General features: G+C 73.4%; 97 protein-coding genes, 1 tRNA gene and 1 pseudogene (1 of these 99 running past the window's edge). 48 read left to right on the plus strand and 51 right to left on the minus strand.

The window, feature by feature from the left end:
• From STBA_RS37900 to STBA_RS21480, 3 genes are all read right to left on the minus strand, one after another.
• Positions 1-754, minus strand: a 754-nt coding sequence (locus STBA_RS37900) for a futalosine hydrolase (protein ID WP_216355949.1), incomplete at its 3' end; no start/stop codon positions are given.
• Complete coding sequence (locus STBA_RS21475; protein ID WP_077060811.1) at positions 738-1,319, minus strand: hypothetical protein; 582 nt, start codon at positions 1,317-1,319, stop codon at positions 738-740. The genes STBA_RS37900 and STBA_RS21475, both read right to left, overlap by 17 nt.
• Before the next feature lie 28 nt (positions 1,320-1,347).
• On the minus strand, positions 1,348-2,745 hold the full coding sequence (locus STBA_RS21480) for an MFS transporter (RefSeq protein WP_077060812.1): 1,398 nt from the start codon (positions 2,743-2,745) through the stop codon (positions 1,348-1,350).
• A 289-nt stretch (positions 2,746-3,034) separates the two neighbouring features.
• Between STBA_RS21480 and STBA_RS21485 the strand changes: the two genes are divergently transcribed.
• Positions 3,035-3,784: a DUF3027 domain-containing protein gene (locus tag STBA_RS21485; RefSeq protein ID WP_077060813.1), complete on the plus strand. Its 750-nt coding sequence runs from the start codon at positions 3,035-3,037 to the stop codon at positions 3,782-3,784.
• A 25-nt stretch (positions 3,785-3,809) separates the two neighbouring features.
• Here STBA_RS21485 and STBA_RS21490 read toward each other — a convergent pair whose 3' ends face one another.
• A complete protein-coding gene (locus STBA_RS21490; protein WP_077060814.1) occupies positions 3,810-4,529 on the minus strand; it encodes a sulfite exporter TauE/SafE family protein in 720 nt (239 codons plus the stop codon).
• An 85-nt stretch (positions 4,530-4,614) separates the two neighbouring features.
• On the opposite strand from STBA_RS21490, the gene STBA_RS37905 reads away from it, so the two are divergent.
• Both STBA_RS37905 and STBA_RS21500 read left to right on the plus strand, forming a co-directional pair.
• Positions 4,615-7,737, plus strand: a complete 3,123-nt coding sequence (locus STBA_RS37905) for a molecular chaperone Hsp90 (protein WP_077060815.1) — start codon at positions 4,615-4,617, stop codon at positions 7,735-7,737.
• Complete coding sequence (locus tag STBA_RS21500; protein WP_253194893.1) at positions 7,725-8,546, plus strand: endo alpha-1,4 polygalactosaminidase; 822 nt, start codon at positions 7,725-7,727, stop codon at positions 8,544-8,546. Before STBA_RS37905 ends, STBA_RS21500 begins: the two co-directional genes overlap by 13 nt.
• Before the next feature lie 7 nt (positions 8,547-8,553).
• On the opposite strand, the gene STBA_RS21505 is transcribed toward STBA_RS21500, so the two are convergent.
• Complete coding sequence (locus STBA_RS21505; RefSeq protein ID WP_077060816.1) at positions 8,554-8,826, minus strand: DUF2530 domain-containing protein; 273 nt, start codon at positions 8,824-8,826, stop codon at positions 8,554-8,556.
• A 110-nt stretch (positions 8,827-8,936) separates the two neighbouring features.
• Between STBA_RS21505 and STBA_RS21510 the strand changes: the two genes are divergently transcribed.
• Together STBA_RS21510 and STBA_RS21515 are read left to right on the plus strand one after the other, a co-directional pair.
• Entirely contained in the window at positions 8,937-9,392 is a 456-nt protein-coding gene (locus STBA_RS21510) for a MarR family transcriptional regulator (RefSeq protein ID WP_077060817.1), read from the plus strand.
• A gap of 35 nt (positions 9,393-9,427) precedes the next feature.
• Complete coding sequence (locus tag STBA_RS21515; protein WP_077060818.1) at positions 9,428-10,759, plus strand: MFS transporter; 1,332 nt, start codon at positions 9,428-9,430, stop codon at positions 10,757-10,759.
• On the opposite strand, the gene STBA_RS21520 is transcribed toward STBA_RS21515, so the two are convergent.
• The gene (locus STBA_RS21520; RefSeq protein ID WP_077060819.1) at positions 10,749-11,318 is read right to left on the minus strand and encodes a GNAT family N-acetyltransferase; all 570 of its coding nucleotides are present in this window, start codon (positions 11,316-11,318) and stop codon (positions 10,749-10,751) included. The genes STBA_RS21515 and STBA_RS21520 overlap by 11 nt on opposite strands.
• A 46-nt stretch (positions 11,319-11,364) precedes the next feature.
• Here STBA_RS21520 and thpR point away from each other — a divergent pair, with 46 nt between their 5' ends.
• Positions 11,365-11,916 carry an RNA 2',3'-cyclic phosphodiesterase gene (thpR, locus tag STBA_RS21525; protein WP_077063485.1) on the plus strand — a complete coding sequence of 184 codons (552 nt, stop codon included), beginning with the start codon at positions 11,365-11,367 and terminating at the stop codon, positions 11,914-11,916.
• A gap of 297 nt (positions 11,917-12,213) precedes the next feature.
• On the opposite strand, the gene STBA_RS21530 is transcribed toward thpR, so the two are convergent.
• Together STBA_RS21530 and STBA_RS21535 are read right to left on the minus strand one after the other, a co-directional pair.
• Positions 12,214-13,209 carry an aldo/keto reductase gene (locus STBA_RS21530; RefSeq protein ID WP_077060820.1) on the minus strand — a complete coding sequence of 332 codons (996 nt, stop codon included), beginning with the start codon at positions 13,207-13,209 and terminating at the stop codon, positions 12,214-12,216.
• Between the two features lie 98 nt (positions 13,210-13,307).
• Complete coding sequence (locus tag STBA_RS21535) at positions 13,308-13,835, minus strand: hypothetical protein (protein WP_077060821.1); 528 nt, start codon at positions 13,833-13,835, stop codon at positions 13,308-13,310.
• 687 nt (positions 13,836-14,522) lie between these two features.
• Here STBA_RS21535 and STBA_RS21545 point away from each other — a divergent pair.
• Positions 14,523-15,584, plus strand: coding sequence for a hypothetical protein (locus STBA_RS21545; RefSeq protein ID WP_077060823.1), 1,062 nt, complete (start codon positions 14,523-14,525; stop codon positions 15,582-15,584).
• 23 nt (positions 15,585-15,607) lie between these two features.
• Here the strand turns inward: STBA_RS21545 and STBA_RS21550 are convergent, their stop codons facing one another.
• On the minus strand, positions 15,608-16,432 hold the full coding sequence (locus tag STBA_RS21550) for a TetR/AcrR family transcriptional regulator (protein ID WP_077063486.1): 825 nt from the start codon (positions 16,430-16,432) through the stop codon (positions 15,608-15,610).
• 100 nt (positions 16,433-16,532) lie between these two features.
• On the opposite strand from STBA_RS21550, the gene STBA_RS21555 reads away from it, so the two are divergent.
• Together STBA_RS21555 and STBA_RS21560 are read left to right on the plus strand one after the other, a co-directional pair.
• A complete protein-coding gene (locus tag STBA_RS21555; protein ID WP_077060824.1) occupies positions 16,533-17,510 on the plus strand; it encodes an ATP-binding cassette domain-containing protein in 978 nt (325 codons plus the stop codon).
• The gene (locus tag STBA_RS21560; protein WP_077060825.1) at positions 17,507-18,340 is read left to right on the plus strand and encodes an ABC transporter permease; all 834 of its coding nucleotides are present in this window, start codon (positions 17,507-17,509) and stop codon (positions 18,338-18,340) included. Before STBA_RS21555 ends, STBA_RS21560 begins: the two co-directional genes overlap by 4 nt.
• A gap of 73 nt (positions 18,341-18,413) precedes the next feature.
• Here the strand turns inward: STBA_RS21560 and serC are convergent, their stop codons facing one another.
• The 7 genes from serC to STBA_RS21595 all read right to left on the minus strand — a co-directional run bounded on the left by serC (position 18,414) and on the right by STBA_RS21595 (position 24,961).
• Entirely contained in the window at positions 18,414-19,532 is a 1,119-nt protein-coding gene (gene serC / locus STBA_RS21565; protein ID WP_077060826.1) for a phosphoserine transaminase, read from the minus strand.
• A gap of 68 nt (positions 19,533-19,600) precedes the next feature.
• Positions 19,601-20,821, minus strand: a complete 1,221-nt coding sequence (locus tag STBA_RS21570; RefSeq protein WP_077060827.1) for a cytochrome P450 — start codon at positions 20,819-20,821, stop codon at positions 19,601-19,603.
• Entirely contained in the window at positions 20,818-21,969 is a 1,152-nt protein-coding gene (locus tag STBA_RS21575) for a cytochrome P450 (RefSeq protein ID WP_253195256.1), read from the minus strand. The genes STBA_RS21570 and STBA_RS21575 overlap by 4 nt, the downstream gene beginning before the upstream one ends.
• A 95-nt stretch (positions 21,970-22,064) precedes the next feature.
• Positions 22,065-22,715: an ATP/GTP-binding protein gene (locus STBA_RS21580; RefSeq protein ID WP_077060829.1), complete on the minus strand. Its 651-nt coding sequence runs from the start codon at positions 22,713-22,715 to the stop codon at positions 22,065-22,067.
• A complete protein-coding gene (locus STBA_RS21585; RefSeq protein WP_077060830.1) occupies positions 22,696-23,052 on the minus strand; it encodes a DUF742 domain-containing protein in 357 nt (118 codons plus the stop codon). The genes STBA_RS21580 and STBA_RS21585 overlap by 20 nt, the downstream gene beginning before the upstream one ends.
• Entirely contained in the window at positions 23,049-23,477 is a 429-nt protein-coding gene (locus tag STBA_RS21590) for a roadblock/LC7 domain-containing protein (protein WP_077060831.1), read from the minus strand. Before STBA_RS21590 ends, STBA_RS21585 begins: the two co-directional genes overlap by 4 nt.
• Positions 23,474-24,961 carry an ATP-binding protein gene (locus STBA_RS21595; protein ID WP_077060832.1) on the minus strand — a complete coding sequence of 496 codons (1,488 nt, stop codon included), beginning with the start codon at positions 24,959-24,961 and terminating at the stop codon, positions 23,474-23,476. Before STBA_RS21595 ends, STBA_RS21590 begins: the two co-directional genes overlap by 4 nt.
• Positions 24,962-25,169: 208 nt before the next feature.
• Here STBA_RS21595 and STBA_RS21600 point away from each other — a divergent pair, with 208 nt between their 5' ends.
• The 6 genes from STBA_RS21600 to STBA_RS21620 all read left to right on the plus strand — a co-directional run bounded on the left by STBA_RS21600 (position 25,170) and on the right by STBA_RS21620 (position 33,125).
• Positions 25,170-27,992, plus strand: a complete 2,823-nt coding sequence (locus STBA_RS21600) for an FAD-binding and (Fe-S)-binding domain-containing protein (RefSeq protein WP_077060833.1) — start codon at positions 25,170-25,172, stop codon at positions 27,990-27,992.
• A 113-nt stretch (positions 27,993-28,105) separates the two neighbouring features.
• Complete coding sequence (locus tag STBA_RS37250) at positions 28,106-28,300, plus strand: hypothetical protein (RefSeq protein ID WP_143659544.1); 195 nt, start codon at positions 28,106-28,108, stop codon at positions 28,298-28,300.
• Positions 28,297-29,223 (plus strand): 3-hydroxybutyryl-CoA dehydrogenase, encoded by a 927-nt coding sequence (locus STBA_RS21605; protein WP_079252077.1) that lies wholly within the window; start codon positions 28,297-28,299, stop codon positions 29,221-29,223. The genes STBA_RS37250 and STBA_RS21605 overlap by 4 nt, the downstream gene beginning before the upstream one ends.
• Before the next feature lie 183 nt (positions 29,224-29,406).
• Positions 29,407-30,666 carry a glucarate dehydratase family protein gene (locus tag STBA_RS21610; protein WP_077060834.1) on the plus strand — a complete coding sequence of 420 codons (1,260 nt, stop codon included), beginning with the start codon at positions 29,407-29,409 and terminating at the stop codon, positions 30,664-30,666.
• 40 nt (positions 30,667-30,706) lie between these two features.
• On the plus strand, positions 30,707-32,236 hold the full coding sequence (locus tag STBA_RS21615; RefSeq protein WP_077060835.1) for a sodium:solute symporter family protein: 1,530 nt from the start codon (positions 30,707-30,709) through the stop codon (positions 32,234-32,236).
• Between the two features lie 139 nt (positions 32,237-32,375).
• Positions 32,376-33,125: a methyltransferase domain-containing protein gene (locus tag STBA_RS21620; protein WP_077060836.1), complete on the plus strand. Its 750-nt coding sequence runs from the start codon at positions 32,376-32,378 to the stop codon at positions 33,123-33,125.
• A gap of 14 nt (positions 33,126-33,139) precedes the next feature.
• On the opposite strand, the gene STBA_RS21625 is transcribed toward STBA_RS21620, so the two are convergent.
• On the minus strand, positions 33,140-34,231 hold the full coding sequence (locus STBA_RS21625; RefSeq protein ID WP_077060837.1) for a citrate synthase 2: 1,092 nt from the start codon (positions 34,229-34,231) through the stop codon (positions 33,140-33,142).
• A gap of 310 nt (positions 34,232-34,541) precedes the next feature.
• On the opposite strand from STBA_RS21625, the gene pdxH reads away from it, so the two are divergent.
• Together pdxH and STBA_RS21635 are read left to right on the plus strand one after the other, a co-directional pair.
• The gene (pdxH, locus tag STBA_RS21630; protein WP_077060838.1) at positions 34,542-35,165 is read left to right on the plus strand and encodes a pyridoxamine 5'-phosphate oxidase; all 624 of its coding nucleotides are present in this window, start codon (positions 34,542-34,544) and stop codon (positions 35,163-35,165) included.
• Between the two features lie 396 nt (positions 35,166-35,561).
• Entirely contained in the window at positions 35,562-36,950 is a 1,389-nt protein-coding gene (locus STBA_RS21635) for a PAS domain-containing protein (RefSeq protein ID WP_253194895.1), read from the plus strand.
• Positions 36,951-36,973: 23 nt separating this feature from the next.
• Here STBA_RS21635 and STBA_RS21640 read toward each other — a convergent pair whose 3' ends face one another.
• Positions 36,974-37,729 carry an SIS domain-containing protein gene (locus STBA_RS21640; protein WP_077060839.1) on the minus strand — a complete coding sequence of 252 codons (756 nt, stop codon included), beginning with the start codon at positions 37,727-37,729 and terminating at the stop codon, positions 36,974-36,976.
• A gap of 181 nt (positions 37,730-37,910) precedes the next feature.
• Between STBA_RS21640 and STBA_RS21645 the strand changes: the two genes are divergently transcribed.
• From STBA_RS21645 to STBA_RS21655, 3 genes are all read left to right on the plus strand, one after another.
• The gene (locus STBA_RS21645) at positions 37,911-38,603 is read left to right on the plus strand and encodes an iron dependent repressor, metal binding and dimerization domain protein (RefSeq protein ID WP_077060840.1); all 693 of its coding nucleotides are present in this window, start codon (positions 37,911-37,913) and stop codon (positions 38,601-38,603) included.
• Between the two features lie 183 nt (positions 38,604-38,786).
• The gene (locus STBA_RS21650) at positions 38,787-39,710 is read left to right on the plus strand and encodes an alpha/beta hydrolase (protein ID WP_077060841.1); all 924 of its coding nucleotides are present in this window, start codon (positions 38,787-38,789) and stop codon (positions 39,708-39,710) included.
• A 119-nt stretch (positions 39,711-39,829) separates the two neighbouring features.
• Entirely contained in the window at positions 39,830-40,681 is an 852-nt protein-coding gene (locus STBA_RS21655) for a hypothetical protein (RefSeq protein ID WP_171987753.1), read from the plus strand.
• 56 nt (positions 40,682-40,737) lie between these two features.
• On the opposite strand, the gene STBA_RS21660 is transcribed toward STBA_RS21655, so the two are convergent.
• The 3 genes from STBA_RS21660 to STBA_RS21670 all read right to left on the minus strand — a co-directional run bounded on the left by STBA_RS21660 (position 40,738) and on the right by STBA_RS21670 (position 43,921).
• Positions 40,738-42,357 (minus strand): transporter, encoded by a 1,620-nt coding sequence (locus tag STBA_RS21660; protein ID WP_077060843.1) that lies wholly within the window; start codon positions 42,355-42,357, stop codon positions 40,738-40,740.
• An 8-nt stretch (positions 42,358-42,365) separates the two neighbouring features.
• Positions 42,366-43,193, minus strand: coding sequence for an ABC transporter ATP-binding protein (locus STBA_RS21665; protein WP_107485257.1), 828 nt, complete (start codon positions 43,191-43,193; stop codon positions 42,366-42,368).
• Positions 43,194-43,258: 65 nt separating this feature from the next.
• A complete protein-coding gene (locus STBA_RS21670) occupies positions 43,259-43,921 on the minus strand; it encodes a bifunctional DNA primase/polymerase (protein WP_077060845.1) in 663 nt (220 codons plus the stop codon).
• Positions 43,922-44,100: 179 nt separating this feature from the next.
• On the opposite strand from STBA_RS21670, the gene STBA_RS21675 reads away from it, so the two are divergent.
• The 4 genes from STBA_RS21675 (at position 44,101) to purU (ending at position 48,565) form a co-directional block, all read left to right on the plus strand.
• Positions 44,101-45,519 (plus strand): transcriptional regulator, encoded by a 1,419-nt coding sequence (locus STBA_RS21675; protein WP_077060846.1) that lies wholly within the window; start codon positions 44,101-44,103, stop codon positions 45,517-45,519.
• Positions 45,520-45,613: 94 nt separating this feature from the next.
• Complete coding sequence (locus STBA_RS37910; protein ID WP_077060847.1) at positions 45,614-47,161, plus strand: hypothetical protein; 1,548 nt, start codon at positions 45,614-45,616, stop codon at positions 47,159-47,161.
• A gap of 50 nt (positions 47,162-47,211) precedes the next feature.
• Complete coding sequence (locus STBA_RS21685; protein ID WP_171987754.1) at positions 47,212-47,658, plus strand: hypothetical protein; 447 nt, start codon at positions 47,212-47,214, stop codon at positions 47,656-47,658.
• 25 nt (positions 47,659-47,683) lie between these two features.
• Positions 47,684-48,565 carry a formyltetrahydrofolate deformylase gene (purU, locus tag STBA_RS21690; RefSeq protein ID WP_077063489.1) on the plus strand — a complete coding sequence of 294 codons (882 nt, stop codon included), beginning with the start codon at positions 47,684-47,686 and terminating at the stop codon, positions 48,563-48,565.
• 1 nt (position 48,566) lies between these two features.
• Here purU and STBA_RS21695 read toward each other — a convergent pair whose 3' ends face one another.
• Together STBA_RS21695 and STBA_RS21700 are read right to left on the minus strand one after the other, a co-directional pair.
• The gene (locus tag STBA_RS21695) at positions 48,567-49,874 is read right to left on the minus strand and encodes a zf-HC2 domain-containing protein (protein WP_079252080.1); all 1,308 of its coding nucleotides are present in this window, start codon (positions 49,872-49,874) and stop codon (positions 48,567-48,569) included.
• Positions 49,871-50,440, minus strand: a complete 570-nt coding sequence (locus tag STBA_RS21700; protein ID WP_077060850.1) for a sigma-70 family RNA polymerase sigma factor — start codon at positions 50,438-50,440, stop codon at positions 49,871-49,873. Before STBA_RS21700 ends, STBA_RS21695 begins: the two co-directional genes overlap by 4 nt.
• 220 nt (positions 50,441-50,660) lie before the next feature.
• Between STBA_RS21700 and STBA_RS21705 the strand changes: the two genes are divergently transcribed.
• On the plus strand, positions 50,661-51,035 hold the full coding sequence (locus STBA_RS21705) for an STAS domain-containing protein (protein WP_077060851.1): 375 nt from the start codon (positions 50,661-50,663) through the stop codon (positions 51,033-51,035).
• Positions 51,036-51,233: 198 nt separating this feature from the next.
• Positions 51,234-51,710: an ATP-binding protein gene (locus STBA_RS21710; RefSeq protein WP_077060852.1), complete on the plus strand. Its 477-nt coding sequence runs from the start codon at positions 51,234-51,236 to the stop codon at positions 51,708-51,710.
• A 173-nt stretch (positions 51,711-51,883) separates the two neighbouring features.
• Here the strand turns inward: STBA_RS21710 and STBA_RS21715 are convergent, their stop codons facing one another.
• Together STBA_RS21715 and STBA_RS21720 are read right to left on the minus strand one after the other, a co-directional pair.
• A complete protein-coding gene (locus tag STBA_RS21715) occupies positions 51,884-53,014 on the minus strand; it encodes an NAD(P)/FAD-dependent oxidoreductase (RefSeq protein ID WP_253194898.1) in 1,131 nt (376 codons plus the stop codon).
• Positions 53,015-53,119: 105 nt separating this feature from the next.
• Entirely contained in the window at positions 53,120-53,770 is a 651-nt protein-coding gene (locus STBA_RS21720) for a TetR family transcriptional regulator (RefSeq protein ID WP_077060854.1), read from the minus strand.
• Positions 53,771-53,998: 228 nt separating this feature from the next.
• On the opposite strand from STBA_RS21720, the gene STBA_RS21725 reads away from it, so the two are divergent.
• The gene (locus STBA_RS21725) at positions 53,999-56,350 is read left to right on the plus strand and encodes a serine/threonine-protein kinase (RefSeq protein ID WP_077060855.1); all 2,352 of its coding nucleotides are present in this window, start codon (positions 53,999-54,001) and stop codon (positions 56,348-56,350) included.
• A 125-nt stretch (positions 56,351-56,475) separates the two neighbouring features.
• Here STBA_RS21725 and STBA_RS21730 read toward each other — a convergent pair whose 3' ends face one another.
• Both STBA_RS21730 and STBA_RS21735 read right to left on the minus strand, forming a co-directional pair.
• The gene (locus tag STBA_RS21730; RefSeq protein WP_079252446.1) at positions 56,476-59,370 is read right to left on the minus strand and encodes a BTAD domain-containing putative transcriptional regulator; all 2,895 of its coding nucleotides are present in this window, start codon (positions 59,368-59,370) and stop codon (positions 56,476-56,478) included.
• A 239-nt stretch (positions 59,371-59,609) separates the two neighbouring features.
• Complete coding sequence (locus tag STBA_RS21735) at positions 59,610-60,185, minus strand: hypothetical protein (protein WP_143659545.1); 576 nt, start codon at positions 60,183-60,185, stop codon at positions 59,610-59,612.
• Positions 60,186-60,302: 117 nt separating this feature from the next.
• On the opposite strand from STBA_RS21735, the gene STBA_RS37255 reads away from it, so the two are divergent.
• Together STBA_RS37255 and STBA_RS21745 are read left to right on the plus strand one after the other, a co-directional pair.
• Positions 60,303-62,132 (plus strand): endonuclease/exonuclease/phosphatase family protein, encoded by a 1,830-nt coding sequence (locus tag STBA_RS37255; RefSeq protein WP_077060858.1) that lies wholly within the window; start codon positions 60,303-60,305, stop codon positions 62,130-62,132.
• A 69-nt stretch (positions 62,133-62,201) separates the two neighbouring features.
• Positions 62,202-62,765: an alpha/beta hydrolase gene (locus STBA_RS21745; protein WP_077060859.1), complete on the plus strand. Its 564-nt coding sequence runs from the start codon at positions 62,202-62,204 to the stop codon at positions 62,763-62,765.
• Between the two features lie 331 nt (positions 62,766-63,096).
• Here the strand turns inward: STBA_RS21745 and STBA_RS21750 are convergent, their stop codons facing one another.
• The 4 genes from STBA_RS21750 to STBA_RS21765 form a co-directional block, all read right to left on the minus strand.
• On the minus strand, positions 63,097-63,279 hold the full coding sequence (locus tag STBA_RS21750; protein ID WP_077060860.1) for a hypothetical protein: 183 nt from the start codon (positions 63,277-63,279) through the stop codon (positions 63,097-63,099).
• Positions 63,280-63,410: 131 nt separating this feature from the next.
• Positions 63,411-63,719, minus strand: coding sequence for a hypothetical protein (locus STBA_RS21755; RefSeq protein ID WP_143659546.1), 309 nt, complete (start codon positions 63,717-63,719; stop codon positions 63,411-63,413).
• Between the two features lie 172 nt (positions 63,720-63,891).
• Positions 63,892-66,825 carry a BTAD domain-containing putative transcriptional regulator gene (locus STBA_RS21760; RefSeq protein ID WP_107485093.1) on the minus strand — a complete coding sequence of 978 codons (2,934 nt, stop codon included), beginning with the start codon at positions 66,823-66,825 and terminating at the stop codon, positions 63,892-63,894.
• Positions 66,826-66,874: 49 nt separating this feature from the next.
• On the minus strand, positions 66,875-68,383 hold the full coding sequence (locus STBA_RS21765; protein ID WP_077060862.1) for a CehA/McbA family metallohydrolase: 1,509 nt from the start codon (positions 68,381-68,383) through the stop codon (positions 66,875-66,877).
• A 153-nt stretch (positions 68,384-68,536) separates the two neighbouring features.
• Here STBA_RS21765 and STBA_RS21770 point away from each other — a divergent pair, with 153 nt between their 5' ends.
• On the plus strand, positions 68,537-71,143 hold the full coding sequence (locus tag STBA_RS21770; protein ID WP_077060863.1) for a bifunctional FO biosynthesis protein CofGH: 2,607 nt from the start codon (positions 68,537-68,539) through the stop codon (positions 71,141-71,143).
• On the plus strand, positions 71,140-72,258 hold the full coding sequence (locus STBA_RS21775) for an ADP-ribosylglycohydrolase family protein (protein ID WP_077060864.1): 1,119 nt from the start codon (positions 71,140-71,142) through the stop codon (positions 72,256-72,258). Before STBA_RS21770 ends, STBA_RS21775 begins: the two co-directional genes overlap by 4 nt.
• A gap of 24 nt (positions 72,259-72,282) precedes the next feature.
• Here STBA_RS21775 and STBA_RS21780 read toward each other — a convergent pair whose 3' ends face one another.
• Positions 72,283-75,279 (minus strand): UvrD-helicase domain-containing protein, encoded by a 2,997-nt coding sequence (locus STBA_RS21780; protein WP_077060865.1) that lies wholly within the window; start codon positions 75,277-75,279, stop codon positions 72,283-72,285.
• A 10-nt stretch (positions 75,280-75,289) separates the two neighbouring features.
• On the opposite strand from STBA_RS21780, the gene STBA_RS21785 reads away from it, so the two are divergent.
• The gene (locus STBA_RS21785; protein ID WP_253195260.1) at positions 75,290-76,081 is read left to right on the plus strand and encodes a phosphotransferase; all 792 of its coding nucleotides are present in this window, start codon (positions 75,290-75,292) and stop codon (positions 76,079-76,081) included.
• A 73-nt stretch (positions 76,082-76,154) separates the two neighbouring features.
• Here the strand turns inward: STBA_RS21785 and STBA_RS21790 are convergent, their stop codons facing one another.
• Complete coding sequence (locus STBA_RS21790) at positions 76,155-77,099, minus strand: phosphotriesterase (RefSeq protein WP_077060867.1); 945 nt, start codon at positions 77,097-77,099, stop codon at positions 76,155-76,157.
• Positions 77,100-77,261: 162 nt separating this feature from the next.
• On the opposite strand from STBA_RS21790, the gene STBA_RS21795 reads away from it, so the two are divergent.
• Genes STBA_RS21795 through STBA_RS21805 form a run of 3 tightly spaced genes read left to right on the plus strand, consistent with a single transcriptional unit; the run spans position 77,262 to position 78,392 of the window.
• Positions 77,262-77,663: a TM2 domain-containing protein gene (locus STBA_RS21795; RefSeq protein ID WP_077060868.1), complete on the plus strand. Its 402-nt coding sequence runs from the start codon at positions 77,262-77,264 to the stop codon at positions 77,661-77,663.
• Between the two features lie 2 nt (positions 77,664-77,665).
• Positions 77,666-78,076, plus strand: coding sequence for a DUF2752 domain-containing protein (locus STBA_RS21800; RefSeq protein ID WP_253194900.1), 411 nt, complete (start codon positions 77,666-77,668; stop codon positions 78,074-78,076).
• A 34-nt stretch (positions 78,077-78,110) separates the two neighbouring features.
• A complete protein-coding gene (locus STBA_RS21805; protein ID WP_077060870.1) occupies positions 78,111-78,392 on the plus strand; it encodes a SelT/SelW/SelH family protein in 282 nt (93 codons plus the stop codon).
• A 25-nt stretch (positions 78,393-78,417) separates the two neighbouring features.
• On the opposite strand, the gene STBA_RS21810 is transcribed toward STBA_RS21805, so the two are convergent.
• The 3 genes from STBA_RS21810 to STBA_RS21820 all read right to left on the minus strand — a co-directional run bounded on the left by STBA_RS21810 (position 78,418) and on the right by STBA_RS21820 (position 81,188).
• Entirely contained in the window at positions 78,418-79,077 is a 660-nt protein-coding gene (locus STBA_RS21810) for a response regulator transcription factor (protein WP_077060871.1), read from the minus strand.
• Complete coding sequence (locus STBA_RS21815) at positions 79,074-80,432, minus strand: histidine kinase (protein WP_366510850.1); 1,359 nt, start codon at positions 80,430-80,432, stop codon at positions 79,074-79,076. The genes STBA_RS21810 and STBA_RS21815 overlap by 4 nt, the downstream gene beginning before the upstream one ends.
• A 90-nt stretch (positions 80,433-80,522) precedes the next feature.
• Positions 80,523-81,188: a TetR/AcrR family transcriptional regulator gene (locus tag STBA_RS21820; protein WP_079252082.1), complete on the minus strand. Its 666-nt coding sequence runs from the start codon at positions 81,186-81,188 to the stop codon at positions 80,523-80,525.
• A 145-nt stretch (positions 81,189-81,333) separates the two neighbouring features.
• Here STBA_RS21820 and STBA_RS21825 point away from each other — a divergent pair, with 145 nt between their 5' ends.
• On the plus strand, positions 81,334-82,326 hold the full coding sequence (locus STBA_RS21825; RefSeq protein ID WP_077060873.1) for a zinc-binding dehydrogenase: 993 nt from the start codon (positions 81,334-81,336) through the stop codon (positions 82,324-82,326).
• Between the two features lie 112 nt (positions 82,327-82,438).
• Positions 82,439-83,377 carry an SMP-30/gluconolactonase/LRE family protein gene (locus STBA_RS21830; protein WP_253194902.1) on the plus strand — a complete coding sequence of 313 codons (939 nt, stop codon included), beginning with the start codon at positions 82,439-82,441 and terminating at the stop codon, positions 83,375-83,377.
• On the opposite strand, the gene STBA_RS21835 is transcribed toward STBA_RS21830, so the two are convergent.
• Both STBA_RS21835 and STBA_RS21840 read right to left on the minus strand, forming a co-directional pair.
• Complete coding sequence (locus tag STBA_RS21835; protein WP_077060874.1) at positions 83,349-84,350, minus strand: SDR family NAD(P)-dependent oxidoreductase; 1,002 nt, start codon at positions 84,348-84,350, stop codon at positions 83,349-83,351. The genes STBA_RS21830 and STBA_RS21835 overlap by 29 nt on opposite strands.
• 47 nt (positions 84,351-84,397) lie before the next feature.
• On the minus strand, positions 84,398-85,480 hold the full coding sequence (locus STBA_RS21840; protein WP_077060875.1) for an acyltransferase family protein: 1,083 nt from the start codon (positions 85,478-85,480) through the stop codon (positions 84,398-84,400).
• A 408-nt stretch (positions 85,481-85,888) separates the two neighbouring features.
• Between STBA_RS21840 and STBA_RS21845 the strand changes: the two genes are divergently transcribed.
• Complete coding sequence (locus STBA_RS21845) at positions 85,889-87,235, plus strand: serine hydrolase (protein WP_077060876.1); 1,347 nt, start codon at positions 85,889-85,891, stop codon at positions 87,233-87,235.
• Between the two features lie 106 nt (positions 87,236-87,341).
• Here STBA_RS21845 and STBA_RS21850 read toward each other — a convergent pair whose 3' ends face one another.
• From STBA_RS21850 to STBA_RS21865, 4 genes are all read right to left on the minus strand, one after another.
• Positions 87,342-89,333, minus strand: a complete 1,992-nt coding sequence (locus tag STBA_RS21850; protein ID WP_077060877.1) for a multicopper oxidase domain-containing protein — start codon at positions 89,331-89,333, stop codon at positions 87,342-87,344.
• A gap of 821 nt (positions 89,334-90,154) precedes the next feature.
• Complete coding sequence (locus STBA_RS21855) at positions 90,155-90,562, minus strand: Rid family hydrolase (RefSeq protein ID WP_077060878.1); 408 nt, start codon at positions 90,560-90,562, stop codon at positions 90,155-90,157.
• A gap of 131 nt (positions 90,563-90,693) precedes the next feature.
• Positions 90,694-91,173, minus strand: coding sequence for an SgcJ/EcaC family oxidoreductase (locus STBA_RS21860; protein ID WP_077060879.1), 480 nt, complete (start codon positions 91,171-91,173; stop codon positions 90,694-90,696).
• Between the two features lie 99 nt (positions 91,174-91,272).
• Positions 91,273-91,836 carry a TetR/AcrR family transcriptional regulator gene (locus tag STBA_RS21865; RefSeq protein ID WP_077060880.1) on the minus strand — a complete coding sequence of 188 codons (564 nt, stop codon included), beginning with the start codon at positions 91,834-91,836 and terminating at the stop codon, positions 91,273-91,275.
• A gap of 109 nt (positions 91,837-91,945) precedes the next feature.
• Here STBA_RS21865 and STBA_RS21870 point away from each other — a divergent pair, with 109 nt between their 5' ends.
• The 4 genes and pseudogenes from STBA_RS21870 to STBA_RS21885 all read left to right on the plus strand — a co-directional run bounded on the left by STBA_RS21870 (position 91,946) and on the right by STBA_RS21885 (position 97,505).
• Positions 91,946-92,833: an alpha/beta hydrolase gene (locus STBA_RS21870; protein WP_077060881.1), complete on the plus strand. Its 888-nt coding sequence runs from the start codon at positions 91,946-91,948 to the stop codon at positions 92,831-92,833.
• 58 nt (positions 92,834-92,891) lie between these two features.
• Positions 92,892-94,579: pseudogene (locus tag STBA_RS21875) on the plus strand (ABC transporter ATP-binding protein).
• Entirely contained in the window at positions 94,576-96,417 is a 1,842-nt protein-coding gene (locus STBA_RS21880) for an ABC transporter ATP-binding protein (RefSeq protein WP_077060882.1), read from the plus strand. Before STBA_RS21875 ends, STBA_RS21880 begins: the two are co-directional and overlap by 4 nt.
• Before the next feature lie 125 nt (positions 96,418-96,542).
• Positions 96,543-97,505 carry a serine hydrolase domain-containing protein gene (locus STBA_RS21885; RefSeq protein WP_077060883.1) on the plus strand — a complete coding sequence of 321 codons (963 nt, stop codon included), beginning with the start codon at positions 96,543-96,545 and terminating at the stop codon, positions 97,503-97,505.
• Positions 97,506-97,705: 200 nt separating this feature from the next.
• Here STBA_RS21885 and STBA_RS21890 read toward each other — a convergent pair whose 3' ends face one another.
• Positions 97,706-98,284, minus strand: a complete 579-nt coding sequence (locus tag STBA_RS21890) for a TetR/AcrR family transcriptional regulator (RefSeq protein WP_077060884.1) — start codon at positions 98,282-98,284, stop codon at positions 97,706-97,708.
• Between the two features lie 111 nt (positions 98,285-98,395).
• Here STBA_RS21890 and STBA_RS21895 point away from each other — a divergent pair, with 111 nt between their 5' ends.
• The 4 genes from STBA_RS21895 to STBA_RS38910 all read left to right on the plus strand — a co-directional run bounded on the left by STBA_RS21895 (position 98,396) and on the right by STBA_RS38910 (position 104,315).
• Entirely contained in the window at positions 98,396-99,637 is a 1,242-nt protein-coding gene (locus STBA_RS21895; RefSeq protein WP_079252083.1) for an MFS transporter, read from the plus strand.
• An 852-nt stretch (positions 99,638-100,489) separates the two neighbouring features.
• Positions 100,490-102,097 (plus strand): trypsin-like serine protease, encoded by a 1,608-nt coding sequence (locus tag STBA_RS21900; protein ID WP_216355951.1) that lies wholly within the window; start codon positions 100,490-100,492, stop codon positions 102,095-102,097.
• Between the two features lie 36 nt (positions 102,098-102,133).
• The gene (cseB, locus tag STBA_RS21905) at positions 102,134-102,862 is read left to right on the plus strand and encodes a two-component system response regulator CseB (RefSeq protein WP_077060885.1); all 729 of its coding nucleotides are present in this window, start codon (positions 102,134-102,136) and stop codon (positions 102,860-102,862) included.
• A 1-nt stretch (position 102,863) separates the two neighbouring features.
• Positions 102,864-104,315 carry a HAMP domain-containing sensor histidine kinase gene (locus tag STBA_RS38910; protein WP_253194904.1) on the plus strand — a complete coding sequence of 484 codons (1,452 nt, stop codon included), beginning with the start codon at positions 102,864-102,866 and terminating at the stop codon, positions 104,313-104,315.
• A gap of 412 nt (positions 104,316-104,727) precedes the next feature.
• On the opposite strand, the gene STBA_RS21920 is transcribed toward STBA_RS38910, so the two are convergent.
• From STBA_RS21920 to galU, 7 genes are all read right to left on the minus strand, one after another.
• A tRNA-Ala gene (locus tag STBA_RS21920) sits at positions 104,728-104,801 on the minus strand.
• A gap of 58 nt (positions 104,802-104,859) precedes the next feature.
• A complete protein-coding gene (locus tag STBA_RS21925) occupies positions 104,860-105,717 on the minus strand; it encodes a hypothetical protein (RefSeq protein ID WP_253194906.1) in 858 nt (285 codons plus the stop codon).
• 117 nt (positions 105,718-105,834) lie between these two features.
• A complete protein-coding gene (locus STBA_RS21930; protein ID WP_077063493.1) occupies positions 105,835-106,434 on the minus strand; it encodes a GNAT family protein in 600 nt (199 codons plus the stop codon).
• A 17-nt stretch (positions 106,435-106,451) separates the two neighbouring features.
• Positions 106,452-106,946, minus strand: a complete 495-nt coding sequence (locus STBA_RS21935; RefSeq protein WP_077060887.1) for a MogA/MoaB family molybdenum cofactor biosynthesis protein — start codon at positions 106,944-106,946, stop codon at positions 106,452-106,454.
• Entirely contained in the window at positions 106,943-107,422 is a 480-nt protein-coding gene (moaC, locus tag STBA_RS21940) for a cyclic pyranopterin monophosphate synthase MoaC (protein ID WP_077060888.1), read from the minus strand. Before moaC ends, STBA_RS21935 begins: the two co-directional genes overlap by 4 nt.
• Positions 107,423-107,444: 22 nt before the next feature.
• On the minus strand, positions 107,445-108,707 hold the full coding sequence (gene glp, locus STBA_RS21945) for a gephyrin-like molybdotransferase Glp (RefSeq protein WP_077060889.1): 1,263 nt from the start codon (positions 108,705-108,707) through the stop codon (positions 107,445-107,447).
• On the minus strand, positions 108,700-109,611 hold the full coding sequence (gene galU, locus STBA_RS21950) for a UTP--glucose-1-phosphate uridylyltransferase GalU (RefSeq protein ID WP_077063494.1): 912 nt from the start codon (positions 109,609-109,611) through the stop codon (positions 108,700-108,702). The genes glp and galU overlap by 8 nt, the downstream gene beginning before the upstream one ends.
• Before the next feature lie 105 nt (positions 109,612-109,716).
• On the opposite strand from galU, the gene STBA_RS21955 reads away from it, so the two are divergent.
• Complete coding sequence (locus tag STBA_RS21955) at positions 109,717-110,334, plus strand: 5-formyltetrahydrofolate cyclo-ligase (protein WP_077060890.1); 618 nt, start codon at positions 109,717-109,719, stop codon at positions 110,332-110,334.
• On the opposite strand, the gene STBA_RS21960 is transcribed toward STBA_RS21955, so the two are convergent.
• Entirely contained in the window at positions 110,312-113,059 is a 2,748-nt protein-coding gene (locus tag STBA_RS21960; RefSeq protein ID WP_077060891.1) for a penicillin acylase family protein, read from the minus strand. The genes STBA_RS21955 and STBA_RS21960 overlap by 23 nt on opposite strands.
• Positions 113,060-113,266: 207 nt before the next feature.
• Here STBA_RS21960 and STBA_RS21965 point away from each other — a divergent pair, with 207 nt between their 5' ends.
• Positions 113,267-113,514, plus strand: partial view of a potassium/proton antiporter gene (locus STBA_RS21965; RefSeq protein WP_079252084.1) — the start only. Its footprint extends 1,243 nt past the window's final position; only the first 248 of its 1,491 coding nucleotides appear in the window; its start codon is at positions 113,267-113,269; the stop codon falls past the right edge of the window.

The following is a 113,514-nucleotide window of genomic DNA, read 5'->3' on the forward strand; positions in this document are numbered from 1 at the left end:
TCCAGGTGTCGAGTACGGGCCAGGTGGCGGCGAACGCGGCGGTCAGCGCCCGCAGGGCCGCCGGAATCCGCCACGCGTCGCGGTCGCGCGGGCCGACGGCGTTGGAGACGGTGCGGATCTCCAGCACGGGAACGCCGTGCAGCGCGGCGGCCGTCGCCACGCCGAACCCCTCCATCGCCTCCGCGGCGGCGCCGCGGTGACGGCCGGCCAGCTCCGCGGCCCGCTGGGCACTGCCCGTCGCGGCCTGGACGGTGAGCACCGGGCCGAACGCGGCGCCGGTGGCCGCGGCGACCGCGCGGGCCAGCCGTTCGGGCGGCCGGTGGGCGGCCACGCCGAACCCGAGCTCCTCGATGCCGAGGAACCCGTCGGGGGTGTGGCTGCCCAGGTCGGCGGCCACGATCGAAGAGGCGACCACCGTCGCCTCCACGGCGACGGCGGGACCGAAGCCGCCGCCCACGCCCGCCGACACCACGAGCCCGTACGGCTCCGGCGCGCCCGCCAGCACGGCCGAGGCGGTCGCCGCCGCGGCGGCGGGGCCGACGCCCGCGGCCACCGCGTCCACCGTCAGCCGCGTCCCCGCCGGGCGGCCCCGGAAGCGCGCCGGGCCCCCGCCCGGCAGCTCCGCCACCGGCTCGCCGCCCTCCCGCGGCTCGCGCGCGAGGGCGGCGAGCACCGCGTCCCGCTCCGCGGGCACCGCGGTGACCACGAGGACCTTCAGCGGCGGAGCGCCGCCCGCCTCAGACGTCGGACTCAAGATCGACGTTCCACACGCCCTCGAAGGAGCCGAACAGCCGTTCCTCGTACTGCTCCTGCGACTCGGAGTTCCAGATGGCCTCCGCGTCGTAGTCCTCGCTCACCTGGGCCACGACGACCCGCAGGTCGCCGCGCTCCGGCAGCGCGCCCGTCGTCTGGTTCTGCTGCTGCTGGCTCTGCCGCAGCCGGTCCACCTCGAACGTCTGGTAGGTGGAGGTGAACGGCGTCGCGTCGTGCAGCAGCCCGTTGTAGAAAACCAGCCAGCCGGTGTCGGCGACCTCGGGGTCCACCCCGATGCGGAACGTGGACCCGACCCCGGCGGTGAACGCGGGAACGCCGTCCTCGCCGTCCAGGCACTCGCGCACCCGGTCCACGCCCAGCGGCTCGTCGTGCCCGTGGCACTCCTCCGCGGTCTCCCGCGAGGCGGTGTGCGAACCGAGCGTGAAGTGTGCGCTCGGGCTCGGCTTCTGGCAGCCGGACAGTGCGAGGAGCCCCAGCGAGGCGGTGCCGAGCGCGACGGTGGTGCGGGCGGCCCGGCGGCCCTTGCTGGTGGCGAGCGCAGTCATGCGGGCAGGTTAACCCGCTGGGGACGGCTCACCGGACGCGGGGGTGCGGCGTGCCGCGGCGGGCGGCGGACAGCAGACTGCGGATCGTCACGACCGTTCCGCAGGACACCACGACCGCGGCGACCGTCATCCCCAGCGTGCCGTTCAGCGGCAGCATGATCCCGACCGCGCCGCCCGCCACCCACGCCATCTGGAGCGTCGTCTCCGAACGTGCGAACGCGGAAGTGCGCACGACCTCCGGCACGTCCCGCTGGATCATCGCGTCGAGCGACAGCTTGCCCAGCGCCTGGCAGATTCCGGCCGCCGCGCACACCGCCACGACCGTGGCGGACAGATAGGTGGCGGCGGCGGTGACCGTGCAGGTCAGCGCGAGCAGCAGCACCGTCAGCAGGATGCGTTCCGGCGACCTGTCCCGCAGCCAGTTCCCCAGCAGGTTGCCCAGTGCGTTCCCCGTGCCCGCGGCCACCCCGACCAGGCCGAGCGAGAACGCGGCGGTCAGTCCTGGCAGCGACTCGTTGCGCAGCAGGAACGCCATGAAGAACAGCAGGAAGCCGGACAGGGCGCGCAGCGACGCGTTCGCCAGCAGCGCCTTGAACACCGGCGAGTCCACCGCGCGCAGCACCCCGCGCGGCCCGTCGTCGCGGTTCTGCGACTTCGCGGCCCGCGCCTCCGCCAGCTCCGCGAGGTGCACCTTCCGCTCACCGCGGGCCAGGTCCACCTGCCCGGGCAGCCGGAAGGAGAGGAACGCGCCGATGACGGTGATCGCGCACGCCCCGTACAGCGGCCAGCGCTCGCCCAGCGCGTTCAGCGCGAGACCGACCGGGGCGGCGGCGCCGGCCGCGATGAGGCCGGTCAGCGTGATCCGCGCGTTGGCCTTCACCAGCGAGATGCGCGACGGCAGCAGTCGCGGGACGACCGCGGCCCGCACGATGTTGTACGCCTTGGAACACACCATCACCCCCAGCGCCGCCGGGTACAGTTCCATCCCGCCGGTGACCACCGCGCCCGAAATGACCAGCGCGAGACCGCCCCTGGCCAGCAGCGCCCCCGCCATCGCGGCCCGCCGCCCGTGCGGCAGCCGGTCCAGCAGCGGCCCGATGACCGGGGCGAGCAGGACGAACGGGGCCATGGTGACGGCCAGATACAGCGCGACCCGGCCGCGTGCCTCGTCCGTGGGCACCGAGAAGAAGATGGTGGAGGCCAGCGCCATCGTGATCATCATGTCGCCGGCCGAGTGCACCGCGTGCAGCTCGATCAGCTTCGACAGGCCGGACTCGCCCGCGCCGTGCGCGTTCGTCGCCCGGCGGATGCGGCGGCCGACGGTCCGCGGCACCACGGACAGCACGCGGCCCGCCGCCCGGACCGTCCGGGGGAAACCCCCGGCGCCGGACGTGCTCTTGGTGCGGGACGAGCTGCCTGCGGCCACGGCGCAAGCCTAAAGGCTGAACGCTCCCCGGCCCCTGCTTCTCACCTCCCCTTTACCGCGGTTTACGCCGGGCGCCCCCGGCGGCGGGTGCGCCCGGCCCGCGCGTCGGCCGCCCGAGCCGTGCGGTAGCGTGGGCGGACGGTGCGCCTTGCCTCGTACAGCTCGACGTCGCAGCGGTCCAGCGTCCGCTCCGTCGGCTCCGTTCGCCTCCAGGCGCCCGGCACCGGACAACGGCGTAGGAGTGAGTTCAGTTGAACAACGGGCACGGGGAGATGCTGTGAGTGCAGGGATGCGGAGCCGGACCCCCGACCAGTTGTGTGCCGAGGCGGTGGAGCTGGCCAGGGAGGCCGCGGCCGAGGCCGCGTACCCCCACTCCCTCGGCGAGTACCTCGGCGCGGTCGCCGAGGGCGACCGGCTCGTCACCCATCTGTTCGGCAGCGAGGAGCCCGGCTACCCGGGCTGGCGCTGGGGCGTCACCGTCACCAGGGCCTCGCGCGCCCGCCTCGTCACGGTCGACGAGGTGGCGCTCACGCCGGGCCCCGAGGCGCTGCTCGCCCCCGACTGGGTGCCGTGGCACGAGCGGCTGCGGCCGGGCGACCTGGGTCCCGGCGACCTGCTGCCGACCGACGCGGACGATCCGCGCCTTGAGCCGGGCTTCGCCGGCGAGGCGCCCGAGTCCGAGCCGGCGGAGCGTGCCACCGTCGCCGACGTCGCCGCCGAACTCGGCCTGGGCAGGCCCCGGGTGCTGTCCGTGCTGGGCCGCACCGAGGCGGCCGAGCGCTGGGAGGACGGCTTCGGCCCGCGGACCCCGACCGCTCAGTCGGCCCCGGCCAGCTGCGTGAGCTGCGGCTTCCTGCTGCCGATGGCCGGTTCGCTGCGGCAGGCGTTCGGGGTGTGCGGCAACGAGTACTCCCCGGCCGACGGGCACGTCGTCTCGCTGTCCTTCGGCTGCGGCGGGCATTCGGAGGCCGCGGTGATGCCGGAGCCGCCGCAGCCGGCGCCGCCGGTGATCGACCACCTGGGGGCCGACCCGCTGTGACGCCGCGGGCGCGCGTTCAGACGTTTCAAAGCAGGGCGCGCGCGAGCAGGCTCACGCCGGAGGCGGCGACCACCCACAGCAGCGCGGTGCGCAGCCCGTGCGTGCCGAACCGCCGCCGCAGCGGGCCGCCGGCCAGGTAGCCGACCGGCACGAACGGCACCAGCGCGAGCCCGGCACGCACCTGCGCGCCGTCCAGCTCGCCCGACGCGGCGAGCGCGCCGAGCGACATGAGCGCCCCGATGAGGAAGAAGCCGCTCAGCGTCGCCCGCACCCTGGCCGCCTCCTCGTGCTGGTAGAGCAGCGCGACCGGCGGGCCGCCGATGGAGGTGGCGGTGCTGGTGAGGCCGGACAGCGCGCCCGCGGTCAGCAGCAGGGGCGGGTTCAGCGGCAGGCGCACGGACGACAGGGTGGCGGCCACCGCGAGGAGCACCATCGCGCCCACCGCCGCGGCCAGCGCCCGCGGCTGAAGCTGCCCCACCAGCCAGGCCCCGGCCAGCGACCCCGGCAGCCGGGCCGGCAGGCCCCAGGCGAGGCCGCGCCAGTGGATGTGCCGCCATTCGGCGGCCGTGGTCAGCATGGGCAGGAACGGCGTCGTGACGAGGAGGGCGCCCGGCATCAGGGACGGGTCGGCGAAGGCCACCACGGGGGCCGCGACCAGGCCGAGGCCGAGGCCGATGCCGCTCTGCACGGCGGAGCCGAGGAACACGGCGGCACCCGCCAGGAGCAGAAACGATATGTCGGGCATCGGGCAACGAAGCTACCACCGCGCCCGCCCGCGGGCCCGCCGGGCCGGGGGTGGGGGGTCGGTGGCACCCGGTACTGTCGCACCCGTGACCACCGACGACCACGACGATCCCTTCGACACCGAGCGGCTGCGGCACGGTGTCCTCACCGCATGGACGGCCTCCCCGGCCAGGTTCCGCGAGGACGCCAACGCCGAGGAGGACCTCGCCAGGGGCGGTTACCGCGACCGGCTCGTCGTCGAACTGGCGCAGAACGCCGCCGACGCCGCCGCCCGCGGCGGCGGCCCGGGGCGGCTGCGGCTCGCCCTGCGCGACGGCGTGCTCACCGTCGCCAACACCGGCGCGCCGCTCGACGCCGCGGGCGTCGAGTCGCTGTCCACGCTGCGCGCGTCCGCGAAGCGCGACGCGGAGGGCAGCGTCGGCAGGTTCGGCGTCGGCTTCGCCGCCGTGCTCGCCGTCAGCGACGAGCCCGCCGTCGCGAGCGGGGCGGGCGGCGTCCGCTGGTCGCTCGCCGAGGCCGGCGACCTGGCCGCGGCCACCGCCGAGGACAGCCCGCGGCTGCGGGAGGAGCTGGAGCGCAGGGCGGGGCACCGGCACGCCGTTCCGCTGCTGCGGCTGCCGTTCCCGCTGGCCGCGCCCGAGATCCCGGACGGCTTCGACACCGTCGTCACCCTGCCGCTGCGCGACGCGGCGGCCGAGGACCTGGCGGCCCGGCTGCTCGACGCCGTCGACGACACCCTGCTGCTGACCCTCCCCGGCATCGACGAGGTCACCGTCGAGACCGGGGGCGTCACCCGCACCCTGACCCGCCGCCAGTTCGGCCCGTACACGCAGATCACCGAGGAGCCGGGCCCCGCGGGCAGCGCCGTGCGATCCACCCGCTGGCGCGTGTCGACCCGGTCCGGCGAGACCGCGCCCGAGCTGCTGGCCGACCGCCCCATCGAGGAGCGTGAGCGCCGCCACTGGTCGGTGACCTGGGCCGTGCCCGTCGACGCCGAGGGCGCCCCGGTCGCGCCGGCCAGCCCGCCGGTCGTCCACGCCCCGACGCCCACCGACGACGCGCTCGGCCTGCCCGCGCTGCTCATCGCCTCCTTCCCGCTGGAGCCGACCCGCCGCCACGTCGCGCCGGGGCCGCTCACCGACTTCCTCCTCGGCCGGGCCGCCGACGCCTACACCGCGCTGCTCGCCGACTGGCGGCCGGTCACGGGCGAGATCCTGGGCCTGGTGCCGGGCCCGCTCGGCCGCGGCGAGCTGGACGGCGCGCTGCGCGCCCTGCTGCTCCAGCGGCTGCCCACCACCGCGTTCCTGCCCCCCGCCGCCGCGCCGCCGGTCCAGGAGGAGCCGGAGAACGAGGTGCCGGTCGCGCTGCGGCCCACCGACGCCGAGCTGGTCGAGCGGGCGGGCGCCGACACCGTTTCCGTGCTGGCCGAGCTGTTCCCCGTGCTGCTGCCCGCCGGGCTCGAACGCCGTGCCGAGCTGCGCGTCCTCGAGGTCGCGCGGGTCTCCCTCGGCGAGGTCATCGACCGGCTGGCCGGGGTGGAGCGCCCGCCCGGCTGGTGGTGGCGGCTGTACGACTCGCTGGCCGGTGTCGACCCCGATCTGCTGACCGGCCTGCCCGTTCCGCTGGCCGACGGCCGCACGACCGTCGGCCCGCGCCGCGTGCTGCTGCCGGTGCCGGGCGGCGAGGCCGCGGACCTCGGCCGCCTCGGCCTGAAGGTCGCGCACCCGGAGGCGGCGCACCCGCTGCTGGAGAAGCTGGGCGCGGGGCCCGCCACGCCGCGCGCCGTGCTGGCCACCGCGCAGGTGCGGGCGGCCGTCGCCGCCTCGGCCGACGTGGAGGTGTGGGACGAGGACGCGATCCCGGCCGCCGAGCTGGCCGAGACGGTGCTCGCCCTGGTCCGCGACGCCGGTCTGGTGCCGGGCGACGAGCCGTGGCTCGCCGCGCTCGCGCTGCCGGACGAGGACGGCGAGCTGACGCCCGCGGGCGAGCTGGTCTACCCGGGCAGCCCGTTCCAGCGCGTCATCCAGGAGGGCGAGCTCGCCGCCTGCGACCCGGACCTGGCCGCCCGCTGGGGCGAGCAGCCGCTGACGGCCGTCGGCGTGCAGGCCGACTTCGCGGTCATACGGGCCGCAGACGTGGTGCTCGACCCGGACGAGCTGGAGCCGCGCGAGGGCGACTACGCCGAGCCGGACGACGCCGGTCTGCTCGACGCCGTGGACGTGTGGTGCGAGGACACCCTGGACGCGCTGCCGGACGCCGCCCTGCCGCCCGTCGCGACCGAGGTGGTCGCCGTCCGCGACCTGGAGCTGGTCGACGAGGACCACTGGCCCGAGGTGCTGTCCCTGCTGTCCCGCCCGCCGTTCCGCGAGGCGCTGACCACGCCCGTCCGCGTCCGCATGCCGGACGGCTCCTTCGAACGGGCCCGTTCCTACACGGCGTGGTGGCTGCGCGGGGCCCCCATCCTCGCGGGCCGCCGTCCGGCCGGGCTGCGCGCGGCGGACGGCGATCCGCTGCTCGCCCGGCTCTACGAGGACGCCGACACCTCGGACGTCGACGAGGAGGTGCTGCACGCCCTGGGCGTGCGCACCACCGCCCGCGCGCTGCTCGCCGAGCCGGGCGGCGCGGCCGACCTCCTGGCGCGCCTCGCCGACCCGGCGCGCGAGGTCACCCCGACGCAGCTGCACGGCCTGTACGCGCTGCTCGCCGGGCTCGATCCGGAAGAGGTCACGCTGCCCGACGAGCTGCGCGCCGTCGTCGACGGCACGGCCGCGGTCGTCGCGGCCGCGGACGCGCTGGTCGCCGACGCCCCGGACCTGCTGCCGCTGGCCGGTGGGCGCGCGCTGCTGCCCGTTCCGCCGCAGCGGGCCGCCGCGCTGGCCGCGGTGCTGGACGTGCGCACGCTGAGCGCCGCCGTGCCGGCCGAGCCGCCGGGCGGCGGCACGGAGCGCGACGTTCCCGAGGAGGCCCGCGCGCTGCTGGGCGAGGCGACGCCGCCCCGGTACGTGGAGCACGACGAGCTGGTCGTGTCCGCGGTCGAGCTGGACTGGCGCCTCGCCGCGGACGGCGTCCTGCACGCCGCGACCGTGGAGGGCCTGGCCGCCGGGCTCGCCTGGGCCGCCGGGCAGTGGCCGCGCCGTTTCGAGCTGGCCGCGCTGCTTGAGGACCCGTCGCGCACGGAGGAGCTGGAGACCGCGCGGTGGTTCGACTGAGGAATGCGGGCCCCGCGGGCCCCGCGCTGCTGCTGCTCCTCGTCACCGCCTGCTCGGCCGGGGAGACCGCCGACGACGCGGCCGGCGGCACGGCCGCGGAACGGGCGGCGGAGCCGTGGCGGCCCGCGCCCGGGCTCGACTGGCAGTGGCAGCTCACGGGCCCGCTCGACCTGGCGGTCGACGTTCCGGTCTACGACATCGACGGCTTCGAGTCGGACGCGGCGGATGTCGCCGCCCTGCACGAGCGCGACGTGCGGGTCATCTGCTACGTCAACGCCGGAGCCTGGGAGGACTTCCGCCAGGACCGGGACGCCTTCCCCGCCGGGCTGCTCGGCGAGGGCAACGGCTGGGAGGGCGAACGCTGGCTCGACATCCGGCAACTGGACGCGCTGCGCCCGCTGATGGCCGCGCGCTTCGACCTGTGCCGCGACAAGGGCTTCGACGCGGTGGAGCCCGACCTCCTGGACGGCTACCTGAACGAGACGGGTTTCCCGCTGACCGCGGACGACCAGCTCGCGTACAACCGCATGATCGCCGAGCTGGCGCACGAACGCGGCCTGTCCGTGGGCCTGAAGAACGACCTGCCGCAGATCCCCGAGCTGGTCGGCGACTTCGACTTCGCGGTCAACGAGGAGTGCGCCGAATTCGGCGAGTGCGCCGCCCTGACCCCGTTCATCGAGGCGGGCAAGGCCGTCTTCCACGTGGAATACGCCCTGGACACCGAGGAGTTCTGCGCCACCACCACGGCACTCGGGCTCAGCTCGATGGCGAAGCGCCTCGACCTCGACGCCTGGCGCGACCCGTGCTGAGCGGGCTTCAGCCCGCGGGCTCGCCGCTCCCCGCGGCGCGGGCGATCGCCGCCTCGCGGCGGCGGACGAACCACAGGCCGAAGAGGCCGAGCCCGGCACCGGCCAGGCACGTCCAGATCCACCACTCGTGCCCGCGGTCGGCGTACCAGACGTAGAACGGCACCTGCACGACGAACAGCACGGCCCACACGACCGTGCCGACGAGGACCGTGGCCACCACGTTGCCCTCCAGGGGCTCGGGCGCCTCCCGCTTGCCGTCCGTGAAATCACCCCAGCGCATTCCCGCAGCCTACCGGGGGCGCCGGGAGAGACGGATCACTCAGGTGGGTGCACGGGGAATGTACAGTGCTCGCCGTTCGTCATATATTTCGTTAGGCAAGCTAATGAGCGATGGCGGTGCTGATGCCCAACGTGAAGCTGGACGAGCCTGACGACGCGGACGCGGTGAACACCCTGCGGATCGGCGTACTGCGGCTGTCCCGCCGGATGCGTCACCTGAGCGTGGACAGGACACTGAGTCTGGCCGAACTGTCCGCGCTCGGCACGCTCGCGCGATGCGGGCCGATGACGCCGGGGGAGCTGGCCAGGAAGGAGCACGTCCAGCCGCCCTCGATGACGCGCATCATCGCGCTGCTCCAGGAGCGCGGCCTCGTCGCGCTCGAACCGCATCCGGAGGACCGGCGGCAGAAGCTCGTGGCCGCCACCGGCCAGGCCGAGGAGATGCTGGAGGCGAGCCGCGGCCAGCGGAACACCTGGCTGGCCGACCTCGCCGGTGAGCTGGACGAGGAGGAGTGGGCCGCACTGCGCGCCGCCGCGCCCGTGCTGCACAAGCTTGCGCATCTTTAGGAGAGACAGGACAGACGCACGAAGGAGTGTTCCCCTTGAGTCCGGGACCCGGAGCCGACTCCGCACCCGCATCCCTGACCACGACCGACAAGATATCCACCTTCAGTTCCTTCCGCGTCCGCAACTACCGGATTCACTTCCTCGGTTCCTCGGTGTCCAACATCGGCACCTGGATGCAGCGCATCGCCCAGGACTGGCTCGTGCACGAGCTGACCCATTCCGCCGCCGCCGTCGGCATCACCCTCGCCCTCCAGTTCCTGCCGATGCTGCTGTTCGGCCTCTGGGGCGGCGTGCTCGCCGACCGGTTCGACAAGCGCAAGCTGATGCTCGGCACGCAGGTCGTGCTCGGGCTCACCGGCCTCGCCCTGGCCGCCCTCACGTTCAGCGGCGCCGTGCACGCCTACCACGTCTACGCGCTGGCCTTCGTCGTCGGCCTCGCGACCGTCGTGGACAACCCCGCCAGGCAGGCGTTCGTCTCCGAGATGGTCGGGCCGCAGCTGCTGCGCAACGCCGTCTCGCTGAACTCGGCCAACTTCCAGTCCGCCCGGCTGATCGGCCCCGCCGTCGCCGGCATCGTGATCACGGGCGTGGGCAGCGGCTGGGCGTTCCTGTTCAACGGCCTGTCCTTCATCGCGCCGATCACCGGCCTGCTGATGATGCGCACCTCCGAGCTGACCCCGGCCGAACGCGCCCCCCGCGGCAGGGGCCAGCTCCGCGAGGGCCTGCGGTACGTCGGCAGCCGCCCCGAGCTGCTGTGGCCGATCGTCCTGCTCGGCTTCGTCGGCACCTTCGGCTACAACTTCGCGATCTGGCTGGTCGCCTTCACCGACCAGGTCTTCCACGCCGACGCCGGTACCTACGGCCTGCTGAACTCGCTCATGGCGATCGGCTCCGTGGCCGGGGCACTGCTCGCCGCGCGGCGCGGCAGCCGCCGGATGCGCTTCACGGTGGCCGCGGCGCTGCTGTTCGGCACGCTGCTGATGGTGGCCGCCGCGGCGCCGACGTTCCTCGTCTTCGCCCTGCTCATGCCGGTGGTCGGCGTGGTCGCCATGACGTTCCAGGTCACCGCGAACGCGGGCATACAGCTGCACAGCGATCCGGCGATGCGCGGCCGGGTCATCAGCCTGATGATGATGGTCTTCGTCGGCGGGACGCCGTTCGGCGGGCCGCTGATGGGCTGGCTCACCGACGCGTTCGGCGCCAGGGTCGGGCTGCTGACGGGCGGCGCGCTGTGCGCGGGTGCCGCGGTGGGCGTGGCGCTGGTGCTGGCGCGCATCGGCGGGCTGCGGCTGCGGATCAGCCTCAAGGCCGGGAGCCGCGGCGTCGCCCTCGTGCCGCGCGACCCCGAGGAGCTGGCTACGGCGTGAGCGGCGCCGCGGGCGGCTCGGGTGCCGCGGGTGGCTCTTGCGACGCTTGCGGCTCGGCGGACATCCGCCGGGCGAGCAGCTGGCCGGGCCAGTCCCCGACGCTGAACCGTTCGGTGGGCGTGAAGCCCTGGCCGCGGTAGTACGCGACGAGCCGCCCGTCGTCCCCGGCGTAGCAGTCGACCCGGAGCAGGTCGACACCCTGCCGCCGGGTCTCCGCGACGGCGTGCGCGAGCAGCGCGGCGCCGACGCCGCGGCCGGCAAATCTGCGGTCGGTGACGAGCAGGTGCACGTAGACCTCGGGCTCGTCCACCGGCGCGACGTAGTGCCCGGGGCCGGACGTGAGGGTGAGGGAACCGGCCGGTTCCCCGTCGATCTCGGCGATCCACGGATCGCCGGACGCCACCATCTCGCGAACGCGTTCGACCGCCCTGGGCCGCGCCGACCAGGGCTCGGAGCCCCACTGGCCGGTGCGCCCGAGACCGGCCAGCCACGCCACCGCGCCGTCGAGCAACCCGAGAATGACCGGAAGGTCGTCCAATCCACCCTGCCTGATCTTCATATGGGGGATGCTAGAGCCTTGGGCCCAGGATGCGGGAGGGATGCCGATGCGGCTGTTCACTGCGGTGCTGCCGCCGCCGGAGGCCATGACCGAGCTGTCCGAGGCCGTGGCCGCGGTGCGGAACGGCGGCGCGCTGCCGCAGCCCCCCGGGCTGCGCTGGTCCGACCCGGCGGGCTGGCACGTCACGGTGGCCTACTACGGCGAGGTCGCCGAGGACCGGCTGCCAGGGCTGCGGGAACGGCTGGCCGCGGCCGCGGCGGCCAGGCCCCCGTTCGGACTGCGGCTGGCGGGGGGCGGCACCTTCGGGGAACGGGTCCTGTGGACCGGGCTCGCGGGCGAGACGGCGGCCCTGCACGCCCTGTCCGCCGCGGCAGCGGAAGCCGGCCCCGCGGTGGACCAGTACGACGCGTACCGCCCGCACCTGACGCTGGCCCTCGGCACCCGCGGCGAGACCACCGGCCCCCCACTCGGCCCGCTCGCCGCCGCACTGGGCGGCTTCGCGAGCCGGCCCTTCCGGGTGGAGCGGCTCGTGCTGATGGCCAGCGAGCCCGAACGGGGGTTCTCGGTGCGGGCCGCGTGGCCACTGGGCGTACCGTAAACACTGTGAACGCCAAGACACGCACGCGGATCGTCAGCGCCGCACTCGTCGTGCTCCTCGCCGTGGTGGCCCTGGCAGCCGCCTTCGGCTAGGCCCTGTCCGGCCGATCTTGCCGGGCCCGCGACGCCAGCTACGGCACCTCGCTGCGTTACCGAATCGCGCGAATACGGACAGGTATGAGCTGCGATCCGGCGCCTTGCGATGCACCGCATCTGACGCCGCGGGCTTATCCGACAAGATCGACAGGACAGGACCTAGGTGCGCTGGGCCCGCTGGCCCGCCCCCGCGAAGGGCGGGCTACCAGGCGAACGCCTCGGGGGAAGGACCCGGGCCGGGGAAGACCTCGTCCAGGCCCGCGAGCAGGTCGGCCGGCAGGTCGAGGGAGACGGCCCGCACCGCCGAGTCGAGCTGTTCGCGCACGCGCGGGCCGACGATCGGGCCGGTGACGCCGGGCCTGGTCAGCAGCCAGGCGAGTGCCACCTCGCCCGGGGCCAGCCCGTGCTTCTCGACCAGGTCCTCGTAACGCTGCACCTGCGCGCGCTGCGCGCTGTCCGCGAGCGCCGAGGCGGACCGCCCGCCCCCGCTGCGGCTGCCGCCGCCCTCGCGTTCCTTGCGGAGCGCGCCGCCGAGCAGCCCGCCGTGCAGCGGCGACCACGGGATGACGCCGAGGCCGTAGTCCTCGGCGGCCGGGATGACCTCCATCTCGGCGCGGCGCTCGGCCAGGTTGTACAGGCACTGCTCACTGACCAGGCCGAGGGAGCTGCGCCGGGCGGCGGCCTCGTTCGCCTGGGCGATGTGCCAGCCCGCGAAGTTCGACGAGCCGGCGTAGAGGATCTTGCCCTGCTGCACCAGCACGTCCATGGCCTGCCAGATCTCGTCCCACGGCGTGTTCCGGTCGACGTGGTGGAACTGGTACAGGTCGATGTGGTCGGTCTGGAGCCGCTTCAGGCTGGCGTCCACGGCCCGGCGGATGTTGACCGCCGAGAGTTTGTCGTGATTGGGCCACGCGGGTCCGTCGCCGGCCATGTTGCCGTTCACCTTGGTGGCGAGGACGACCTTGTCGCGCCGCTCGCCGCCCCTGGCGAACCAGGTGCCGATGATCTCCTCGGTCCTGCCTTTGTTCTCGCCCCACCCATAGACGTTGGCCGTGTCGAAGAAGTTGACCCCCGCGTCCAGCGCCGCGTCCATGATCGCGTGGCTGTCCGCCTCGTCGGTCAGTGGACCGAAGTTCATCGTCCCGAGCACCAGTCGGCTGACCTTCAGTCCCGTGCGTCCCAGCTGTGTGTACTCCATGCCCTCAAGCCAACGCCGTGGAGTGCGCTCCAGGCAAGACAAAAACGGCCGCCGGCGTCCCCCCGGACGCCGGCGACCGCCGCGGTGAAGCGATGAGCCTACTGCTGGGGCGCGCGGGCCTTCGTGGCGAGCACGCCGGCGGCGGCGACCGCCACCAGGGAGCCGAGGACCACGATCCACACGCCGAAGGCGCTGGAGAAGTCGATGCCCTCCATGAACCCGTCCAGCTGCTCGCCGGAGAGCTCCCCGCCGGTCTCGTCCTCGACGTAGGTGCGCGCGAGCTTCTCCGGGTCGAGGAAGTTGAGCACACCGAAGACCAGCGTGACCAGGCTGGGCACGATGGAGCCCGCCGCGGCCATCAGGTTCTGCTTGACGAGCCCGAAGGCGAGCAGGCCGAGCGCCAGCAGGGAGGTGATCAGCGTGAACATGCCGTCACCGTCCAGGCCGGACACGGTGTCGGAGGTGCCCTCGACGTCGACCGAGGTCCAGGCGAGGAACGAGCCGAGCAGGGCGAGTGCCGACCCGCCTATGCCGGCGAGCAGCAGGTTCTTGATGATCGGGTTCGCCGCGGCGCCCCCCGTGGGCGCCGGCGCGAACGGCTGAGGGTTTTGACCGTATGCACTCATGGGCAGAACGTAGGGAGGGGCGATTCTCAGCCGCAACGGGCTTGCCCTCTATGTCGCTTATGCCGGTTTTATCTTCGCCGATGCGACGCGCCTTGTGCGCAACTCTTCCCCATCAGGAATCACATCTCCCACTTGCGTACCGGGCCGACGCTCCCGGACTCCGCCGTAGACCGGGAGCCCTCTGCGGGCCGACCCGCAACGCTGTCTGAAACTAGCCGAACATGTTCGACCAGAGACGGACGTCACCCGCACGAGGCCCGGACGGCACGCACGCGTCTGCCCCTGTCCGTGGTGTCAACTGTTGTCACATTCCAGGTAGGTGCGAAGGCCATCCGTGTAGCTGCGGGTGAAAGCCTCGATACTTTCGAGCCGTTCGTCACCACTCCCGGCGTGGTCGAACCGGCGCACGGTGTGTCCGAGTGCCGCTCCGCTGTCGTGCCCGCCGGAGGTCACCTCGCCCGCCACCCGGCCCACGGGAGCCGGCTTCGGCGTGAACGGACAGGTCGGGCCGGTCCTGGGGCCGCGCGTAGGCGTTGCCGCTGCCGTCGTCGATCCCGTTGAGCCGGGTGCTGATCTCGCCCTGCGTGAACGCCACTTCCTGCCCCCCGGCACGGCGTGTGCGAATGGCTGCTCACCTTAGCAAGGCGCGGGTGAGGGCTTCGCGGGCCGGATGGCAGGCTTGAGGCCATGCTCTCCTGGACTCCGCCGCGGTCCGTGCCGCGCCGTGCCGCCGTCGGCGGCCTCGCGTGTGTGCTGCTCGCCGCCGCGCCGGTCGCGTTCGCCGCCGCCCCCGCCGAGGCGCCGCCGGCGTTCACGATCAGCGATCCGCGCATCACCGAGTCCAGCGGACTGGCGGCCAGCCGCCTGCACTCCGGGGTCTACTGGACCCACAACGACCAGGACGTGGCGCCCAACCTGTACGCGATCGACGGCGATACGGGGGAAACGCTCGCGACGATCACCCTCTCCGGGGCCACGGGACGCGATCTGGAGGCGATATCCCTGGGCCCCGACGGCGCCCTGTACGTCGGCGACATCGGGGACAACTACGACGGCGAGTGGCCCGAGGTGTGGATCTACCGCCTGCCCGAGCCGGAGCAACTGGCCGACGCCACCGTGACCCCGGCCGTGTACCGGGCGACGTACTCCGACGGGCCGCGGGACGCCGAGGCGCTGATGGTGCATCCGGAGACCGGCCGGGTCTATCTGGTCAGCAAGAAGCAGGACGGCGGCGCCGCCCTGTACGCGGGCCCGGCGGAGCTGTCCGAAACCGAGCCGAACGTGTTCGAGCGCCAGACGGATATCGACCTGTGGGTCACGGACGGCGCGTTCTCGCCCGACGGCACGCGGCTGCTGCTCCGCGGCTACTTCACGGCCCGCATGTACCGCTTCGCGGACGGCGTTCCCGAGCCGATCGAACGCCGGGTGATCCCGCCCGTCCAGCGGCAGGGCGAGTCCGTGACGTTCACGCCCGACGGCCGGACCCTGATGTTCGGCACCGAGGGGGAGGGCAGCCAGGTCGAGCCGGTGGAACTGTCGGGTGACCTCCTCCCGGAGAGTGCCGCGGCCCAGGAGGCGCGGGAGGACGAGGACGGCGGCGGCGACGACGGCGGAACGGACGGTGCCGCCGGCGGGGACGAGGGGGACGAGGGCGGGCTCTCGGTGGGCGTCACCACCGCGCTGGTCGTGGGCGTACTTGCCGTCCTCGGCCTGCGCCGCCTGCTGCGCGGCGGCGGCACCCGTTCCTGACCCCGCGGCGCGGCCGGGCCGCCTCAGGTGTCCGCGGGGCCGTCGCAGACGGCGGCGGTTTCGGTTTCGGCCTCGGCCTCGGCTTCGGGGCGGTCCTCGGGGAGGGTGGCGAGGAAGGCCGCGATGCCGTCGAGCACGCGGTCGATGCCGAAGCGCACCACCTCCTCCTCCGGCACGTCGAAGGCGCTGGCGGGCAGCGAGAAGACGTGCGGGTAGCAGCCGCTGGCGTACGCCGTCTCCATGATGGGGGCCTGTGCGTTCCAGAACTCCTCGTCGGTGACCCGGGTGTCCTCCTGGGCCTGGTGCAGCAGGACGTAGTGCCTGGCGGTGCCGGTGACGTAGGCGTCGATGGTCATGATGATCTTGATGCGCTCCTGGGCGGTGAGGCCGAGCCCGTCGAGCACCGCGAGGAAACGGTCGAAGCCGAGCAGGGCGTTGGGGCCGAGCAGCGGGCGTGACTGGTTGACCTGGAGCAGCCAGGGACGGGCCAGGTAGTGGCGGTAGGTGCCCCAGGCGATCCGGGCCAGGCCCGCGCGCCAGTCCTCCTCCTCGGGGGGCGCCGGCCCGCTGTCGATGCCTTCGATGTGGTCGAGCATCAGGTCGAGCAGCTCGCCCTTGCCCGGGATGTAGCGGTAGAGCGTCATCGTGCCGACACCCAGCTCGGCCGCGACCCGGCGCATGGACAGGGCGGCCAGCCCCTCCCGGTCGGCGAGGGCGACGGCCGCTTCGACGATCGCGGTCAGCGTGAGCCCGGGCTTCGGGCCGCGGGCGGGCCGCTCCTGGACCTGCCACATCAGTTGGAGGCTGCGGCTGATGTCCCCGCTGCCGCTGCTGTGCGTCGTCGTCATGATGCGGGCCATCCTAGGGCGGGACATTTACTGGGTACGGTGTACGTTATTTCGAGTACAGTGTACCCAGTGAGGGTTCACCTACCCATGGAGGGGGCGTATGGCGTCCGAATCCGAGTTCTCGGTCGTCGCCGAAGGGCTGCGCAAGCGGTACGGCGACAAGACCGCCCTCGACGGCCTCGACCTCGCGGTGCCGCGCGGCGCGGTGTACGGCCTGCTCGGGCCGAACGGCGCGGGCAAGACCACCTGCGTCCGCATCCTGTCGACGCTGCTGCGCGCCGACAGCGGGCAAGCTTCGGTCGGCGGCCACGACGTGCGGCGCGAGCCGCGCAAGGTGCGCCGTCGGATAGGCATGACCGGGCAGAACCCGGCGGTCGACGAGATACTCACCGCCCGGGAGAACCTGCGGATGTTCGGGCGGCTCTTCCACCTCGACCACGCGATGGCGCGGCGCAGGGCGGAGGAGCTGCTGTCCGAGTTCAGCCTCGTGGAGGCGGCGGACAAGCAGGTCAAGACGTACAGCGGCGGCATGCGGCGCCGGCTCGACCTGGCGGCCAGCATGATCCTGGCGCCCGAGGTGCTGTTCCTCGACGAGCCGACCACCGGCCTCGACCCGCGCGGCCGCAGCGAGGTGTGGGACGCGGTCCGCGGGCTCACGGCCCTGGGCACGACCGTGCTGCTCACCACCCACTACCTCGACGAGGCGGACAAGCTCTCCGACCGCATCGTCCTCATCGACAACGGACGCAAGATCACCGAGGACACCCCGGCCGGTCTGAAGCGGGCCGTGGGCGGGGACCGCATCGAGGTGGTCGTGTCGGCGCCGGCCGACGTGCCGGCGGCCGTCAAGGCCGTCGCCCGCGTCACGCGCGGCGTCGGGCCCGAGACGGACGAGGAGGGCCTGCGCGTGCACGCGCCGGTCAGCGACGGCGTCGCGGCCCTGACCGAGGTGGCCAGAACGCTCCAGGAGAACGGGGTCGTGTGCGAGGACATCGGGTTGCGCCGCCCGACGCTCGACGAGGTCTTCCTCCGGCTGACGGGGAAGGACAAGGAGACGGAGAAGGGAACGGACGCATGAGCACGACGACACCGGCCGCCACCGGGCTCGACGGACCGGAACGGCGGCTGTACTGGGCGTTCGTCGACTGCTGGACCATCGTCAAACGGGACTTGACCCACCTGGTCAAGCAGCCCTCGCTCATCGCCTGGCAGCTCGGCTTCCCGATCGTCTCGGTGCTGCTGTTCGTCTACGTCTTCGGCAGCGCCATGGACGTGGGCGGGGGCGCGGACTACAAGGACTTCGCGCTGCCCGGCATGTTCGCCATGACAATGGCGTTCGGCTTCATGAACACGGCGATGGCCGTCGTCATCGAGAAGGAGCGCGGTGTCACCGACCGGTTCCGGTCGATGCCGATGTCGCCGTCCGCGGTCGTCGCCGGGCGGGGCGTCTCCGACGTGCTGCACGCGGGGCTCGACCTGGCCGTGATGGCGGCGATCGCGCTGGTCATCGGGTGGCGCTCGGACGGCTCGCTCATGGCGACGCTCTACGCGTTCCTGCTGCTGCTCCTGCTGCGGTTCGCGCTCATCTGGATCGGCGTGTGGATCGGCCTGCTGGTGCCGAACACGGAGGCGGCGGGCAACCTGTTCGCCGTGGCGTTCCCGTTCGGCATGATCTCGTCCGTGTTCACGCCGCCGTCGATGATGCCGGACTGGCTGGGCACCATCGCCATGTGGAACCCGGTGTCCGCCACCGCCAACGCGATCCGCGACCTCTACGGCAATCCGCTGCCCACCGGCAGCAGTTGGATCGAGGAGAACGCAATGCTGATGGCCGTGGTCTCGCCGCTGATCATCACCGCGGTCTTCCTGCCGCTGGCCGTGCGCCGTTACCAGGCCCTCGGCAAGTAGGTGCCGGTGCCCGCGAAGCCGCGGTGCCCGGCGGGGGTCAGACCGCCGGGCACCGCGTCGTTCCGCTGCCGGGTCAGAGGCGCTCGATCACGTAGTCCACGCACACCGTCAGGGCCTCGACGTCCGCCGGTGCCACGGCCGGGTACATCGCGACCCGCAGCTGGTTGCGGCCCAGCTTGCGGTACGGCTCGGTGTCCACGATGCCGTTCGCCCGCAGGACCTTGGCGACGGCCGCCGCGTCCACGCCGTCCGCGAAGTCGATCGTGCCGACCACGTGGGAACGCTGCTCGGGGTCGGTCACGAACGGAGTGGCCATCTCGGACTTGTCGGCCCAGCCGTACAGCCGCGCCGCCGAGTCCGCCGTCCGCCGCACGGCCCAGTCGAGCCCGCCCTGGCCGTTGATCCAGTCCAGCTGGTCGGCGAGCAGGAACAGGGTGGTCAGCGCCGGGGTGTTGTACGTCTGGTTCTTCCTGGAGTTGTCGATCGCCGTGGGCAGCGAGAAGAACTCCGGGATGTGCCGGCCCGAGGCGGCGACGCGCTCCACGCGCTCCAGCGCGGCGGGAGAGAACGCCGCGACCCACAGCCCGCCGTCGGAGGCGAAGGACTTCTGGGGGGCGAAGTAGTAGACGTCGGTCTCGGTGATCTCGACGGGCAGGCCGCCGGCGCCCGAGGTGGCGTCGACCAGCACGAGCGAGCCCTGGTCCGCGCCGGGCACGCGGTGGATGGGCGCGGCGACGCCGGTGGAGGTCTCGTTGTGGGTGAGGCAGTAGGCGTCCGCGCCGCGCTCGGCCCTGGGCACCGGGTGGCTGCCCGGGGCCGCGGAGATGATCGTCGGCTCGTCCAGCCACGGGGCCTTGCTCGCCGCCTTGGCGAACTTGGCGGAGAACTCGCCGAACGACAGGTGCTGCGACTTGGCCTCGATGAGGCCGTGCGTCGCGATGTCCCAGAACGCGGTGGAGCCGCCGTTGCCGAGGACGACCTCGTAGTCCTCGGGCAGGGACAGCAGGGCGCGCACGCCGTCGCGGACCTGGCCCACCAGGTTTTTCACGGGCGCCTGGCGGTGGGAGGTGCCGAGCAGGGAGCTGCCGGTCGCGGCCAGGGCGCTGAGCGCCTCGGTGCGCACCTTGGAGGGGCCCGATCCGAACCGGCCGTCGGCGGGTTTGATGTCAGCGGGAATCTGGATATCGGCCACGAGCCGGAGCGTAGTCCCTTGGACGCCGAAACCGCACATCCGGCTCGTGACGTGGACAGCAGCGGGTGTCAGCCGAGCCGGACGGGCAGTTCGGCCAGGTCGTTCTGCGTGACGATGGGCATATTGCGCAGTTCCTCGTCCGGCACGGCCAGCGTGAGGCCGGGGAAGCGGTCGAACAGCGCGGGCAGCGCGATGCGGGCCTCCAGCCGCGAGAGGGACGCCCCCGGGCAGATGTGCGGGCCGTGGCCGAAGCTGATGTGCCGGATCGGGCCGGGCCTGGTGATGTCGAACCGGTCGGCCGTCTCGCCGTACTGGGCGGTGTCCCAGCCGATGGCGCTGTAGGAGATCACCAGCCCCTCGCCCTTGGCGATCACGGTGCCGTCGACGTCGATGTCCTCGGTCGCGAACCGCATCAGCAGATGCGAGGCGGGGGTGTTCCAGCGCAGCGTCTCCTCGACCACCGTCTCCCACGGCACGGCGCCGGAACGCACCAGGTCGAGCTGGTCGGGGTGATTCAGCAGGGCGCGCACCGCGTGCGTGATGAGGCTGATCGTCGTCTCGTGCCCCGCGGCGACCATCGCCTTCAGGTTGCCGACGACCTCCTCGTCGGTCAGCGGCTCGCCGCCCTCGTCGGCCAGGATCAGCGCGCTGGTCAGGTCGTTGCCGGGGGCCGCCTTCTTGTCGGCGACCATCTTGGTGAAGAACTCGTCGAGTTCTTCGATGACCGCGAGGCGGGTGTCCTGCGGGGTGAGCATGCTGAAGAACGCCTTGTACAGCCGGTGCAGCCGCGGCTGTTCGGTGTGGTCCACGCCCATCAGCTCGCTGACCACGGCCATCGGCAGCGGCAGCGCGAAGACGGCCTTGAGGTCCACGGCCGCGCCGTTCGCGCCGCGGGCGGCGAGGTCGTCGAGCAGGAGGTGCGTCTGCTCCTCGATGTAGGGGGTCAGCTCCGTCACCCGCCGCGCGGTGATGGCCTGCGCGGTCTTGGCGCGCAGCCTGCGGTGCTCGGGGCCGTCGACGGTGAACATGCTGCGGCCGGCGTCGATCATGCCGATGAGCGGCCACTGCCGCGTCACCTCGCCCCGCTGCCAGAGGTCCCACTGGCCGATGTCCTTCACGAGCCTGGGGTCGGTCAGCAGCTTCCTGGCCTCGGCGTGGCGGGTGACCGTCCAGACGGTGACCTCGCCGGGGAGTTCGATGCGGGCCAGGGGGGTGATCTCGCGCAGCCGGCGGGTCTCTCCCGGCCGGTCGCGCACGAGCGGGTCGAGGGGGACGACGGGGCAGGTCATCTCATGCCTCCAACGGCGGGGGTCGGGGTGAACCGGACCGGCAGCACCGTCATGCCGCGCAGGAACGGGGACGGGCGGCGTTGCAGCGTCCGGGGGGAGACGGACAGATCCACGTCGGGGAGCCGGTCGAGCAGCACCTCGATCCCGGTACGGGCGATCACCTCGGCGATCTCCTGGGCCGGGAACGGGCAGCGGAACTCGCCGTGCGAGAAGGAGAAGTGGGCGTTGTTGCCGCCCGCGTGGGCGTGCCCGGTGCCCTGCACCTGCGGGTCGCCGTGGGCGCCCTGGAGGCCGAGCAGCAGCATGTCGCCCGCCTGGATGTGCTGCCCGCCGAGCCGGGTGTCGCGGGCGGCCCAGCGACCGGCGAGGATCTGGGTCGGGGTGTCCTCCCACAGCACCTCGTTCATGGCCTCGCCGACGCTGTGCCGGCCGCCGGAGAGCGAGGCGGCGAACCGGTCGTCGGTGAGCATCAGGCGCAGCGAGTTGCCGATCCAGTCGGAGGTCGGCAGGTGGCCGGCGGCGACGATCGCCTGGAGGTCGAGGACGTACTCCTCGTCGGTGAAGTCCTCGCCGTGCGCCAGCATGCGGGAGGTGACGTCGGCGCCGGGCGCGGCGCGCTTGCCGGACACCAGGCGCTGCATGGCGCCGGTGAGGTACTTGTGGCCCGCGATGGCGTCCTCGCCGCCGTCGGCCAGCGCGTTGATGGCGCGGGTCAGTTCGTGGCTCTCGGCGTCGGGGAAGCCGATGACGCGGCCGAGGACGAGGATCGGCAGCATCTTGGCGTAGTCGCCGATCAGTTCGGCCTCGCCGAGGCCGCAGAACGAGTCGATCAGGCCGTCCGCGATCTCCTCGGCGTGGCGGCGCAGCTCGAACGGGTCGACGGCTTCCAGGGCGGGCACGACCATGCCGACGTGCCGCTGGTGTTCTGCGCCGACCGTGTAGTAGATCGACGGCTGGCGGCGGTTGACCATCGGCAGCAGCGGCCAGTCATCGGGGATGACCGGCCACTGGTTCCACAGGCCCATGTCGCGCGTGAACACGCCGGTGTCGCCCGTGACGTGGTGCAGTTCGCGGTAGCCGATCACCAGCCAGGCCGGGATGTCGCCGGGCAGCACGACGGGCACGACGGGACCGTGCTGCTGCCGCATCTCGCGGTACAGCTCGGCCGGGTCGGTGTGGAACCTGGGCCCGCTCAGCGGCACCGCGCCGGGCGCGGCGGTGGGGGGCTGCTTCGGCTGTGTCGTCACGGTGTGGTCTTCCGGGCGGTGGCGGAGGCGGTGGAGGTGCCGGAGGCGGTGGAGGCGGCGGAGAGGGCGTGCAGGTGCTCGACGAGGGTGATCAGGACGCCCTTGCTTGACGCGCGCGACCTGGCGTCGCAGTCGATGAGCGGGATCGTCTCGGACAGGTCGAGGGCCTCGCGCACCTGCTCCGCGGTGTGCGCGGGGCCGCCGAAGTCGTTGCGGGCCACGATGAACGGGGTGCCGTGGTGCTCCAGGCGGTCGATGGCGTACCAGGAGTCGGCCAGCCGGCGGGTGTCGACGAGGACGACCGCGCCGAGCGTGCCGGCGAACAGGCGGTCCCACAGGAACCAGAAGCGCTCCTGGCCCGGCGCGCCGAACAGGTAGAGCACGGTGTGGGCGTTCAGGCTGATCCGGCCGAAGTCGAACGCCACGGTGGTGGAGGTCTTGCCGCGGACGGCGGAGGGGTCGTCGATCCCCTGGCCCGCCTGCGTCATGATCTCCTCCGTGTTCAGCGGCCTGATGTCGCTGACGGAGCGGACCATGGTCGTTTTGCCGACGCCGAAGCCGCCGACCACCACGATCTTCAGGCCGTTGTCTGCGGAGCTGCCCAGCGGGGTGCGGACGGCCGGTCGGTCAGAGGTTGCGGAGTCCAACGAGTACCTGCTCAAGGAGATCGGTGTCGGGCAGTTGGGCCGCACCCGCGGTCATGCGCGGGTGGCGTGCGGTGATCCGGCCCAGGGCGAGCAGGTCGCTGAGCAGGATCTTCACGATGGAGACCGGCAGGTTGAGGTGGGCGGCGACCTCCACGACGGCCGTCGGATGCTCGCACAGCCGCAAGATCCTGACGTGCTCCGACTGCATGCCGGTAGCGGGCTCGCATTCGCTCACCACGAGCGTGACCAGGTCAAAGGCGTCCGTCTCCGCGCGGCTGCGGCCCCCGGTGAGGGTGTACAGCCGGTCGGGGTCGTCGTCCCGGCCCGGGCGGCTCATGCCGGTCCGCCGCCTTCGGCGAACTCCTCGCGGGGCGGCGCGCTCAAGTGCTCGCCCAGCTGCTCGACGAGTTCGTTCATGTTGTGGCCGATGAGGCCGACGTCGGCTTCGTCGTCGGCCACGATCGCCAGGTGGGCGCCGTCCCCGGCCTCCACGATGAACAGGATTCCGCCGTAGAACTCGGTCATCGACTGGCGCACGCCGCCGGTGCCGTCGCCGAATTCCATGGACGCGCCGTGCGACAGGCTCTGGATGCCCGCCGAGATCGCGGCCAGCTGGTCGGCCTGGTCCTCGGACAGCTCCGGGGTCCGGCACAGCTTGAGCCCGTCGCGGGAGAGCACGAGCGCGTGCCGGGCGCCCGGCGTGCGCGACAACAGGCTTTCCAGCAGCCAGTCGAGCGATGCTCCCGTGGTGGGTGCGGTCATGGGGTTTCGTCCTCCGGGTGGGAAGTCGAGGGGGCGGGTGCCTCGGGCTGCGTGTCGCCCTGGCCCCGTACGGCGCGGCGGAACGCGCCGAAACGGGCGGCGGATTCTGCCGGTGAGTGGGCCGCGGACGACGATGGCCGCGGCTGCCTGGTGACGCTCTGCGGGTGGGCCGCGAGCGTGCGCCCCCTGCGGCGCTTGGGCAGGCCGCTGTCGCCATACTCGACGAGTTCTTCGTCGGCCGGTGCGGCGGGGGCGTGTTCGGCCGTGGCGAGCGGCGCGTCCGCCACGGCGGGCGCGGGCGCGTGCGCGGCGGCGCGTTCGTCCGTGGTGCGTTCCGCCGTGATGGGTTCCGCCGTGATGCGTTCGGGGGCGGCGGCGGGCGCGGGGGTGGCCGTGACCTTCGGGCGGCTGATCAGCTCCTGCGGAATCATCATCAGCGCGCCGGTGCCGCCGCGCGCCGAGGGCCGGAAGGACACGGTCAGTCCGTGCTTGCGCGCCAGGCAGCCGACGACGGCGAGGCCGAGGCGCGTGCCGGAGAGCGAGGTCAGGTCGAGGGGTTCGCCGGAGACGGCCCGTTCCGCGCGGCGCAGCGCGACGTCGCTCATCACCAGGCCGCTGTCCTCGACGGTGAGGATGACGCCGGCCGGCACCTCCTCCGCGTACACGTGGACCTCGGCGGTGGGCGGCGAGAAGTTCGCCGCGTTGTCGAGGAGTTCGGCCAGGGCGTGCATGACGCCCTCGGCGGCGTGGCCCGCGATGGCCACGTCCACGGCCGAGTGCAGCCGAATCCTGCGGTAGCCGCTGATACGGCCCATGGCGCCGCGCAGGATGCTCTCCATGACGATCGGCTTGGCCCAGCGCCGCCCGGAGCGGGCGCCGGTGAGCACGGCGATGCTGTCGGCGAGCCGCCCGGCCTGGGCGGTGCGGTGGTCCAGGTGCAGCAGGTCGCCGAGCACCGTCTCGTCGCTGTGCCGGTGCTCCATGTCCCGCAGGTCGGCGAGCATGCTGGTGGCCAGGGCCTGCATGCGTCCCGCGGCGTTGGCGCTCGCGGCCATCGCGGCGGCCTTGCCCGACTCGCCGCGGCCCACCTCGACGGCCAGGGTGCGCAGGACGCGGCGCAGCGCCTCGTCCTGCGGCTGCCCGGTCGCGGCGAGCGCGCTGTCGGCCGCGGCGCCGTCGCGCAGGCGTGCCACCACCTCGGGAACGGTCTCGTCCGCGAACCGGGCGGTCTCGGCGTCGCGCGCGGCCGTTTCGGCGTCGCGCGCGGCGGCCGTGGCGCGAAGCTGCCGAATCGTGCCGCGGGCGTGGGCGGTGGTGACCAGGGCGGCGGTCAGCAGGAACGCCGCCGCTCCCGCACCCCAGGCGGTCTCGCCGCGGAAGGACTCGGGTGCGGCATAGACCGCCCCCAGCCAGCCACTTCCCGAGACGATCAAGGAGACGAGGAGGGCGAGCAGCAACTGCCGCAGAGGGGGGCGCTCCGTCATGTGCCGAGGAACCTCATGGGGGTTGGTCGTACGGTACCTGTCAATTCGGCAAGACTATAGGCGCGTTAAAGATCCTGGAAGCAAAGATTGTGATAGCGACGGGTGTTGCTGTTGATTACTTTCGCGCATTCCCGGACATGAGCGATCATTGCGGGGCCGCGGTGCGCCCGCGTGGCAACCGCGTGCCGCAGGGTGCACGCTGTGGGGCATGGAGAACGTGACCGAACTGGCCGCGGCGCTGCGCGCGTCCGTGCGCGGCGAGGTGGAATTCGACGCCGCGGCCCGCGCACTGACCACCATGGACGCCTCCAACTACCGGCGGGTCCCCGTCGGCGTGGTCGCCCCGCGCGATGCCGACGATGTGGCCGCCGCGCTCGCCGTGTGCCGGGCACACGGCGCGCCTGTGGTGCCCCGCGGCGGCGGCACCAGCATCGCCGGGCAGGCCACCGGCACCGGCGTGGTCCTCGACTTCACCCGCCACATGAACCGCGTTCTGAGCCTCGACCCCGAGTCGAGGACCGCCGTCGTACAGCCCGGCGTCGTGTGCGACTCGCTGCGCGCCGCCGCCGTGCCGCACGGCCTGACCTTCGGCCCCGACCCCTCCACCCACAGCCGCTGCACGCTCGGCGGCATGATCGGCAACAACTCCTGCGGCTCGCACTCCGTCGCCTGGGGCACCACCGCGGACAACGTGCACGAGCTCGAGGTCCTCACCTACCGCGGCGATCCGGCCCGCCTGGCCCGCGGCGGCGTGGACGGGCCCGGGCCCCTGCGCGCGGGCGCGGAGGAGCTGGTGGCCGGCCACCTCGCGCTGCTGCGCACCGGCTTCCCCGACCTGCCGCGCCGCATCTCCGGGTACGCGCTCGACGAGCTGCTGCCGGAGAAGGGCCGGGACTGGGCCCGCGCGTTCACCGGCAGCGAGGGCACCCTCGGCGTGCTGACCGAGGCCACCGTCCGCCTGGTCGCGGCCCCGCCCGCGCGGGCGCTCGCCGTGCTCGGCTACGCCGACGAGTCAGCCGCGGCCGAGGCCGCCGCCGGTCTCCTCGCCCACGGCCCGCTGACCGTCGAGGGCATGGCCGCCGACCTGGTCGGCGAGGCGGCGCGCGACGCCCTGCCGCGCGGCGGGGCCTGGCTGTTCGTGGAGGCGGGCGGCCGGCACACCGCGGAGGCAGAGGCCGCCGCCCGCGCCCTGTGCCGCGCCGCGGCCGACGGCACCACCGGCCGGGCCGTGCTCACCGACCCGCTCGACCAGCGCGCGCTGTGGCGCATCCGCGAGGACGCCTCGGGCCTGGCCACCCGCATGCCCGACGGCGGCGAGGCGTGGCCCGGCTGGGAGGACTGCGCGGTGCCCCCGGCCCGGCTCGGCGCCTACCTGCGGGAGTTCCGCGGCCTGCTCGCCGACCACGGCCTGCGCGGCATGCCCTACGGCCACTTCGGCGACGGCTGCATCCACATCCGCATCGACTTCGACCTGCTGACGCCCGCCGGCATCGCCCGTTTCCGCGACTTCGGCACCGAACTGGCCGCACTGGTCGCCGCCCACGGCGGCTCGCTGTCCGGCGAGCACGGCGACGGACTGGCCCGCGCCGAGCTGCTGCCCCGCATGTACGGCGACGAACTCGTCGGCGTCTTCGGCGCGTTCAAGGATCTGTGGGACCCCGACCGAGCCCTGAACCCGGGCGTGCTCGTCCACCCCGCGCGCCTGGACGACAACCTGCGCTTCACCGGGCTGCCCGCCCGCCCGGTGCCCGTCGCGTTCGCCTACCCGCACGACGGCGGCGACTTCTCCGCCGCGGTACGCCGCTGCGTCGGCGTCGCCAAGTGCCGCGAGACCAGCGCGGGCACGCAGGTCATGTGCCCCTCCTTCCGGGCCACGGGCGAGGAACAGCACTCCACCCGCGGCCGGGCCAGGCTGCTGCACGAGATGCTGACCGGCGAGGTGGTCACCGACGGCTGGCGCTCCACCGAGGTGCGCGACGCGCTGGACCTGTGCCTGTCCTGCAAGGGCTGCCGCAGCGATTGCCCGGTCGGCGTCGACATGGCCACCTACAAGGCCGAGTTCCTGCACCACCACTACGCCGGGCGCCGCCGGCCGGCCGCCCACTACGCCATGGGCCGCCTGCCGCGCTGGCTGCGCCTGGCCGCCGCGCTGCGCCTGGCCCCGCTCGCCAACGCCGCCGGGCGCGTTCCGCCGCTGGCCGCGCTCGCCAAACGGGCCGGCGGCATCGCGCCGGAACGGCCCATCCCCGCGCTGGCGCGCCGCCCGTTCACCCACTGGTGGCGCACCGAGGGGGCGGCGGCGGCCCGCGCGGACGGCCGACCGGTGGTGCTGTTCCCCGACACCTTCACCAACCACCTGTCCCCGGCCGCGGGCCGCGCCGCCGCGGCCGTCCTGGGGGCGGCCGGGCTGCGCGCCTCGGTGCCGGCCGGGCCGGTGTGCTGCGGCCTCACCTACGTCTCCACCGGCCAGCTCGACCAGGCCAAGGCGGTGCTGCGCCGTACGCTCGGCACCCTGGAGCGGGCCGCGCCCGGCGACGCGCCCGTCACCGTTCTCGAACCGCCCTGCGCGGCAGCCCTGCGCACCGACCTGCCGGAACTGCTGCCGGACGACCCGCGCGCCCACGCGCTGGCCGGGCGCGTCCGCACCTTCGCGGAGACCCTCGCCGAGTACGCGCCCGACTGGGAGCCGCCGCGCCTCGACCGCTCCGTCGCCGGGCAGACGCACTGCCACCAGCACGCGGCGCTCGGCGACACGGCCGACCGCGCGCTGCGCGACCGCGCCGGGCTCACCGGGCCGCTGTCCACCGGCTGCTGCGGCCTCGCGGGCAACTTCGGCTTCGAGAAAGGGCATTACGAGGTGTCCGTGGCCTGTGCCGAGGACCAGCTGCTCCCCGCGGTGCGGGCGGCGGCGCCGGACGCGGTGCTGCTGGCCGACGGCTATTCCTGCCGCACCCAATTGGAACAGCTCGGCGGTCACCACGCGCGTCACCTCGCGGAGGTGCTCGCCGAGGCACTCGCCGATGAGCCGTGACCCTGCGCCGGCCGTTTCCAGCCCACGTCAACGGGGCTGACCACCCGCAGGAATTCACCGTTCCGCTGCCATCATCCGGAGAATACCGGCTGCCTCATGAAAGGCCATCGTCCATGACCCCATCCCCTATCGGAATACCGGGCACCGGTTCCTGCGCGCCGGAACGCCACATCGGCAACGGGGAAATAGCCGTGCACCTCGACATGCCCGAGAAGTGGACAGAGAAGCGCACCGAGATCGCGGGCCACCGGTGGGCCGCGCCGCACGAGGCGGGCGCGAGGCTCCTGCACCGGGTGGGTGCCGCATGACCGCCGGACGGCCCGCCGCGGGGGCGGGCACGGACGGGGCGGCCCCCCAACCGGCCGACGGCGGCGCGGACTTCGCGCGGGTGGGGATCGTCGGCTGCGGGCTGATGGGCTCCGGCATCGCCGAGGTGTGCGCGAAGGCGGGGCTCGACGTCCGGGTCGCCGTCACCGGCGACGCCTCGGCCAGGCGCGGCCGGGAGCGGATCGCCGCCTCGCTGGACCGGGCGCTGGGCAAGGGCCGCATCACCGAGGCGGAACGGGAGCGGGTCCTGGGCCGGATCACGCTCACCACCGCGCCGGAGGACCTGGCCGACCGGCAGCTGGTGATCGAGGCGGTGCGGGAGGACGAGGCGACCAAGGCGGAGCTGTTCACGCTGCTGGACAAGGTGGTGGCCGATCCGGACGCCGTCCTCGCCTCCAACACCTCCTCCCTTTCCGTCATGCGGCTGGCCCGCGCCACCAACCGCCCGGGGAAGGTGCTCGGCACCCACTTCTTCAGCCCCGTGCCGGTCCTGCCGCTGGTGGAGATCACCGGTTCGCTGCTGACCGAGCCGGCCGTCACCGACCGCGTCACCGCGTTCGTCACCGAAACGCTCGGCAAGCAGGTCGTGCACGCGCCCGACCGCGCCGGTTTCGTCGTGAACGCGCTCCTCGTGCCGTACATCGTCTCCGCCGTCCGCATGGCCGAGTCCGGGTTCGCCGAGCCCGAGGTCATCGACCGCGGCATGCGGGCGGGCTGCGCCCACCCCATGGGCCCGCTCGAACTCGCCGACATGATCGGCCTCGACGTCGTCCTGTCGGTGGCCGAGGCGCTGCACGCCGAGTTCCGCGAGCCGCACCTCGCGCCGCCGCCGCTGCTGCGGCGGATGGTCGAGGGCAATCTGCTGGGCCGCAAGACCGGCCGCGGCTTCTACCCCTACGGCTGACCGCGCGGCACGCGCCGCGCCCGACCGGTCGCCCGGAGTCCCGGGCGGCCGGTCGGTCTGCCATGCAGAAATCTGAAATGTGGCCCGCGTTCACACTCTTGACGCTGCCATGCCCCCCTCCTATGGTGGCGAAGTCCGTTCATGAGAATGTCTTCTGTTCAGATACATGAATCGGCTGGGGCCATGCGCATACGCGAAGTACACGTCACTCCCGTCGCCTTCCGAGACCCACCGCTCCTGAACGCCACCGGTGTCCACGAACCGTGGGCGCTCCGCACCGTCGTCGAGGTCGTCACCGACGAGGGCCTCACCGGCCTCGGCGAAACCTACGGCGACCTCTCCCACCTCGACCGGGTGCGCGCCGCCGCGCGCGAGCTGACCGGGGTGAGCGTCCACGCCCACCACGCGCTCTACGCCGCGGTCGCCGCCTCGGTCGGTGCCGACGTCGTCACCGACCAGCACGGCCTCACCGGAGCCGGCTCCAACCAGAAGACCGTCGACGCCGTGTTCTCGCCGTTCGAGGTCGCCTGCCTCGACATCCGCGGCAAGGCCGCCGGGCTGCGCGTGGCCGACCTGCTCGGCGGGCCCGTCCGGGACGCCGTCCCCTACAGCGCCTACCTCTTCTACAAGTGGGCCGGCCACCCGGACGCCAAGGAGGACCGGTTCGGCGCCGCGCTCGACCCGGACGGCATCGTCGCCCAGGCCCGGCTGTTCATCGAGGAGTACGGCTTCGCCTCCATCAAGCTCAAGGGCGGCGTCTTCGCCCCCGACGAGGAGGCCGAGGCCGTGCGCGCGCTGCACGACGCCTTCCCCGGACTGCCGCTGCGCATCGACCCCAACGCCGCCTGGACGCCCGCCACTTCCATCCGGATCGGCAACGCGCTCGGCGGCGTGCTCGAATACCTGGAGGACCCGGCACCCGGCATCGGCGGCATGGCCGAGGTCGCCGCCCGCGTCCCGATGCGGCTGGCCACCAACATGTGCGTCGTCACCCACGACCACCTGCCGCCGGCCATCGCGCAGCGCGCCATCGGCGTGCTGCTCCTGGACCACCACTACTGGGGCGGGCTGCTGCGCTCCGCCCAGGTGGCCGCGCTGTGCGGCACGTTCGGCCTCGAACTGTCCATGCACTCCAACAGCCACCTCGGCATCAGCCTCGCCGCCATGACCCACCTCGCCGCGGCCACGCCCAACCTGAACCACGCCTGCGACACCCACACCCCGTGGCAGGACGGGCAGGACGTCGTGGCCCCCGGCGCGCTCCGTTTCACCGGCGGCGCCGTCCCCGTGCCGGAAGGCCCGGGGCTCGGCATCGAACTCGACCGCGACGCCCTCGCCGTCATGCACGAGCAGTACCGCACCTGCACCGTCAGGCGGCGCGACGACACCGCCTACATGCGCAGCTTCGACCCGGACTTCCAAGCGAAACGCGCGCACTGGTAACCCGCCCAGGCACCCCCGTCCCCTTCCCTTAGGAGCCGCGATGTCCGCGTTGGACTGGATCGTGGTCGCTGGCTACTTCCTCGTCGTGGTCGCCATCGGCTGGTGGTCGAAGAACCGCATCCACAGTGTGGCCGACTTCTTCACCGCCCGGGGGCGCATCCCCTGGTGGCTCTCCGGCATCTCGCACCACATGTCGGGCTACAGCGCGGTGATGTTCGTCGCCTTTGCCGCCGTCGCCTACAACGACGGGATCACCATCTACTTCTGGTGGCCGCTGACCATCGGGCTCGGTGTCGGCATCGGTGCGTTCCTCTTCGCCGCCCGCTGGAACCGGCTGCGCGCCAAACACGACGTCAAGTCACCGCTCGAATACCTCGCCCACCGCTACAACCTGCCCACCCAGCAGGTCCTCGCCTACAGCGGCGCGGCCCTCAAGGTCGTCGACATCGCCGCCAAGTGGGTCGCGATATCCGTCCTGCTCCAGGGCTTCGCGGACATCCCGCTCGAGTGGGGCATCATCTTCACCGGCGTCGCCACCATGGCCTACATGACGGTCGGCGGCCTGTGGGCCGATGTCCTCACCGACATGGGCCAGTTCGTCATCCAGGCCGTGGCCGGCGTCGCCATGCTGATCGCCGTCATGGCGGAGCTGGGCGCCGACTTCCCGTTCGCCATGTGGAACGACCTGCCCGACGGCCGCGGCGACCCGATCGCCGGCTCCGTCACCACCTGGCTCGTCATCGCGTTCCTCTTCGTCAAGACCTTCGAGTACAACGGCGGCATGTGGAACCTGGCGCAGCGCTACATGGCCTCGCCCTCCGGCTCCGCCGCCCGCCGCTCCGCCCTTCTCTCCAGCGCCCTGTGGCTGGTCTGGCCGCTGATCCTCTTCCTGCCGATGATCGCCGCGCCGCTGATCGTGCCCGGCCTGTCCAACGGCGAGGAGTCGTACATCGAACTGTCCAAGGAGCTGCTGCCCGCGGGAATGATCGGCCTGATGCTCGCCGGGTTCTTCTCGCACACGATGGCGATGGTCGCCTCCGACTCCAACGTCATCACCGCGGTCATCACCCGCGACATCGCCCCGGTGCTCGTCCCGAGGGTCAGGGACTTCTCCGAACGCACGCAGCTGACGTTCGCCCGGATCACCACCGTCCTCTTCGTCACGCTCAGCATGACGATCGCGATATCCACCGGCGGCGAGGGATTCGTCCTCGATACCGTCGTGGAACTCGTGGCCGCCACCATGGGGCCCATCTCGATCCCGCTGATGCTCGGCCTGCTGCCATGGTTCCGCCGTAACGGGCCCACCGCGGCCATCACGTCCTGGGCCGGCGGCCTGATGGTGTGGTACTTCGTGCGCTACATCGTCGAGGACGCCACCCAGGCGGCCATCGTCGGCCTGCCACTCCTGACGTCCCTCGTCCTCTACATCGGCCTCGGCCTGATCAAGCCCGAGGGCACCGACGAACGGGACGCGCTGATCGACTCCCTCAGCACCGACCCGGACGACACCGATTCCGCCGCCGCCGAGCGGCAGCCCGCCGGGGAACGGGAGGTTCCCACCGCCTGAACCGATCCCCCCACGGATGGCCGGGCCCGCCGCCCCCTGCCCGGGCGGCGGGCCCGTCCGCCGTGCCGGGGGCGTGCCGGGGGTGTGCCGGGAGTAATGCGGTTGCCGAACCGCCGCGGACGGCACAGACTCCGGCCCCATGACGCTGCGATACCACGAGATTGCCGAGGCCAGGCACCGCATCCTCAACCCGCTGACCGAGGCCAAGCTGGACCTGCTGGGCGGGATCTGCGGGCTCGCGCCCGGCCGGCGCGTGCTCGATCTCGCCTGCGGCAAGGGCGAGATGCTCTCCCGCTGGGCCCGCGCGCACGGTGTGGCGGGCCTCGGAGTCGACATCAGCGAGGTCTTCCTCGCCGCGGCCCGCGCCCGCGCCGCGGATCTTGACGTGGCCGGCCAGGTCACGTTCGAGCAGGCCGACGCCGCCGCCTGGGCCGCGGAACGGGCCGGCGGCACGCCGTTCGACGTCGTCTCCTGCATCGGGGCCACGTGGATCGGCGGCGGGCTCGGCGGCACCCTCGGCCTCATGCGGCCGCTGGTCGCGGACGACGGGCTGCTGCTGGTCGGGGAGATCTACTGGGCCGAGGACACCGTCCCCGCCGAGGCCCACGAGGCCCTGGGCATCGGCCCGGAGGACTGCGCCACGCTCGCCGGAACGCTGGACCGGTTCCAGGAGGCCGGCTGCGAACTGATCGAGATGACGCTCGCCGACGGCGACAGCTGGGACCGTTACGCCGCCGCCCAGTGGCACACCACCAGCGACTGGCTCCGCGACAACCCGGATGCCGAGGACGCGGCCGAGATCCGTTCGCTGCTGACCTCCTCACGCCGCGCCCACCTCGCCTACCAGCGCCGCTACCTGGGCTGGGGCGTCTTCGTGCTGCGCCCCTGAACGGGCGGGCCCGCTCAGCCGCCGTATCCGGCGACCGACCGCGGTCCGCGGGCCGCCGGGCCGATGTAGCGGGCCGAGGGGCGGATCAGCCGGCCCGTGCGCTTCTCCTCCAGAATGTGCGCCGACCAGCCCGCCGTCCGCGCGCACGTGAACATCGCCGTGAACATGTGCGCGGGCACCTCCGCGAAGTCCAGCATGATCGCCGCCCAGAACTCCACGTTGGTGGCGAGCACCCGGTCCGGACGGCGCTCCCGCAGCTCCGCGAGCGCCGCCCGCTCCAGCGCCTCCGCCACCTCGAACCGGGGCGCGCCCAGCTCGCGCGCCGTGCGGCGCAGCACTCGCGCCCGCGGGTCCTCCGCGCGGTACACCCGGTGCCCGAAGCCCATCAGCCGCTCGCCCGCGTCCAGCGCGCGCCGCACGTAGCCGGCGGCGTCGCCGCTGCGTTCGATCTCCTCGATCATGCCGAGCACGCGCGAGGGCGCGCCGCCGTGCAGCGGACCTGACATGGCGCCGACCGCGCCGGAGAGCGCGGCGGCGACGTCCGCGCCGGTGGAGGCGATGGTGCGGGCGGTGAACGTCGACGCGTTCATGCCGTGCTCGGCCGCGGAGATCCAGTACGCGTCGAGCGCGGCCACGTGCTGCGGGTCCGGCTCGCCGCGCCAGCGGCGCAGGAAGCGTTCCGTGATGCTGTCCGCCTTGTCGATCTCGCGCTGCGGCACCATCGGCAGCCCGGCGCCGCGCGCCGACTGGGCGACGAAGCTGAGCGCCATCACCGCGGCGCGCGCCAGATCCTCCCTGGCCCTGGCGGCGTCGATGTCCAGCAGCGGACGCAGGCCCCACACCGGCGAGAGCAGCGCAAGCGCGGCCTGCACGTCCACCCGCACGTCGCCCGAGCGGACCGGGATGGGGAACGGCTCGGCCGGCGGCAGCCCCGGCGTGAACGCGCCGTCGACCAGCAGCCCCCACACCTGCTCGAACGGCACCTGACCCACCAGATCCTCGATGTCCACGCCGCGGTAGCGCAGCGTGCCGCCCGCGCGGTCCGGCTCCGCGATCTCCGTCTCGAACGCGACGACCCCTTCGAGCCCGGGCACGAACTCCGACATATATCTGCTCCTTCGGGCACTCGGCGCGCTGCGATTCTGGCGGTCACCTTAACGCCGGGTGGCCGCGGGCCGGAGAGCGCGGGACGAAAGCTCGCGACGTGCGCCACCGTCGGCCGTATGTTGCAAGATATGGCGCGTGTCCCACGCCGAGAACGCCGAGAACGCCGAGAACGCCGAGAACGCCGAGAACGCCGAGAACGCCGAGAACGCCGAGAACGCCGAGAACGCCGAGAACGCCGAGAACGCTGATACCGCCGAGAACGCCGATACCGCCGCCGGTGCCCCGCGCGCCCAGCTGGACCCCGCCGCCATGCGCGCCCGGTACCGCGCGGCCGGTCTCGACGAGAAGGACCTGGCCGCCGAGCCGTTCGAGCAGTTCGAGCGGTGGTTCACGCAGGCCGCGGGCAGCGGTCTGCACGAGCCGAACGCCATGATCCTCGCCACCGTGGATGCCACCGCCCGCCCCAGCACCCGCACGGTGCTGCTGAAGCAGTTCGACCGGCGCGGCTTCGTCTTCTTCACCAACTACGGGTCCCGCAAGGGCCGCGACCTGGACGGGAACCCGCACGTCTCCCTGCTGTTCCCCTGGCACGGCATCGCCCGGCAGGTCATCGTCCTCGGCACCGCGGAGCGCACGGGCCGGGCCGAGACCGCGGCCTACTTCCGCACCAGGCCGCACGGTTCGCAGCTCGGCGCGTGGGCCAGCGAGCAGTCCTCCAAGGTCGCCTCGCGGGCCCAGCTCGACCAGTTGTACGCGCAGCTCGCCGAGCGCTACCCGGAGGGGGCGGACGTGCCCGCGCCGCCGCAGTGGGGCGGCTACCGGATCGTGCCGCGGTCCGTCGAGTTCTGGCAGGGCCGGGAGAACCGGCTGCACGACCGGCTGGCCTACGTGCGCGCGGGCGAGGGCTGGACCGTCGAGCGGCTGTGTCCTTGAGAAGACCCGGCGGGCGCGGGGCGGGCACAAAAAAACGACCCGCGGGCCGTAGCCCCCGGTAGGCGCTCGATGCGCCCGCCGGGGAGCCGGCCGGACGATACCGGCGGCCCGCGGATCGGGTGACTGCTTGGGATTGGCCGGCGGAGCCGGCGCGCCACGTGTCGTGGTACGACGGCCGTTAGGCCGCAGTCACCTCACGCGTCCGGTTGTCATACATCTGCCGAACCACCTCCCTTCTCGTGTACCCCACACGGTAGGCGGCCCCCCGGAAGCACCACAACCGAATTTCGGTGCGGCAACGAGATTCGCTGAAACCCTATGTGACGGACGTCACGATGCAGTTGAATGGTCCGGCGCACGCGACCGGCGCTCATTCTCCTGTGCTGGGGGTATCAGGTGACCACTCCTTCCGAGACTCAGTCCGCGCACCGCGTTTCCGATGACCGCCTGCTGTCGGCCCTGCTCGACGGCATGGACGCGGCCCTGTTCGCCGTGGACAGCGGCGGGCGCATCACCCACTGGAACCGGCAGGCCGAGCGCCTGCTCGGCTGGACCGCCGAGCAGGCGGTGGGACGCAAGGGGCTCGGCGGCTGGGCGGTGCGGGACGCCGACGCGACCGACGTGAACGACCGCCTGCTCGGCGTCCTGCGGCGCACCGCGGACCCGTCGGGCCGCCAGGTGCAGGAGTTCCCCCTGCTGCGGCGCGACGGCGGGCGGCTGCTGGTCCGCGCGCAGGTCAGCGCGGTGCGGGCGCCCGACGGGCGCAGCACCGGGGCGTACTGCGCGTTCAGCGAGGTGCACGCCCAGCTCGACCTCGAACGGAACCTGTCGCTGAGCGAGGCGCTGCTCGCCGACTCCCCGTGGGCGGTGCTGATCGTCGACCCCGACCTGCGCACCGTCGCCGCGAACGGCCGTGTCGCGCAGGCGCTGGACATCACGCCCGTGGACATGCTGGGCGAGCCGCTCGCCGAGTTCTTCGGCACCGGGATGGAGGAGCTGGAGAGCGCCCTGGAGCACACCCTGGCCGGACAGGCGCCGGACGGGCCGGTGGAGCTGTGGCTCACGCAGGCCGAAGACGCCTGCCGCGAGGACCAGTTCGGTATTCCGCCGGTGCCCGCCGCGGGCGGGCACCGGCGCTGCCTGCTCGGCGGGTTCCTGCGGCTCGGCTCCCCGCTGGCGCCGCAGGCGCCGCCGCTGGGCGTCGCCTGGATCTTCCAGGACGTCACCCACTCCCGGCGCGCGGGGCAGGGCGCGGCGCGGCGCGCGTTCCGCGACGGCCAGCTGAGCCGGGCCTCGCGGGCGGCGGCGGAGTGCGAGGACCCGCGCGAGGCGGCCATGCTGCACCTGCACTACGCGCTGGCCGGGTTCGCCGAGCACGCGCTGCTGGACGTGGCCGTGCCCGGCACGGTCGCCGCCCAGGCGCCGGGTCTGGTGCGGACGGCGGAGAGCCCGGCCGCGTTCGCCCCGCCGGTGGGCACGGCGGGCGTGGCGGTCCCCTACCGTCCCGGCCACCCGGCGCTCCAGGCGTTCGAACGCGGGGTGCCGGTGCGGACGACGGGCGGAACGGGCCGTTCGGACTGGGCCGCGGAGCACCGGTGGCCGCCGGAGGCGGAGCACGCGCTGTGCGTGGTGCTGCGCAGCCGCGCCAGGAGCCTGGGCGTGCTGACGTTCCTGCGGGGCCACGGCCGACGCCCGTTCGACCGGGCGGACGCGGCGTACGGCGAGGACGTGGCGCTGCGGCTGGCCGCGGCGGTGGACCTGGGCGGTGCGGCCGGCGCATGCTGAGCCGGGCCGGCCGCCCGGTCGGCTCAGCGGCGCCAGAGGATCTGGTCGGCGCGCTCCGCGTACACCCGTTCGTTCCACTCGATGCCGCCGTCGACATTCCCGGAGCGCAGCAGCGGCGGCTCGGTACCGTCGGCCGCCAGGCGCCCGACGGCCTCGGCGACGAGGGCCTGGAGCAGCGCGCAGGTCACGACGGTGGAGGCGGGGGCGAACGGGGCGCCGATGCCGTCCGCGGTCAGGGTCGTGTCGCCGACCGGGATACCGCTGTCGAGAACCAGATCGCAGTGGTCCTTCAGGAACGCGCCCGAGGGGTGGCGGGAGGTGGTCTCCGCGGTGTAGGCGACGGAGGTCACGCCGATCACCGTGAGCCCGCGGGACCTGGCGTGCGCGGCCATCTCGACGGGCAGCACGTTCCGCCCGGACAGGGAGATGATGATGAGCAGGTCGCCGGCGGCGGCGGAGCTGTTGTCGAGGACGGCGGGGCCGAGGCCGCCGACACGTTCGAGCGCGCTGCCCAGGGTGGCGGGCATCACGTCGACCCCGGTGGTGCCGGGCACCGACAGCAGGTTGACCAGGGCGAGGCCGCCCGCCCGGTAGACGAGGTCCTGCGCCGGGAGCGCGGAGTGCCCGGCGCCGTGGGCGAACAGCTTGCCGCCCGCGGCGACGGTGCCGGCGACCAGCGCGGCTCCTTCGGCGATGTGCGGGGCCTCCCGCTCGCGGACGCGGTGCAGCAGGCCGATCGTGGCTTCGAAGAACTCGTCGGCGAGCGTGATGTCGCTCATGTGTGGTGCGTCCCCTTGCTGGCCGTGGCGGTGCGGAGGCGGTTCCGCTGGGGCCACCGTAAAGGTCTGGACCAGTGGGGTGTCAATACGCATGCGCCCGGTTACCCGCGGCGGGATCGGTTGTCATCGCCGTGCGTCAGAATTGGAGCAGGGCCACCGCACGAGACTTCGAGGGGCACTTATGTCCGGACTCATCGACACGACCGAGATGTACCTCCGCACCATTCTGGAGCTGGAGGAGGAGGGCGTGATCCCGATGCGGGCCCGTATCGCCGAGCGGCTCGAACAGAGCGGGCCCACGGTCAGCCAGACCGTGGCGCGCATGGAGCGCGACGGCCTGCTGACCATCGCGGGGGACCGGCACCTGGAGCTGACGGACGAGGGGCGGCGCCTGGCGCAGCGCGTGATGCGCAAGCACCGGCTGGCCGAGTGTCTGCTGGTCGACGTGATCGGCCTGGAGTGGGAGCAGGTGCACGCGGAGGCGTGCCGCTGGGAGCACGTGATGAGCGACGCGGTCGAGCGCCGCGTGCTGGAGCTGCTCAACCACCCGACCGAATCGCCCTATGGGAATCCGATCCCCGGCCTGGCCGAGCTGGGGGAGAAGGGGGAGGTCGGCCCGTTTCTCGGCGAGGGCATGGTGGCGCTCGCCGATCTGGACGCCGACGGCGGGAAGACCGTCGTGGTGCGGCGCATCGGCGAGCCGATCCAGATGGACGCCGCCGTCATGCAGACGCTGCGCAGGGCGGGGGTACAGCCGGGGGCGTCGGTCAGCGTCACCGCGGGCCAGGCTGGCGCGGTGCAGGTCGGCAGCGGTGGCGAGTCGGCCGAGCTGGCGCACGACGTGGCGATGCACGTCTTCGTCAACAAGGGGTGAGACCGGGCCGGCCCGCCCCGCGGGTCGGCCCGGATTCCCGAGTCCGGCGGCCGTCGACCCTGAGACTTCGTCATCCGAAAGGGGAATCTTGGGCGGCAACTGCCCGGTGTTCGAATATTTATTCGATATCGTGGCCTCTGGAGGTACGGGGCGAGCCGAGGCCGGAGAGAGGGGCGGGTGCACATGGTGCGGCGCTTCGACGTGAGCGGGCAGGGTGGGGTCCGGCTCGCGGCATGGGAGTTCACCGACCCACCCGGTCCCCCCGGTCCGTCCGATCCACCCGATCCACCCGTTCCGGCCGCGGGGTCCGCGGCCGGGCGTCCAGGGGTGCTGCTGCTGCACGGGCTGCTCGGCAGGGCCGCCCACTGGGCCGACACCGCCCGCTGGCTCTCCGGCCGCTTCCGTGCGGTGGCCCTGGACCAGCGCGGCCACGGCCGCAGCGCCAAGCCGGCCGCGGGCCCGTTCGACCGCGACGCCTTCGTGTCCGACGCGGAGGCCGCGGTGGAGCAGCTCGGCCTCGGGCCCGCGGTGCTGATCGGCCACGCCATGGGCGCGCTGACCGCCTGGCAGCTGGCCGCCCGGCGGCCCGACCTGGTGCGCGCCGTGGTGATCTGCGATATGCGGGCGGCGGCGCTCGGCGTCAGGGCGCGGCGTGAGTGGCGGGACTGGCTGGCCTCCTGGCCCCTGCCGTTCGCGACGCTCGCGGACGTGCGGCGCTGGTTCGGTGCCGAGGACCCGGCCCTCGACCGGCCGCGGCCCGCCCGCGGCGACTTCTTCGCCGAGGTGATGGCCGAGCGCGCCGACGGCTGGCGGCCCGGCTTCTCCCGGCGCCAGATGCTCGCCGCCCGCGAGAGCTGGGTCCGCGACGCGCACTGGGAGGAGCTGGCCCAGGTGCGCTGCCCGGCCCTCGTCGTGCGCGGTCTGGAGGGGGAGCTGGGCCGGGCCGAGGCGCAGGAGATGGTCCGGGTGCTGCCGCACGGCCGGTACGCCGACATACCGGACGCCGGCCACCTCGTGCATATGGAGCGGCCCGCGGAATGGCGGGAGATCGTCGGACCGTTCGTCGGGGAGGCCCTGGGGGCGGCCCCGGCCGGCGGGCGATCGTGACGGCCCGTCATGACCGTGACGTGACAGGACTGGTGCAAACCCGGAACATTCGGCGGTCGTTCAGTCGTGCGGCTGTGCGATGATTACGGTCCATCGTGGGGGCCCAAGGGGGAGTTGATATGTCAAAAGCGACGCGCCGAGCCGGGACTGCCGCGGTCATCGCCAGTCTGGTGGTGCTCACCGCAGCATGTGGTGGCGGTGACGGCGAGTCACCGTTCGAGGGCGGCGGTTCCGCAGGCGGCGAGACCGGCGGCGGCGGGGACGAGGGCGGCGACGGCGGTGACTCCGGCGAGGGCGGCGACAGCGGCGGCGGCTCGGCCACCGCGGATCTGCCGCCCGACGAGATAGCGCAGGCCGCCGCGGACGCCCTGACCTCGGTCGACTCGCTCCGCATGGCCACGGTCGGGGACACCTCGGCCATCGGCTTCGGTATGGACCTCCACCTCGACACGGACGGCACCTGCCAGGGCTCCGTCACCGCGCCCGGCGCCGGGTCCGTGGAGCTGCTGATGAGCGGCGAGGAAGTGTGGATGAAGCCGGACAGCCAGTTCTGGGAGAACGGCATGGGCGCCTCCGACCCGGCGCTCATCAGCCTGGTGGACGGCAGTTACCTGCACGGCACCACCAGTGACCCGGAGCTGTCGCAGATGGCCGGCACCTGCGCGCTCGACGAGTTCTTCGGCGAGCTGGGCCCGACCGGCAGCGCCGGGGACAATGTCACGGCCGACCCGCAGACGGAGCACAACGGTGTTCCCGTCATCCCGATCCACGAGGAAAGCGGCGGCGAGGTCACCACCATCTTCGTCGCCGCCGAGGGCGAGCCCTACCCGCTGCTGATGCGCACCCAGGCGGACGGCACCCCCATGGAGATCGAGTTCAGCGACTTCAACGAGCCGGTCGCCTTCGAGGAGCCGCCGGCCGACCAGATCCTGGAGATCGCCGACTTCCGTCAGGGCGACATCGCGGCGTGAGCCGTCGCGTGCGGCCCGGCCCGCGGGGCCGGGCCGCACGCATGTCAGGACCCGGGTCAGGACCTGCTGACCGCGGCCAGGATCTCCGGCAGCCGTGCCGCCGTCATCGGCGCCGCGATCCGCAGTCCCGCCCACGCCAGCAGCAGCCCGTACCCGGCCCCCGCCGGCAGCAGCGCCCAGGTCCAGGCCGCGTCCTGCGCGTGGGCCCACACGGTGAGCGCGATCACCGGCGCGCACAGCACGCCGCCGGCCAGCATGCCGCCGATGATGCTGAACCACGCCAACGCGCCCTGCCCCGGCGCCACGTTCTTCATCGCGTTGTCCTGCGGGATCGAGTAGGGGAACCGGGCGCTGGTCACCGCGCCCGCCGCGACCAGCGCGCCCAGCAGCGCGAGCGCCAGGCCGAGCCCGTCGGGCAGCGACCCCCACGCCCCGAACGCGGCCGCGGAGCCCACCACGACCACGCACGTGAACGGCAGCCCGATCAGCCCGATCGCCAGCGCGCGCCCCCGCAGTTCCAGATACGCGTCCCGGTCCGTGCCGATGGTCTGCGCGACCAGCCAGAAACCGCTGTAGTCCTGGCCGAACTGGTTGTACATCTGCAAGCCGAGCAGCGCGGCGACCCAACAGGCGTTGTACACGCTGCCGTTGCCCTGCACCGCGAAGACCAGCGGGAGCAGCAGGCCCATGCCGAGCGACATCGCCCAGCCCATCTTCGTCTTCGGGTCGCGCCACGCGTACGTCAGCGCGCGCCGCATCACCGTTCCCGTGCGCCCCTCGGGCAGCCACGCGGCCAGGCCGCGTTCCGCGGCACCGCGCGCGCCGGCGCTCTCCGGCGCGGCCTGGAGCGTGGAGGCGTCCGGCGCGGTCATCAGCCGGGTCAGCGTGCGGCTCCACCACAGGAGCAGCAGCCCGCAGGCGAGCAGCGTGCCGCCGAGGCCGTAGGCCACGAAGCCCCACGAGCCCTCGCCCGCCGCCCGCACCGCGTCCACCGCCGAGGCGGGTGGCACCCACCGCGCCACCTCGGCCACCGCGGCGACGGGGCCGAGCCCGTCGCCGTCCTCGTCGGCCAGGACGGAGAAGCCGAGGTTCACCCCCTGGATGCCGAACGCCACCACGAGTCCGCTGAGTACGGCCAGGTCACGTCCCTTGCGGCTGCTCAGCAGGCCCGCGTTCGCCGTGGCGAGCGTGCGCGAGAGCGTCGTGCACGTCAGCAGCACCAGCGCGACGGCGCACACGGCGACCACCGTGGCCGCCCCGCCGCGCGCCCCCGGCACCACCGCGCCGGCCACGAGCAGCAGGGTGAACAGCGGTCCGGCGCCCACCAGGGAGGCGACGAGCTGCGCGGTCAGCAGCGGCCTGGGCCGCAGCGGCAGCATCACCAGCCGCCCCGGGTCGAGCGTCTCGTCCGCGGCACCCACGAACAGCGGCATGAATGCCCAGCCGAGCGCCGTGGCCGCGACCAGCGCGACGCCCGCGGCGGGTCCGTCCTCGTGCCCGCGCAGCGCCACCATGATCAGCAGTCCCAGGACGCCGAAGAGGCCCGCGACCACCAGCGAGCCGACGAACGCCGCCGAGCGTCCCTTGGACTGCCGCACCCCGTTCCGCAGCAGCGACAGTTTCAGCCGCAGGAACGTTCCGGCGACCGAGGAGGCCGAGAGTTCCGCGGTTCCCATGCCGCCGCTCATGTGCCGCCGCCGCCCAGCCAGTCCAGCCGGTCCCCGGCCGGATTGCCATGCGCCCCCACCAGGCCGAGGAAGGCGCTCTGCAAGGACTCGGCGTCCCCGCGCACCTCGTCCAGCGGGCCGTGCGCCCTGATCCGGCCCGCGGCCATCACCGCGACCCAGTCGCACAGCGACTCCACCAGCTCCATCACGTGGCTGGAGAACACGACCGTCGCGCCCGAGGCCGTATAACGTTCCAGCACGCCGCGGATGATCTGCGCCGACACCGGGTCCACGCCCTCGAACGGCTCGTCGAGGAACAGCACTTCGGGATTGTGCAGCAGCGCCGCGGCCAGCCCGGTCTTCTTCCGCATGCCCGTCGAGTAGTCGACCACCAGCTTGTGCTGCGCGCCCGACAGGTCGAGAACGTCGAGCAGCTGGTTCGTGCGCCGGTCCACCTCGTCGGCCGGCAGCCCGCGCAGCCGGCCGAGGTAGGTCAGCAGCTCCCGGCCCGAGAGCCGTTCGAACAGGCGCAGCCCCTCGGGCAGTACCCCGATCCGCGCCTTGACCGCCACCGGGTCCCGCCACACGTCCGTGCCGGCGACCTCCACGACGCCGGAGTCCGGCCTGAGCAGCCCCGTGATCATCGAAAGCGTGGTGGTCTTGCCCGCGCCGTTCGGTCCGACGAGGCCGACGAACCGGCCCGCCGGAAGGTCCAGGTCGATGCCGGAGACGGCGACCTGCTCCCCGAATCGCTTCCACAGCCCCCGCACGGACACGGCCGTCCGGGCCGCCGTGTCCGTTGCGGCTGCCCCTGGTGTCGTGTCCTGCTCAGGTTGGCCTGTCATGCCCCACACCCTAGACGGGGCGCTTCCGCCGATTTCCCCCGGATTCATTCGGTGGGTTCGTTCGGTCAGGGCTCCTGGCCGCAGGCGTAGGCGAGGGGGGCGATCAGCTCCGCCGCGTCCGGGAGCCAGCGGTTCACCGAGGTCGGCCGGTGCACCCACTGCGCGGCACCGCGGCGGCCCATGCGGGTCGGCGGGGCGGCCACGAAGTCGCCCTCGCCGCGCACCGAGAGGTCGAGCGCCGCCGGGGACCAGCCCAGCTGCCGCACCAGCCCAGGGGCCTTCGCCGCACCGCCCGGCAGCACGAAGAACTGCATACGGCCCGCGGGCGTCGCCGCGACAGGCCCCGGCGCCACCCCGCTCCGCTCCATCCGGGCCAGCGCCAGACAGCCCGCCGTCTCCGGCACGTCGAAGACGTCGAACGTGCGCCCGGTCGGCAGCAGGATCGCCGCCCGCGGCTCCCGCGACCACAGCCGGCGCACCTCCGCGGTGCTGCCTGTCGTGTGCGTCGTCCAGTCCCGGCGCACGGGGTGCGCGCCGGGCGCACCGCATGCCGGAACGGCGCACGAACAGCGCGCCGCGCCGGAATCCGACTCAATCCATGCCCCCGGCAGCACCTCCCAGTGCCGTTCCTTGACGTACTGAAGGGCGTGTTCGAGTAGGTTTCCGCCGAATTGCCGTGCGAGGGGCGGGGCCGTGTCTCCTGCGGTGCGTGCGCTGGTCTCTTCCACGCCGATGACAACTCGACTACTCCGCACGGGTTACGGCCGCGCGGAAACGGGTCTCCCGGGGGGCACCCGCACGCGGGGCGCATCGGTGCATCCATGGGGGCATACGGGATGGACCGGGCGGCGGCCGGGCAGTGATCAGCCGGGATTCCCCAGGGGCCCGTCAGCAAAGGGAGCCGCTGATGACTGCCAGACCACTGATCGCCCGCCAGCCCAACGAACGGCTGCTCGCCCTCATCAGGGAAGCGGCCTGCTCGAACGCCGGGCTGGCGCGCCGCGTCAACATGTGCGCGGCCGAGCGCGGTTTCGACTTCCGCTACGACAAGACGTCCGTGGCGCGCTGGATTCGCGGCCAGCAGCCACGCGGCCGCGCGCCTGACGTCATTGCCGAGGCGCTGGGCCGCAAGCTCGGCCGGCCGGTGACCGTCGACGAGATCGGCATGGGCACCGCCCGCCAGCTGACCTCGTCCGTCGGCCTGCACTTCGCGGCCGGGCTCGCCGAGTGCGTCGAACAGGCCGGTGAGCTGTGGCACTCGGACGTGGCCAGACGGGAGAACGGCGAAGGTCAGAACCCGTACGCCACCGGCGGCTCGCACGTCGCGCCCGCCGCGCTGGTGGAGCCCAGCCGGGACTGGCTGATCACCCCGGCCGACGCCGAGGTCGCCCGCACCGCGGGCACGCGCGTGGGCACCGCCGACGTCGAGGCCGTGCTCGCCACCACCGCCGCGCTGGTGCGTCTCGACCGGCGCTGGGGCGCCGGGCACGTGCGCCCGGTCGTCGTCCACTACCTCAACAGCGTGGTGTCGGGGCTGCTCTCCGGCGCCTACCGGGAGACGGTCGGCCGTGAGCTGTTCGGCGCGGCGGCGCGGCTGACGGAGCTGGCCGGGTACATGGCCGTGGACACCGGCCTGCCCGGGCTCGCACAGCGCTACTACATCCAGGCCCTGCGCCTCGCCCAGGCCGCGGGGGACCGGGGCTTCGGCGGCTATGTGCTGGCGGCGGGAATGAGCCATCTTGCGGCCGCACTCGGCAACCCGCGTGAGGTGATCCAGCTGGCCCGCGCGGCCCAGGAGGGCGCCAAGGGGCGCGCGACGCCGCGCGCGGAAGCGCTGTTCCTGGCCGCGGAGGCCCGCGGATACGCGCAGCTCGGCGACCGCGCGGCCTGCCACCGGGCGGCGGCCGACGCGACGGCGGCGCTGGAGCGTTCCGGCGGGGAGTCGGGCGACGACCCGGTGTGGATCGCGCACTTCGACGCCGCCTACCTCGCCGACGAACTCGCCCACTGCCACCGCGACCTCGGCCAGGGCCGCGAGGCGCAGAAACGGGCGGCCGAGGCGCTCGCCGGCCACCCCGGGACGCGGACGCGGCGGCGGGCCATAGGGCTTGTGGTGCTGGCCACGGGCCAGTTGCAGGAGGGTGAGCTGGAACTGGCCTGTCACACCGCCGCGGAGGCGGGCACCATGCTGGACGGCCTGCGCTCCGGCCGCGGCACGGAGTACCTGGAGGAGTTCACCGCCCGCCTCGAACCGCACCGCAACGAGCCGCCGGTGCGCGAGTTCACCGCCCGCAGACCGCCGCGTGAAGGTGTGAGTCCCCGCTGACCTGCCGGACTTGACGCCGGGAGGTGGCACCGCGAGTCTCCTGTAGGGCCGGTAGCGTGGCCCGGCGAACGGCGTTGAGTGACGAGGAGCCCGCGTGACCAGCCACAACGGACGGGACAACGAACCCCGTGAGGGCGTGATACTGCCGTCGGACGGCAGTGAGGCATGGGACTCCAGCGCCCCGCAGCGCGGTCAGGACGCCACCGTCGTCGCCCCGCTCCCCGGTCAGCCCTGGGGCCAGCCGTGGGGCCCGGACGCGGCCGGGCCGCCGCGGCAGGCCGCCGTGCCCGGCCCGCCCCCGCCGTTCCCCGCCGCCGGACCCGGCGCACCGTCGCAGACGCCCGCCCCGCCGGAGATGCCCGCCCCGCCGCAGACGCCCGCGGCCGCGCAGGCCCCGGCGCTGCCGCAGTCGCCGACGCCGCCGATGCCCGCGGCACCGCCGCCCGCCCAGCCCGCCCCGGCCCCCGCCCACGGCGACGCGACCCAGCAGATCCCGGCCGTGGAGACGACCGCCCGGATCAGGGCGCTGCCCGCGCAGGGCACCCCGGCCCGCCCGTCCGCGCCGCCCGCGGACGGTTCGGAGAGTGCCACCCAGCTGATCCCGCCCGTTCCCGGGGATGGTTCGGAGAGTGCCACCCAGCTGATCCCGCCGGTCCCCGGGGATGGTTCGGAGAGCGCGACCCAGCTGATCCCGCCCGTTCCGGCGGCCGGGGACCCCGAGGCCACGACGCAGCTGCGCGCCTACCGCGGTCCCGCGCCCACCCGGCCCGCGCCCACCCGGCCCGCGCCCGCCGGACCCGGGCACGGCAGGCCGGGACCGGCCGCGCCCCCGCGGGGCGAAGCCGAGCCGACGCAGTCCATGCCGCGCGTGCCCGGCGACTTCGACAGCCTCTTCCGGTCGGCGGCCGTCGCCGAGGAGCCACCACCGCCGCACGGCGGTGGCGGCGGGCGGCGGTCCACCGGCGGTCCGCGGCGCCGTTCCCCCGCCGTGGTGGCGGCCGCGGTCGTCGTCGGCTGCGCGCTCGTCGGCCTGATCGCGGGGGCCGCGCTCAGCGGCGGCGACGACGACGGCGGGGACACGCGGGAGACCACGGAGCCGGAGGCGGCCGGGGAGAAGGAGCCGGAGAACGGCACGGCGGAGGGGGCGGAGGGGGCGGACGGCGGTGCCGGGGAGGCGGCGGACGCCGAGGCAGAGCAGGCCGAAGCGCTGTCCGCGCTGCTCGCGGACAGCAACGACAGCAGGGACGCGGTCATCGAGTCCGTCACCAGCATCAGGGCCTGCCGCGACCTCGACCGGGCCGCGGAGGACCTGCGCGCCGCGGCGGAGCAGCGCAACGGCCTCGTCACGCGTCTTGACGGGCTCGCGCTCGACCAGCTGCCCGAGGGCGAGGCACTCGCCCAGTCGCTCAGCGAGGCGTGGCACGCCTCGGCGGAGGCCGACGAGCACTACGCGGCCTGGGCCGACCAGGCGGGCAACGACCCGCAGGTCTGCCGGGGCGGACAGGCGCGGCACACCGACCGGGCGTCGAACGGCGACGCGGCCAGCGGCCGGGCGACATCGGCGAAGGAACGCGCGGCCGAGCTGTGGAACCCGCTGGCCAGGAAACACGGCCTGCCCGAACGGGCGGCGACGCAACTGTGAGCGCACAAAGCACCGAAAAGTCTTCCCGTCACGCCCGCCGTTCCTCCACCATGGCAGGCATGCCGCTCAACGACATGCCGTGGTGGCGCTGGCGCACCAATGTGCGCTCGGCGCTGCACATGCTCTCCGACTCCGCCTTCCACCAGACGTGCTGGGTGGCCGGCGTGCCCGGCTACGGTGACGTGACGGACGCGGTCTACCGGCTGGTGGAGGACACCTGGCTGGACAACTGGTCCGCAGAGAAATACGTCGGCACGGTCTTCAGGGACAGCCAGGAGGCCGCCCTCGTGGACGTCGCCGTGCTGCGCGTGCTGCGGATCATGCACCAGGTCGGCGCCGATGCCCCCGTGACCGACTACCTCCAGCACCACGGCTGGCCCGAGGCCGTGCGCGCGGCGCGCGAGGCGCACACGCGGCTCGCGGTCAACGACGGCGAGGACCCGGAGGTGCCGCCGCGCACCCTGGACGACCTGGCCGCCGCGATGCACACGGTCTGATGCCGGTGTGCCACGCTTGGGCACCATGACCACCGACCAGCCAGACCAGCCCGCGGCGCGGTCCCAGTTCGTGCTGACGCTGTCCTGTTCCGACAAGCCCGGCATCGTGCACGCCGTGTCGAGCTACCTGTTCATGACCGGCTGCAACATCGAGGACAGCCAGCAGTTCGGCGATCGGGACACCGGACTGTTCTTCATGCGGGTGCACTTCTCGGCCGAGGGCCGAGTGGAGCCGGAGAAGCTGCGCGCGAGCTTCGCCGCGGTCGGCGACACGTTCCGCATGGACTGGCAGCTGCACCCGGCCGACGAGAAGATGCGCGTGCTGCTCATGGTCAGCAAGTTCGGGCACTGCCTCAACGACCTGCTGTTCCGCGCGCGGAGCGGCGCGCTGCCCGTCGAGATCGCGGCCGTGGTCTCCAACCACCCCGACTTCTCCGAGCTGGCCGCGTCCAACGACGTCCCGTTCCACCACATTCCGGTCACCGCGGACAATAAGGCGGAGGCGGAGGCGCGGCTGCTGCGGATCGTCGAGGACGAGGGGGTGGAGCTGATCGTGCTCGCCCGCTACATGCAGGTGATCTCCGACGACCTGTGCAAGCGGCTGCCGGGCCGCATCATCAACATCCACCACTCCTTCCTCCCCAGCTTCAAGGGCGCCCGGCCGTACCACCAGGCGCACGCCAGGGGCGTGAAGCTGATCGGCGCGACCGCGCACTACGTGACGGCGGAGCTGGACGAGGGCCCGATCATCGAGCAGGAAGTGGAACGGGTCGGCCACGAGCTGACCCCGAAGCAGCTCGTCGCGGTCGGCCGCGACGTGGAGTGCCAGGCACTGGCCCGCGCGGTGAAGTGGCACAGCGAACGCCGGGTCCTCATCAACGGCCACCGCACCGTCGTCTTCGGCTGACTCACGGCCGGGACAGCGCCGCCGCGGCGCTCAGCACGTCATGTATGACGGCCGGGTCGCCCTCGACGCCCGAGGCCGCGTCCTCCGGCGAGGTGCGGCCCGCGGCCAGCTGGCAGAACACCACGTCGTCGAGCGCCACATGCGCCACCGCGTCCCGCGCCTGCGTGCGCGAGACACCGGCGACCGGCGAGTCGAGCGGGATGTACCAGTGGCCGCCGCCCGTGCCCTCGACCTCCAGGTGCAGCGTGCGGCCCGGCGTGCCCGCCGTGGTCAGCCGGGCGGGCGACACCGCGAGCCCGGCCCGCCGCCGGCCGGCGATGCTGCCCGGCAGCCGTCGCGCGTTCAGATCGACCAGCAGCCGCAGATGCGGACCGTGCGGCGGGGCGTACGGGTACTCCACCGCCTCGGCGATGTCCCCGGCGTGCACCCAGCAGGCGAACGCCCGGTCCAGGTAGGCGTCGGACAGCGGTACCCGGTCGCCGTCCCCTGGGAAGCGTCCGGGATCACCGAACGCCGCGCGCGGCAGCGTCCGTTCCCCGGTCCTGCCGCCCAGCTCGCCCGCCTTCCGCACCAGCGATCTGGTCCGGTCGCGCCACGGCTGCCACGCCGGGCAGCGCTCGCCACGCGCCCCGTCGCCCGCATCCGGCAGGTGGCCGGGCGGGCCGCCCGCCGGGTCCGTGCCCGCCGGGTCCCGCAGGCCGACGGCGCGGGCCAGCGGCCCGTCCCCGGCCAGCAGGTGGTCCACCACGCCGGCCACCGTGGTGCGGCGCCAGGACCACTGGTCGTCCGCGAACCAGCGCAGCGACACGGGCGTGCGCCACTCGTCCTCGGCCATGTCGTTGAGCAGCGCGTCGAGCCGCGCCGCCTCCGCGTCGAACGGTGCGGCCCACGACGGCAGCGGCTGCCGCGCGGGGCGGCGGGCCAGGCAGTCCGCCAGCACGGCGGTGCGCAGCCCGGGGTCGAGGTCGAGGCTGCGCTGGGGTTCGAGCAGGGTGGCGGCGTCCCGCAGGCCGAGGGCCTCCTCGGCGCAGCGCCCGCACTCGCCGAGGTGCGCCTCGACCCGTTCCGCCTCCTTCGGGGTGCAGGCGGCCAGCGCCCAGGCGCCGAGCAGCGACATCAGGTCCTGATGATCCCGGTCGTCCAGGGGAGCGGACATCGGCTCGCTGGCCTCCCGTTGCCGAGGGGTGACCGGCGGCGGGCCGCCGGGCCCGCCGTCCGCGGAGGGCGGCCTGGGGTCGCGTGGTGCGGGGACGCGGTGGGCGTCGGCCGCCGGTGGCCGGCGCGGGCCGGGCTCCGGCGGAGTCGTCACGCGTGCTCCCGGCCCGGCTCCGCGGGCCGCCCGGCGTCGGGGGAGTAGCGGGCCGCGGAGGAGAGCAACTGGAGACCGAGGCGCAGCCGGCGGCGGGCCTCGGCCTCGCTGATGCCGAGACGCTCCGCCATCTGCCGGCAGTCCTGGCGCTGGAACCTGGTGAGTTCGAGTGCGTCGCGCAGCGGGGCGGGCATCGCGGTGACGATGTAGTCGGCGCGGGCCGCGGTGGAGGCTGCGCGCACCAGCTCGGCCTGCTCGGCCGGGCTCGCGCCGCTGGGCCCCGGCCTGCGGCGCAGCCGGTCGACGGCCAGGCGGTGGGCCGCGGCGGCGATCCAGGAGCGCATCGGACCCTTGTCCGGGTCGAAGTCGTGCGGCGACTGCCAGATGAGGGAGAAGACCTCGCGGGTCACCTCGCCGGTGTCGGCCTCGTCGTCGAGCACGCGCCGGGCCGTTCCGTAGGCGAGGGACGCGAACCGGTCGTACAGCTCGGCGAGCGCCGCGGCCTCGCCGCGCCGGAGCCGCTGCCGCATGCTCCGGTCCCAGTGGGGCGGCGTCTCGTGCGCCATCCCGCCTCCCATCCCCGCCTCGCGTCCGCTGCGGACAACCTTCGGCCCCGTGCGTACGTCAAATGTAGTGTGCGGTGCTGTTCGTGCGCGCCCCCGCACATGAATCGGCGCCCGGGGCGGCGGGGACGAGTGACGGCCGCAAAAGTGGGCAGGGCGCAGAGAAGGAACGTATGAGCGGGACAGCCGAGCAGGAGCCGAGCAGGAGAGGGGCCGCGGGGACGTGGCGTTGAAAGTGCGGGCGGAGCAGCGGGGGGAGTGGACCGTGCTGCGGGTCGTCGGCGAGCTGGACATGGCGGCCTCGCCGACCGTGCGCCAGCATGTGCACGACGCGGTGGCCGACGGCCGCAGGCAGGTGGTGCTCGATCTGTCCGAGGTGCTGTTCTGCGACTCCAGCGGGGTGGGCGTGATGGTGGCCGCGCGCCGGCTCATGCGCTCGTGCGCCGGTGAGCTGCGCCTGATCCTGCCGGCGCGCGGCGCGGCGGACGGCTCGCACGTCAACCGCGTGCTCGCCGCGCTCGGGGTACGGCGTCTTTTCGACTGCTACGCCGATCTGGAGGCCGCCACCAGCGACGCAGGGGCGCCCCTGACGGCATGAGCCGCAGGTCGGACCGCTTCTCGACGGTGTTCGATCGGCACGCCGAGCGGTCGCACAGTTTGCAGATTGCTTACTCCTTTGCGCCGGAATATTCCTGAAGCACTTGTTGTCCGACTCGCCCGTCAATCATGCTGTGATGAGCCGGGGTTGTGCCTCGGTGTGAGGGGATTTGTCCGCCCGGTTCGGATGGTGTGAACGGTGCAGGAGCTGGAGAAGCAGTTGGAGGTCGCCCCCGAGCCCGCGGAGGTGGGCCGGGCCCGCCGGTGGGTACGGGCGCAGCTGGAGCGCGGCCAGGCCGCTCCGGCCTGCCCCGACGAGGCGCAGCAGGACACGCTCGTGCTGCTGGTGTCCGAGCTGGTGACGAACGCGGTGGTGCACACCGGCCGGCCGGCCGTGCTCCGGCTGACCGCGTGCGGACGGCGCCCCGGGCGGAACGTTCCGGTGCGCCTGGAGGTGGTGGACGACAGCAGCAGGGCGCCGCGCCCCAGACGGGCGGAGGGCGAGGACACCGGCGGCCGCGGTCTTGAGCTGATCGACGTGCTGGCCGACCGCTGGGGCTGGCAGGCCGAGGGGCGGGGGAAACGGGTCTGGTGCGAGCTGGACTGTGCGTCCGCGGGGCCGCCGGTGGCCGAGTCGCGGGCCGAGGCGGGCGTCCAGGTACCGGCCGGGTATTGACGGTGCGTGCCGCCCTGCTCACCCTGGGGGAAGTGCGCCGTTCCGGTCCTCGGAGGCGGGGCCGGGCGGGGCCGGGGTGATGCGTGGCGAGGGGACGTCGAGGCGTCGGCTCGGCGAGTGCGGATCACCCGCCCCTCCCCCGCCCGGGGAGGGGCGCCACCGCGGGGGCGCGGTCAGGCCCCGCGGGTGATGGCCGCCGCGATGCGCGGGGCGTCCCTGGCCAGCTCGCGCAGCATGCCGCTGATGGGGTTGGTGTAGCCGGTGAAGTAGAGCCGCGGCGCCGCCGGGTGGGTGTCGCGGCCGTGCACCAGCGGGCGGCCCCGGCCGTCGAGGACCCCGAGGTGGCCGACCAGCGGTTCGAGGCCGCGCCGGTAGCCCGTTGCCGCGATGACGACCTCCGGGGTGATCGTCTCGCCGTTGGCCAGGAGCACCTTCTCGCCCTCGAAGGACTCGACCGCGCCGACCGGCTCCACCTGCCCCCGCCGCACCGCACGCACCAGGCCGGGGTCGAGCACGGGGATGGCGCCCTCCCGCACCCGCGAGTACAGGCCGGTGTCCGGGCGCGGCAGGCCGTGAGGCGTCAGGTCGGGCACCGTCCGCTCCAGCGGGCGGGCCAGCCGGTCCACCAGACGGACCGGCAGCCGCCGGCACAGGATGGCGCTCGCCTGGGAGGGCCAGCCGAGCGTGGCGCGGCGCAGGATGTGCGGAGCGGTCCTGACGGCCAGGCGCACCCGGCCCGCGCCGCCCGTGGCCAGGTCGGTGGCTATCTCGGCGCCGGTGTTGCCGATCCCGACGACCAGCACGTCCCTGTCCTGCCAGGGGCCGGGCGTGCGGTAGGCATGCGCGTGCAGCAGTTCGCCGGTGAACGTGTCGCGGCCGGGCCAGTCCGGCAGCCGCGGCGTGTGGTTGAAGCCCGTCGCGACCACCACGGCCGACGCGTGCAGGCGGCGTCCCCCGTTCGCGTGCAGCACCCAGTCGCCGTCGGGCGCGGGCCGGTCCACGCGCGCCACCTCCACGCCCGCGGCCAGGTCGATCCGGTGGTACCGCGCGTACGCCTCCAGGTAGCGGACGAAGTCGTCGCGCCGCACCCAGCGGCCCGCGGACCTGGGGATCGGCAGGCCCGGCAGGGACGACCAGCGCCGGGTGGTGTGCAGCCGCAGCCGGTCGTAGTGCGCGCGCCACGAGGCGGCCACGTCGTCCGACTTGTCGAGCACGACGGCCTTGACCCCGCGGTCGGCGAGCGCGGCCGCGGTGGCGAGCCCGCCGGGTCCGGCTCCGATGATGTGCACAGGCGGCGTGGGCATGTCCATGAGCATACGCAGACGGCCCGCCGCCCCGGCAGGGGTGGCGGGCCGTGGAGGGCGCGGGGGCCGTCCCGGGACAGGGACCGGGCGGCGGCGCCCGTTCCCTCACTTCGTGGGCTTGCGTCCGGTGACGCCCAGGTGCACCAGCAGGGTCAGCGTCGGCTTCAGGTCGGCCTGCTTGGCACCCAGCGCCTGGAGGCTCTTGGGCTGCGAGGAGACCGCGGCCAGCATGGTGACCAGCGAACCCGCCAGCGCCGCGGCCGAGGGGCCCTGGTCAGCGGCCCGGCCCTTGGCCCGCGCGCTCTCGATGGATTCGGTCAGTGGTTTGACGACTGCACCCTGCACGCGGGTTCTGATCCGCACGAAACGCCGGTCACCCTCGGCCGCGCCCAGGTCGATGACCCGAAGGATGGCGTCGTGTTTGCGCCAGAAGGCGAGAAAGCCCTCGACCAGCTCTTCCGCGGTCTGCCGACCCGCCCTGCCGGACCAGGAACGGCCCGCGACGAGCTCGGAAAGGCCGGCGCTCTCGCGCACTGCCCCCTCCGCGATCTCCAGGACCGCGGCTTCCACGTCGGGGAAATACTGATAGAAAGTCGCAGGTGAGGTGCCTGCTTTACGGGCCACGTCAATGACCCTGACATCCCGGTAGGGAGAAGTCCCCAGCATTTTGCCGAGGCAGTCGAGGAGTTTCTGCCGCGTCGCCTGCCCGCGTCGGCCGGCGACCCGGCCGTCGACGGTTGTCACCTGTCCTGTCATGCCAGTCAGCTTATCGACGCGTGATCTAGGCGCGATTTGATCGCATCCGATCGGGGGGTAGCCGCTTGACCGGCGCGGACCGTTCCCGACATTTCCCTCAATCCAGGCCCCGGGTTCGCCACTGTCGTAGGCGGGGGGAAGAATCGACGCGTAGGTCCGCCGAGCGCGCGGCAATGAGATGCTGCACGGGGCGGTCGAGGAGCGCCCGTACGGGGAGGTGTCAAGCACATGGTGGAGCAGCTGACGCAGCACGATCCGCGCCGGATCGGGCCGTTCGAGGTGCTCGGCCGGCTCGGCGCCGGGGGCATGGGTCTGGTGTATTTGGCCCGTTCGGCGTCCGGCCGCAGGGTCGCGATCAAAACGGTGCGCAGTGAGCTGGCCGAGGATCAGCTGTTCCGCGTCCGCTTCACGCGCGAGGTCGAGGCCGCCCGCGCGGTCAGCGGCTTCTACACCGCGGCCGTCGTCGACGCCGACCCCAGGGCCGCCGTGCCCTGGCTCGCCACCGCCTATGTGCCGGCGCCCTCCATGGAAGAGATCGTCACCGAGAGCGGTCCGCTCCCGCCGCAGGGCGTGCGCTGGCTGGCCGCCGGTATCGCCGAGGCGCTCCAGTCCATCCACGGCGCGGGCCTGGTGCACCGGGACCTCAAGCCGTCCAACGTGCTCGTGGTCGAGGACGGGCCGCGCGTCATCGACTTCGGCATCGCCTCCGGGGTGTCCAACACCCGCCTGACCATGACCAACGTCGCGGTCGGCACGCCCGCCTACATGTCGCCCGAGCAGGCCAGGGACTCCCGCAGCGTCAACGGGGCGAGCGACGTCTTCTCCCTGGCCTCCACCCTCGTCTTCGCCGCCACCGGCCACCCCCCTTACCACGGGGCCAACCCGGTGGAGACCGTCTTCATGCTGCTGCGCGAGCGGCCCGACCTCAGCGGGCTGCCGGACGAGCTGCGGCCGATGATCGAGTCGCTCATGGTGCACAAGCCGGAGGACCGGCCCACGCCCGCCGACCTCCAGGCGCAGCTGGCCCCCCACCTGTTCGCGGCGAGCGACGACAGCGGCAGCGCCTCGGCCTGGCTGCCGCCCGGCGCGGTCGCGCTCATCGAGTCGCGCCGCGGGCGCGCCCCGCAGACGCCCGCCCCGGCGCCCGACGTGCAGCCGGCCGCCGTCTCGGCGCCCTCCGCCGCCCCGAGCGCACCACCGCCCATGCCGCCCGCTCCGCCCTCGATGCCGCCGTCGATGCCCGCGCCCCCGCCGCCCGCGGCCGAGGACCCGGTGCGGCTGCCGGGCTCCGGCATGCCCGTCGGCCCGGGGCCGCACCGCGGGGAGCCGCCCGCGCCGGGCGACCACCTCGTGCCGCACTCGCCGGACTGGGCGCGCCCGCCCACCGGCGCCGCCGCCTCCGCCATCGCCAGCCCCTCCACCGCGCACCCGGGCCAGCGGGGGCACACCGCCGATCCGGCGCGCTGGCGGCCGTGGCGCTTCCGTATGAACAACGACCTGTGGGGCTCGCCCGTCGTCCGCGACGGGCTGCTGTACGTCACCTCCTTCGAGGTGCACGCCCTGGACGTGGCCAGCGGGCGGCGGCAGTTCAAGACCCGGGAGGTCGCCTGGTCCATGGCGGTCACCGGCGGCCGGGTGCTGGCCTCCGACGGCCCGAGCCTGTACGCGCTCGACGCCACCGACGGCTCCGACCGCTGGCGGATTCCCACCGACACCTGGATCTACGCGCTGCGCGCCGAGCGCGGCACCGTCGTCACCGCGACGCGCGGCGGCGGCGTGCAGGCGTGGGAGTCCGGCACCGGCGAGCAGCTGTGGGAGCTCTCGGGTGCCCAGGCCGACTTCGAGACGCACGACGCGGCGCCCGTGGTGCACGGCGGCGTCGTCTACGCCTGGGGCGAGGGCCAGCTGTTCGTGCTGGAGGCCCGCACCGGCGCCGAGCTGTGGCGCCACCCCGTCGGCGACACCTCGGTGACCGGCGGCGTTCCCGTGCGGGTCACGCCCACCGACGACGGCCTCGTGCTCGTGTGCGCGGGCTCGCGCGTGCTGGCGCTCGACGCCGCGAGCGGCGCGGAGCGCTGGCGGTTCGACGCGCCCGCGGCGATCCTGTGTCCGGCCACGTACCAGTCGCCGAACACCCGTTCCGCGGGCGTGTACTTCACCGACTACCTCGGCACGGTGTACGCGCTGGACGTGGCCACCGGCGACGACCGGTGGCGGATCGCCACCGAGGCCAGGCAGTCCGTGGAGCCGGTGGTGGTCGCGGACGGCATGGTGCACCTCGGCGGCGGCAGCGCGATGTACACGCTGGACGCGGTCAGCGGCACGCCGCGCTGGCGGTTCGCCGCGGGCGACACGATCGTCGGCTCCCCGGTCGTCACCCGGGGGCGGCTGCACTTCGGCTCCGAGGATCACTGCCTCTACACGCTGGACGCGGTCAGCGGGCGGCTGAGCTGGAAGCTGGAGACGGGCGGCGCCATCACCGGCACCCCGGCCGCCGAGGGCGGCATGGTCTTCGCGTGCAGCAAGGACCACTGCGTGTACGCCCTCGACGCGGCCCGCGGCACCCGCCAGTCCGCATAGGCCCGGGCCCGCCGGAGGAGCGACCGGCTCCACCGGCCGTGCCGCGGTCCGGGCGTCGGCCGGCACCGGGGAAACGCCGCGCCGCCGTTGGCGCGGGCGGCGGACTTCACCGTCGAACCGACCGTTCATCTTCGGCGCCCGGGTCCGGCCTGCGGGGCAGCGCCGTTCCGCGGAGCCGCGGTGTCCAGCTCGGCCAGGCGGGTGCGTACGGACTCGGCGTCGGGGTGGGCAAACTCGTCGAGCATGTCCAGGGCCCGCCGCAGTGAACGGCGTGCCTCCGCGGGGCGCCCGGCGTCGGCCTGGGCCTCGGCGAGGCGGGTCAGGGTCTCCGCCCCGCTGACCCGCTCGCGGTCGGTGCGCCACACCAGCGCCCGTTCGTAGTAGGAGATGGCCCGCTCGTGGTCGCCGAGGCGGTGGTGGATGAGCCCGAGGCTGTCCAACGTGGAAGACTCGCCGCCCGCGTTGCCGAGCGCCCGGTGCATCGCCAGCGCCTTCTCGCAGTAGCGCAGCGCCTCCTCGTACGCGCCGAGCACCGCGTGGAACCACCCGATGTTGTTCAGCTCCTGCGCCTCACCGACCCGGTGCCGCGAGGCCCGGTGCAGGTCCAGCGCCCTGGTCGCGTGCACCAGGCCCTCCTGGTGCTTGCCCTGCTGGTGCCTCAGGTAGCCGAGATGTGTGTGCGCCCGTGCCTGCCCGGTGACGTCGTCCTGCTCCTCGTAGATCCGCAGCGCCAGGAACACGTGCTCCTCGGTGCCGGCGTAGTCGCCGATCCGGTAGTACGCCTGGCCGAGCCCGATATGCGACAGGGCCTGCGCCGGCAGGTCGTCGATGTGCCGCGCCGCGTCGAGCGCGATCCTGTGCATCGTCACCTGGTGCTGGGCGTGCCCCTCCTGGAAGAGGAACGCCCGGCTGGCGTGGGCGAGTTGCGCGGCGTGGGCGTGGAAGCCGTGGTGCGCGGCCTGCCGGGCCGCGGCCAGCAGCGCGGGCAGCTGACCGGCGAACCAGGCCCTGGCCCGCGTCACTTCGGCCGGCCGCGTCACGGTGACGCCGGGCAGCGCGGGCGCCGGGTCGATCGACGCCGTCACCGCCGGGTTCAGCAGGGCGTCGCCGGGGACGGCGCTGTGCACGTAGTGGTCGAGGAGCCGGTGCAGTGCCTCGCGCCGCTCCGCCTCGCCGTCGCGCTCCAGGGCGAGTTCGCGGGCGTACGTCCACAGCAGGTCGTGGCTGCTGTAGCGGCCGGGCACACGCTGCCCGACCAGGTGGGCGCGCAGCAGCTCGGACAGCAGCCGGCGGGTCTGCGCCACGGGCAGCCCGGCCAGGCTGGCCGCGGCGGGCAGCGTGATGTCCGGGCTGTCCACCAGCCCGAGCAGGCGGAAGACCCGCGCCCCCGCGGGGCTCAGCGCCCGGTAGGACCATGAGAACACCGTGCGCACGTCCGTGCTGGGGTCCCCGCTCTCGAACACGTCGAGGCCGTCGCCTGCCTCCAGCTCGTCGTCCGCCTTGCACCCGCGCAGCGTGGTCAGCGGCAGCCCCGGCTGCGTCGCGGCGCGCGCCGCCACGATGGCCAGGGCCAGCGGCAGCCCTGCGCACATCGCGATGACGTCGTCGGCCGTGCCCTGCTGTGCGGCGAACTCGCGGGAGCCGAGGCGGCGGACGAGGAGCTCGCGGGACTCGACGGCCGACAGCAGGTCGAGCGGCAGCTGGTGGGCGCCCTCGGTCACGGCCAGACCGGTCAGCTCGTTGCGGCTGGTGACCAGCACCAGCGATCCTGGCGAGGTCGGCAGCAGCGGGCGCACCTGCTCGGCGTCCCGCGCGTTGTCCAGCACGATCAGCATGCGCCGGTCGGCCAGCAGCCCGCGGAACAACCCCACTTGCGCCTCGAAGGCCGCTGGAATCCGGTCGCCGGGCACCTGGAGCGCGTCCAGGAAGACCCGCACCACGTCGGCCGGTGTCATCGCCGCGTCCGTGGGGCCGAACCCCCGCAGATTCACGTAGAGCTGACCGTCCGGGTACAGGTCGCGCGCCCGGTGCGCCCAGTGCACCGCGAGCGCCGTCTTGCCGACGCCGCCGGTGCCGGCGATCACGCAGATCACCGGTGCCCCGCCGCCGCCCCGGTCCTTGCGCGCCAGCGCGTCGAGCGCATCCAGCTCGTGCGTGCGGCTGGTGAAGTGCTCGACGTCGGGCGGCAGCTGACGCGGCACCGCGACGGCAGCGGCCCCGGGCTCCTCGGCCGCCCGCGACGGCTCGCCGGGCGGGGACGCGTTCGCTGTCCCGCCGGTGTCCTCGCCCAGCAGCACCGCCTGGTGCGCCCGGTGCAACTCCTCGCCCGGCTCGATGCCCAGCTCGTCGGTGAACTGGTCGCGCACCCGGCGGAACAGCGCGAGTGCCTCCGCCCGCCGCCCCGTTCGGTGCAGGGCGGTCAGGAGCAGCGAGACCGGCCGCTCCCGCAGCGGATGGGCCGCCACCAGGCCGGAGAGGCCGGCGGCCGCGTCCTGCGGGCGGCCGAGCGTCAAGTCCAGTGCGGCGCGTTCCTCCTGGGCGGCGAGCCGTTCCTCCTCAAGTGCGGGCACCACCGCCTCGGGCAGCCAGCCGCCCGCCACGTCCGTCAGCGCCGTGCCGCGCCACATCGCGAGCCCGCGCCCCAGCAGCTCGTGCCCGAGCGCCGGTTCGCTGCGCTGCGCCCGGTGGACGAGGTGGCGGAACCGGTGCAGGTCGACGAGATCGCGGTCGACCCACAGGCAGTAGCCCTGCGCCGAGGTCGTCAGCTCGGCCTCCACGCCGGACAGCTGGGCCAGCGTGCGGCGCAGCCGCGAGACGCAGCCCTGTACCGCATTGCGGGCGGAGGCCGGCGGCTGCCGGTTCCACAGGGCGGTGACCAGGCGGTCCATGGAGACCACGCGGCCCGGCTCCAGCAGGAGCATGGCCAGCACGGTGCGCTGCTGCGCGGTGTGCGGACCGACCAGGCGCGCGCCCTGCCATACGCCGACGGCGCCGAGGAGTCGGAACTCCACCCCGTTCACGCGCATTCCCCCCGTCCCCGCCGTCCGGCCCGCGGCACCCGGCTCAGTGGCATATCAGCATGATCTCAGCCGGAGCCGCCGGCCTGTCCAGCGAGAGCGCGTTCCCCCGTCTCTCCGGCGGCTGTGCGGGCGACGTGCGTCCGCGTCCGCGGGGGTGGCGGCTTCCCCGAAGGGCCGCCTCCCCTGCGGTGGCGTGTCACGTGCCGCATCGCACGTGTCACACCGTGTCGCGGGTGTGCTCAGGCCACGTCGCGACCGCGTTCGCCCTCGCGCGGCTCCTCGCGGTCACGCGGCCAAGGACCCTGGTGGACGTCGCCGCCACGGTGCGGCTCGGCCTCCCTCCGGTGCCCGCGGCCCGCGTGGGCACGGCGGCCCTCCGCGGGGGCGAGCCCGCGTTCGCGCAGGTGCCGGCCTGCCATCCCGGCCGCGCTGCCCAGCATCACCAGACCGGCCGCCAGTGGCAGGGCGACGGCCCATTTGATGCCGCCGGCTCCGACGATCAGGCTGTCGTTCACCTGGTACTGGCGCACCAGCCACAGGACGGTGAAGCCCAGGGCGCAGATGCCCGCGAGGAGCATCAGCAGCCGCGAGCGCAGCAGGATGCCCGCCGCCGTCAGCGCGGCGGCCACCAGCATCGGCAGGAACATGCCCGTGAACAGGTTGGCGTTACCGGTGGTAACCCCATCCCCGGTGAACAGTGATGGCCACTTGATGTGCTGTCCGTCGCGGCCGCCGTACCAGTTGAAGAAAACACTGACGATGGCCGCCGCAGCGGCGATGGCGGCGAGCACGGACCCAAGTGCGTTACGCCACATTTCGAGCCTCCCTCGGTGTGGCTGTGATACTCCGGCTCGTCTTCCGACGCTACGTGCCCTTCGCCGGGCCCGCACCCCGAACGGCGGCGGCCCGCTTGCGGGCATTACTCTCCGCCCATGACCCCCGCCCCGCGCACGCTGCCCCTGCTCACCGCCGTGATCACCGTGGCAGCCCTCGAACTCCTGCGGCTCGCGGGCGCCTCGGGTTCCGCCTGGGCAGTGCTGCCGGTGACGGCCGCGGCGGCGTCGGCCGGTCCGCTCGTGTGGTGGCTCGGGCCGCGGCGCGCCCTGCCCGCGGCCGTCGCCGCGCTCGCCGCCGCGCGGCTGCTGGTGCAGATCCCCGCGGCGCGGGCCGAGCCCGTCGTCGCCGTGGCCGCGGGTCTCGCGCTCGCCGCGCTGCTGCTGACCGTGCGCCGCCTGGCCGCGGGTTCGGTGAACGGCCCGGGGCGCGCCGCGCGCGCGATCGCCCTCGCGGTCGGCGCCGATGTCGCGCTGCGGCTGCCGCTCGACCTGCTCGACCCGGTGTGGCGCGGCGGCGCCGCGGGGTGGCTGTGGGCGCTGCTCCTGTCCTGCCTGCTGGTGGCGGGCGCGCGGCGGCTGTGGGGGAACGCGGCCGGGTCCGCGCCCGGCGGCGGGGCCGAACTCGGCCTGCTCGGACCCGCGCTGGCGCTGTACGCGGTGCTGCTCGCCTCGCCCGCCTTCGTCGCGGCGCAGGGCGGCCTGTCCGTGCCCGCGGCGGGCTGCACGATCGCCTGCGGCACCGTGCTCGGCGTCTGGGCGCTGTCGCTGCCGCAGGTGTCGCCGCGGGCCGGGGGCATCGCCGGGTTCGCCGCGCCCGGCGTGCTGGCCGTCGCGGTCGCGGTCTTCGTGGCCCTGCCCGCTCCGCTGGCCGCGCCCGCCGCGCTGGCCGGTACGGCGGCGCTGCCCGCGGTGCTGCGCCGCCTGTTCGCGCTGCCGCGGCTGCTGACCGGCCGCGGCGCGCTCGCCGACCTCGCGCTCGCGGGCGGCGGGGCGGCGGTCGGCTACGGGCTGCTGGTGCTGCCGCTCCAACTCGGGCTCGTACCGGGCCTGTTCGCCGTGGCCGCCGCGGCCGGCCTCGGCTGGGCCGCGACCCGCACCGGGGCGGCCGGGGCCGTGCGGCGGCTCGGCCACGCCTTCCGGCCGGTGCTGGTGGCGGTGCTGCTGCTGGCCGCGCCGCCGCTGCTGACCGCGCTGCGCGACGGCCCGCAGCCCCTGCCGACGGACACCGCGGGCGGCCAGTACCGGCTGCTGACGTGGAACGTGCACTGGGCGGTGAACGCGGACGGCGAGCTGGTGCCCGACGCCGTCGCGGACGTGATCGCGGGCTCGGGCGCGCACGTCGCCGTGCTCCAGGAGGTGCCGCGGGGCCGGCCGGCCGCGGGCGGGCTCGACCTGGTGACCTTCCTGGAACGGCGGTTCGACGCCACGGCCGTCTGGGTGCCGGGCGCGGACCGGCAGTTCGGGAACCTCGTGCTGACCTCGCTGCCCGTCACGGACTCGGTCACCGAGAGCCTGCCGCGGGCCGGCGGCGACATGGACCGTTCCTACGCCGCCGTCACCGTCCGGCTGACGGACGGCGAAGAGGCCGCCGTCGTGGGCACGCACCTGGACGGCGGCGAGGAGCCGGGTCCGCGGCTGCGGCAGCTTGAGCCGCTGCTGGCCGCCGTCGGCGACGATCCCGGCGTCGTCCTGGCCGGTGACCTCAACGCCAGGCCGGGCTCGCGGGAGATGGCGGCCGTGGCGGCGGCGGGTCTGCGCAGCGCGCAGGACGAGATCGGCGACCCGGAACGGGACACCGCCACCACGCCCCCGCGCCGCGTGGACTGGATCCTCGGCGGCAGCGGGGTGGCGTTCGGCGACTTCGACGTGATCGCCTCCGACGCCTCCGACCATCTGCCGCTCGCGGTCACCGTCTACCTGGACTGAGGCCCTGTCCTGAGCCCGAACGGGCCGCCGCCGGCGCCCGGCACCGCGGGTGGCGTCTACGCTGCCGCCATGACCGCCGTTCCGCGCCCCGCCGGCGCCCTGCTGCTGCCCGGTGCCGGCTACACCCCCGCCCGCCCGCTGCTGCATTACGCCCGTGCCGTGCTGGAGCAGCACGGCTTCACCGTCCGGGAGCTGTGGTGGGAGACCCCCGGCACGTTCGTCCGGTTCTCCGACGCGGAGCGCACCGCCTGGGTGGAACGGCAGGTGGTGGCCGCTCTGGCGGCGGCGGACGACTGCCGGCTGATCGTGGGCAAGTCCCTCGGGACGCTCGCCGCCGGTATCGCGGCCGACCGGGCGCTGCCCGCGGTGTGGCTCACCCCGCTGCTGCGCACCGGAGCGGTGGCGGGCGCGCTGCGGCGCACGCCTGCGCGGACGTTGCTGGTGGGGGGTACGGCCGACCCGCTGTGGGATTCCGCGGTGGCGGGCGAACTGCCGCACGAGACGCTGGAGTTCCCCGGGGCTGACCACGGTCTCGAACTGCCGGGGGACGTGGTGGGCTCCGCCGCGCTGTTGCAGACCTACGTGCGGGCCTTCGACCGTTTCGCCGGCGGCCTCGCCCGGCCGCGCGCTTAGGAGGGCCTGAGTCCGGGCCCGGGCCTGGGCCCGGCCCGCCCGTTCCGCCCCGCGCTGTGCGCGGGGCGGAACGGACTGCCTTTACGGCTGTGCTGCCGGCCCCCACCGGCAGCCCTGGCCGACCAGGCCGGAACCGGGACCGGTCCGGACGACGCCCCCTCCACGCCGCCCGGTCCGTTCACCGGCACCGGGACTGTTCGGCGGCTCCCCCGTTACCGCCGAACAGGCCCGAGGGAGGCCAACCGCGCACCCCTGTGCGGTCGGTTGTTGATGAGCATGACAGAGGGCAATAAACGAGGGATAAACGTGTGCGGGGGCCGGCGACGGCGCCTCAGCGCCCGGCGTCCTGCGACGCGGCGGGCGCGCCCGGCGGCGTCCCGGTGGACCAGCTGTCCCCGGCCGCCTCCAGGGACGGCGCGGCCTGGGCGGGGGCGGCGGTGAGCGCGGCCACGGCCGCGGCGGCCACGACCACCGGGGCGGCAACGGCCGAAAGCCTTCTTCGTACGCGGTTCATGAGATCTCCTCACGGTCGGGAGTGGTCGAAAGAATGCACCACTTTGAAAGATTGCCCGCCGTCCGACAGCAAGAACCGGCTGTAGTGGTGACGCCCACTACAGCCGGCCCCGTCGGCGGACCGCCGGATCGTTAGGATGCGTCCTTGTTGTCGGTGTCCTTCTCGTCCGCCGGTGCGCTGGTGGCCCAGCTGTCGCCGAGCGGCCTGACGACGGCCCGGGCGTCCCGCGTGGCGGGCTCACTGGTGGCCCAGCTGTCCCCCTGCGGCCGGACGCCGCCCTTGTCCTTCTTCCTGGCGCCCTGGGCCGGGCTGCCGTTGGATTCCCCCGTTGGTTCGCCGGTCGCCCAGCTGTCGCCCTGGGGCTTGACGACGGCCTTGCCGTCTTCGTCGGCGGGTTCGCTGGTCGCCCAGCTGTCACCCAAGGGCTTGATTTCCGTCAAGGTCAACTCCCGTTGGTCGCAGTCAACCGGGGCCGGGCCGTCCGCCAACTCCCCCGCGGTGCGCGGACGGCCCGGCCCCGAACCGCCTCCCCGTGGCGGCGGTCGGTGCGCCGAAGCGTTTCAGGTTCCGATAAACGATTCGTGAATGCGGCACCGAAGGTGGTTCGCAGGCTCAGACGGCAGAGGAGCCCAGAAGGTTGCGGACCGCGGCGGCTTCCGGGCTGCCCTGCTCGTCGAAGATCTCCAGTGCCTGCTGGAGGCACGCCTCGCCGCGGCCCTCCTGACCGATGTCGAGGAGCGCGCGCCCGAGCAGCGTCAGCACGTTGGCCCTGCGCCACTCCCCGCCGACGCCGCGCAGCTGCGCGAGGCCCAGCTCGCACAGTCGCGCCGCCTCGGCGGGCGAGCCCATCGCGATGTGCGTTTCGGCCATGCGGAAGTGGGTCATGCCCTCCCAGAGGCGCTGCCGGTGCGAGGAGAACGTCTTCAGCGCCACGGTGAACTGGTGCAGCGCCGCCTCGTGCCTGCCGTCCTCCGACAGGGCCTGGCCGAGCGCGTACAGGCCGTTCGCCAGGCGCAGGTCCGACCCGAGCGACCTGAGGATGCCCAGGGTGCGGTGGGCCAGCTGCACGGCCTTCTCGGTGGCGCCGGCCTTCAGGCTGACGCGGACCAGATTCCCCAGAGCACTGGCCTCGCCCGGCTGGTTGCCGTACTCGCCGAACTCGTTGAAGGCCCGCGTCAGATACTCCTCGGCCTCCCCGTGCCGCCCCAGGTACAGCGCGATGATGCCCTGCTCGTTGGCCGCGTGCGACCGCGTCACCGGGTCGTCCGCCGCCGTGCCGAGCAGCATCGCCCGCCGCCCGTGCTCGTACGCCGAGTCGAAGCGCCCGGCGTGGCTGCCCGCCATGGCGAGCGCGATGCGGGCCCTGCCCTCGGTGCGGGCGTCGCCCGCGGCCCGCGCGGCCCGCAGCGTCGCCTCGGACGCGCGCTCGTACGGCAGCGAGAACGCGCCCGACTCCGACAGGTCCCTGGCCACCAGCAGCAGGTCGGCCGCCTTGCGCAGCCGCTCGCCCGACAAGGCGCCCTGGACGGCCGCGAGCAGGCAGTCGGCCTCGGTGAACAGCCAGTCGACGGCCGCGGCCGGGGTGCCGAAGGCGAGGCCCGGGTACTGCGTCGGCTCCAGGTGGGCCGTGGTGCGGTCGCCCGGGCGCTCCGACTCGTACACGTTTGCCGTGGTGGCCAGGTAGAAGTCGAGCAGCCGCGACGTGGCGGCCTCCCGTTCGGCGGGCGGCTGCTCGTCGCGCTCGGCGCACGCCCGGGCGAAGAGGCGGACCAGGTCGTGGAAGCGGTAACGGCCGGGCGCCGCCGACTCAACGAGCGAGGTGTCGACGAGGGATTCGAGCAGCGTCTCCGTCGCGCCGTGGCCGCGGTCGAGCAGCGCGGCGGCGGACAGCAGGGAGATGTCGGGCCCGTCGGCCAGGCCGAGCAGCCGGAACGCGCGCGCCTGCTCGCGGCTCAGCTGGCCGTACCCCAGCTCGAAGGTGGCCTTCACGGCCTGGTCGCCCGCCTGCAACTCGTCCAGGCGGCCGCGCTCGTCGCTCAGCTTGCGGGCCAGTGTGGAGACCGTCCAGGTGCGGCGCGCCGCGAGGCGGGAGGCGGCGATCCGGATGGCCAGCGGCAGGAAGCCGCAGGACGCCACCACGTCCATCGCCGCGTCCCGCTCCGCGTTGACCCGCTCGGGGCCGACGATCCGGGTGAAGAGGGTCAGCGCCTCCTCGGGGCTCATCACGTCCAGGTCGACCAGGTGGGCCCCGGCCAGGTCCACCATCCGCACCCGGCTGGTGATCAGCGTGGCGCAGTCCGCGGTGCCCGGCAGCAGGTGCCTGACCTGCGCCGCGTCCCTGGCGTTGTCCAGCAGGATCAGCAGCCTGCGGCCGTCCAGCAGCGAGCGGTACAGCGCGGCGCGCTCCGCCAGGCCCTCCGGCATCGACGCGTCGGTGACACCGAGCGCCCGCAGGAACGAGCCGAGGACCGTCGCGGGGTCGGCCGGGCTGGCGCCCGCCCCGTGCAGGTCCACGTACAGCTGGCCGTCGGGGAAGTGCTCGCGCGCCGCGTGCGCCACCTGCACGGCCAGCGTTGTCTTGCCGACCCCGCCGATGCCCGCGACCGCGGAGACCACCATGACCCGCCCACCGACCGTGGCCAGCTGGGCGCCCAGCTCGGCGACGAACGCCGCGCGGCCGGTGAAGTCGGGGACGGCGGCGGGCAGCTGGGCGGGGCGGATGACGGGGAGCGTCGCGGCGGCGGCGGTCCTGGCCGCCTGGCTCAGGGAGCTGTCCGCGTTGAGGATGCGCTGCTGCAGCTCCGCCAGCTCCGCGCGCGGCTCCACGCCCAGCTCGTCGATCAGCAGCTTCCGCGCGTCCGCGTACACCGCCAGGGCCTCGGCCTGCCGGCCGCTGCGGTACAGCGCCAGCATCAGCAGCTCGCGCAGCCGTTCGCGCAGCGGGTGGCTGGTCGTCAGGGCGGTCAGCTCGGAGACGGACTCGGCGTGCAGTCCGGCCTGGAGGCCGACGTCGAGGCGCTGCTCCTGGAGTATCAGGCGCTGCTCGGCCAGCTGGGTGCGGGCCACCTCCGCGTCGGGTCCCGGAACGCCGCCGAGCGCCTCGCCGTCCCACCGCGCAAGTGCCTTGCCGTACAGCTCGTGTGCCCGCATCGGGTCACCGGCCGCCGCGGCCTTCTCCGCGGAAGTCGTGAGCTTGACGACGGTGTCGGCGTCCAGCTCGTCGAACGGGCCGAGCCGCAGCGCATAGCCGCCCAGCTCGGTGACCAGGACGTCCGTGCGCGATCCGAACGCCTTCCGCAGCCGGGAGGCGTAGGTGCGCAGTGCCGCGAGCGCCTGCTGCGGTGGGTCCTCGCCCCACAGGGCGTTGACCAGCTCCTGGGCCGTGGCGGTCCGGCCACGGCGCAACAACAGGGCAGCGAGCAAAGCGCGTTGCTGAGGGGAGCCGGATGGCAACGGCCGGTCCCCCTGCCAGGCGCGAACCGGGCCCAGCACGGCGAAGTGCAAGGTAGGCGTGTGACCCCCCGTGGTCCCCTCACCAACGACCATGGTGTCCTCTGCTTCTTACCTCTTCAACGTATGGGGCGAACGTTGGAGTCTATCGGTCACCGGCGGCCCCGAGAAAGACCGGGTTCGTGATCGCCGCCATCGGTCCGGGAAGACCTGATTCGCCCTGCTCGGGTGCCGGATGCCGGACTTCGGCGCGTACGTGCGAGGCGTTGGCGGGGGTGGTGTCCCAGGTGACGGTGCCGCTGCCGCCGCCCGGCAGGGCCGCGGTGTGCCGCACGCCCTGGTCGGTGACGAGGCGTACGACGCCCTCGGGTACGCCCGAGACGTCCAGGCGGACCGTCACGCGCCGGTCCTGCGGGGCGCGGAGCCGTTCGCCGATGCCGGCGTGCCCGCCGCGTTCGTCCGTGACGGAGAAGGCCAGGCCGACGGCGGCGGACTCGGCCACCCAGGAACGCCCGGATCTGATGCCCGCGAGAATGGCGGGGCGTGACAGGTCGTCGGCCAGGACCACCGTCTGCGGCAGGCCGACGACGTCCGGCTCGCGGTGCGCGTCGCTGTTGCCCATCGCGGGCAGCCAGCCGTCGCCGTGGCGCAGCAGCGAGTCCCAGCCGGCGAGGGCCAGTTCGTCCTCGGCGTTCCAGGGGCCGTTCCACACCTCGACGGCGTCGGCACCGGTGAAGCCGAACTTCCAGGAGCAGCCGATGCAGGCGGCGTGCGCGTGCGCGGGCACCACGAGCCCCCCGGCGCGGTGGATGCGGCGCGTGTACTGGGCGTACGCGCCGTCGCGGGCGCGGTAGCGCCAGTCGATGAACGTGCCGGGGTCGGTGCCGAGCGCCAGGAAGTGGCCGTTGCGGGTGGTGACCTCCTCGCCGCACAGCACCAGCAGGTCGTCGCCCCACAGGCCCTGCCACGCGCCGTGGCCCGAGGTGGTGTTGTGCTCGGTGGTGACGATGAAGTCCAGGCCCGCGGCGCGTGCGGCGGCGGCCACGTCGGCCGGGGTGCGGCGGCCGTCCGAGTGCACGGTGTGCAGGTGGCAGTCGCCGCGGTACCAGGCGCGGCCCCGCCCGGCCGCGCGCTGCGGGGGGTGGACGGGCCGCGGGGTGCGGCCGGGACCGCCGCGGGTGAGGGTGACCGTGACCTCGTAGTCCAGGCCCTGCGGCGCGACGGTGTAGGGGCCGAGGGCGACGTGCCAGGTGCCGGCGTTCACCGGCCCGGCGAGGTAGCCGGGGGTGGCCTCCTCGGCGCTGATCGCGAACTCGGTGCGGGCGCCGCCCGACCAGCCGCGGAATCCGGCGCCCGGCAGGGCGGTGCCGCGTTCGTCGAAGATGCCGATGTCCAGGGCGTTGCCCTGCGTGCCGTCCGGCACCTCGGGCCGGTCGTAGGCGTAGGACACGGCGATCCGCCGCACCCCGCGCGGCACCTCGACCGGCAGGTAGACGAAGTCGGGGGCGCCCGGGTCGAGATGGCCGCGAACGGTGCGCGTCTCCTCCTCGCCCGGCGGTGCGGGGGCAGCCTGTGCGAAGTCCACCGGAGCCAGCGTAATCGCGGTCGTGCCGCCCGTCGCCGCCCCGAACCTGAGCACGTCGCGCCGTTTCATGAACCGGCCTCCGTTCCCTGTCGCCTGCCTGTCGCCGTCGGAAGTGGTCACCGTCACACGTACAGATGGAATACAGGAGAAGCGCGGGCGAGTGCCGGGCGGACAGCGGGCGACGCCGTGTTCCCGCGCGGGCCGCCCTCTTATGCTCGTGGGATGACGACGAGCGCTCAGGGACCGACAGCCAACGCGATGCGGCGCGCCCTGCGCCGGGCCAGGGACGGCGTGGCCCTGGACGTGCCGGAGGCGGCCGTGCTGCTCCAGGCGCGCGGCGAGGATCTGGCCGGTCTCGCCGGTGCCGCGGCCCGGGTCAGGGACGCGGGCCTGGAAGCCGCGGGGCGGCCCGGGGTGATCACGTTCTCCAAGAAGGTATTTATTCCGCTGACCAGGCTGTGCCGGGACCGCTGCCACTACTGCACGTTCGTGACCGTCCCCGGCAAGCTGCGGCGGGCCGGGCACGGCATGTTCCTCTCGCCGGACGAGGTGCTCGACATCGCGCGCCGCGGCGCCGAGCTGGGCTGCAAGGAGGCCCTGTTCACGCTCGGCGACAAGCCAGAGGACCGGTGGCCCGAGGCCCGCGAGTGGCTCGACGCGGCCGGGTACGACGACACGCTCGCCTACGTCCGCGCCATGGCCGTGCGGGTCCTGGAGGAAACCGGGCTGCTCCCCCACCTGAACCCCGGCGTCCTGTCCTGGACGGACTTCCAGCGCCTCAAGCCGGTCGCGCCCTCCATGGGCATGATGCTGGAGACGACGGCCACGCGGCTGTGGTCCGAGCCCGGCGGCCCCCACCACGGCTCGCCCGACAAGGAGCCCGCGGTGCGCCTGCGCGTCCTGCACGACGCCGGCCGCTCCAGCGTCCCGTTCACCACCGGCCTCCTCATCGGCATCGGCGAAACTTTCGAAGAACGCGCCGAGTCCGTCTTCGCGCTGCGGAAAGTCGCCCGGACCTACCGCGGCATCCAGGAAGTCATCGTGCAGAATTTCCGCGCCAAGCCCGATACGGCGATGCGCGGCATGCCGGACGCCGAGCTGGAGGAGCTGGCGGCGGCCATCGCGGTGACGCGCCTCCTGCTCGGGCCCGCCGCCCGCATCCAGGCCCCGCCGAACCTGGTGGACCAGGAGTACGCGCTGCTCATCCGCGCCGGCATCGACGACTGGGGCGGCGTCTCCCCGCTCACCCCCGACCACGTCAACCCCGAACGGCCCTGGCCGCAGATCGACGACCTCGCCGAACGCACCGCGGCCGCCGGCTTCACGCTGCGCGAACGGCTCACCATCTACCCGGAGTTCATCCGGCGCGGCGAGCCGTGGCTCGACCCGCGGCTGCTGCCGCACGTCACCGCGCTCGCCGACCGGGACACCGGGCTGGCCCGCGAGGACGCCCGCCCCCGCGGCCTGCCCTGGCAGGAGCCGGACGAGCCGCTGACCGCCGCCGGGCGCACCGACCTGCACCGTTCGATCGACACCGAGGGCCGCACCGGCGACCGGCGGGACGACTTCGACGAGGTGTACGGCGACTGGGACGAGCTGCGCGACCTCGCCGCGCCCGGCATGGCGGCCGAACGGATCGACGGCGACGTGCGCGCGGCCCTGTCCGTCGCCGCCGACGACCCGCGGCGGCTCACCGACGACCAGGCGCTGGCCCTGCTGCACGCCGAAGGACCGGCGCTGGACGCGCTGTGCCGGGTCGCCGACGACCTGAGACGTTCGGTCGTCGGCGACGAGGTCACCTACATCGTCACCCGCAACATCAACTTCACCAACGTCTGCTACACCGGCTGCCGGTTCTGCGCCTTCGCACAGCGCCGCACCGACGCCGACGCCTACACCCTCTCCCTCGACCAGGTCGCCGAACGGGCCGCCCAGGCGTGGGACGTGGGCGCCGTCGAGGTGTGCATGCAGGGCGGCATCCACCCGGACCTGCCGGGCACCGCGTACTTCGACATCGCGCGCGCCGTGAAGGACCGGGTCCCGGGCATCCACGTGCACGCCTTCTCGCCGATGGAGGTCGTCAACGGCGCCACCCGCACCGGCATGTCCGTCCGCGACTGGCTGACCGCGGCCCGGGAAGCAGGACTCGACACCATCCCCGGCACCGCAGCCGAAATCCTGGACGACGAGGTGCGGTGGGTGCTGACCAAGGGCAAACTGCCCGCGGCCACCTGGATCGACGTCGTCTCCACGGCGCACGAGCTCGGCCTGCGCTCCTCCTCCACGATGATGTACGGGCACGTCGACCAGCCGCGGCACTGGCTCGGGCACCTGCGGACGCTGGCGGCGATGCAGCGCGCCAACGAGGAGAAGGGCGTGCCGGGCTTCACCGAGTTCGTCACGCTGCCGTTCGTCCACACCAACGCGCCGGTCTACCTGGCCGGAATCGCCAGACCCGGCCCCACCGCCCGGGACAACCGGGCGGTGACCGCCATGGCCCGCATCCTGCTCCACCCGCACATCACCAACATCCAGACCAGCTGGGTCAAGCTGGGCGCCGAGGGCGCCGCGGAGATGCTGCGCTCCGGCGCCAACGACCTGGGCGGCACGCTGATGGAGGAGACGATCTCGCGCATGGCAGGCTCGGCGTACGGCTCCTACCGCTCGGTCGCGGGCCTGCGGGCCATCGCGGAGGCCGCGGGCCGCCCCTCGCGGCTGCGGACCACCACCTACGGTGCGGTGACGGCGGAGCGCGCGGAGCGCGCCCTCGCCGCCGACGGGCAGCTGCCGCGGCTGCTGCCGGTCGTCGGGGCGGGAGCCGAGGCGTGACCGCCCCGGCCGGCGGTGCGCTGTGGGGGCGCGCGGAACAGCAGGACTTCCGCAGCCGCGTCCGCGGCTGCCTGCTGGGCGGGGCGATCGGCGACGCGCTCGGGGCGGGCATCGAGTTCGACTCGCTCGCCGCGATACGCGAGCAGCACGGGCCCGCCGGGGTGACGGACTACGTGCCCGCGTACGGCAGGCGCGGGGCCGTCACGGACGACACCCAGATGACCCTGTTCACGGTGGACGGCCTGATCCGCGCGCACGTACGGCGCGACACCGGCGCCTGGCACCCGCCGACGGACGTGCACGCCGCCTACCGGCGCTGGTACCGCACCCAACGCGAGTGGGGCCCGGACGAGCGGCGCGCGGGCGACGGCTGGCTGGCGCGCCAGGAGTGGCTGTACGCGCAGCGCGCCCCCGGCCGCGCCTGCCTGACCGGCCTCGCCGACACGGCGATGGGCACCGTCGACCAGCCCAAGAACCCGGACTCCAAGGGCTGCGGAACGGTGATGCGCTCCGCGCCGTTCGGACTGCTCGTCGGCTGGGAGCCGCAACTCGTCTTCCAACTCGGCGTCGAATGCGCGGCCCAGACACACGGCCACCCCACCGGAGTCCTCGCGGCCGGCGCGTTCGCCGCGATCGTGCACGCTCTGGTGCGCGGCGACGGCCTGGACGCGGCGGTCCAGAAAGCGCTGGTCCAGCTGGCGTCCCGCCCGGGGCACGAGGAGACCACGGACGCACTGAAGAAGGCGCTCGGCACCGTCCGGCAGGGCATGCCGAGCCCGGAGCGGGTGGAGTCGCTGGGCGAGGGCTGGACGGCGGAGGAGGCCCTGGCCATCGGCGTGTACTGCGCCCTTGTCGCCGAGGACATGCGCCACGGCCTGCTGCTCGCGGTGAACCACGGGGGCGACTCCGACTCCACCGGCTCCCTCTGCGGCAACCTGCTGGGTGCCCTGCACGGCGAAACGGCCCTGCCCCCCGCCTGGCTGGCGGAGCTGGAAGGCCGCGCCACGATCGCCGAACTGGCCGACGACTTCGCCATGGAGATGACCCAGGGCCCGACCCTCCACGGCCCCGGCGACTCCGCCCGCATCTGGCTGGAACGCTATCCGCGGGCGTGAACCCGCCCCGCCGCGACTGGGCGGCTACATCAGCCGCAGTTGCGTGTCCGCGGCGCGCGGGCGCGGCACCGCGGCCGTGGCGCGGACGGTGTCCGCGCCGAGGGCGTCGAGGCGGTCGAGGAACGGGGAGCGGCGTGCGGCGCGCACCGTGCCGTGCCGCAGCCGTTCGGCGGCGTGGCTCAGGTACAGCCGCCGCTGCGCCCGCGTCATCCCGACGAACAGCAGCCGCCGTTCCTCCGCCTCGCCCTCCGGGTCCGGCTCCGCGCCCGGCCAGCGCAGCGGCAGCAGCCCGTCCTCACAGCCCACCACGAACACCACGGGGAACTCGAGCCCCTTCGCGGCGTGCAGCGTCAGCAGCGAGATGCGGTCGGCCCGCGGGTCCCAGGTGTCCACCTCGACGCCGAGCGCCAGTTCGTCCCGGAAGCGCTGTTCGTCGTCGCCGCAGCGGTCCGCGAGCGGCCGCAGCAGTTCGACCGCCTCGCGGACCACCGCGTCCTCGTCCTGCCGCAGCTCGGCCCAGGACCGCCCGGCCGTCAGCGCCGCGAGCACCTCGGGCACGCCGGGCCGGTCGGCGAGCCGGTCGTGCGAGCGCTTCTGAAACGGCAGCCCGGCCCGCGTCAGCGCCTCGATCACGGGCCGCGCCTGCCGGTCCGTCCGGTACAGCACCGCGAAATCGGAGAAACCGAGCCCTTCCGCGCCCTCCGTCTCCGCCCAGCCGCTGTCCCTGGCGTGGAACGTCGCGCCGCCGAGCAGTTCCTCCACCGTGCGGGCCACGAACGTCGCCTCGGCCTGCTCGCCGCCCGCCGGGCGCACTCCGACCGGCGCGCTGCCGTGGTCGCCCAGCGGGCGCAGCTCCCGGTCCGGCACCAGCGTCGTCGGCGCGATGACCCGCTGCGCCGCCGTCAGCACCGGGGCGCTGGAACGGTAGTTGCGGGTGAGCTGCACCGTGCGGGCGCCGGGGAAGTCCTCGCGGAAGCGCAGGAAGAAGCCGACGTCCGCGCCGCGGAACCGGTAGATCGCCTGGTCGGGATCGCCGATCGCGGTCAGGTTCCCCTCGGGGGTGGCGAGCTGGCGCAGCAGCCGGTACTGGCGTTCGTCCACGTCCTGGTACTCGTCCACCGAGATCCAGCGGTAGCGGTCCCGGTAGGCGGCGGCCAGCTCCGGGTCGGCCTCCAGGAGCGCGAGCGGCAGGTCGATGAGGTCGTCGAAGTCGACCAGGTCCTGGGTGTGTTCCGCCAGCTCCTCCGTGATGCCGAAGCCCGCGTGCAGCCCGGCTCGTTCGTGCTGCTCCCGCAGGATGGCCAGGCCGAGCGAGTGGAAGGTGGCGATCGTCAGCTCCGGCGCCTGCCGCGGCACCAGCGCGGTGAGGCGTTCGCGCATCTCCTCCGCCGCGCGGCGGGTGAACGTGATCGCCAGGCAGTGCCGCGGGGGCACGCCGTGCTCGGTGACCAGGCGCGCGATGCGGTGGGTCAGCGTGCGGGTCTTGCCCGTGCCCGGGCCGGCGACGATCAGGAGCGGGCCTTCCGTCACCGCCGCCGCGGCGGCCTGTTCCGGGTCGAGGCCGTGCGGCCCGGCCGCCGCCGCGCCCGCCGGCCCGCCGCGCCCCGGTGCGGAGCGCTGCGCCGGAACGGGCGCGGGCGTGGGCGTGGTTGCGGGCGTGGGAACGGTTGCGGGCGCCGGGGCACGCGCGGGCTTCGCGCTCCGCGCCTCGGGCGCGGCCCCGAGCTGTGCGTCGTCGAACAGTGACGGGGTGGCCCCGGCCGCCGCGCGGCGCAGCTCGCCCGGCTCGAACAGCCGGATCACGCCGTACTCGCCGTCGAACCCGGCCTCCCGGATGACCTCGCCGCGCCGCAGCCTGGCCACCGCCTCGCCCAGCGGCGCCGAGTGGGCGGCGATGTCGTCCACCGGAACCTCCTGGAGGATCGAAAGCTCAGGACCCAGGGCGGCCGTCAGCTTGTCGATCTCGCCGAGCACCCGCTTGCTCTTCGGCCCGACGCCCACGATCTCGCTCATCACCTCGGGCAGCGGGACCAGGCTGGTGAACCCGGCCGCGCCCGCCGGCCGCAACGGCGCCGCGCGGTCCGCCAGTTCCTCGACCCGGCTGAGCACCCCGACCGTCAGCGGCTTGCCGCACTCGGGGCAGATCCCGCCGTGTGCCCGCGTCTGCACCGGGTCCATCCGCACCCCGCACTTGCGGTGCCCGTCGGTGTGGTACTTGCCCTCCTCCGGGAAGAACTCGACCGAGCCCGCGTGCCCCTGCCCGGTCTCCATCGCGCGCCGGACGGCGAAGTACGACAGATCCGTGTCGAAGACGGTCGTCTCCCGGCCGAGCATCGGCGGCGAGTGCGCGTCGGAGTTGCTGACCAGGCGGTACCGGTCGAGCCCGGAGATCCGCCAGTTCATCTCGGGGTCGCTGGAAAGCCCGGTCTCCAGCGCGAAGATGTGCCCCGCGAGGTCGGCGTAGCAGTCCTCGATGGCGTCGAAGCCGGACTTCGAGCCGAGCACCGCGAACCACGGCGTCCACACGTGCGCGGGCACCAGGAACGCGTCCGGGCTGCACTCCAGGGCGATTTCCAGCAGGTCGCGCGAGTCGAGACCGAGGATCGGCCGCCCGTCCGACGCGATGTTCCCGATACGCGCCAGCCGCCGGTTGAACTCCTTGGCCGCCGCCAGGTCCGGCAGGTAGACGAGGTGGTGCACCTTGCGGGTGCGCTCGTCCCGCTTGTAGATAGTGGAGATCTCCACCGACAGCATGAACCGGACCGGCCGCGCCGCGAGCGCCGGGGGCAGCCGCCGGGCGATGTCCGCGTCCAGCTCGTCGCGCAGCCGGAACAGACCGGGCTCCGCCGGGACCAGAGTCTGCGTCAGATGCTCGAACCACGCGGGGTGGGTGAAGTCGCCCGTGCCCACCAGGGTGATGCCCTTGCGCCGTGCCCACCAGGTCAGATGCTCCAGATCGCAGTCCTTGCTACAAGCCCTGGAGTACTTCGAGTGGATATGCAGGTCAGCATGGAAGCGCATCTGCGGCATCATTCCACAGGTGAATGAGCAACCCTTGACCGGCGGAAACGCCAATGCCGGAGTGGTACGCGCGGGCGACACCGTGCGCCGTCCCGCCGGGCCGTGGACACCGGCCGTGCACGCCCTGCTCGACCATCTGCACCGGGTCGGCTATCCGGCCGCGCCCCGCCCGCTCGGCATCGACGAACAGGGGCGCGAAGTCCTGACGTTCGCGCCGGGCGCGACCGTCTGGCCCGAGCGGTTCGGCCTGCTCGACCCGGCGGCGCGGCTGGCCCGCGTGGCCCGCCTGATCCGTGAATTCCACGATGCCGTCGCCGGCTTCACCCCGCCGCCCGACGCCGCCTGGAACGTCCTGATCCCGCCGGACGGCGACGAGATCATCGCCCACCACGACCTCGCGCCGTGGAACCTGGTGGTCGAAGACGCCACCGACGCCTGGACGTTCATCGACTGGGACGTGGCGGGACCCGGCACCCGGCTGTGGGACCTCTCCTACGCCGTGCACGGTTTCGTGCCGCTGTCCGCCAACCCGGCCTTCCGCCGCGAGGACCGCCCGGCCGCGGCCAGACTGCGGCTGTTCGCCGACGCGTACGGCCTGGACGACGAGGCACAGCGCCGCGCCCTCGTTCCGCTGCTGTGGGAACGGTCACGCGGCATGTACGACTTCCTCGCCGCCGGGCACGCGTCCGGGAGCCAGCCGTGGGCGACGCTGTGGGCGGAGGGCCACGGCGACGCGTGGCACGGCGACGCCGCCTACGCCGAGGAACGTGCCGAGTTGTGGACGCGGGCCCTGCTCGACTGATCCCGCACTCATCCCAACTCATCCCACGCGCGCGCGGGCCCGGGCCTGGTCCGGGCGCGCGCCCGCGCCCGCGCTACCAGGCGACGGCGAACGCGCGCGCCGGGTTGCCCACCAGCGCCGCCTCGGCCACGCCGTCGCCGAGGCGCTCGGCCAGGCGCGGGCGCAGCGTGCCCAGGAGGTACGGCATGCCGGGGCCCGCGCCGCCCGTGGCGCGGGCCCCGGCGGTGGTCGTGTCGGTGCCGAGCAGCACCTGCCCGGCGTGGCCCGCCCCGACGAGCGCCGTGAGCACGTCGAGCAGCCGGGCCTCCGCCGCCCGGGGCCCGGGCACGTCGAACGCGAGGAACGCGCCGGTGTCCGCCGCCTGCCGGGGCACCCGCGGATCGGGCGAACGGCCGAGGTGGCCGAGGATCACCCGCACCGGCGGAACGTTCAGCGTGCCGCACAGCAGGTCGACGGCGTCGAGCGCCGCCGTGCCGCCCTCCAGGTGCACCGCGACGGGCGCCCCGGTCGCGTGGTGCGCCTCGGCCGCCGCGGACATGACGTGCCGGGCGTGGGCGTCCAGGCCGTGGAGTGCGCCCGCCACCTTGATCAGCCCGGCCCGGGCGGGGCCCGCCGGGCCGTCCGGGTCGTCGTCGTTGTGCAGACCGCGCGTCAACTCGGCCACGAACAGCTCCGCGAGCCGGCCGCCGACCCGTTCCAGCAGCGCGGGCGCGTAGTGCCGCGCCTGGTGCAGCCCGGTGGCCGCGACGATGTGGACGCCCGCGGCGCGGGAGACCTCCGCCAGCCGCCCGGCCCGCCGGCCCATGCCGAAGGGCGTCCACTGCACCACGGCCCGGCCGCCCAGCTCCGCGAAGGCCCGAGCCTCGGCGACGGCCGCGGCCGGGTCGTCCAACTCCCGCCCGGCCGGCCGCGGCCCGGAGATCAACCCGGAGAGGAAGAGGTGGTCGTGCGCGTCGCACGCGCCGAGGTCACCCGGCGGCACGTCGCCGAGCACGGTCCTGATCGCGGCCTGACTCATGGAAACCGAGCGTACGCGGCAGGCCGCGGCGTTCGCCGGGGTCCGTTGAATCCCCGCCCCTGGGCTCCTGCGCCCGGTTTCTGCTGGCACCATGGCACGTGTCTGACATTTCCCTGTCAGGCGCGTGACCCACCGCTCAGCCCACTTCCCCAGGGGGACGTCATGTCCGACCAGAACCCTTACCAGCCGCCGCCCTCGGACCCCTACCAGAAGCCGCCCGGGCAGCAGCCTTCCGGATACGACCCGACGTCGTACCCGCCGCCCGCCGCGGGCTACCCGCCGTACGGCGGGCCGCCCGGCGGCTACGCGCCCGACCCCAACGCGCCCTACGGCTACGACCGTATGGGGCGCCCCTTCTCCCACAAGTCCAAGATCGTCGCCGGGGTGCTACAGATCCTGCTCGGCGGCGTGGGCGCGGGCCGCTGGTACACCGGCCATACCGGCATGGCCGTCGCGCAGCTGCTGACCTGCGGCGGGCTCGGGATATGGGCGCTCATCGACGGCATCATCTTCCTGGTGAGCGAGGACCGCACCGACTCGCGCGGTCTGGTGCTCAAGGGCTGACCGTGCCCGCGCCTGTGCTGTCCCGGCGGCTGACGTCCCACCCCGCGGCCCCGCCGCTCGCCGCGCTCGGGGCGGGCCTGGCGGGTGCCGCCTACCTGTGGCACACCAACCCGCACGAGGGCGGTTCATTCCTGCCGCGCTGCCCCCTGAACTGGGCAACCGGCCTGGAGTGCCCCGCCTGTGGCGGGACGCGCATGGCCTACGACCTCCTGCACGCGGACATTGCGGCCGCGTTCCAGGACAACGCGGTCCTGCTCGTCCTCGGGGTTCCGCTCGGCGCGTGGCTCGGCGGGCGCTGGCTCGTCGAAGGGCTGCGCGGCCGGCGCTACCGCCCCCGTTTCACCCGGTGGCAGGGCACCGTCGTGCTGGGCGGCGCCGTGCTGTGGGCCGTGCTTCGCAACCTGCCGTTCTGAACGCGGCCCGCTGCTTCACGAGGTGATGAACGACATGACCCCGGCCCGCGAGTCCGTGGTGCGCATCGAATACTGCACGCAGTGCCGCTGGCTGCCGCGGGCGGCGTGGCTGGCGCAGGAACTGCTCGGTACGTTCGAGGCGGAGCTGAGCGAGGTGGCCCTGGTGCCCGGCACCGGCGGCGTGTTCCGCGTCAGCGTCGGCGACGCGGTGGTGTGGGACCGGCGGGAGCAGGGCTTTCCCGAGCCCACCGCCGTCAAGCGCCTGGTCAGGGACCGGGTCGCCCCCGGCCGCGCCCTCGGGCACGCGGACCGCTGACCGTCCGGTCGGCCTGTGGCCCGGGTCAGGACGGGGTCACGAGGCGCGCCTCGTAGGCGAAAATCGCGGCCTGCGTGCGGTCGCGCAGGCCCAGCTTCACCAGCACCCTGCTGACGTGCGTCTTGATGGTGGACTCGGCGACCAGCAGCCGGCCGGCGATCTCGGCGTTCGACAGGCCGTGCGCGATCAGCGTCAGCACCTCCGTCTCGCGTTCGGTCAACTCGCCGACCCGCACCCCCGCCGGCGGGGAGGGCGGCCCGCCGCGCCGTGCGAACTCCAGGATCAGCCGCCTGGTCACGGTCGGCGCGAGCAGCGCCTCGCCCGCCGCCACCACCCGCACTCCGTCGGCGAGCTGGCGGGCCGAGGCGTCCTTCAGCAGGAAGCCGGACGCCCCGGCGCGCAGCGCCTGGTACACGTACTCGTCCAGGTCGAACGTCGTCAGCACCAGCACCCGCGGCGGATCGTCCGCGGCGACGATCCTGCGGGTCGCCTCGATACCGTTCAGCTCCGGCATGCGGATGTCCATGAGCACCACGTCCGGGCGCAGCGCGGCGCTGCGTTCGACGGCCTGGAGGCCGTCCACCGCCTCGCCGGCCACCTCGATGTCCGGCTGGGCGTTCAGCAGCACGGTGAAGCCCTCGCGGACCATGACCTGATCGTCGACGAGCAGCACCCGGATCGTCATGCGGAGTCCTCCGCGTTCTCCGTGTTCTCCGCGTCTTTCGCGCCCTCCGTGTCCTTCGCGGGCAGGGGCAGCGGGAGGAAGACGGACGTCTCGAACCCGCCGTCCGCCGCGGGTTCCGCCGTCATCTCGCCGCCCAGCATCGCCACCCGCTCCCGCATGCCGGTGATGCCCTGCCCCGCGCCCGGCGAGGGCGGCACCGGCGCCTGCGGCGGGCCGTTGACCACGCGCAGGCCGAGACCGCCGAGCACGTAGGACACTTCGACGCGGGCCGACGCGCCGGGGGCGTGCCGCAGGGTGTTGCTCAGCGCCTCCTGGATGATGCGGAACGCCGACAGCTCGACGCCCTGCGGCAGTTCGCGGACGGCGCCGGTGACGGCCTTCTCCACGGTCAGACCTGCCTCGCGCACGTTGTCCAGCAGCCCGTCGAGGTCGGCGAGCGTCGGCTGCGGCGCGTCCGGGGCCTCGTAGTCCTCGGCGCGGACCACCCCGAGGACCCGCCGCAGCTCGGCCAGCGCGGCCACCGCGTTCTCCCTGATCGTCGCGAACGCCTGCGTCAGCTCGGGCGGCGGGCTGTCCACCCGGTAGGGGGCGGCCTCCGCCTGGATCGCGACGACCGACATGTGGTGCGCCACCACGTCGTGCAACTCGCGGGCGATGGTGGTGCGTTCCTCCAGTTGCGTACGCCGGGACCGCTCCTGCCGCGTGACCGCGACCTGCTTCACGACCTCGCGGCGCGATTCGGACCAGCCGCGCACTAACAGCACGGTGAGCAGCGTGAGGAACGAAACGACCGCCATGCCCAAGGTGTTGTCGCCGTGCCAGTACGAACCGCCGTACGCCGCGACCACGGCGCTGACCAGCACGGTGATCGCCCACATCTCCGCGACCACGCGCGCCCTGGCCCGCACCGCGACCAGGGCCATCACCAGCGTGTGCGCCACCAGCTGGCCGGTGAGCCACGGCCAGTGGGCCGACACGTTCCCAAGGGCGAGGGCCACGAAGCCCGCGAGGGAGAGCCACCACGCGCCGACGGGCCGGAACAGTGCGGCGATCAGCGGAATGCCGAAACACAGCACGGTCAGCCGCATCGGGTCCGTCTCCCAGTAGCTGAACTGTGAGACGGACATGAGCATCGTCACCACCGCGGTGAGCGCGACGGCCGCATGCGGCACCCAGCGCGCCGAGGCGCGGAAACGTTCGGGCAGGCGGCTCAGCGGCGGACCGGTGACCGGCAGGGGCGGGATCGGCCGGAACGCGAACGCGTCGGTGACCAGGTCCGCGCGCAGCGCGTGGAGCCCGCTGCGGGCGATGCGGAGTTCGGTTCTGAGGCTGTGGTGCTGGGCGGTCTGAGGCACAGCGACACGGTAGGCGGCGGAACGGGCCGCGGTCGTCCCCAGCGCTGCGGATACCGCGGGGTCCTCCTCAGGTACTACGGCCCTCATCCGCTACGCGGAAGGCGGTTCCTGGCCGCCGCCGCGGCGCCACAGGTCCTCGTAGCGCCGGACGACCGGCGGGTGGCCGGGCAGCGGCTCCGGATGGCCGGCGCGCAGCCCGTCGAGCGCGATCGCCAGGATGCGGTGCGCCGCGTTCTCCTCCTCGGCCGGGCTCGGAGCCGTGGCCCGCGTGCTGAACTTCCCGATCAGCAGCGACACGTCCAGCGCGGTGACGTCCCGGCGCAGCACGCCCGCGGCGTGCGCGCGGGCCACGACCGCCTCGGCCAGCTCCTGGGCGGCACGGGCGGCGCGCCACATGTCCTCGGTCGAGGCGATGGTGCCGGCGAGCGGCGCGAGCGCGCCGAAGCCGAAACCGGCGCAGCGGCGCACGTAACCGGCCAGGCCCTCCCACGGGTCCGGTGCGCGCAGGGCGGCGCGGGCGGCGTCCGCGAGCCGTTCCATGGAGTCGACGCACAGCCGCTGGAGCAGCTCCTCCTTGGTGCGGTAGCGGCGGTAGAGGCTGCCCATGCCGACGCCCGCCCGTTCGGCGACGGCGGAGACGGGCGCGTCGAAGCCCTGGGTGAGGAACACCTCGCGGGCGGCCTCGATGACGGCCCGGTCGTTGCGGGCGGCCGTGGCCTGCGGTCCCGGCTTGCGGCGGGCGGGGGCGTCGGGCATGCCCCGAGGATACGCCTTGCGGAGCGCGGCGCTCCGGGTTACGTTGAGGCCGTGCCATTCGGAGCGGTTCGCTCCGGGTGGTGGCGGCGACGGTTGCGGTGACGGTTGCGGTGGCGGTGCGCGGCCGCGTCCGGAGGGGAGAGACATGCAGGCAGTGATGCTCAGGGAGTTCGGCCCGCCCGACGTGCTGAGGGCCGAGGAAGTCCCTGATCCCGAGCCGGGCCCCGGGCAGGTGCTCGTGCGTGCCGACGTGGTCGGCGTCACCTTCGTCGAGACCCAGACCCGCGCGGGCCGCGGCCCCGTCGCCGCCCACCGCCCCACCCTGCCGGTCATCCCCGGCAACGGCGTCGGCGGCACCGTCACCGCGCTCGGCGCGGGCGCCGACCCGGCGCTGCTCGGGCGCCGCGTCGTCACCACGACCGGCGGCAGCGGCGGCTACGCCGAACTCGTCGCCGTCGACGCCGCCGAGCCGATCCTCGTTCCCGAGGGCCTCGGCACGGCCGAGGCCACCGCGCTGCTCGCCGACGGCCGCACCGCCCTCCTGCTGACCCGCATCGCCGCGCCCGCCACGGGGGAGTGGGTGCTCGTCGAAGCCGCGGGCGGCGGCGTCGGCAGCCTGCTGGTCCAACTCGCCGCGGCGGCGGGCGCGCACGTCATCGCCGCCGCCGGCGGCGAGGCGAAGCTGCGGCTCGCCACCCGCCTCGGCGCCCGCGCCGCCGTCGACTACACCCGGCAGGACTGGCAGGACCGGGTGCGCGACGCCACCGGCGGCGCCGGCCCCGACGTCGTCTTCGACGGCGTCGGCGGCGCCATCGGCACGGCGGCGGCGGGCCTGCTGCGGCCCGGCGGGCGGCTGAGCACGTACGGGCTCGCCGCCGGCGCGGCCTCCGCCGTCGACGAGGCCGAGGCCGCGCGCCGCGGACTGACGCTCCTCGGCTTCGGGCCGCCGCCCGCCCCGGCCGACCTGCGCGCGCTCGCGCGCGACGCGCTGGCCGAGGCCGCCGCGGGCCGGCTGCGGCCGACGATCGGGCAGACGTTCCCACTGGCCGCCGCGGCCGAGGCCCACGCGGCCATCGAGGCCCGAACGACGCTCGGCAAGACCCTGCTGGTCCCGGCCGCCGCGGTCGCGGAGTCGTGACCGGACGCGGCGAGCTGCCCGCGCCGTTCCTCCCCTCCTCCTTGACCCGCCCCCGCGCGTGGGGTCCACTGTGGGCGGCCCGCATGATCACGGACGCGCAAAGGAGAGACGCGTGGGTGACGACCGCGACGACCGGGACGACCGGGACGACCGGGCGGTGTACGAGGTGCTCGACGAGCGGTTCCGCACCGGGCGCTGCACGCTGGGCGATCAGCGGCTCGAAACGCTGCACACCGGATCGCGGTGGGCCGAGGGGCCGCTTTACGTCCCCGCCGCCCGCTTCCTGCTGTGGAGCGACATCCCCAACGACCGGCTGCTGCGCTGGGACGAGACGACCGGCACCGTCGGCGTGTTCCGCAGCCCCGCCGGATTCCCGAACGGCAACACGCTGGACGGCCAGGGCCGCCTCGTCACGTGCGAACAGGGCAACCGGCGCGTCACCCGCACCGAGCACGACGGCTCCGTCACCGTCGTGGCCGACCGTTACCGCGGCAAGCGCCTCAACAGCCCCAACGACGCGGCCGTCGCGTCCGACGGCTCGATCTGGTTCTCCGACCCGGACTTCGGGATCGTGAGCGACTACGAGGGGCACCGCGCCGACAGCGAGATCGGCGCCTGCAACGTCTACCGCGCCGACCCGGACAGCGGCGAGGTCACGCAGGTCGCCGACGGCTTCCGCGGCCCCAACGGCGTGATCTTCTCCGACGACGAGCGCCGCCTGTTCGTCTCCGACAGCCGAGCCGGGCAGATCCGCGTCTTCGACGTGCGGGAGAACGGCACGCTGTCCGACGGCGAGGTGTTCGCCGAGTGCCCCGCGGGCTTCGACAACATCCGCCTGGACGACGCCGGCCGGCTGTGGGCCGCCGCCCTGGCGGACGGCGTCCACTGCTACGACGCGGACGGAACCCTGATCGGACGCCTCCGGGTGCCGGAGACGGTGGCGAACATCCGCTTCGGCGGCGCGCGCCGCAACCGCCTGTTCATCGCCGCGAGCACCACCCTCTACTCGCTGGTGATGAGCGTCACCGGCCCGCCGTCGCAAAGGCGTTGAGACCCGTCAGCTCCGCGGAAAGATCCCACAGCCGTGCCGCCTGCTCCGGGTCGCAGGCGTGTGCGGCGACGCCGGGGACCAGGCCGCCGCCGACCGGGGCGGGCCCGGCCGGCGGCGCGATGTCGCAGTCCTCGCAGTAGACCCCGCCGCGGTCGGCCAGGCGCGGGGAGGTGGCCGCCCACACCTGGGTCGCGGCGCCCTGCTCCGGCGTCTTGAACGTGGGGTTCGTCACGTTCCCCTGCTCGTCGATCCACCCGGCGTCCACCATCTCGGCCTGCGCCAGGTGCCGCTGGAGAGGCGTGAGAATCCCGCCCGGGTGCAGGGAGAACGCCCGCACGCCGTGCGGCCGTCCCAGCGTGTCGAGGTGCAGCGCGAACAGCGCGTTCGCGGTCTTCGCCTGCCCGTAGGCCAGCCACTTGTCGTAGCCGCGCGTGAACTGCACGTCGTCCCACCGCATTCCGGAGTCCTGATGGCCGGCGGAGGACACGGCGACGACGCGGGCGCCGCCGCGTGCGCCGCCGCGTGCGAGCGCCGGCCAGAGCAGGTTGGTGAGCGCGTGGTGGCCGAGGTGGTTGACCGCGAACTGCGCCTCCCAGCCGGGACCCACCCGGGTCTCGGGGCAGGCCATGATGCCCGCGTTGTTGATGAGGAGATCCACACCGCGGCCCGAGTCGAGAACGGCCCGCGCGAACGCGCGGACATCCGCCAGGTCCGCCAGGTCCAGGCGCGCCACCTCCGCGCCGTCGATGCCGGTGACCGCCTCCCGCGCCGCGTCGGCACGCCGGGCCGGAACGATCACCCTCGCACCGGCCCGCGCCAGGGAACGGACCGTCTCAAGACCGAGGCCGGAATAGCCGCCGGTGACGATGGCGAGCTTGCCGGACAGGTCGATGCCGTCGAGGACGTCGTTCGCCGTACTCTGCGCGTCGAAGCCGGAGTTGATGGGCCGCTGGGGGGTGCTCGTGGATGCCATGCCGCGACGCTACGAGTTGGAGCACTCTCGATGTCAATCATCCGCTGTCAGCCGCTGCCGGCCCGTGCCCGCTCCCGCCGGTCCCGGCCGCCCCGCCGGACCGCTGCGAGCCGGACCGTCGGCCGCGGGCGGACCAGAGGGGCGGTCAGCAGGCGGACGGGCGGGGAGGCGAGGACGGCGGCCAGCGCGGCGGAGAGCAGCAGGAGCAGCAGTTGCTCGGCGCCCGAGCCGACCCAGTCGACGGCGAACGCCGCCTCGACGGGCCTGATGACCAGGGGATGCAGCAGGTACATGAACATCCCGCCCGTGCCGAGCGCGGTGACGAACGGGATGCGGCGGCGCGGCGCGAGCCTGAGCATGCTCAGCGCGACGGCGGCCCCGCACGCCAGGATCGCGCCGCGGTCCGTCCAGGCCCAGGGCGACTCCCCCAACCCGCCCTCGCCGTAGGGGCCCCGCAACTTCAGCGCCTCCAGGTCGATCCGGTCCCTGAGCCACCAGGAGACCGCGAACGCCGCCCCGAGCACCGCCGCCGCGGCCCGGCGGCTCCACCGGGCGGACAGCACCCCGGCGAGCGCCCCCTGCCGCAGCTTCCAGCCGAGGAGGAAGAACGGCAGGAACCCGAGTGTCCTGGCCGCGGAGAACTGGAGCCCGAGCGCCGGGAGGTAGCCGCTGACCAGGGCGGCGACCACGGAGGTGGCCAGTGGGTGGGGGAGCCGCGCGAGAAGGGGCAGCGCGGCCCGCCACGTGAGGAGGGACAGCAGGAACCACAGGGACCAGGCGGGCCCCCTTGTCTCGTTCGGCCACTCGCGGTGCGACATCATCCACACCTCGGCGGACTGGAGGCCGACGATCGCCAGGTAGGGCAGCGCGATCGACTCCGCCAGGTGACGGGCGCGGCGCAGCGTCAGCGGCTCCGCGCTGCTGAAATAGCCGGCGAGGAGCGCGAACATCGGCACGCGCATCGCCCACGTCGCGATGTGCAGCCAGCGCAGCCCGTCCCGGTCGGTGATGGTGTCCGCCGCGTGCATGAAGACGACCAGAGTCCCGGCGAGCCGACGGAGGTTGTCCCAGCGCGGGTCCCGGCTCCGTTCCCGCCGTGACGTGCTGGTCCGCTCCGCGGCAGGTCGCATGGTGCCCGTCCCCCTTGCCGCGCCTACTCGATAAGTACGCGGTATGTCATCGCGACGGCGCGGCCCCGCCCGCGCAGGCCCGCCCCGGGGCCCGTGGCCCGGACCCGCACGCAACGTATGTGCGCGGCCCGCCCCGGGGCGTCCCCCGCGGCGCCGAACTCACCGCCTCCCCCGCACGGCGGACGCGCCCCGCCCGCAAGTACGTCGTCGTGGTGCCGCCCCGCCGGCCCGGGGCCCCTTCGGCGCCTGTCATCCGCCGGACCTGCCCGTCCGCCGCCTCCCCACGGCACCCGGGGTCCGCTTCGGGACGGATACCGCATCCACCCCTGGAGCGACGGCAAGTCCGCGATCTTGCCTCTAGGGTCGGCCTGCACCTCCTGTTCCACCTGCTGCTGAGAGAAGACCCCCATGCGGCGACTCGTCGTGCTACTCATCGCCCTGGTCACGCTGTTGCCGCCCGCCGCGACGGCCGGCGACGCCGAACGGGCGCCCCAACTGCCGGACACCCCCGTGGCCCGGCAGCTCTCGTGGCTGCTCGCCGCCTCGCACCGGCTGCCCCTGGCAGAGTCCGAGATGCGCACACACCTGTCCGGTCCGCTCCTCGAATCGCTCGGACCCGACGGCCTCAACGACATGCTCGCCGAGGCCGGCGGCACGAACGGCCTGAGCCTCGACTCCTACCGCGCGCAGCGCGAACCCCGCGCCGGCTCAGAGGCGTACGCCCTCCTCACCGGCGGCACGGGCATACACCACGCCGTCGTGGTGACCGACGCCGACGGAGCCATCGCCTCGCTCTTCCTCACCCCCCTTCCGCACTCGTGGGCGGAGCTGACGGAACGGGCCGCGGCCGTCGCCCCGGATGTCTCCTTCCTCGCCGCCGAAATCGATGAGCCGGAAGAACCCGGGGAGCCGGGGGAGTGCCGGCCGGTGCACACCCTTGCCCCCGACACCCCGCGGCCGATCGCCTCCGCGTTCAAGCTGTACGTGCTCGGTGCCCTCGCCGAGGCGGTGCACTCCGGACGGGCCGAGTGGGACGAGCCGCTGGCGGTGCGCGAGGAGTGGAAGGCGGGGGGCGGCGGCCCTGTTGCGGAGCTGCCCGCGGGCACCCGGCTCACTCTGCGCGAGTACGCGGACCGCATGATCTTCTACAGCGACAACTCGGCGACGGACCACCTGATGCACCGCCTCGGCCGCGGAGCCGTCGAGGCGCAGCAGGCCCGCTTCGGCATGGCCGATCCCGCCGCCAACCTTCCCTTCCTCCTCACTCGCGAAATGTCACAGCTGAAGACGGCCGACTACCCGGTGCACGCCGACGCGTTCGCCGCCCTGGACGAGGACGCGCGCCGCGCCTACCTCGACCACGTGGTGGCCGGACTGCCGGTACCGGACACCATCTGGAGCGAGCCGCGCTCCATCGCCACAATCGAGTGGTACGCCTCGGCGGCCGACCTGTGCCGGGCGTTCGCCGGTCTGCACGCACAGGCGGCACAGCCGGGCCAGGAACCTGTGGACACCTCTCTTTCTCTCATGGGCACCCGCATCCTCGGTCTCGACACGGAGGCCTGGCCGACCGGCTGGTTCAAAGGCGGCTCAGAACCGGGCGTCGTCACCCGCAGTTTCATGGCCGCCTCCGCCACGGGTGAGACCCACGTCGTGTCCGTCCTGGCGAGCGACCCGGAGAACAACGTGAGCGATGCGGCCACGGTCTCCGAACTGCTCGCCCTGTCGGCCGGTGCCTTCCGGCTGATGCAGTAGCACCCCCGCGCCGTCCGCGCCGTCCGCGCCGTCCGCGCCGTCCGCGCCGTCCGCACCGTCCGGAACGGCTGGGGTCGGTGAGGCCGCTGAGGCCGCTGAGGCCGTGTCAGTGGCCGCCGTGCCCCGGCCGCTGGCGCCCGAATGTCATCACCCCGGGCGGCACCACCACGAAGGGCCGCATCATGCCTGTGCCTTCGTGCTCCAGCAGGTGGCAGTGGTACATGAACCGGCCGTGCGCCCCGGAGAACGCACCCATGACCGAGACCAGCTCTCCCGGCCGCACCCGGAAGACATCCTTCCAGCCCAGCTCGTTCGCCTCCAGCGGGATGGCGGCGCCCGGCGCGCTGTTGAACGTGACGGGCTCCCCGGCCCGGGTGCCACCGAGCGCCAGGTCGAAGCCGGTGACGATGTACGGCTCGCGACGCAGCACCTGAAAGGCCGACAGGTGTATGTGCATCGGGTGGACCGGGCCGCCGAGGTGGAGGAAGCTCCACCGCTCGTACTCCCCGTGCGCCACCTTGAAGGTCAGCGCGTCGTCGAACCTCCGGGCCAACCGGCGGTACGTCGTGCTCCTGCCCTCCGCGTCCGTCAGCTGGATCAGGCCGTCCGACGGCGCCCCCGCCGCGCCCTCGGCGACCGCTGCCATCTCCCATATCTCCGGGTGCCCTCCGCCCCCGGCCGTGCCAGGCGGGGTGAGCACGATCAGCCGGTGCGCGCGCACGTGCGTGGTGTCGTGCGGCAGCCGGCGGAAGGAGGACGATGTGACGCCGGGCAGCACAAACCCGTCGTGCACCGGCGCACGGCCCACCCGGAACTCCATGACCTGCGGAAACGGCACGTCACCCGCCGGGTCGTCCTCGCCCGGCAGCACATTGCGCCCGACGTTGGCCAGCCGCACCCGCTGCCCGCGCAGGGCCCGGAAGTCGATCAGCAGATCCATGCGCTCCGCCGGTGCGATGGTCAACCGCGGCAGCGTGTCGTCGAAGTCGACGGCAACCGGCTGCGGCATCAGACCGCCGTCGGAACCGATCTGCTTGATGGCCCCGTGCACCGGCGCCCCCTCCTCGTCGATCAGGACCAGATCGAAGATGCGGGCGTTTGCCGCGTTCAGCAGGCGGAAGCGGTACCAGCGGGGCTCGACGTCGAAGTACGGCCACAGCACGCCGTTGACCAGGGTGTACGGACCGGTGAACGGCAGCGTGACCGCCTTGTCCGTCTCCCCCTCCGCCCCTGCCCCGGCCTCGGTCCCGGCCTTGGTCCCGGTCTCCGCCCCGGTCCCGGCCCGCGCCTCCGGAAGCCGCGGCACCTTGTACAGCAGCTCCCCCGTGGGGCGGCCCTGGCCGTCCACCTCGAAATTGCGGTCCATCAGCATCAGCGGGACCTCGTACTTCCCGCGCGGCAGATGTAGTGCATCCTCCTCGGCGTCACGTACGAGATACATCCCGGCGAGGCCCGCATACACGTTCCACCGGGAGAGGTGCAGGGCGTGGTCGTGGTACCAGAGCGCGGCGGCGCGCTGATCGTTCGGATACTCCGACAGCTGGGCGTCGCCGACCGGCACCCCGTTCTCCGGCCAGCCGTCATTGCCGCCGCCGGTGGCCGCGCCGTGCAGGTGCGTCACCGACCAGGCGGGCAGGTCGGCGACCTCCTTCTCCTCCGCGAAGCCCGGCCCGCGGCCGGCCCGCGCGCTGGACGGCACGTCCGCCACGAACCGCGGCGCGTCCCCGGAAACAGCTGGATAGGCGCTGTCGATCCGATTCCGCCAGCTGACGCGGATGCGCTGGCCGCGCCGCACATCGAACGTCGGACCCGGGAAGTGCCCGTCGTAGGCCCACACGTGCGTCGGCGCCATCTGCGAGTGCAGGCGTACCCATGTCGCCCGCAACTGCACCTCGATGTCCTCCCGCAGCCCCGCGCCGCGCCCAGGACGGAGCGTCGGCGGGATGCGCAGCGGGTCGAGATAGGGCGTCAGCCCGCCGACCGGCTCCGCCTCGGGCCTGGCGTCCCGCAGAACGGCGGGCTCCGGCAGCTCCTCGGCGTCCCGCGGGCCGACGGCCCCCGAGTCGTCGACGGCGTGCATGTAAATGACATCCGGCATGGTCAACCCCCGTGGCATGCCCTGTGCCGCCGACCACCTTCGGCGGCATCCTCTACCCCGCATGACCACTCTTGGCGGTCGTTCGGTTGCCCAGCGAGACCATCAGCGGGCGCGTTCACCTCTTTTTCCAGCCATATCGAGATCTGCCTGCTCCGGCGTTCCGCGGCTGCCCATTCCGTCCTGTCCGGGCGCCGCGGACGGCCGTTCGCGAACTTTTCGCGGCCGCGAAGATGGCCAGAAACCGCGCGCCCAGCGGGTGCCGCTGCCCGCGCCAACCCGCTCGGCCCCGGCGGTCAGCCGGCCCACCGCCCCGACAGGAAGGCGAAAGCGAAGGCGAAGACGGCCGGCAGCGGCACGGCGAGGCGGGCAGACGGCGCCGAACCAGGGGCGGCGCAGGCGGCCAGGCGGCCAGGCCGATCCACAGAGGCCACCACAGGAACAGGAGGTGCCCAGCGCGTTCGGCGTGAGACCGATGTACGCCGCCTCGGGTCGGCGCACGAGCATGGCATGGCCAGGAGTTCGGCCTGGAACCTGCGGGGGGAACCGGTCGTCTGCGTCCGGCCGAAAGCCGCGGGGCACGTGTCGGCCCAGGTCTCACACGGGGCCTCGAAGGTGCGGCGCCGGCCACGGCAGCGGGCGCCAGCACCGCGGGCGCGGGGTGGTGAGGTGGAAGTGATGGGCGACGGCGCGGGCGAGAATGAGACCGCTGACGCGCACGGCCGTGGCCAGAGCGGTCAGGGTGGGCGCACCCCCGCCCCCGCACGCCGCCCGCGCGGAGGAAGCGCCGCCTTCGCGCCGCCTTCGCGCCGCCTTCGCGCCGCCTACTCGGCCACCGCGGCGACCGCCTCGATCTCGACCAGCTGGTCGTCGTAGCCGAGCACGGTGACCCCCATCAGCGTGCTGGGAACGTCGTGTTCGCCGAACGCGTCGCGGACCACCTCCCAGGCGGCCACCAAGTCCGCCTGCGAGGAGGAGGCGACGAGCACCCGCGTGCTGATGACGTCCTCGATCGCCGCGCCGGCGTCCGCGAGGGCGACCCGCAGATTGGCGACGGACTTCGCCGCCTGCCCCGCGTAGTCACCGACCGCGGCCGTGGTGCCGTCCCCGTTCAGCGGGCAGGCCCCGGCGAGGAAGATCAGCCGGGCCCCGGCTGGCGCCGTGGCGGCATAGGCGTACTCGGCAACGTCGGAAAGGGTGGCGGAACGGATCAGGCGGACGGCACGGCTCACGGCGTGCTCCCTCCGAGACGACGGCACGACGCGTCAATTGTCCCAATCACGCACGCCTCACGCGCGTCAGTTTCCCCGTGCGCCCCCAGGGCCGCCGTTTCCGCCCCCGACTGCCGCGCCGCCCGCGGCCCTCAGTGACTGCCGTCCGGCGCCACCCGCGGCCCCGTCACGGGAGTGTTCTGCGCGACCCTGACGCGCCAGCCGTCCTCCTCGTTCCGCACCAGCGTCATCATCAGAACGGCCTCCATGGGATCGCCGTCCCGCGCCTCGACGGGCCGCCCGTCCGCGTCCGCCGTCCGCTGCCGCGCGTGGACCACGGCGATGCCCCGGGTCAGGAAGACGGTGCTCTCGATCAGATACGTCACGCGAACGTGCTCCAGCACCCCACCCGGCGCGAAGACGAACGCCTGGGCCCGGTAGAGCTGTTCGGCGCCGAACACCAGGCCGCCACCGAAGTTCACGAAGATCGCGTCCGGGCTGAAAAGGGCGTTCATCGCCCGTGCGTCATTGCTGTTGAACGCGGCTTCGTACCGCCGCACAACGTCGGCGATTTCGGCGGTCTCGGCGGTCTCGGCGGTCTCGGCGGTCGCCGAGGCGGGGGAGTCGGTCATGGTGCGTCCGTCCTGTTCCTGGGTGCCGACGGCGGCGGGGCGCGCCGTGGGCGGTGTGCACGGCCGCCGCCGAGCCTCTTACTTCAACCCCTCTTGAAGTCAACCTCCGGGCGCCCCGGAGCGCAGCAGTACGCGGGCTGCCTCCTTCGCCTGCCGCGCGGGCTCCGCGGAGCCGGTCATGGCGGCGGACACCATCGCGCCGTCGGCCAGCATGGCGATCTGCGCCGCGAGCACGGAGGAGCCGCCGGCCTCCGCGACCAGCTCGCCCAGGCGGTTACGCACCGCCTCCTTGTGCGCGCGTGCGATGTCGGCGACGCCCGCCGAGGTGCCGCCCATCTCGCCGAAGGAGTTGATGAAGACGCAGCCGCGGAAGTCCGGCTGCCCGAACCAGTGGTGCAGGTGGTCGAAAAGCGCCAGCACCCGCTCGGCCGGCGACTCCCGTGTCGCCGTGAGTGCCGCGATGTCCGACCGCACCTCCAGGTCCCTGCGCTGCAACACCGCCTCCACCAGGTCCGTCTTGGACGGGAACAACTGGTACGCGCGCTTCAGGGACACCCCGGACGCGCCGCGGATGGCGTCCATGCCCACGGCCTGGACGCCGCGTTCGTTGAACAGCGTGGCGGCGGCGTCGAGCAGTCGTTCCCGCGCGGTTTCCGTATCCATTCCCATCCCGAAGTTCTAGACGTCTTGCATGGAGAACCAGCGTTCTCTAGGGTAGCGGACAGCAGGAGAACGACCGTTCTCCTGCTGTCCGCCCACCCCCGGAGGACCTGTGTCCGCGTTCACCGTCCGCCACCGCACCGCAGTCATCGACGGCCTGACCGTCGCCTACCGGGAGGCCGGCGACCCGGCCCGCCCCACCCTCGTGCTCCTGCACGGTTTTCCGTCCAGCTCGCACATGTACCGCGGCCTCCTCGCCGAACTCGCCGACGCCTACCACCTCGTCGCCCCCGACCACATCGGATTCGGACAGTCCGACGCGCCGCCCGCCGACGCGTTCGCCTACAGCTTCGAACGCCTGACGGAGATCACCCGCAAACTCCTCGACCACCTCGGCCTGGACCGCTTCGCGCTTTACATGCAGGACTACGGAGCACCGATCGGCCTGCGCCTCGCCTCCCGCAGCCCCGAGCGCGTCACCGCGCTGATCAGCCAGAACGGCAACGCCTACACCGAGGGGTTCACGCCCTTCTGGGAGCCGCTGTTCGCGCATGCCAAGGACCGTGCGGGGAACGAAGCGGCGATGCGCAACTTCCTCACCGCGGAGGCGACGCACTGGCAGTACACGCACGGCGTGCCCGCCGACCGGCTCGAACGGATCGCCCCCGAGAGCTGGACCCTCGACCAGGCGGGGCTCGACCGGCCAGGAAACGACGCCATTCAACTCCAGCTGTTCTGGGACTATCAGTTCAACCTCGACGCCTACCCGGCGTTCCAGGCGTACTTCCGCACCCACCGCCCGCCCACGCTTGTCGCATGGGGCCGCAACGACGAGATCTTCGCCCCGGCCGGCGCCGAGGCGTACGCCCGCGACCTGCCGGACGCCGAGATCCACCTCCTCGACACCGGCCACTTTGCCCTTGAGACACACGGGCCGGAAATCGCCGCTCTCATCCGCGCATTCCTGCCGCGCGCGCTCGACCGCGCTCCGCGGCGCTGAGGACCGGGCGCCAAAACCAGGTGAGCGCCGCCGGGAACGCCCCTACGCTCCACTCCCGATGGCTGACACGGCGGCACGGCAACGGCCCGCTGCCTCCCGGCGCTCCGCCGTGCGCTCACTGCTGCGGTTGTGGCCGTACGTGCGACCGGTGCGGAGGCAGTTGATCTCGGCATCCCTCCTCGCGGTCGTCGCGTCGTGCCTCGGGCTGGTCCTGCCGCTGGTGCTGAAGTGGATGGTGGACGGCCCGGTCCGCAACGGGGACACGGCCGGGGTCTGGCTCGGCGGCGGGCTCCTCCTGCTGCTCGGAGCAGCCGAGGCAGGGATCTTCGGGGTGCGCCGCCGACTGGTGGCGCGCCCGCTGGCCGCGGTCGAGGCGTCGATGCGCGAGGCGTTCCTCCGCCACATCCAGCAACTGCCCCTGTCCGCCCACGACCGTTGGCCGCCGGGCCAGTTGCTGTCGCGCGGCACGGCGGACCTTCAGTCGATCCATGTGTTCCTGGCGGTGCCGCTCACGTTCCTCCCCGTCAACGCGGTGACCCTGCTGGTCGGTTGCGTGCTGCTGCCGGCCCAGCAGTGGCTGCTGGGCCTCGTGTTCCTCGCGTCGGCGCTGCCGCTGCTGGCGCTGGGGCCGTTCCTTGAGGCGCGTTACGCACGCGCGTCGCGCCAGGTGCGCGAGCAGAACGGTGATCTGACGACGGCGGTGACGGAGTCCGTCCTCGGCATCCGCGTCGTCAAGAGCTTCGGCCACCAGCGCAGCCTGATACGGGCCTTCCAACGGCGCGCCGCACGACTCCGCGGCACCGAACTGCGCAAAGCCCGCCTGCTCGCGACGCTTTCGGCACTGCTCGTGGCACTGCCGGAGGCGGCGCTCGGCGCGGCACTTGCGCTGGGTGCCGTGCAGGTCGCGGACGGGGAGACGTCGGCCGGGACGCTGGTGGCCTTCCTGGCCATCGCGCTGGAACTGCGCCCGGCCATGACGTCGACCGGGCTGCTGCTCGCGATGAGCAGCGAGGCGGCAACGGCGGCCGACCGCTACGCCGACGTGATGGACGAGCCGGCCGACTTCGCCGCAAACCCGAACCCGAACCCGAATCCGAACCCGAATCCGGACCCGGACCCGAATCCGGACCCGGACCCGGACCCGGACCCGAATCCGGACCCGGCAGCGAACGCGAACCCGGCACCGGCGGCCGCATCCTCCTGGACGGCGCGGACGTCACGACGCTGACGCGCACCGAACTGCGAGCCCACATCGCCGTCGCCTTCGAGGAGCCCACGCTCTTCTCCGCGACGATCGCCGAGAACGTCCTGATGGGCGCCGCGAGCGCCGACGCGACGGACCTCGCCAGGGCCCTGGACATCGCGCAGGCCCGCGGTTTCGTCCTGGCGCTGCCGGACGGCGTGCACACCCGCGTCGGAGAGAACGGCATGAGCCTGTCCGGCGGCCAGCGGCAGCGGCTCGCGCTGGCCCGGGCCGTCATCGGCCGCCCCCGCCTGCTCGTCCTCGACGATCCGCTGTCCGCCCTGGACATCCGCACCGAAGCGCTCGTCGAGGCCGCGCTGCGGGAGGTACTGGCGACGACGACGGCACTGGTCGTCGCGCACCGGCCGTCCACCGTGCTGCTGGCCGACCGGGTCGCCCTGCTGTCGAACGGCCGGATCGCCGCCACCGGCACCCACGACGAACTCCTGCGCAGCAACTCGGCGTACGCATCCCTCATGACCGCACCGGACGGCGCGCAATGAACGTCCGCGAGCCCGGCGCACGGACCTCGGCCAACGGCGATCCGTTCGAGCAGGACGCGCTCCCTGTTCCCGCGGGCGCCGCCCGCGCGCTCCTGACGCTCCTGCTGCGCCCGCACGCCTCCCGGGTCCGGCTGGCCGGCGCGCTCCTGCTGCTCCAGCGCGGCGCCGCGCTCGCGGTCCCGCTGCTGGTGGCGTACACGATCGACCAGGCCATACCGGCGCTGCGGGCGGACGACCGCGGCCCGTTCACCCTCGTCGTGACCGGCTGCCTCCTGTGCGCGGCGGCCGCCGGCACCCTCCAGTACGCCTTCGTCGCCGTGGCCGCCCGCGTCGGGCAGGACGTGCTGCTCGACCTCCGGGTCCGCCTGTTCACCCACGCCCAGGACATGAGCCTGGACTTTCACGAACGTTTCCCCTCCGGCCGTCTCACCTCCCGGGCGACCACCGACATCGACGCACTGCGCGGACTGCTCGACGAAGGGCTGGAGAAGATCGTCGGCGCCGCCGTGTCTACCCTCGGTATCACCGCGGTGCTGCTGTATCTCGACTGGCCGCTCGGCACGGCCGCGGTGCTCGTCATCGGGCCGCTCAGCCTGACGATGCGGTCCTTCCGGCGGCGTTCGACGCGGGTGTACCGCAGCCGGACATCGGCCATCGCGGCCGTCGTCACCAAGCTGGCCGAAACCCAGCGCGGCATCCGCACGCTGCGGGCGTTCCGCCGCGAACGGGCCAACGCCGACGAGTTCGCCGCTGTCAACCGGCGGCACGAGCGGATCAACGGCGACGCCGGTCTGGAAATGGCGCGGTACGTGACCATCTCGCGGCTCGTCGCCAACGTCGCCGTTGCCGCGCTGGTGATGTGGGGCGCCCAACGGGTCGCCTCCGGCGGACTCGACCTGGGCGTCTTCGCCGCAACGGCCCTCTACCTGCGGCAGCTCTACGACCACCCCCTCAGACTCGGCGGGGTGGCCGAGGCGTACCAGTCGGCGGCCGCGTCCCTGGAACAGATCGCGGCCCTGCTCGCCCAACGGCCCACCGTCCCCGAACCATCCGCCCCCCGGCCCCTGCCCCCGCCCCCGTCCCCGTCCGCGCCCGGCAGCCGCGGACGCGGACGCGGACGCGCGGTCAGCTTCGAACACGTGAGCTTCGCCTACCGGTCCGGCGGCGAGGTACTGTCCGGCGTCCGCCTCGACATACCCGCCGGCCAGACCGTTGCCGTGGTCGGCCCGACCGGCGCGGGCAAGTCCACCCTGGCCAAACTGCTCGCGCGCTTCCACGACCCCACCGCCGGCCGGGTCCTCATCGACGGCACGGACCTGCGCGACATACCCGAGCCCGAACTGCGCCGCGCCGTGGCGATGGTGCCGCAGGACGCGTTCCTGTTCTCCGGAACGGTCGCCGACAACATCGCCATCGGCCGCCCCGGCGCCAACACCGAGGCCGTCGAACGCGCCACCAGGGCCATCGGCGCCCACGACTTCATCGCCGCGCTGCCCGACGGCTACGACACCGACGTCCGCGCCCGCGGCGGCAGACTCTCGGCCGGTGAGCGACAACTGATCTCGCTGGCCCGCGCGTTGCTCGCCGACCCCGCCCTCGTCATCCTCGACGAGGCGACATCCTCCCTGGACCTCCCGGCCGAACGAGCCGTTCAGCGCGCGATGCGCACCGTGCTGCACGGCCGGACGGCACTGATCATCGCCCACCGGCCGTCGACCGTGCACGTGGCCGACCGCGCGGTGGTGATCGCCGAAGGACGCGTCGTCGAAGACGGCCCGCCCTCCGAACTCCTCGCACGGCTGGGCCCCGGCCTGCTCCCCCGCCGCGCCGCGCCGTAGTCACGTGACCGCGGCGACACCCGTTGCCCGTGTTGGCCGCCGAGCAACCGGGGGCAGGTCGGCAGGTCGGCAGGTCGGCCGGTCTGGCGCGGAACCTCTCGCTGACCGCCGTTTTCCGTCGTACCGTGGAGACGATGGACGGACTTTCCGGTGCGGTTCTGGTCACTCGTGGCGGAGCGACGGTCCTGCGGGCCTCCGCCGGTGTGGCGAACGCCGAGGCAGGCACGATGTGCACGCCGGACACCCGGTTCCAGATCGCCTCGGTGAGCAAGCAGTTCACCGCCGCGTCGGCGATGCTCCTGGTCGAGGAGGGCAAGGCCGGCCTCAACGATCCGATCGCCCGTTGGCTGCCCGGCTGTCCCGAACGCTGGCGGCGGCTGACCCTGCACCAACTGCTCACGCACACCTCGGGTATGGGCCACTGGCAGGACCTCCCCGGCCTCGACGTCAACCGGCTGGACGCCACCGGCGAACTCCTCGAGGGCTTCTCGAGCCTGCCCCTGCGCAGCGCACCTGGCAGCACGTGGCACTACAGCTCACCGGGGTACCTCCTCGCGGCGCGGATCATCGAACGGGTCAGCGGGCAGGCGTATGCCGACTTCCTCACCGAGCGAGTCCTGCGGCCCCTCGGCATGACGTCGACATACGTCGGCGAGGCTCCGTCCGAGATGGCGGCATACGGCTACCGGGAGGGCCGTCGAGTGGACGTGGCCGAGTTCGCCGCTCTACCGGGGCCAGGCGACCTCTGGTCGACCGTCGGCGACCTGGCCCTGTACACCGCCGCATTCAACGCAGGACACCTCCTCACCGCCCGCTCGTGCGAAGCGATGGCTGCCCCGCACGCATCCATGGACGGCGCCTGGGGCACCGACGGCCCGGCGGTCGCGCGCAGCTACGGGTACGGGTACTGCCTCGGCACCCTTGCCGGGCACGCGGCACGCTTTCACCCCGGTGACAACCCGGGATACCAGTCCTTCCTCGGCTGGCTGCCCCGCCTCGACATGACCATCGCGCTCCTGTGCAACGACGAGGAAACCGACATCGGCGGCCTCCTGCGGCAGCTCATACCGGCCGCGGTCGAGAGCTGAGCTTGCGCAGACTCGGCCGGCACCTCGGCGGGCACCGCAAATCCGTGACCGTACTCCGCTGCTTGCGCACACGGAGAAGCCGCTGCCGGATTGCCCCGGCAGGGGCTTGACCCGCGGGGGTGGCCAGTGGCATCTCGGCGGGTGCGAGATCGCTTCCCCGCTGGATGAACGTTGTTTCCCGCCGCCACCGGTTCCCCGGGTCAACCCGCGCGGCCCGTCCCGAGCTTCGCTGGCTGTGCGGACGCGAGCAGCATTGCCGCCATCTCCTTCGCCCGCCGTGCGGGCTCGGTGGAGCGTTCACGCAGCGCCGTGACGATCGCGCCGTCGAGCAGCAGGATGAACCTCTCGGCGAGCGCGGCGGGCTCCGGGTGACCCGCCGAGGCGAGGAGTTCTTCGAGGTACGCGATGACCGAGCGTTTGTGCTCGGCGGCCACCCGGTGGGCGGGGCTGGTGGCGTCGGCGATTTCCACCATGGCGTTGATGGAGGCGCAGCCGCGGAAGTCCTCGATGGCGAAGCTCTCCGCCAGCGCGTCGAACACGGCCAGCGGCGAGCCTCCCCGGTCGGCTACCGCCTGTGCCAGCCAGTTCCGCCAGCGCTCGTCGTAGCCGCGCAGCATGGTCACGACGAGGTCGTCCTTGCTGTCGAAGTGTCGGTAGAAGGAGGCGCGGCCGACCCCGGAGTCGGCCAGTAGCCGCTCGACCCCGACCGCGCGGATGCCCTCCGCGTAGAAGAGCTTCTCCGCGGCTCGGACCAGGCGTTCCCGGGCTTGCGTCGGCATGGGGCCCAGGCTACCCCCGCACTGGCCATAAACGGTACCGATCGATACCGTATCTTGAGTCGGAACCGATCGGTACCGTTTTGGGTCGCGGACCAGGAAGTGAGAACCCCCATGTCCACCGAGTCCACCGAGTCCACCGAACTGCCACCGGCCGGAGCCGCTACGGCGCCGTCGTCCCCGCAGGGGGCCCCCGGCGCCGGCCGCTGGGGGGTGCGGGTGCTGGCCCTCGGCGTCTTCGTGGTCGGCACCGGGGAATTCGTCCTGGCCGGACTGCTTCCCATGCTCAGTGCGTCGCTGGACGTCCCCATGGCCGTGGCCGGCCAGGTGATCACCGCCTTCGCGCTGTCGTGCGCGATTGCGGCCCCGGTGCTCACCGCCCTCTCGGCGAACTGGCCACGACGCCGTGTGCTGCTGTTCTCCGTGTTCACCTACCTCGTCGGCAGCATCGGCACCGCGCTCGCTCCGTCGTACGCCGTGGTCCTCATGGCGCAGATCGTGGCGGCCGTCGGGGTCGGGGTCTTCGTCCCGACCGCTTCCGTCACGGCCGCCGCGCTGGTGCCGGCCGAGCGCAGGGGCCGGGCTATCGCCACCACCGTCACCGGATTCACCGTTGCCGTCGCGTTCGGGGCACCGCTGGGCACCATGCTCGGAGAACTTCTGGGCTGGCGGACCACCCTGTGGTTCGCCGCCGCACTCGCCGCCCTCGGCATGCTCGGAATACTGGTGCTGCTGCCCCGCGACCTCTCCGTTCCCGCGCCCACGGGTCTGCGTCGGCGACTGCGGCCCCTCGCCCAGGGGCGAATCCTCGCCGTGCTCGGCACCACGCTCATCGGCTTCACCGCCGTCTACATCCCCTACACCTACATCGGGGCGGTGTTCGAGCCCGCGACATCCGGCGACGGCGTCCGTCTGTCCATTCTGATGTTCGTGCTCGGAGCCATCGGCACGGTCGGGAACCTCGCCGCCGGTACCCTCGCCGATCGAATCGGCAGTCGGCACGTGGTGGCCGCAGCGCTGACGTGGTTGCTCGTCAGCCTGCTCGTTCTCCCCTTCGCCACCTCGCACTTCGCGGCAGCGGTCGGGCTGATCCTCTGCTACGGCGTAGCGGCCTTCGCGATCACGACCCCGCAGCAGCACCGCCTCCTCGCCCTTGAACCCGGCTCGGCTTCCGTGCTGGTCTCCCTCAACCAGGCCGTTCTGTACCTGGCCATCGCTCTGTCGGGAGCCGTCGGTGGCATCGGGATCGCCTGGGTCGGCACCAACAACCTCAGCCTCATCGCCGCCGCGCTCGCCGCTCTCGCACTCGGCCTGTCCCACCTGGCGACCCGGCTGGCCGGCCCGGCCCTCGACTGACGACGCCCCGGCGTGCCCGGAAGACGCCGGAAACGCCAAGATCCCGCCCGATCAGGTCGATCGGGCGGGATCTCGTCAACCGCTCACACCTGGACTCGTGAACGGCCCTGCTGTGGGGCGTTCACGAGTAGGCCTGACCAGCGCGTTCTCGGCCCTTCGAAGATCGTTCCCCAGATCGACAAAGATCGCTCCCCAGGCCCGGCTGGTCCGGAGTGAGCCGGGCGGCACCCGGCAGCCGAGGACGTCGTCGCGTGCATCAGGGAGCGGATGACCGTCCGCTGCCGACGAGGCGGTGCCGACCGAGACCGTATTGCGGAGGTCGTACACGTGGTCGCGGTGGACGCGGGCACCGCCGCGCACCTTGCGGCGGGCTCCCTTCCGGCGGGAAAGCGATGAGCAAGCGTGCCGAACGGAACACCTGGCGACCAGGGCCACGATTCAGTGCGCGACTTCGCCCCTGCCTCGCCATGAACCTGCAGCTCAGCTGCCCGCACACTCGCTCACCCACGAAACGTGGCCCAAGTCAGGTTTCAGACCACAGGCCGGGACCACTTCCGGAGTTCAGAGGTCATCGACTGGGCGGAGATGTCGTCCCCGGGCCTCCGCCTCTACCGTCACGCGGCGACGGATACACGGCAGCGGTGCGGCTTCCCATGCGTGTCCACCGTCATCCGGCCTGTCTGGACACGCTGATACACAACTGAGCGGTTGCCGCGTCGCGTCTGATACGCGGGAGAGACCTGCTGGTAGACCGCTGGGGCCAGGGTGAGGCCGGACGGGACGGCTGACCGCTGTCCCCCAGCAGCAGCCTGCCCCAGCGATGGCTGGCGGCAGACGAGAGGGGAGACACGCATGCACATGTTGAAATACCGAAGGGCGGTCGGCGCGCTGATGACGGGGATCGCGCTCGCCGCGATCCTTGTGGCCCCTTCGCCGGCGCAGGCCGTCGTGGGGGGCACCGAGTCCACCCATGCTTACTCGTTCATGGGCTCGTTCCAGCTGTCCTACCCCGCCCCGCCGCGCCCGGACCAGCACGGTTGCGGGGTGGCGGTCCTTGCGCCGCAATGGGTCCTGACCGCCAGTCATTGCGCCGGCAGGAACCCAACTAATGCGAAGGCGGGTGTCCCGCGTGACTGGACGGTCCGGGTCGGGTCACTGGACACCACCTCCGGAGGCGAGGTCGCCGAGGTCGACCATTACTACCGGCTGGCGACCAGTCGCGACGAGGGGGGGTTCTGGGGCCGTGACCTCGCGTTGATGCACCTGCGGACCCCGGTTCGGGCCGAGCCGGTGCGGATCGCCTCGACCACGCCGCCGGACAACACGCCCGTCCGCATCATGGGCTGGGGCATGACCTGCGACGACATCAACAACGCGGAGTGTTTCCCCACGCGGCTGCGGGAGGCTGACACTGTGGTGCAGCCGATCTCGACGTGCCCGTCAGCCGTGCCCAGCGGAGAGCTGTGTATCGGCAGCCGCGACGGCAGTGTCGCCGCGTCGAACATGGACTCGGGTGGGCCTGCGCTGGTCCGCGACGGCGACCAGTGGGCCCTGGCCGGTGTGGTCAGCGGCCCCGACGCAAGCGGCAAGACGCTGTTCACCGACGTCACCAGGCATGCCGACTGGATCAACGGCATCATCACGGGCACCGACGTGCCCCCCGATGATCTGATCCCGGACGTGGAAGGCTCGGTGGACCTGGGCGGCTGTGCGGGCTCGGTGGTCCGCACCCCCACCTCCCGGCCGCAGGACCCGGCGCTGGTGCTGACCAACGGTCACTGCGTGCAAGGACAGCGGCCCGCGCCCGGGACCGCGACAGTGGATCAGCCAGCCGATCGCGAGGTGCCTATTGCCGACCGTCAGGGCTATCCCCAAACCACCGCCCATACGGAACGGTTGGTGTACGCGACGATGACCGGCACCGACATCGCGCTCTATCGCCTGGACAAGACCTACGGACAGTTGGAGGCCGAAGGCGCGAAGATCTTCCAACTCACCTCCACGCCCGTGCGCGCAGGTGACCCACTGACCGTGGCGTCCGTCGGCACCCGCTACCACTGCACCGCCGAGGCCGTGGTCCCGCACCTGCGGGAGGGCGGCTACCAGCAGAACAACTCGATCCGGTACGCCAGCAGCGAAAACTGCGGCCCCGGGCACGGCGACTCCGGTTCGGCGCTGCTGGCCTCCGACGGCACCACGGTCGTGGGAATCCACAACACCCACAACGCCGACGGCGAGCAATGCACCGACAACAACCCCTGCGAAGTGGGCCAGAACGGGGAAGTGACCTCCACGCAGGGCCGTGGTTATGGCCAGCAGGTTCACATGATCACGGCCTGCCTGGCCGAGGGATCAGAACTGGACCTGTCCCGCCAGGGCTGCACACTCACCGGCGGACCCGGCCCCGGCGTGGGCGCGATGGAGGCAGAATTCATCAGGCCGGGATCCCCCGCCGCATGATGGACCTCCAGCGCCTACGTCGTCCGATGGGGAGAGATGTCAGTTCCAGTGACCGGGGGAAACACCCTGGCGCCTGTGGCGATCCTGCTCATCGAGGACGACGAGGTGATCCGCAGATCGGTCACCATGGCGCTGGAGCGCTACGGCTACCGTGTCACCTCCGCCGGTGACGGCTTGACCGGACTCGAACTGTTCTGGGAAGGCCGCCACGACCTGCTGCTGCTGGACGTGATGCTGCCCGGCCTCGACGGCATCGGGCTGTGCCGTCGGGTCAGGGAGACCAGCATGGACCCGATCCTGATGATGTCCGCGCGCGGCGACGCACTGGACGTGGTCTCCGGCTTGGAGGCGGGCGCCGACGACTACGTGGTCAAACCCGTCGACACCGCGGTGCTGGTGGCCCGGATCCGCTCGCTGCTGCGGCGGGCGACCTTCAGCCCTGCGGCGCGGCCGGAGGATCCCGATCGTCCGGCCGAACGCGCTCCGCTGGTCTTCGGCGACCTGACCATCGACACCGCCGGCCTTGAGGTGTTTCATGCGGGCGAACCGGTCGCGCTGGCCCCCTCCGAGCTGCGGCTCCTGCTGGAGTTCGCCGCGAACCCCGGCGTCGTTCTGGACCGGCAGATGCTGCTGCGCAACGTGTGGGAGTATGGCTGGCACGGCGACAGCCGCGTGGTCGACCTGTGCGTCCAGCGGCTGCGGAGGAAGATCGGAGCCGAGCGGATCCAGACCGTCCGCGGGTTCGGCTACAAGTTGCGGCGCTGACATGGACACCCTGCACGATCTGCTGAACTGGCGTTCGTTGCGCTGGAAGATCGCTGTGCTTGTCGCCGTGGCCTGCTGCGCCATCGCGCTGACTGCCGGGGTTCTGGTCCACCGCAGCATCCTGGCCCGGTCGCTGAACGACGGCAGCGCCAAGGCCGTGACGGAGCTGTCCCTGGCCCTGCAGGCCTACGAGCGGGACGGCGCCCCGCCCGACTGGCTTCGGATGTCGCCCGGGGCCATGCCCGACGAGCTGTTGCGCCGGCTCCGGGCCCCGCAGGGCCTGAGGGACGGGTATGCCACCTGGTACGACGGTGACGGCCCCGGGGATCATCCCTCGATGTGGGCGGCGCAGACGTACAGGGGCAGCCCCGTGGCGGTGGAGGTCGACATGACATCCGACCTGCTCACCCGGCGCGCCCTGGATCGGAACCTGTGGAAGTACTCCCTCGTCGCGCTGGCCGTCGTCGTACCGCTGTCGGCGCTCGCCGCGGAACTGCCCAACCGCAGGCTGCGGCGGGTGGCGTGGACCGCACGACGGATCGCGGCCGGTGACCTGGCCGCCAGGACCGCTGCCAGTGCCCCGTCCGGGAACCTTTGCCCCATGAGCCGCGTCGTCAGGCGCGGTCAGCTGCAAGGCGGAGGGTCGCCCTCGTACGCATGGGGGTCCCCCCAGGCCCTCAAGGGCCTGGGGGAGTACTCGGGCGAGCCCGACAACGTAGCCGATGGCCGTACTTGGCGGTGCGGTGGGGCAAAGGTTCCCGGGCGGGGCACCAGCCGCGGCGGCGACGAGATCGCCGAGATCTCTGCCACCGTAGATTCGATGGCCGACAGCCTGCTCGCGCGGCTGCTGGCCGAGCAGCGCTTCACCGCCGACGTCGCCCACGAACTGCGCACCCCGCTGATGGGTCTGGTCACCGCGAGCGAGTTGCTCCCCGAGGGGGAGGCCACGGATCTGGTCAGGGACCGGGTGGGGGTGCTGCGGACCCTGGTGGAGAATCTGCTGGAGATCTCCCGGCTCGACGCGGGCGCCGAGCGGGCCGACCTGGGACCCGTTCCGCTCGCCGAGGCGGTCGGGGAGTCGCTGGTCCGCACCGGGCTGCATACACAGCTCACCACGGCTGGCGCCCTGTCCGCCGAGACCGACCCGCGTCGGCTCGACAGGATCGTCGCCAACCTGATCGTCAACGCCCACCGGCACGGTCGCGCCCCCATCGAGGTCGAGGTGGCGGGGACCTGCGTGACCATACGGGACCACGGCCCGGGCTTCCCCCGCGAACTGCTCGCCGACGGGCCCCAACGGTTCCACACCGGGGCGTCGGAACGCGGCCGAGGCCACGGCCTCGGGCTGACCATCGCGCTCGGCCAGGCCCAGGTCATCGGGGCGTCGCTGTCCTTCGCCAACGCGCCCGATGGCGGGGCCGTCGCCACGCTTCGCCTCCCGGCGGCCGACTGACGCGTCACGGAACGCCGCACGGCACGGCGGGCCACGGCGCCACGCAACCGACGCGCCGCCGGCTTTGATACCGGCAGGATGGGCCTATCTCGTCATACCGGTGCCAAAGCCCCGTCGTTCTCGCGATCGGCGCGGAATGATCACACGAGTCCGAGGGCGGCTGGTGGCCGGGTCATGTCCCGCCCGTGATGACGCAGGGCTCCACCCAGCCCCGCCGTGGCGGGGCCCCTCGGCATGCCCGCGGACCGCACCAGCGGCCTGCCCGCCAGCGAGCGACTCCGGCACAGCACCACAGACCACCCCGAACAGGCTTCGAACGAGGCCCACAAACGCCAAGATCCCGTCCGATCGGCATAATCGGACGGGATCCCGTCAACCGTCTACGAGCTAACTCGTGAACGGCCCTTTGCTGTGGACCTGAGGGGATTTGAACCCCTGACCCCCTCGTTGCGAACGAGATGCGCTACCAGGCTGCGCTACAGGCCCGTGTTCCGCAGAAACTGTAGCACTCCGCCGGGGGTGGTCCGAAATCCGTTCTCGGGGGCTACTCGCCCGCCGCGCGGCGGCGGTCCTCGTCGGCGTACTGGTCGAAGAGGGGGGTGCGCTGTGGGGCTTTCGTGTCGGCCGTGCGCGGGGCGGGCGGGGTGCCTGCCGTGGTGGAGCGGGCGGCGCTCCAGGTGTCGGGGGCGTCGAGGTCGACGCCGCGTGTGGTGCGGGGGGCGACCGGGGCGTTCACGTAGGTGGGGAGGGGGACGGGGGCCGGGTCCCAGCCCTCCTGTTCGTCCTCGGGCGGCCGGGTGCGGCGGCGCTGCTGGTCGACCCACTCGGCGTGATCGGTCTGTTCGACCACGGCTGCCGCCGGCTTCTCCGGAACGGCTGCCGCGCTGCGCTGGGTTCGTTCGTGCAGCCGCCGGGCGGCCTCTTCGGCGCGGCGGCGGTCGAGGGCGACCGCGTAGCGGCGCCGCTCCTGTCTGCGTACGTGCACGACGTAGGCGGTGAGCAGCACGGCGGGGATGGCCGGGAGCCACAGGTAGCCGGAGCCGGCGGTGAGGGCGAAGATGCCGCTGAGGGTGAACGTGAGGAGGAGTGCCATGGTCGTGCGCCGTCTGCGGGCGAGGACTTTGGCACGCGGGTTCTGGGTGGCGGCCGGTTTCGGCTGGCTGACGGGCTCGGCGAAGGCCCGGACGTCGGCGGAGACGTCCGGGGGTGCGGCCTCGGCCGGCTCCTCGTCCGCCGGGGCCGCTGCCGCGCGTTTGCCGCGCGTCAGCAGCCTGATGGCGGTGCTGAAGCGTTCCGTGGGACGGGCTTCGTTCAGCTCGTCCTGTCTGCGGAGCCACATCGGCACGAGATAGGCGGCCCAGGCCCCGACGATCATTGCGAAGATGAGGCCACTGCTGCTCACGCTCACACCGTAGAGGGGTTTGCGTGAGTCCATCTGCCAAATAGCGCGGTGTGTCGCACGATCAGGCCGTCATCCCGGGTATTTCTTCGTATTGTCGCGCCGATTCGAACATACATTTCATTTCTGAGGGGTGCTGTCGCGGCGCCAGCGGGCGAGCAGGCCCTGGGGCACCTCCTCGACCGTCAGGGCGAAGACCAGGTGGTCGCGCCAGGCGCCGTCGATATGCAGATAACGGGGGCGCACGCCTTCCTCACGGAATCCCAGTTTTTCCACCACACGGCGGCTCGGCGCGTTCTCCGGGCGAATGCAGATCTCCACCCGGTGCAGACCGAGGGAGCGGAAACAGTGGTCCGTGGCCAGAGCGACGGCCGTCGGCATAACGCCGCGGCCGGCCACCGCCCGGTCGATCCAGTAGCCGATGTGCGCGGAACACATCGACCCCCAGGTGATGCCCGCAACCGTCAACTGGCCGGCCAGACGCCCCTGATGGACGACGACGAACGGCAGCATGCGCCCCGACTGCGCCTCGGCGCGCAGATGTCTGACCATCTGCCGGAACGTCGGCCGGCGGGGCGGCAGATGGCCGGGCGGCGGGGGCGGGATCGTGGCTTCCCAGGGGCGCAGCCAGTCGCGATTGCGCTGGTTTACCTCGCGCCAGGCGCGGTGGTCGCGTCGGCGGATGGGCCGGAGGGCAACGTCGCCGTCCGTCAGCTCCACGGACCACGGATGCGCGTTCACGGCCGGTGATCGCCGCCGTTCAGCTGGTCCACGGCGTGCCGCAGCAGCGGGCGCAGCACCGCGAGCCCGTCCTTGACCCCGCCCGTCGAACCGGGGAGGTTGACGACGAGGGTGGCGCCCGCGACTCCGGCGAGGCCGCGGGACAGCGCGGCCGTCGGAACCTTCGCGAGGCCCGCGGCGCGGATCGCCTCGGCGATGCCGGGGATCTCGTAGTCCAGCACCCGCCGCGTCATCTCCGGCGTGCGGTCGGTGGGCGAGATGCCGGTGCCGCCGGTGGTGAGGACGGCGTCGTAGCCCGCGGCGACGGCGGCGCGCAGCGCGGCCTCGACCGGCTCGCCGTCGGGCACGACCTGCGGCCCTTCGGCGGCGAAGCCGAGGTCGTCGAGCGCGGCCACCAGCAGCGGCCCCGTGGTGTCGGCGTAGACGCCGGCCGAGGCGCGGTTCGATGCGGTGATCGCCAGCGCGCGGTAGCGGTCCTGGGCAGGGATCATCCGGCGCGGCTCCAGTCGCCCGAGGCGCCGCCGGACTTCTCCTCGACGCGCACGTCGGTGATCACCGCGCCCTTGTCGACGGCCTTCACCATGTCGACGACGGTCAGGGCGGCGACGCCGACCGCGGTCAGCGCCTCCATCTCCACTCCGGTGCGGTCGGTCGTGCGGACGGTCGCGGTGATCTCCACGGCGTCGTCCGCGACGTCGAGCTGCACCGATACGCCGGAGAGCGCCAGGGGGTGGCACAGCGGGATCAGCTCGGGGGTGCGTTTGGCGCCCATGATCCCGGCGATCCGCGCGGTGGCCAGCGCGTCTCCCTTGGGCATGCCCTCCCCGCGCAGCAGCTCGACGACCCGTGGCGCGACGAGCACCCGGCCGGTGGCCCTGGCGGTGCGCGCGGTGACGTCCTTGCCCGACACGTCGACCATCCGGGCGGCCCCGGACGCGTCGATGTGCGTGAGGTGCGGGGTGCTCATGAGCAGCTACGGTACCCCTCGCTCAGCCGAGCAGCACCACCGTCAGTTCGGCTCCGGGCGCGACCTCCGTCACCGTTTCCGGGATTTCGATGAGCGCGTCGGCCTGTGCGAGTGCCGCGACGAGGTGGGAGCCGGCGCCGCCGACCGGCCGGACCGTTCCCTCGGCCGGCAGGTGGGCGCCGCGCAGGTACTGCCGCCGGCCGGCGGGGGAGGACAGGGGTGCGTCGGTGACCAGCCGGGCCGTGGTGCGCGGCCGGTGCAGGGCGGCGCCGGTGTGCCCGGCCATGGCGCGCAGCGCGGGGCGTACGAAGAGCTCGAACGAGACGTAGGCGCTGACCGGATTGCCCGGCAGGGCGAACAGCGGGATGCGGCCGGGCCCGATCAGGCCGAAGCCCTGCGGCTTGCCCGGCTGCATCGCCAGCCGCCGGAACTCGGCCTCCCCTTCGAGGGCTTCCTTGACGACGTCGTAGGCCCCGACGCTGACGCCGCCGCTGGTGACGACGAGGTCGGCGCGGCCGAACTGGTCGTCCAGGGTGGCGCGCAGCGTGTCCGCGTCGTCGGCGACGGCCGCGGCGCGGTAGGCGACGGCGCCCGCGGCGCGGGCCGCGGCGGTGAGCATGAAACCGTTGGAGTCGTGGATGCGGCCGGGCGCGAGCGGCCGGCCGGGTGCGGTGAGTTCGCTGCCGGTGGACAGGACGACGACGCGCGGGCGGGGGCGGACCGGCACGGCGGCCCGGCCTATCGCGGCGAGCAGCCCGAGCTGCGGCGCGCCCAGCACGGTGCCTGCCGGCAGCGCCACGGTGCCGGGCGCCGCGTCGCTGCCGCGCCCGCGGATGTGGGCGCCCGCCGCGGCGGGGCGGTGGACGCGGACCTCGGGCCCGTGCGCGCGCCCCGTCATGGCCACGGCGGGGCCCGCGCCGGTGCCGCCGTCGGTCCATTCGACGGGGACGACGGCCTGGGCGCCGGGCGGCAGGGGCGCGCCTGTCATGATGCGCGCGGCCTCGCCGGGGCCGATGGCGGGCAGGTCACCGCTGCCCGCGGCGATGTCACCGATGACGCGGAGTACGGCGGGGAACTCGTCCGTGGCCGTTTCGACGTCCGCGGTGCGCACCGCGTATCCGTCCATGGAGCTGTTGTCGAACGGGGGCAGCGCGTCGTGCACGGCCACGTCCTCGACGAGGACGCAGCCGTCCGCGTCGAGGAGCGGCAGGTCGATGGGGGCGAGGGGGCGGACGGCCGCGAGTACGTCGTCGCGGTGCTCGTCCACGGACCAGACGTCAGTCAATCTGGGGCATCTCCTCGCTGACGTAAGTCCGCAGCCAGCTTCTGAACTCCGGGCCGAGGTCCGGTCGTTCGCAGGCGAGGCGGACGATGGAACGCAGGTAGTCGCCGCGGTCGCCCGTGTCGTAGCGGCGGCCCTTGAAAACCACACCGTAGACGGGGCCCGCGGCGGCGGACTCGCGGGCCATGGTCTGGAGCGCGTCGGTGAGCTGGATTTCGCCGCCGCGGCCCGGGGGCGTGCGGTCGAGCACCTCGAACACGCCCGGGTCGAGGACGTAGCGGCCGATGATCGCGAGGTTGCTGGGGGCGTCGGCCGGGTCGGGCTTCTCGACGAGGCCGGTGACGCGCATGACACCGTCCGCGACGGGGTCGACGGAGGCGGCACCGTAGAGGTGGATCTGCTCGGGATCGACCTCCATCAGCGCGATGACGCTGCCGCCGTGCTCGGCCTGCGCCTCGATCATGCGGGTCAGGAGCGGGTCGCGGGGGTCGATCAGGTCGTCGCCGAGGAGAACGGCGAACGGCTGGTCGCCGACGTGCGGCTCGGCGCACTGGATGGCGTGTCCGAGACCCTTGGGGTCGCCCTGGCGGACGTAGTGGATGGTGGCGAGCGCGGTGGACTGCTGGACGCGGGAAAGCCGTTCGGAATCGCCCTTACGGCGCAGTGCGTCCTCCAGCTCGTAGTTCCGGTCGAAGTGGTCCTCGACCGGTCGCTTGTTTCGGCCGGTGATCATGAGTACGTCGGTGAGCCCGGCGGCCGTCGCCTCTTCCACCACATACTGGATCGCGGGCTGGTCGACGACCGGCAGCATCTCCTTGGGAGTGGCCTTCGTGGCGGGCAGAAACCGTGTGCCGAGCCCGGCGGCGGGAATGACAGCCTTGCTGATCCGGGGGCGTGGTGACGTCATGGCGGTCACTTTATCCATCCGGTGTGCGGGCACCGAGCACTGCCGAAGTGCGTCGTGTTATGGGAGGAATCGATTTGAGAAATGTGAAAGGGGTGAACGACGGGCGTGGACGAGTTGACGGAACGTAAACGGGAGGTGCGGCGCGACCTGCTCGCGGTGCGGGCGGCGATGGCCGACGACGAGGTGGCCCAGGCGGCCGAGGAGCTGGCGCGGCGCGCGCTCGAGCTGCCGGAGCTGGCCGCGGCGGACACGGTCGCCGCGTACGTGTCGGTGGGGCGCGAGCCGGGCACGGTGCGGCTGCTGAACGTGCTGCGGGAGCGCGGCGTTCGGGTGCTGCTGCCGGTGCTGCTGGCGGACGACGACCTGGACTGGGCGGAGTACGAGGGCGCGGGCCGCCTGGTGGAGGCGGAGCGCGGCGGTCGGATGCGGCTGCTGGAGCCGGGCGGCCGGCGGCTCGGCCGCGGGGCGGTGACGGAGGCCGCCGTGGTGCTGCTGCCTGGTCTTGCGGTGGACCGCCGCGGGGTGCGGATGGGCCGGGGCGGGGGCAGCTTCGACCGCGTGCTCGCCCGCCTGGCTGAGGCGGGCGAGCACCCGGATCTGGTGGCCCTGGTGTACGGGCACGAGGTGGTCGAGGAGCTGCCCCGGGAGCCGCACGACCTGCCGGTGGACGCGGCCGTCACCCCGGAGGGGGTGCACCGGTTCAGGAGGAGCCCGGGGGAGTGAGGGTCAGGGTGTGTTCGGCCCGCTCCTCGACGGCCTCCGCGCTGAATGCCCACGGCAGGTACTCGCCGTCGGCCCACATGGTGGTCTGGTCGGTGTAGTTGCCGTGGTAGGCGTGGCCGGAGGCGCCGGTCAGGTTGATCCACAGCGATTCGTCGAAGTTGTCGAGGCTGACGACCATGCGCATGGACGGCACCCAGGTGATGTCGTAGCCGCCGGCCGCGTTCCAGCCGCTGGCGTCCACGGCGTCGGTGCCGCCGGCGAGGTTCCACGGGCCGCGGTTGAGCAGCCACTGGACGGGTCCGGGGCCCTCGGTGCCCAGCGTCTGGTTGTTCAGCATCAGCCGGTGCAGGCGGCCCCAGCTCCAGGTGTCGATGTCCTTGCCCAGCTCCGCGGTCAGCTCCCAGCGGGCGTCGCGCATGGCGCGGGCCAGCAGCTCGTCGCGGTTTCCCGCCTCGGGCTGGTCGGCGGTGGCCGGGGCCTGCCACCACTCGTTGTCCGGGTCCTCCAGGATTCCGCGGACCACCTCGAACCAGCGGTCGCCGCCGTCGGGCTGCGCGGTCTCGGGGGAACGTTCGCCGCACTCGGTGATCAGCCGGGCCCCGCCGCCGGGGTTCTCCAGGGGCTGGGATTCGTCGGCCGGCGGGACGCGCAGGCACTGGTCCTCGACGCGCAGCTCCTTGGGCAGCTTGTTGCCGAACGCGAGCTGGAGCAGGTTGCGCCAGACCGCGTTGTAGTAGGCGGCGGCCGGGGAGTCGGCGTCCTGGGTGTAGTCCCAGCCCTCCAGGAGGGCCTGCGCCTCGCGGATGTAGGGGTCGGAAATGTCGATGCGCAGCAGGTGGGGGACGAGCAGTTTGGCCATCTCGTTGCTGTTGTCGAGCTGGATGGACTGCATGTCGCCCATCGAGATCTTGCCGCCGTCCTCGATGGTGCCGCGGATCAGGTCCTCGATGCGCTGGCTGCGGGTGCCGTAGCTCCAGTCGTCGGTCAGCGCGTAGTCGTAGTCCTCGCCGACCACGGCCTGGTTGGCGGTGACGATGTAGCCGCGGTCCGGGTTCAGCTCCCAGGGCAGCTCGTCCTGCGGGATGTAGTCCTGCCAGTCGTAGGCGGAGTCCCAGCCGGGCGAGGGGTAGCGGCCGTCGCCCTGGCCGCGGACGGGGATGAGGCCGGGGGCCTGGTAGCCGATGTTGCCCGCGGTGTCGGCGTAGATCAGGTTCTGCGAGGGAACCGCGAAGTCCTGGGCGGCGGCCCGGAACTCGTCCCAGTCGGAGGCCGTGTTGAGGGAGAAGACGGCATCCATGGTGCGGGACGGTTCGAGCGCGGTCCAGCTGAGCGAGACGGCGTACCCTTCCCCGCGGTCGGGCGCGGAGGAATCGACGGGGGCGCTGTCGCCGACGCTGGCGTACTCCTCCTCGCGGTCGGAGATGATGGGGCCGTTCCCGGTCGAACGCACGGTGATCTCGCGCGGGTCTCCGCCGGCCACCTCGATCGTTTCGTTGCGCGTCTCGTAGGGGATCTGCTCACCGTCGCGCAGGTAATTTCCGTCGCTGAGCTTTTCCAGGCGCAGATCGGTCACATCCGCGCCGAGGTTTGTCAGGCCCCAGGAGATGTCCTGGTTGTGGCCGATGACCACGCCCGGCATGCCGGAGAACGTGAACCCGGACACGTCGAACGGGCACTCGGCGCTGACTTCGGAGCAGTGCAGGCCCATCTGATACCAGACACCGGGCAGCGAGGGCGCCAGGTGCGGGTCGTTGGCCAGCAGCGGCATGCCGGTGGTGGTGTTGTCGCCGTGCACCACCCAGGAGTTGGAGCCGATGCCGCTGCCGTTGGTGCCGAGCAGCGCGGGCACCGCGTCCAGGCTGTCGGCGACCGCGGCCAGCTGCGTCGACGCGCCGCCCAGCGCGTCGCCCGCGCCCGCGGGCAGGCCGTCGTCCGGCAGCCCGTCCCCCTCCGGCAGCCCGCCGCCCGGCAGCGACTCGCCCGGCGGCTCGCCGGCGTCGAGGTCGCTGCCGCCGTTCTCCTGGACGATCGGGTTGTTCCGGTCGAACGGGTAGTCCGGGTACAGCTGTTCGATCTCTTCCGGGCTCAGCCGTTCGGCCAGCAGAGAACGGTCGATCTCCTCCTGCATGTTGCCGCGCAGGTCCCAGGCCATGGCCTTCAGCCAGGCCACCGAGTCGACCGGGTCCCACTCCTCGGGCTCGTAGGAGTTCACGAAGCCGAGGGCCGCGTACTCCACGGAGATCTCCTCGCCGCTGTTCTCGGCGAGGTAGGCGTTGACGCCGTCGGCGTATGCCTGGAGGTACTCCTTGGTCTCCTCCGACAGCAGCTCGTCGTACTCCTGCTGCGCGACGTCGTGCCAGCCGAGGGTGCGCAGGAACGCGTCGGTCTCGACCTGGTCCTCGCCGAACATCTCCGACAGCCGGCCGGCCGTCATGTGACGGCGGACGTCCATTTCCCAGAAACGGTCCTGCGCGTGCACGTAGCCCTGGGCGCGGAACAGGTCCTGCGCGGAGTCGGCGTACAGCTGCGGGATGCCGTTCCCGTCCCGGGTGACGGTGACGGGGGCGGACAGGCCGTCGATCGCGATTTCACCGGAGACCTGCGGGAAGGAGGCCCGCACGGTGCTGACGCTCCAGTAGGCGCCGTAGCCGAGTCCGGCCACGAGCAGCATTACGAGAGCGATCACGATCAGACGACCGCGTCGCCTGGGCTTTTTGGCGGGCATCTCTGTCCTTCACAGGGCAGCTGAGCGGTAGGAGGCAACCATAGACATACGGCCACTGAGGTGAGCCTACGGGGAGTCACACCCCCGGGCCTCCGTGTTCATATGCTGGTAAATTCGCCGCAAAGGCCGTGAATTGCCGAACCGGTACGCTGCCTCGGTCCCCCGGGAGGAAGGACCCCTCTGACTGTCGACCGCCTGAACGAGTTGATGCTCGCCGGTGCCCTCGTGCTGCTCGTGGCGGTCGCCGCCGTCCGGCTCACCTCGCGCAGCGGGCTGCCCTCGCTGCTGCTGTACCTCGCCATCGGCATGGCGCTCGGCCGGGACGGCCTCGGCGTCGAGTTCAGCGACGCCGAGCTGACGCAGGTGCTGGGCTACGCGGCCCTCGTCGTCATCCTCGCCGAGGGCGGCCTCGGCACCCGCTGGCAGGACATCCGCCCCGCCGTTCCGGCCGCCGC

This window comes from Streptomyces sp. MP131-18, assembly GCF_001984575.1.
In the GTDB taxonomy this organism is placed as follows: domain Bacteria; phylum Actinomycetota; class Actinomycetes; order Streptomycetales; family Streptomycetaceae; genus Streptomyces; species Streptomyces johnsoniae.

Excerpts from the sequence above, each read along its gene's own strand:
- STBA_RS21475 (WP_077060811.1), bottom strand. The coding sequence starts at position 1,319 with ATGACTGCGCTCGCCACCAGCAAGGGCCGCCGGGCCGCCCGCACCACC.
- STBA_RS21485 (WP_077060813.1), top strand. The coding sequence starts at position 3,035 with ATGCGGAGCCGGACCCCCGACCAGTTGTGTGCCGAGGCGGTGGAGCTG.
- STBA_RS21490 (WP_077060814.1), bottom strand. The coding sequence starts at position 4,529 with ATGCCCGACATATCGTTTCTGCTCCTGGCGGGTGCCGCCGTGTTCCTC.
- STBA_RS21505 (WP_077060816.1), bottom strand. The coding sequence starts at position 8,826 with ATGCGCTGGGGTGATTTCACGGACGGCAAGCGGGAGGCGCCCGAGCCC.
- STBA_RS21510 (WP_077060817.1), top strand. The coding sequence starts at position 8,937 with ATGGCGGTGCTGATGCCCAACGTGAAGCTGGACGAGCCTGACGACGCG.
- STBA_RS21520 (WP_077060819.1), bottom strand. The coding sequence starts at position 11,318 with ATGAAGATCAGGCAGGGTGGATTGGACGACCTTCCGGTCATTCTCGGG.
- thpR (WP_077063485.1), top strand. The coding sequence starts at position 11,365 with ATGCGGCTGTTCACTGCGGTGCTGCCGCCGCCGGAGGCCATGACCGAG.
- STBA_RS21530 (WP_077060820.1), bottom strand. The coding sequence starts at position 13,209 with ATGGAGTACACACAGCTGGGACGCACGGGACTGAAGGTCAGCCGACTG.
- STBA_RS21535 (WP_077060821.1), bottom strand. The coding sequence starts at position 13,835 with ATGAGTGCATACGGTCAAAACCCTCAGCCGTTCGCGCCGGCGCCCACG.
- STBA_RS21545 (WP_077060823.1), top strand. The coding sequence starts at position 14,523 with ATGCTCTCCTGGACTCCGCCGCGGTCCGTGCCGCGCCGTGCCGCCGTC.
- STBA_RS21550 (WP_077063486.1), bottom strand. The coding sequence starts at position 16,432 with ATGACGACGACGCACAGCAGCGGCAGCGGGGACATCAGCCGCAGCCTC.
- STBA_RS21555 (WP_077060824.1), top strand. The coding sequence starts at position 16,533 with ATGGCGTCCGAATCCGAGTTCTCGGTCGTCGCCGAAGGGCTGCGCAAG.
- STBA_RS21560 (WP_077060825.1), top strand. The coding sequence starts at position 17,507 with ATGAGCACGACGACACCGGCCGCCACCGGGCTCGACGGACCGGAACGG.
- STBA_RS21570 (WP_077060827.1), bottom strand. The coding sequence starts at position 20,821 with ATGACCTGCCCCGTCGTCCCCCTCGACCCGCTCGTGCGCGACCGGCCG.
- STBA_RS21575 (WP_253195256.1), bottom strand. The coding sequence starts at position 21,969 with ATGCGGCAGCAGCACGGTCCCGTCGTGCCCGTCGTGCTGCCCGGCGAC.
- STBA_RS21585 (WP_077060830.1), bottom strand. The coding sequence starts at position 23,052 with ATGAGCCGCCCGGGCCGGGACGACGACCCCGACCGGCTGTACACCCTC.
- STBA_RS21590 (WP_077060831.1), bottom strand. The coding sequence starts at position 23,477 with ATGACCGCACCCACCACGGGAGCATCGCTCGACTGGCTGCTGGAAAGC.
- STBA_RS21595 (WP_077060832.1), bottom strand. The coding sequence starts at position 24,961 with ATGACGGAGCGCCCCCCTCTGCGGCAGTTGCTGCTCGCCCTCCTCGTC.
- STBA_RS21600 (WP_077060833.1), top strand. The coding sequence starts at position 25,170 with ATGGAGAACGTGACCGAACTGGCCGCGGCGCTGCGCGCGTCCGTGCGC.
- STBA_RS37250 (WP_143659544.1), top strand. The coding sequence starts at position 28,106 with ATGACCCCATCCCCTATCGGAATACCGGGCACCGGTTCCTGCGCGCCG.
- STBA_RS21605 (WP_079252077.1), top strand. The coding sequence starts at position 28,297 with ATGACCGCCGGACGGCCCGCCGCGGGGGCGGGCACGGACGGGGCGGCC.
- STBA_RS21610 (WP_077060834.1), top strand. The coding sequence starts at position 29,407 with ATGCGCATACGCGAAGTACACGTCACTCCCGTCGCCTTCCGAGACCCA.
- STBA_RS21615 (WP_077060835.1), top strand. The coding sequence starts at position 30,707 with ATGTCCGCGTTGGACTGGATCGTGGTCGCTGGCTACTTCCTCGTCGTG.
- STBA_RS21620 (WP_077060836.1), top strand. The coding sequence starts at position 32,376 with ATGACGCTGCGATACCACGAGATTGCCGAGGCCAGGCACCGCATCCTC.
- STBA_RS21625 (WP_077060837.1), bottom strand. The coding sequence starts at position 34,231 with ATGTCGGAGTTCGTGCCCGGGCTCGAAGGGGTCGTCGCGTTCGAGACG.
- pdxH (WP_077060838.1), top strand. The coding sequence starts at position 34,542 with ATGCGCGCCCGGTACCGCGCGGCCGGTCTCGACGAGAAGGACCTGGCC.
- STBA_RS21640 (WP_077060839.1), bottom strand. The coding sequence starts at position 37,729 with ATGAGCGACATCACGCTCGCCGACGAGTTCTTCGAAGCCACGATCGGC.
- STBA_RS21645 (WP_077060840.1), top strand. The coding sequence starts at position 37,911 with ATGTCCGGACTCATCGACACGACCGAGATGTACCTCCGCACCATTCTG.
- STBA_RS21650 (WP_077060841.1), top strand. The coding sequence starts at position 38,787 with ATGGTGCGGCGCTTCGACGTGAGCGGGCAGGGTGGGGTCCGGCTCGCG.
- STBA_RS21655 (WP_171987753.1), top strand. The coding sequence starts at position 39,830 with ATGTCAAAAGCGACGCGCCGAGCCGGGACTGCCGCGGTCATCGCCAGT.
- STBA_RS21660 (WP_077060843.1), bottom strand. The coding sequence starts at position 42,357 with ATGGGAACCGCGGAACTCTCGGCCTCCTCGGTCGCCGGAACGTTCCTG.
- STBA_RS21665 (WP_107485257.1), bottom strand. The coding sequence starts at position 43,193 with ATGACAGGCCAACCTGAGCAGGACACGACACCAGGGGCAGCCGCAACG.
- STBA_RS21675 (WP_077060846.1), top strand. The coding sequence starts at position 44,101 with ATGACTGCCAGACCACTGATCGCCCGCCAGCCCAACGAACGGCTGCTC.
- STBA_RS21685 (WP_171987754.1), top strand. The coding sequence starts at position 47,212 with ATGGCAGGCATGCCGCTCAACGACATGCCGTGGTGGCGCTGGCGCACC.
- purU (WP_077063489.1), top strand. The coding sequence starts at position 47,684 with ATGACCACCGACCAGCCAGACCAGCCCGCGGCGCGGTCCCAGTTCGTG.
- STBA_RS21700 (WP_077060850.1), bottom strand. The coding sequence starts at position 50,440 with ATGGCGCACGAGACGCCGCCCCACTGGGACCGGAGCATGCGGCAGCGG.
- STBA_RS21715 (WP_253194898.1), bottom strand. The coding sequence starts at position 53,014 with ATGCCCACGCCGCCTGTGCACATCATCGGAGCCGGACCCGGCGGGCTC.
- STBA_RS21720 (WP_077060854.1), bottom strand. The coding sequence starts at position 53,770 with ATGACAGGACAGGTGACAACCGTCGACGGCCGGGTCGCCGGCCGACGC.
- STBA_RS21725 (WP_077060855.1), top strand. The coding sequence starts at position 53,999 with ATGGTGGAGCAGCTGACGCAGCACGATCCGCGCCGGATCGGGCCGTTC.
- STBA_RS21735 (WP_143659545.1), bottom strand. The coding sequence starts at position 60,185 with ATGTGGCGTAACGCACTTGGGTCCGTGCTCGCCGCCATCGCCGCTGCG.
- STBA_RS37255 (WP_077060858.1), top strand. The coding sequence starts at position 60,303 with ATGACCCCCGCCCCGCGCACGCTGCCCCTGCTCACCGCCGTGATCACC.
- STBA_RS21745 (WP_077060859.1), top strand. The coding sequence starts at position 62,202 with ATGACCGCCGTTCCGCGCCCCGCCGGCGCCCTGCTGCTGCCCGGTGCC.
- STBA_RS21750 (WP_077060860.1), bottom strand. The coding sequence starts at position 63,279 with ATGAACCGCGTACGAAGAAGGCTTTCGGCCGTTGCCGCCCCGGTGGTC.
- STBA_RS21760 (WP_107485093.1), bottom strand. The coding sequence starts at position 66,825 with ATGGTCGTTGGTGAGGGGACCACGGGGGGTCACACGCCTACCTTGCAC.
- STBA_RS21765 (WP_077060862.1), bottom strand. The coding sequence starts at position 68,383 with ATGAAACGGCGCGACGTGCTCAGGTTCGGGGCGGCGACGGGCGGCACG.
- STBA_RS21770 (WP_077060863.1), top strand. The coding sequence starts at position 68,537 with ATGACGACGAGCGCTCAGGGACCGACAGCCAACGCGATGCGGCGCGCC.
- STBA_RS21780 (WP_077060865.1), bottom strand. The coding sequence starts at position 75,279 with ATGCGCTTCCATGCTGACCTGCATATCCACTCGAAGTACTCCAGGGCT.
- STBA_RS21790 (WP_077060867.1), bottom strand. The coding sequence starts at position 77,099 with ATGAGTCAGGCCGCGATCAGGACCGTGCTCGGCGACGTGCCGCCGGGT.
- STBA_RS21795 (WP_077060868.1), top strand. The coding sequence starts at position 77,262 with ATGTCCGACCAGAACCCTTACCAGCCGCCGCCCTCGGACCCCTACCAG.
- STBA_RS21805 (WP_077060870.1), top strand. The coding sequence starts at position 78,111 with ATGACCCCGGCCCGCGAGTCCGTGGTGCGCATCGAATACTGCACGCAG.
- STBA_RS21810 (WP_077060871.1), bottom strand. The coding sequence starts at position 79,077 with ATGACGATCCGGGTGCTGCTCGTCGACGATCAGGTCATGGTCCGCGAG.
- STBA_RS21820 (WP_079252082.1), bottom strand. The coding sequence starts at position 81,188 with ATGCCCGACGCCCCCGCCCGCCGCAAGCCGGGACCGCAGGCCACGGCC.
- STBA_RS21825 (WP_077060873.1), top strand. The coding sequence starts at position 81,334 with ATGCAGGCAGTGATGCTCAGGGAGTTCGGCCCGCCCGACGTGCTGAGG.
- STBA_RS21835 (WP_077060874.1), bottom strand. The coding sequence starts at position 84,350 with ATGGCATCCACGAGCACCCCCCAGCGGCCCATCAACTCCGGCTTCGAC.
- STBA_RS21840 (WP_077060875.1), bottom strand. The coding sequence starts at position 85,480 with ATGCGACCTGCCGCGGAGCGGACCAGCACGTCACGGCGGGAACGGAGC.
- STBA_RS21845 (WP_077060876.1), top strand. The coding sequence starts at position 85,889 with ATGCGGCGACTCGTCGTGCTACTCATCGCCCTGGTCACGCTGTTGCCG.
- STBA_RS21850 (WP_077060877.1), bottom strand. The coding sequence starts at position 89,333 with ATGCCGGATGTCATTTACATGCACGCCGTCGACGACTCGGGGGCCGTC.
- STBA_RS21860 (WP_077060879.1), bottom strand. The coding sequence starts at position 91,173 with ATGACCGACTCCCCCGCCTCGGCGACCGCCGAGACCGCCGAGACCGCC.
- STBA_RS21865 (WP_077060880.1), bottom strand. The coding sequence starts at position 91,836 with ATGGATACGGAAACCGCGCGGGAACGACTGCTCGACGCCGCCGCCACG.
- STBA_RS21880 (WP_077060882.1), top strand. The coding sequence starts at position 94,576 with ATGAACGTCCGCGAGCCCGGCGCACGGACCTCGGCCAACGGCGATCCG.
- STBA_RS21890 (WP_077060884.1), bottom strand. The coding sequence starts at position 98,284 with ATGCCGACGCAAGCCCGGGAACGCCTGGTCCGAGCCGCGGAGAAGCTC.
- STBA_RS21895 (WP_079252083.1), top strand. The coding sequence starts at position 98,396 with ATGTCCACCGAGTCCACCGAGTCCACCGAACTGCCACCGGCCGGAGCC.
- STBA_RS21900 (WP_216355951.1), top strand. The coding sequence starts at position 100,490 with ATGCACATGTTGAAATACCGAAGGGCGGTCGGCGCGCTGATGACGGGG.
- cseB (WP_077060885.1), top strand. The coding sequence starts at position 102,134 with ATGTCAGTTCCAGTGACCGGGGGAAACACCCTGGCGCCTGTGGCGATC.
- STBA_RS38910 (WP_253194904.1), top strand. The coding sequence starts at position 102,864 with ATGGACACCCTGCACGATCTGCTGAACTGGCGTTCGTTGCGCTGGAAG.
- STBA_RS21935 (WP_077060887.1), bottom strand. The coding sequence starts at position 106,946 with ATGATCCCTGCCCAGGACCGCTACCGCGCGCTGGCGATCACCGCATCG.
- moaC (WP_077060888.1), bottom strand. The coding sequence starts at position 107,422 with ATGAGCACCCCGCACCTCACGCACATCGACGCGTCCGGGGCCGCCCGG.
- galU (WP_077063494.1), bottom strand. The coding sequence starts at position 109,611 with ATGACGTCACCACGCCCCCGGATCAGCAAGGCTGTCATTCCCGCCGCC.
- STBA_RS21960 (WP_077060891.1), bottom strand. The coding sequence starts at position 113,059 with ATGCCCGCCAAAAAGCCCAGGCGACGCGGTCGTCTGATCGTGATCGCT.